This is a genomic window from Paenibacillus endophyticus (assembly GCF_014192395.1).
Taxonomy (GTDB): domain Bacteria; phylum Bacillota; class Bacilli; order Paenibacillales; family Paenibacillaceae; genus Pristimantibacillus; species Pristimantibacillus endophyticus.
The window spans coordinates 57,672-160,931 of record NZ_JACHXW010000016.1 but is presented as its reverse complement, the minus strand read 5'-3'; the positions used below and the strand labels follow the sequence as shown (position 1 = coordinate 160,931).

The window sequence follows — 103,260 nt, the reverse complement described above, 5'->3', positions numbered from 1 at the left end:
TGCCCAATCCTGCGGCAAGACCAGCCTAATCGATGCAGCGCTTCTAGTTGTCCTCGTTCAATTATGGTAAGATGGGAGTAGCTCATGTTGGGTTCCCCTGTAAATGATGGTTGTGTGGTAACTTCCATTTTACACGAATCCATTCATGGGCTTTTTTTGTTCAGCTAGCTGTCGCACTTCATATTACAATTCGTCATATAGAAAAGTATATCATTTCGCCAACTTTCTCTATATTTCTACGCGAAACGAGAGCTTAGCCGCCAGAGGACGGCTTCAGCCGTTTACGCTTGTTTCCAGCTATGGAATGTTGTTCATAGTTTTTTAGCTGCTTGTTATGGTCCAAATAAATGACTATACCGAAAAGCTTCAATTTTCAGCCTATCAATTTATTCCGGCAGACGGGGTTGACAGTCTTGCAAAAGGCATCGTATAATACAAAACGTAATAATAACGATTACGAAGAAGATTTGGAATGGAGAGATTATAAAATGAGTAAAGCATCAAAAAAAATACGCAAAGCGTCGCTGGGTATGCTTTTGACAGCCATGCTGCTATTCGCGGCAGCCTGCGGTAATAATACGGAAAATACTTCGCCCGCTGCGAGTGCTACAAATGCGGTAAATACATCGAATGGAAATTCGGGTACGGATGAAGCGGCAAAGCCGATAAGCGTAGTGACAAGCTTTTATCCCCTTTATTTTCTTGCATCGGAAATAGGCGGCAGCCATGTTGCTGCTGTTAATCTAGTAGCAGCCGGTGTCGAGCCGCATGATTGGACGCCGAAAAGCCGCGATTTGGACACAGCGTCCGATGCACAGCTTTTTCTTTATCACGGAGCAGGCCTTGAGGGTTGGGTTGACGGTTTTCTAAAGGGTTTGTCTAAAGACAGCACAGTCGTGACCAAGGAAATCAGCACGGGCATCACTTTGCTGGACGGCTCGGAAGAGGAGCATGAGGATGAACACGAACATGAAGAAGAGCATGCAGATGAGGAAGCGCATGATCACGGAGGATTGGATCCGCATACGTGGGTAAGCCCGAAATCGGCGCTAAAGCTAGCTGAGAATGTAAAGAACAGCCTAATTGAAGTCGATAGTGCCAACCAAGCTGACTACGAAGCAAATTATAAAGCAATCATAGCTAAGCTTGAAGCGATTGACGGCGAATATACCGCCAAGCTTGGGCAAACGGCTAATAAAAATATCGTAACCTCGCATCAGGCGTTCGGATATTTGGCTCGGGATTATGGGCTCAAGCAGGTATCCATCATGGGTTTAAGCCCAGATGCGGAGCCGCGTGCGCAGGATTTGCTGGAAATTGCGAAGTTCGTAAAAGCAAACGGCGTCAAATATATCTTTTTTGAAGAGCTCGTATCCGATCAGCTAGCACAGACGCTGGCTAGCGAGGCTGACGTGGAGACGATGGTGCTCAATCCGCTTGAAGGCTTGACGAACGACCAAGAAAAGAGCGGGGAAAACTACTTAACGCTTATGGAACGAAACTTGCAAAATCTTGTGCAAGCATTACAATAGAACAAAAGGCAATCCTACGGAGCTGATTCAGCTCCGTATTGCTGTGAGGAGAGAAGTAATGGGGCAAGCAAATCGAATGACAAATACAGGCGCTAATTGCCACCAAGAGGTTATTTCATTGGAAGGCGTTTCCTTTTCGTTCCAGCAGCAGTCTGTAATTTCGGATCTCAGCTTTGCGGTGAAGGAACGCGACTTTATCGGATTGATTGGAACGAACGGCGCCGGCAAAACGACATTGCTGCGGATGATTGTCGGCTTGCTGAAGCCTACGAGCGGAACCATTCGTTTATTCGGAGAAAAGGTGGACCGCTTCAAGCAGTGGGAGCGCATTGGCTACGTGCCACAGAAAAATTCACTGAATCCGTTGTTTCCGGCGACGGTTCGCGAGGTTGTGCTATCAGGGCTGTTCGGCCGGAGCAAGCTGTTCAAGCGAATGAACAAAGAGGATTACAAGAAATGCGAAGATGCCTTGCATGCGATGGGCATTGATGATTTGCAGGACAAGCGTATCGGCCAGCTGTCCGGCGGTCAGCAGCAGCGCGTATTTTTGGCGAGGGCGCTCATTAACAATCCTTCGCTGCTCATATTGGATGAGCCAACGGTAGGCATCGATACCGAGACGCAGGAAAGCTTCTTTCATATGATCAAGCATATGCATCAGCATCATAACATTACGTTCCTGATGGTATCGCATGATCTGGATATGATTCGTTCCTATCTCGGACAGGAGCCGGCTGCGTCGAACGGAAAGCTTAAATTCCATATTAAGCATTCGCATGAAACGCAGGATTGCGTCGAGAATGATCTGGCGCACAGCTTAAAAGGTCTTAGAGAGCAAATGGAGAGCAGGAAAGAGGTTGTTTTGATTGGAGATCGTAACTAGCGAGTTTTTTCAAAGGGCCCTTATTGGCGGGTTGCTCATTGGGGTAACTGCTCCGCTGATGGGCTTATTTCTTGTGCTCCGCAGGCTGTCCATGATTGGGGATACGTTGTCTCATGTCTCGATAGCAGGCGTAGCGCTTGGGTTTTTAATCGGGGTATACCCGATCGCGGTCGGATTAATATTCGCCATTGCCGCATCCTTTGCCATAGAAAAGCTTCGCAAAGCATATAAATCTTATGCGGAGTTGTCCATAGCAATCATCATGAGCGGCGGAGTTGCGCTGGCCTCTTTGCTGTTCACGATGGGGAAAGGTTTCAACAACAATGTGAACAGTTATCTATTCGGCAGCATCTATACACTTAACAGTACAGACCTCTATGTGATTGGAGGCGTTACGGTCGTCGTCCTCATTGCCATTTGGTCCCAGGTGAAGGAGCTTTTTTTGATTACCTTCGATGAGGATGCGGCTGCGGTCAGCGGCTTGCCCGTGAAATTCTATAATGTTATGATTAGCGTGCTTACTGCGCTTGTGATTAGCGTTTCGATCAAAATCGTTGGCGCGCTTCTCGTATCCGCTTTGCTTACGATTCCTGCTGCTTGCAGCTTAATTATTGCAAGAAGCTTTCGTCAAAGCGTAATTACCGTGGTCATTATTGGCGAGCTGGCGGTAGTAGCAGGCTTGTTGATTGCAGGAATATGGAATCTAGCGCCAGGCGGAACGATCGTGCTGCTGCTGATCGCAGTATTGCTTTTATTGCTCGTATTTCGGCGCGGAGTACGCGCTGGCAGTTGATAGTCGATAGGGGGAAAAGGGGTTGTCGGACATTAACATATGGCTGGCCTTCGGTGCCGGCTTTGCATCGTTTATCTCACCTTGCTGCTTGCCGCTTTACCCCTCGTATCTTTCTTACATAACGGGGATCTCGGTTGCGGATTTGAAGGAGAATTCAAACGCGAAGCAAAAACGCATGCGAACAATGTCGCATACGTTGTTTTTTATTTTAGGTTTTTGCACTGTATATTATGCGTTAGGCTACGGTACGAATGTATTTGCTGAATTTTTCAGCGAATATAGACAGCTTATCCGGCAATTATCCGCAATTCTGATCATATTGATGGGCTTGTTTCTGATCGGCCTGTTCCAGCCGCAATTGCTGCTGAAGGAAAGACGGATGAACCTCATCCCTAAGAAAGCCAATTATGTCAGCTCTTTTATTTTTGGAATCGGGTTTTCCGCAGGCTGGACGCCTTGTATGGGACCAGCTTTGACTGCGATATTAGGGCTTGCTGCAACAGAGCCAGGTACATGGTTTCAACTAACGACTGCATATGCGCTAGGTTTTGCTATTCCTTTTTTCGTTCTCGCTTTTTTTCTAGGCACGGCGAGATGGATATTGAAATACTCCGCTACGGTAATGAAAATCGGCGGTGCGGTTATGATATTAATGGGACTATTGCTGTTCACGGATCAAATGACCAAAATTACCATTTGGCTTAATATGATTACGCCGGAATGGCTGGCATTCTAATCGAAATATGAATTCATTACGTGAAGTATTCAATTTTCGCTTCTGGGAAATGCTCGAAGATGCGCTCCGATAAGTACATGCGGAGCGCATTTGCTTGTTCATCGGGGTATACGTATTTTCCTTGCCCCCATCGGCCCCATTTATATTTGCGTTTTTCGATGTCCATTTCGAGCTTCGTTCGAGGGTATCGTTTCTCTATCACGGCTTTAGCCGTTTTTGTGAATCGATGCTGAATCAGCTCGAAGGTCAGATCCTTGGTAACATCGGAAGGGAGCTGAGCAGCAAGTGAAGCTATAAGCTCGCCATAGCCTTCTTCCCAGCCATCATGCCATATGATCGGAGCAATGATGAAGCCCATCGGATAGCCGGCTCTAGCTACCTTTGCGGCTGCTTCAATGCGCTGTTCAAAGCTTGAGGTAGCAGGCTCGAAGTTTTTAATGACATATTTGGCATTCACGCTGAAACGAATCCTCGTATGTCCGTTATGATTGGCATCTAGAAGCGAGTCGACATGATGGAATTTAGTTACAAACCGAAGACGACCGTTTTCTTGCGTACCCATATAGTCAATGAGTTCTCTAAGACTGCCTGTAATCGGCTCTAGGCCGACGGGATCGGATGTGCATGCGGCTTCAAATCGAGTTATTTCGGGCTTTCGTTCTTCGATATAACCTTGAGCAGCGTTCAGGATATCGTCCATATTGACGTAGACTCTTATATATGGCTTGGCGCCTAAGGTCGTCTGCAAGTAGCAATAATGGCAGTGAGCCATACAGCCGGTGGCAATCGGGATGGCGTATTCAGCTGATGGCTTCGAGGTATCGAACTTTAACGTTTTGCGAATGCCGACGACAAGCGTTCTTTTTGCTATTTTGTATTGCTCCAGTTCGGTATCTCCAGGCAAATTTGTAATGCGGTTGTGGGAGGTGGTCATTCTATAGGGAATGCCTTCTTTCTTCACCCAATCAAATATACGCTGTCCCTTCGGATAATCCAACGCGGATGGTTCAAAATAAACAAGCTCAGGAACAAAGGAAAGGGTGGAGCGATTCGTTTTGGGACGTTTAATCACAGCTGTGCTCATCGACATTCCTCCAAAGGTTGATTCATTAATGAGTCATCTTATTGTCTGTCTAGAGAGCGCTGCTGAATCTGGTAAGATTCAGTGTGAATTATAATTTACGGGTGTTTTAATCATCGTTACGGGTTGCAGTGCAAGCAGCGAACAGTGTATGATACTAAGAGTAACGCCTACGAAGTAAGGTGAAGAAGTATGGTTAGGGGGTTCTTCAGTGCCGACACCGAGCATGGAAGACTACTTGGAAAGAATTTATAAGCTCATTGATGAAAAGGGGTACGCGCGTGTCTCGGACATTGCAGAAGGACTAGAGGTTCATCCGTCCTCAGTAACCAAGATGATTCAGAAGCTGGACAAAGATAACTATCTGATCTACGAGAAGTATCGCGGTCTTGTATTGACCAACAAAGGGAAGAAAATGGGCAAGAGGCTTGTCGATCGGCATCAACTGCTGGAATCCTTCCTTACAACGATTGGCGTGCAGGATGAGAATATTTATCAGGATGTTGAAGGAATTGAGCATCATCTGAGCTGGGATTCCATTACATGTATTGAAACTTTAGTTGAATATTTCCGAAGAGACTCACAAAGAATGGACGAGCTACGCGCCGTTCGTGCGGAGATGGACAGCGAGTAATACATAACGATACAGAAAAGGTCTGGAGCAATGATGCTCCAGACCTTTTTGTGTCCTGATAATTCAATGATACTTGGGTAAATTATCATCATCTTTGCCGCCTTCGATGACGCGGAACGGCATCGTTTTGGATCGAGGCTTCTTTGGTTTGGTTTTAGCTGCGGTTGCCCTGCTTGGCGTGACATGAGTTCGTCCTTGCTGAGCTCCGCCAGTTCGCAAGAAGGAAGGCGGATATTTGTATAGCAAGAAAATTCCGCCTAGAATCACGATCGGGATAATAAAACTCATTAGGTTTGTAACCATGCTGTTAGCGAGTCCAATGACTAGCAGAGCGAGTAACGTGATCGACCATACATTCCATTTCCCGGATGATCTGCTCATGCTCAATACCGCCTTTCTAGTTTTAAACTTACTTATTTCATTTGTTTGTCGAGCTCGAGCATCCGATTGAAGGATGCAATGGAAACGGCAACCTGCTCATCGCGGGGTTCTTTCGTTGTAAGCAGTTGAAGCCATAGCCCAGGATAACCTAAGTAGCGCAGTACAGGGATATCACGCAATGCATTCGTCCAGCGAAGCACCTCGTAGGATAGTCCGAGCACTAGCGGCAGCAGCAGGATGCGAATATAAACGCGTTCCCAGATCGTGTCCCATGTAAAGATCGGTAGGGAGTAAACGACGACCCCAACGATTACAGTAAATACGATAAAGCTTGAGCCGCAGCGATAGTGCAGTCTGCTGTACTTTTGCACATTGCGAATGGACAGCTCTTCGCCGGCTTCGTATGCGCTGATTACTTTATGCTCAGCGCCGTGATATTGAAACAGTCGCTTAATTAATGGTGTCATCGAAATGAAATACAAATATGCGAGCAGTAGAATAATTTTGATAAGACCTTCTAACAGGTTATGACCGATTTTGTTTTCAAATACCCCTGAAAAAAGCAATTCTTCAAGTGCAGCTGGTGCGGCGGTAAATATGAGCTTGCCGAAGATAAAGGAGAGCACACCGGCAACGGCAACGCCTACAATCATGCTGAGGCTCCAGCCTTGTTTTTTCTCTTCTTTCACAATTGGTGCTTGCTCTTGAGCTGGCTGCTGCTTTTCTTCGCCGGCTTCATCCTCTGCATAGGCCTCCATGGAGAAGTTCAAATGCTGAGAACCTTTGGCGCTTGATTCCAGTATGCCTACCACGCCTCTAACAAGCGGAATTTTCTTCAGAGCTTGGATCCAGCTCTTTGTGGTACGGGGCACTTCATAAAATACGATTTCATCATTCTTGCGCCGAACAGCTGTTACGTTAACGTGTTTGCCTGCAAACATCACGCCTTCAATAACCGCTTGTCCGCCATAAATGCTTCGGGAGTCTTGCGGCAAGTGCTTGTCACCATCCTTGAGTAGAATATCGTCAGCGCTTTTGCGACGAATGTACCTTTAACTTTGTAAGTCCATTGTACTTGATCTAATAGCCAAATGCCAACGTCAGCAAAATGTAATGAAAGGCAATAGGGCGGGCGGACTGTGGTTACGGATCTGCAATATTTCACATACTAATCCGAGTAAGGCTGAAAATAGGATTGGGGGCTTTTATGATGGCGGGCAACAATCAGAGAAACGGTTATAACAAGCGGCAGCATCATACGAATCCGTGGCTTTATCCGATTCAAATTGGTTTTTTCGCAGGGCTGATATGGGGAATCATACGCTGGATGTTTTATGAAATGAAGTTCACACAAGTGCTTCCCGGCTTTGCGGCAGATCCTTTTTTTAAAGAGTCGTTTTTGAAGACAGCTTGGGGTGAGGTTGTAGGGATCGCATTCTTCGTGCTGTTCTCAATCGCAGCAGCATTGCTGTATAAAGTGGCATTAGGAAAGCTGCGTGGTCCATGGCCTGGCGTTGTATATGGCGCAATATGGTGGGCGATATTATTTGTTGCTGTAGGGCCGCTGCTCCAATTCACGGACGGCATTCGGAAAGAGGGCTGGAATACGCTTTATACGGAGCTTTGCGTGTTTCTGCTCTGGGGCCTGTTTATCGGGTATTCCATTGCTTTCGAGTTCACGGACGAGGCATCGCGCGAGCCAATTAAAGCTCAGTAACGAGTTCTGCTTCTCAAGCAGCGGACATTTGTGGTAAAATGGCTAATGATCTTTGAACCTATGATGCATTCGGTTGCTTGGGAGGTGCATTCATGCACGAAATCGTTATTTTGAACGGGCCGAACTTGAACATGCTCGGTACACGCGAGCCAGAAGTGTACGGATCGGAAACGTTAGCAGACATCGAATCGCTCTTGAAGAATAAAGCCGAGATGCTAGGCGTCTCCGTTGCGTTCTTCCAAACGAATCATGAGGGCGAGATGATTGATCGCATACATCGTGCTTTCGGCAAGGCAGACGGCATTGTTATTAATCCCGGTGCTTGGACGCATTACAGCTATGCTTTGCGCGACGCTCTTAGCTCTATTGGAATTCCCATCATCGAGGTACATATGTCAAACATTCACAAACGGGAATCATTCCGCCATGTATCCGTTGTGGCTGCAATTGCGGTCGGCCAAATAGCGGGCTTCGGCTCACACAGCTATGAACTCGGATTGACAGCGCTTGTCAGTCACTTGGACAAAAGGCAAGAAGCTAAGAAAGGGTGAAATGGTTATGCCAAACGAGCGAGTAAAACGACTTCGTCAGCTGATGGAGGAACATCGCTTTGAAGCGATTTTAATTGGCAGCGAATATAACCGTCGTTATATTAGCGGCTTCACAGGTTCGTCTGGTATGGTGCTCATAACGCTTGACAAGAGCTACCTGCTAACGGATTTCCGCTATCGCACGCAAGCTCCGCAGCAGGCAGTCGGTTTTCAGATTGTTGAGCATGGAGCTAATCCGCTTGCAGAGGTACGAGACATTCTGTTGGAAGATAAGCTTTCAAAGCTTGCTTTCGAGCAGGACCATGTCGTATACAGCGAATTCACAGCGTGGACAAAAACGCTTGGCGGCATCGTGCTGGAGCCTGCTTCCGGTCTAGTTGAGCAGCTTCGCTACATTAAGGATGAAGCTGAGCTGCAGATTATGCAGGAGGCTGCCGATTTAGCGGACAGCACCTTCAGCCATATTTTGAAGCTCATTAGACCTGGCGTTAGAGAGACGGATATTGCACTTGAGATGGAAGTGTACATGCGCAGTCATGGCGCTACATCATCCTCGTTTGATACCATCGTCGCTTCCGGCGAGCGTTCAGCATTGCCTCATGGGGTAGCCAGTGAACGCATTATCGGCAATAATGAGTTTGTGAAGCTTGATTTTGGCGCTTATTATAACGGTTATTGCTCCGATCTGACTCGTACGGTGGTCGTTGGTACGCCAACCGAGAAGCATCTGGAGATTTACAATATCGTTCTTGAGGCGCAATTGCATGCTCTAGAGCATATCAAGCCAGGCATGACAGGTCGTGAGGCAGACGCTCTAACTCGCGATATCATAACCAAATACGGTTATGGCGATCTGTTCGGACATGGGACAGGGCATGGACTTGGCATGGAGATTCATGAAGCGCCGAGACTGTCCAAGCTTAGCGAAACGATTTTAACCCCCGGCATGACGGTTACGGTTGAACCCGGCATTTACGTACCAGGCTTCGGCGGCGTACGCATTGAGGATGATATCGTTATTACGGAAACCGGTATTAAAATATTAACCTCATCCCCGAAGGATTTGATCACTCTGGGGTAAGGACCATTCATTCAGGAGGGAATCAGCAATGATTTCAGTAAACGATTTTAAAACAGGCTTGACCGTGCAAGTAGACACCGATATTTACACCGTTCTAGATTTTCAGCACGTTAAGCCAGGCAAAGGCGCGGCATTCGTTCGTTCCAAGCTGAAAAACCTTCGCAACGGAAACGTTGTTGAGAAAACCTTCCGTGCAGGCGAGAGCATTGGCCGCGCAATTATCGAAAACCGCGAAGTTCAATACTTGTACAACTCGGGTTCGGAGTACACATTCATGGATAATGAAACGTTTGACCAGTTCAATCTGGACAAGAAGCAGCTTGAGTGGGAGCTTAATTTCTTGAAAGAGAACATGAACGTAAACATTTCCAGCTACCAAGGAGAAATTCTTGGCATTCAAATGCAAAACAGCGTTGATCTGAAAGTAATTGAAACAGAGCCGGGCGTTAAAGGAAATACGGCACAGGGCGCTACGAAGACTGCTAAGGTCGAAACTGGCCTTAATGTTCAAGTTCCGCTTTTCATTAACGAAGGTGACGTTCTGCTTATCGATACTCGCGAGGGTAAATACATCTCACGCGCTTAGATTGCTGCACTTGAAACCGTCCGAATGCATTCGGACGGTTTTTTTGTAGGTGGATATACCCATTGCATGGATCATTGTGATATAATATTGACTTGTATGTATATGTCAGGGTTGGGAGTGAACAGCTTTGTCGTTGATCGTGATGAAGTTTGGCGGCAGCTCCGTAGGAACGCCGGAGCGGATGCAGCGTGTAGCGAAACGTATTATTGAAAGGCAGCAGGAGGGCAACGATATCGTTGTCGTCGTTTCTGCCATGGGAGATACGACTGACGATTTAATCGATCAGTCGAAGCAGCTTCATTCAAACCCGCCGGCGCGGGAGATGGATATGCTGTTGTCAGTTGGAGAACAAATATCAATCGCATTGCTTTCGATGACTGTCCATCAGCTAGGTGCTAAAGCGGTATCCTTTACAGGATGGCAAGCAGGCATTCGTACGGAAGCCATGCACGGCAAGGCGAAGATGACCAGCATTCATCCGGATCGCGTATTTAAGGCGCTGGAGCAGGGAAATGTCGCGATTATCGCCGGTTTTCAAGGAATGACAGAAGATGGAGAAATTACTACGCTCGGCCGGGGAGGATCTGACACAACCGCGGTAGCCATGGCAGCTGCGATGAAAGCAGACGTGTGCGAGATATATACCGATGTTGACGGGATTTATTCCACCGATCCGCGCGTTGTCAAAAATGCGCGCAAGCTGAATGAGATTTCGTATGACGAGATGCTCGAATTGGCGAATCTGGGAGCAGCAGTGCTGCATCCCCGCGCCGTCGAATATGCGAAGCATAATAATGTGAAGCTTGTCGTGCGTTCCAGCTTTACCCAAAACGAAGGAACAAGTGTGAAGGAGGAAGCGGTCATGGAGCAAGGCGTGGTCGTTCGCGGCATCGCGTTTGACAAAAATGTAGCTAGAATTAGCATAATGGGTGTTGAAGACGTACCTGGCGTGCTTGCAAATGTGTTTGGCGCATTGGCTAGCAATGCTATCGATGTTGATATCATTGTTCAAAGCGGCGTTCAGGACGGCAAAGCTGATTTCTCATTCACCGTCTCTGGGGACGACAAGGATAAAGCCATCTCGGTTATTGAAGGAATTCGCAGTACGGTTCCTTTCCGTGAAACGACTTCGGAATCTGATTTGGTTAAGGTTTCGATCGTGGGAGCGGGCATGGTCAGCAATCCAGGCGTAGCTGCCAAAATGTTCGCAACAATATCATCCATAGGCGTTAGCATTAAAATGGTAAGCACATCCGAAATCAAATGCTCATGTGTCATTTCCGCAGAGCCGCTAACTGAAGTAGTTCGCGCGCTTCACACGGCTTACGGCCTTGATACGGCTGAACAAGCATTCGTAGGCGGTCCACAGGATCGACGCTAATAGCTAATCAATCCAATTAAAAAGGCATGCTCCGTTAATGGGAGCATGCCTTTTTTGGCGTTGTTCAACCGTTTCTCGTTAATTGATCGCCATTCAGCCTCGGCACATCCTGATAGATATCGATGGCCGAGCACGCCTCGATATCTTTTTTCATGCCAAGCTTCAGCAGCTTTTTCCCAGTCATGCCGTTTAATATCGTTTCTTTGACGGCATCTGACTGATTTCGGTATAAGGCCAGCATCGCAGCGCCGAAATCATCCATCTCTACGGATACCGGGCAATGAGCTTGAAGTCTATCCAGTACTAGTCCTGCGCATAAGCCATCCTCTATCGCGAATTCATCATGACTGCCGGCACATAATATGACCACGTCCCTTCGCAGCTCGACCGCCGCTCTGGCGCATGCACCTGCATTCAACAACGAGGCGGTTAGCACATGGTCAGCTCTCATTGATTTATGGATGGCTCTCGTTCCATTCGTAGTCGTTAATATGATTCTTTTGCCGGCAACGCTTCTCTCCGTATACTCCTCAGGGGAATTTCCTAAATCAAATCCGACGATTTTTCTGCAAAAGCGCTCGCCTCCGAGCAAGTCTCCAGGGCGCTGCAGCGCCCTTGCTTCCATAACCGTTTCTGCCGGAATGATACAAGAAGCTCCAGCAGCCAAAGCCGTTACGATAGTGCTTGTAGCACGCAAAACATCGATGATGACAGCCGTCTTATGGTGGAACCTTGCGGAGCTGGCTTCATTTACACTGGAGATGACCTGCACTTGCATAGTTGGCATACCGCCCTTCTTAAACTCAATGCTCTATGATATGCGTTAGCTCTTGGGCAGGTGTCCGGTATGAAAGACAGACAAGCCCGCATATAGATAAGTATTCATTTGTCTAAAAAAGGAGGTCACACCCCTATGTTAAACAAAATCGTGTTGACGATGGCTTCGCTGCGGCTCACGTCTGGAACGATTGAAATCTGTGCTGCGCTTCTAATGCTTAGATTGAATCAGATTGACAAGGCGCTTGTCGTCAACTCTTCGCTAGCGCTTGTAGGCCCGCTCATTCTGATTGCTACGACGACAGTCGGGCTCGTCGGAATGTCTGATAAGCTGTCGCCTTCCAAGTTTCTATGGGTCGGCGCAGGCGTCATCTGTTTGATGATTGGTATTTTGAAAAAATAATAGATTCAACTCTAGCAAATCTGATTGGAACAGACATATTTTCGCAAGGAGCGCATACAAATAGGAACTACGAAGGACAAACACCCGGGAGTGATAATCACATGCTGGCACGCGTAGCACATTTGTTGCCGCTCGAATTGAAGACGCTGCTGGAGCGCCTTCCAGAACCGATGCAGGAACAGCTGGAGGAGATTCGGATTCGTGAGGGACGGCCGCTAGAGATCGGCTTCCGCGGCCAATCTCGATTCATGATGAATGATGGTTCGCTTCGTCAGGCTGCCGATGGGGCATACAAGCCCTCCGCAGATACGTGCCGGAAGCTGCTGGAGCGCATTACGAATTATTCCTTATATGCCATGGAAGAGGAGCTGAAGCGTGGCTTCATTACGGTTTCTGGCGGGCATCGTATTGGACTGGCTGGTAGAACGATTTTGGACGGAGGCAGCGTACGCGGCATTCGAGATATCGGCGCATTCAATATAAGGGTAGCCAGAGAAGTCATAGGGGCAAGCGCGCACCTGATGCCTAAATTGATCGACCGTACGCGCAAAACACTTCACTCAACATTAATACTCGCTCCTCCACAGCAGGGGAAAACAACCTTGGTGAGAGACATTGCCAGATCAGTCAGCTATGGACTATGGCCAACCATTGAGGCTAGCGGCTGGCAGGGTAGGAAAGTAGGCATCGTAGACGAGCGCTCCGAGATCGCAGCCTGCGTTCGCGGCATTCCGACCTTTGATGTCGGACCTCGAACCGATGTGATGGATGCTTGTCCCAAAGCGGAAGGCATGATGATGCTTGTAAGGTCGATGTCGCCGGAGGTATTAATCATTGACGAAATCGGCAGGCCCGAAGATGGTGAGGCGATAAGGGAAGCTAGCCACGCTGGAATTAGCGTTGTTGCAACAGCACATGCTTATGACTTGCGGGATGCAAGGGGCAGGCCCGTATTGCTGAAGCTGCTTGAGGAAGGTGCATTTACTTATGTTGTAGAGCTAAAGCGAACGGAGCAGGGTGTCATGCATCGCGTGGTTCCGGCAGAGGCGATATCGGACAGCCCGGCATCTCGGGAAACGTCAGCCGCGCCGCGGTCTTTGCCAAGCGCCGTGCACGCGTGGATGGGCAGACGGCGAGCTGATGATCCGTGATCAAACTAATCGGTGCAGCGCTCATCTTATTTGCAGGAACGATAATTGGCTTTCAGCAAGCTGCTAGGTTTGCAGACAGGCCGAGGCAGCTCAGACAACTTGCGCATGCTCTGCAGCGTCTGGAAACGGAAATCGGTTATGGGCATACGCCGCTGCCAGAAGCGCTGGAGAGGACGGCATCAGCAACCCCGGAGCCGCTTGCCGCGATATTCCGAAGAGCAGCTGCCGGCGTGTGGGAGACGGAGAGCTTTAGCTTCCGAGATAGCTGGGAGCAAGCAATCAAACAGCAATGGGATATGACCGCGATGAAAAAAAACGAGCAGTCCGTTCTGATTCGTCTAGGCTCCACGCTCGGAATTAGCGATAAGGAAGATCAATTGAAGCATATACATCTTGCTTTATTGCAACTGAAGTCCGAAGAAGACGCGGCAAGAGAAGACCAAGGTCGTTACGAGAAAATGTGGAAGAGTCTCGGGCTTTTGATCGCTGTGCTGGTCGTCATTTTGATGGTGTAGTGGGGTGCCGCATAGATGGACATGGATGTGAGCGCCATTTTCCAAATTGCTGGAATCGGAATCATTATTGCCATGATTCATTCAGTTCTGAAGCAAATGGGTAAGGAAGACATGGCGCATTGGGTTACCGTTATTGGTTTTGTCGTCGTGCTGTTTATGGTCGTTCGGCTACTTAATGAATTGTTCCAGGAAATCAAGTCGATATTTCTGTTCCAGTAGACGTCTTGTTGGGAGACGTTCATGCAAGCAGGTGAGTAAAGTGGAAATGATTCAAATCGTCGGTCTCGGTCTAATGGCCACGGTGCTTATTCTTGTCGTGCGAGAGCAAAAGCCAATGTTTGCGTTTCTGCTCGCAGCGTTCACGGGATTGTTCATTTTCCTGTATTTGATCGGCAAAATCGAAATCGTCATTACCGTGCTCGAGGATCTGGCTAATCGTTCCGGCATTCCTTCCATTTACTTGAAGACGATATTGAAAATTATCGGTATCGCCTATATTGCGGAATTCGGCGCACAGATCGTAAGGGACGCAGGACAAGAAAGCATTGCATCCAAAATCGAATTTGCAGGCAAGGTGTTCATTCTCGTCATGGCAGTTCCTATTATAAGCGTTATCGTTGAGACCGTAATCGGACTGCTGCCGGATGGGAGTTGATGCCGATGAATAACCTTTCTCCTGCGCGGGAAAGAGCCAAGCTGTTGTTATTCATTTTGATTGCAGCGTTTCTTTATTCTTTTGTGCCTTCTATCGGCTATGCAATGAATGGCGAGCAAAATGCGCCTGCTCAGAGCGCTGAGGCAGACGAGCTCTCGAAAGAGCTGACGAGCGAACAGCTGGGCGGACTGGATACAGAGGCCGTTGAATCATACTGGAACAAGCTCTCAAGCGAGTATGGCGGTTATTTTCCCGACCAGCATATTCCAAGCTTCATGGAAATGATTCTGCCGGGCGGCGATGGACTGAAGCTGACGGACATGCTCCAGGGACTTATGAAATATTTGTGGCATGAGGTGCTGTACAACGGGAAGCTTCTGGTGACGATCGTGATGCTGACGGTATTCAGCATGGTGTTGGAGACGCTGCAAAATGCCTTCGAACGCAATGCTGTCAGCAAAGTCGCTTATTCCATTACGTATATGGTGTTGATCATTATCGCAGTTAACAGCTTCCATGTTGCGATGGGGTATGCCAAAGGGGCAATCGAAAGCATGATTCAATTCATGCTGGCGATGGTGCCGCTCCTGCTGACGCTGCTGGCTTCCATGGGCAACGTTGTGACGGTATCCGTCCTTCATCCTCTTATTATTTTTATGATTCATGCGGTCGGAACGCTTATCTATACGCTGGTGTTTCCACTGCTCTTTTTCTCGGCGGTACTCCATATTACAAGCGCGCTTTCCGAGAAATTCAAGGTAACGCAGCTGGCCAATCTATTAAGAAACATCGGGGTCGGCATTTTGGGTGTGCTGCTTACCGCATTTCTTGGCGTCATTTCTGTACAAGGCGTAACGGGTGCGGTTACCGATGGCGTCACGCTCAGAACGGCCAAATTCGTTACCGGCAACTTCGTTCCAGTAGTGGGGCGAATGTTCTCGGATGCGGCTGATACGGTCATATCGGCATCCATGCTTGCCAAAAATGCGATCGGGTTGGCTGGCGTAATCATACTGCTATTCATCAGCGCGTTCCCTGCAATCAAAATATTGACGCTGGCGCTTATTTACAATATCGCTGCTGCGGTTATGCAGCCGCTGGGAGACTCGCCAATCGTGACCTGCCTGGAAACGATCGGCAAGACCATGATTTATGTATTCGCAGCTCTCGCTGCTGTCAGTCTCATGTTTTTTCTTGCCGTTACGATTATTTTGACTGCAGGCAATGCATCGTTGATGGTTAGGTAAGGAAGGGGACGGGTAACTTGGTTGCTTGGTTAAGCGATTGGCTGAGGGATATTATCGCAGTCATCCTGCTCGCGGTATTCGTAGAACTGCTGCTTCCAAACAAAGCGATGCAGCGTTATGCCAGACTGGTTGTCGGCTTATTCATCCTTCTAACCATCCTCTCTCCGATTCTGAAGCTTATTCAAAGCGATATAGGGGCAAAGCTGGATGAAGGCATGGAGAACTGGAGTCGATTGGCTGCTGCGGACAGTGCCCAGATGACTGGGCTTAGCCAAATCAAGCAAGATGCGGAAGCCATGAGCGCAAAGCGCAATCTGGAAGCCGCAAAATTGACGGAAAGAACGCTGGAAGCCTCCATTCGCAATGAATTGATCGAACGTTCGGATGCGGCTGTAGCCGACGTGGATGCGGTATTAAAGTGGGTGAACGCATCTGGTCAGCAAACGCCTTATCTCAGCCAAGTAACGGTCACGCTCAAAGCGACAGAAAATAGCAGCGGCAACGTTAAGGAAGGTGCAACCGTGGAAAAGGTACAGCCAGTCATTGTCGACGTGGAGGTGGAGCCTATGGAGCCTGTGAGCCCATACTCAAGCGAGCCGAAAGTGAAGGATGGTCAAAGTCAGGCAGCTCAGGTGGAAGGCAACTGGTCTAGAGCAGATCCCGCGGTAACTGCCGAGCTCAGCAGTCTGATTGCAAAAGGATGGGGTCTTAATCAGGAGCAGATCGTGGTCAGACAGCCGGCCGAAGGCCCGCTGCAGAAATAATGTCGCAGATAGGAGAGGAGGTAAGGCGCGGTGGCCAAATGGCTGGAAGGCATAGAATCAGCGGTTGGCGGCGGTCCAAGCGGCCCGAAGCGAATTCGAACGCTTCGAATTTTGCTAATCGTTGGAGGGATTGGCGCAGCGCTGATGATCGTGAATTCATTTCTGACCTATAAGGAAGTAGATCCCTCTGCACAGGATCCGAATCCCCCGCCGCAAACGGAGACGGTTTGGAATAATGCGGATTCGTCAGCCGGATCGATGTTTACCGCTATCGAGCATCCGCTCGAAATTAGGCTAAAGGAAATATTGGAGAAAATTGTCGGAGTAGGAACCGTTGACGTGCTGGTAACGGTTGATTCTACGGAAGAGATCGAAATCGTTCGCGATACGCAGGAGTCACAGCAAGTAACGGACGAGAATGATCCAAACGGCGGCAAAAGGCATATCACCTCTATTTCGAAAGACGGTCAGGTTGTCTTGTACGAGGTTTCCGGCGATCAAAAGCCTATCGTGACCAAAACGATTAACCCGCGCATACGCGGTATTCTCATAGTGGCAAAGGGCGCCGAAAACGCTACGGTAAGGCGGCTTATCGTCAATGCGGTCGAGAAAGGCGTGAGCGTTCCGGTTAATCGAATATCAGTCGTGCCAAGCAAGCAATAAAAAATTCGAATCATTGGGGAGGGTGTTCTCATGAACACAAAAAGACAAACGGTATGGCTCGTATCAATGCTCAGCTTAATGGTGGTATTATCTGCGTATTACTTATTCACTCAGGATGTCGACAAGCCGGATGTGCTGACGGATGGCTCGCAAACGGAGCAAGCAGCGAACAATGCTACGGAAGCGGCGGCAAATAGTGACGGCTTGGTAGTGAATGAAGTGGAACAGCCAGTCGATGAGAGCATTCTAAGCGAGGCTGACAAAGAAACGTTAAGTGAAATCGATGCGCAAGGCCTCGCGGCAGGCGGATTGTTCAGCGAGCTGCTTGCAAAGCGCGAGCTTAAAAACACAGAATTGGAGAACCGTATTATGGCTGCCATAAGCGATTCACAGAAAAAGCCTGAGGAAGCGTCTGCTGCACTAGCCGAGCTTGAGATGCTGGAGGAAAAAACCTCAAAGCTAACGGGCATCGAATCAGAGCTGCTTAAGCAATATGAGACAGTGGTCATTGACGAGCAAAGCGACAAATTCAACGTTGTGGTCTCCAGCGAGAAGCTTGAGAAAAAACAAGCTGCCGACATTATTAAATTGGTGATGAGCACGATGGAAGTCGGTGCAGATCAAGTATCCGTCAGATATATTCCTTAAGCAATAGATTGCTGAAAAACGAAGAAAAGGCTTTGTCGTTCCAGCTTGCGGGCTGGTAACGCCAGAGCCTTTTTTTGTGCGAGAAAGAGGATATGAACAAAAAATGATTCGTGTTCAGGCTTGTTTATGATATAATGTTAAACGTTATGTGAAAGAATTGGTTATATTGGCATGGGATCGTTAACGGTTCCAGGCTATGAAAGCAATCTAGCTATCGCAAATTTAAGGAGTGAAAATATTCATGTTCAAATTGAGCGAGATCAAAGAGTTGATCAAATTGGTTGATCAAACTTCCGTTCATGAGCTGGAAATTGAAAACGAAGGGACTCGCCTGCTCATCCGCAAGCCAGGGAAAACGGAAGTGGTGAATGTGCAAGCGGCTCCAATTACGCATACATACGCGCCTGCGCCTTTACAACCCCAACAAGCGGCTCCTGCTGCACAGCCTCAAGCTGTACAGGAAGCTGCCCCTGTCCGCCCTTCAACAGAACATTTGCACCAAATTGTATCCCCAATGGTCGGAACATTCTACAGCTCTCCGACTCCGGAAGCAGCGGCTTTCGTTAAAGTCGGCGACAGAGTCAACGACAAAAGCGTCGTATGCATTCTTGAAGCCATGAAGCTGATGAATGAGCTTGAGGCTGAGGTTCGCGGAGAAATCGTTGAGGTTCTCGTCTCAAATGGCCAGCTAGTCGAGTATGGCCAGCCGCTGTTCCTCGTAAAGCCTGAATAACGAACAACGTAAACGACCGAACAGGAAAACTGTTGTTGAAAGGGGTTCCTACGTGAAATTTCACAAAATATTAATTGCCAACCGCGGCGAGATCGCGGTTCGTATTATTCGTGCTTGCCGCGAGCTAGGCATTAGCACGGTAGCTGTATATTCGGAAGCGGATCGTGATTCCTTGCATGTGAAGCTGGCTGATGAGGCATATTGCATCGGCCCGACCGCGTCTAAGGACAGCTACCTCAATATGACGAATATTATGAGCGTGGCGACGATTACAGAATGTGACGCCATTCACCCTGGTTATGGATTCTTGGCAGAAAATGCTAATTTCGCGGAAATCTGCGAGTCATGCAATATTACCTTTATCGGACCTTCCGCTGATGCGATTAATAGAATGGGCGACAAAGCTGTAGCGAAGCTGACCATGAAATCAGCAGATGTACCGATTATTCCTGGTTCTGACGGCTTGGTCGAGGATATGGATGAAGCCATTCGCGTTGCCCGCGAGATCGGGTATCCGGTTATTATCAAGGCGACAGCAGGCGGCGGAGGCAAAGGAATTCGAATTGCTGACGACGAGACTATGCTGATCGCACAAATTTCGACTGCTCAGCAAGAGGCTCAGAAGGCTTTCGGAAATGCTGGCGTATATCTGGAGAAGTACTTGACTGGCATGAAGCATGTCGAAATTCAAATCATGGCAGACAAGCATGGCAATGCCGTACATTTGTTCGAGCGTGATTGTTCCGTTCAACGAAGACGCCAGAAGCTCCTTGAAGAAGCGCCTTGCTCCGTATTAACGCCCGAGCTTCGTGAGCGCATGGGGCAAGCGGCTGTTCGTGCCGCTTTGGCCGTCAACTATTCTGGAGCAGGAACTTTGGAGTTCCTGCTTGGACCCGATGAAAAATTCTATTTCATGGAAATGAACACGCGTATCCAAGTTGAACATCCCGTAACAGAAATGATCACAAACGTGGATCTCATCAAAGAAATGGTTTCCGTAGCTGAAGGGAATGAGCTTTCTTTCGCGCAAAGTGACTTGAAGATCAATGGCTGGTCCATTGAGTGCCGAATTAATGCGGAGGATTCCGAGAAAAACTTTATGCCATCCGCTGGACTGATTCCGTTTTATCTGCCTCCGGGCGGTGCGGGCGTTCGTGTGGATAGCGCCGTTTATCCGGGCTACACCATCTCGCCGCATTACGATTCGATGATTGCGAAGCTGATCGTTTGGGGCGCTACGCGCGAAGAAGCGATTGCAAGAATGAAACGGGCTTTGTCCGAGTTTGCCATCGAAGGTATTCGGACGACGATTCCTTTCCATCTGAAGCTCTTGAATCATTCGAAATTCGTTAGCGGAGACTTCGACATTAAGTTCTTGGAAGAGCATGATATCAACGCTCCGGAATGAGCTTGCGACAAAAATGTGAACAAGTAGTATAGTTTGTCATATTTCTTGCCGAATGTTATAGTATATTAACAAGATGCGGTTCATTACTTGGCCTCGCGCCGGGTACGCGCAACTTTAAGGAGGTGTACAGCTATCATGAGTACTATCGCTGCGGAGTACGAGAAAACGGACATTGGCACGATTCAAATTGCACCTGAAGTCATCGAGGTTATCGCTGGTTTAGCAACAGTTGAAGTGGATGGCGTCGCAGGAATGAGCGGCGGATTTGCAGGAGGCATCGTTGAGCTTCTAGGCCGCAAAAACTTGTCCAAAGGTGTTAAGGTTGAAGTGGGTCAGCGTGAAGCTGCGGTAGATGTTTCGATTATCGTGGAGTATGGCAACCGCATACCAGAAATCGCTTCTGAAATTCAACGTAATGTCAAACGCTCAATCGAGATGATGACGGGTCTGCACGTTGTTGAAGTGAACGTACATATTCACGATGTGCATTTCAAGACACCTGATAAACCGGATGAAGAAGAAAGCCTACACAGAGTTAAATAAATAAAGCTGGATTTATTAAATCCCGTACAACCCCCTCGTGAATGGGCATGCCGCTCGGCGCAAGGGGGTTTTCATTCGGCTTGGCAGGAGGAGGCGCTACGCTTGATTAAGGTCGTGGACAAGCTGCTTTTGTTTTTGTACAGCATCGTAATAGGCTGTTTATCAGTCCTTTTGGTCTCTATCGGATTTAATTGGCTGTCTCGAGGATTAGTGCATGATTGGATAGATGAGCTTTATCGTCTCGATTCTCTGAAAATCACATTAATTGTTGCAGGCGTCATTTTGTTCATCCTAAGCTTGAGGTTTTTTATCGTATCGCTGCACCGTGGGTCGGCAACTGCTCCATCCATCGACCAAAGAACTGACTTTGGCGATATTCGCATTTCTCTTGAAACGATCGAAAATCTGGCACTTAAGGCAGCATCCCGTCAACGCGGCGTCAAAGATCTACGCGCGCGCATACGTGCAACCGATGCAGGGCTTGATATTGTCATTCGTGCCGTTGTTGATGGCGAAAGTTCCATACCCGTGCTGACAGAGGAAATTCAACGCTCAGTGAAAGAGCATGTAGAGGATATTGCTGGCATTCCTGTAACAAACGTTGCTGTATATGTCGCAAATATCATTCAGACAGGCACATTCAAGAGTCGCGTGGAATAGAGGTGAGTTTGCTGATGTGGAGGGAATTTCTGGCCATCTACGGGAAACGCGCAGCTGGTGCTGCCATAGGTTTGTTTTTCGGGTTGCTTTATTTGTTTGTCGGTTTTTGGGACATGCTTTTTGTAGGGCTTCTTGTCTCAATTGGTTATTGGATCGGCGTTCAGAAAGAAACAAGCAACGGAGCTATCTTTCCATGGCAGCGGCTATGGTATTCGTTGTTAGAAAGATTTAGGCCGTTTAGATGATCCTGTGGTCTCCTCCGTACTCCGGATTTCGGAAAGCCGCTTATTTCGGGGCAGGGAGGAGATCATAGGTTTTTTTTGAAATATAGGAATGGATATCGTTAGGCTATATATTCTCTATATTTCTCGGAATGAAACGAGCCGCGCCGCCAATGGATGGCGATAGCCGTTTCACCTTGCGATAGGACATTAAGAATAATAACATTTCGGCTTAAAGCTGCCGTGGAGGTAACATGAAACGTAGATTAGCACGAGAAATAGCAGTTTCAAGTTTATATCAAATGGAAATGAATGAGGTTTCGGCTTCTGATGCAGTCGATATGCTGATGGAAGAGCTTCGCCATGACAATGAAATCGAAGCAGATCCGGCTGAAGCAAGCAGCACGGATGAATTTTCGCGTGAGCTTGTATCAGGCGTAATGGAGCATAGACAAGCCATCGACGGCATGCTCCAGCAGTATTTGACAGGCTGGCAGATCGATCGCTTGTCAAGGGTCGACCGCCAAGTCCTGCGATTGGCTTGTTATGAAATGGTTTTCCGCGACGATGTACCGCCGAAGGCTACAATTAATGAAGCCATTGAGCTTGCGAAGCATTTTGGAACAGAAGAATCAGGGAAATTCGTAAATGGAGTTCTCGGTAAGCTGCTTCTGGAAATTGAAGAGCTGAAGTCTTAATTCAAAGGAAAAACAACTATTCATCGATGTTAAAGGAGACTGGAGCAATGAGCGCACAAATTATTGAAGGAAAGAAAATTTCTGATCTAATCCGTGAAGAAATGATTACGGAATCTGCAGCCTTGAAAGAAAAGGGAGTCATTCCAGGACTTGCAGTCGTACTTGTTGGCGAGGACCCAGCCTCTAAGGTGTATGTTGGTTCCAAGGAAAAAGCTTGCCAGCAGCTTGGTTTTTATTCCGAGGTACACCGTTTATCCGGAGATACGAGTGAAGAGGAATTGCTGGCTGTTATTGACCGATTAAACAATCAAGCATCTATTAATGGCATACTCGTCCAATTGCCGCTTCCTAAGCATATTAACGAGAAGGCTGTTATTGATGCTATTCGCGTTGAGAAGGACGTTGACGGGTTTCATCCCGAGAGTGTGGGCAACCTCGTTATCGGAGATGATAGCCTGCTGCCATGTACGCCGGCTGGCGTCATTGAGCTGATTAAACGCAGTGGCGTTGAAATCTCAGGGAAGCATGCTGTCGTTATCGGCCGAAGCAACATTGTAGGGAAGCCGGTAGCCATGCTGCTGCTCCGCGAGAACGCTACAGTGACAATTTGCCATTCTCGTACAGCAAATATGGAGGAAATCGCGAAGCAAGCGGATATTCTTGTCGTTGCCATTGGAAAAGCAAAAGCAATTGGCCGCAATTTTGTAAAACCTGGCGCAATTGTTATCGATGTTGGCATCAATAGACTGCCTGACGGAAAGCTTGCAGGAGATGTAGACTTCGAGGATTGTCTGGATACAGCAGGCTATATTACCCCGGTTCCTGGCGGCGTTGGTCCAATGACGATAACATTGCTTATGAAAAATACGATTACGGCAGCAAAAAGGGCAAACGGAATCAAGGAGTGATTGCAGATATGGCAGACCAGCCTCGGATCTATTCCATTAAAGAGCTCAATCGCTACATTAAGATGAAAATGGAATCGGATCTGCTGCTCGGCGATGTATGGCTGCGGGGCGAAATTTCTAATTTCACGCATCATTCAAGCGGGCATATGTATTTCACGCTAAAAGATAAAGACAGCCGAATCAAATCGATTATGTTCGCCTCACAGAACCAGCGGCTCCCGTTCATTCCCAAAGAAGGCACGAAAGTAATTGCTCGAGGGAATATTTCGGTTTATGAGCGAGATGGCAATTATCAATTTTACGTGAATGCGATGCAGCCAGACGGAATTGGGAGTTTGTACCTCGCGTTTGAGCAGCTTAAAAGCAAGCTAAGCGAAGAGGGGCTTTTTGCGCAATCCCGAAAACGGCCCATTCCACGGTTTCCACGCGCAATCGGAGTCATAACATCCCCGACTGGAGCTGCAGTCAGAGATATTATTATTACGCTGACACGCCGTTATCCATTAATTCCGATTTATATATACCCGGTTCTCGTTCAAGGTGCTCAAGCAGCGCCTGCCATTGTAAAAGCGATTGATGCAATGAATCGTTTTGGCGAAGCGGACGTATTAATTGTAGGCCGCGGCGGCGGTTCGCTAGAAGAGCTGTGGGCGTTCAATGAGGAAGCCGTTGCACGGAGTATTGCAGGATCAGTTATACCCGTTATAAGCGCTGTTGGCCATGAGACTGACTTTACAATTGCGGATTTTGCCGCGGATTTACGGGCAGCAACACCAACGGCAGCAGCGGAGCTTGCAGTGCCTAGCATGACAGAGCTGCAGCAGCAGCTATTGAGACAGCAGCAGAGGCTGGTACAAAGCATGCGTTACCGTGTCCAAGATGATAAGGAGAGGCTGCAGCGCTTACGGCGCTCTCCTTTTTTCTTGTATCCGCGTAAATATTTGCTCGATCAGGCAGAGCGATTGGATCGTTTGAAGGAGCAGCTGGAGCAGCGCACTAATCGTGTAGTCGAACGCGGGCACAAGCGCTTGGCTAGAATACAAACGACGATTGCGGCCCATCATCCCGGCGAACGTGCAGCGTTCGCTGCTAGTCGCCTTCAATCCGCTCAGAAACAGCTTGAGCAATCGATGAGCATTGCCGTCAAACAGAACAAACAGAGACTGTTAAGCAGCATGAAACAATTAGATGCGCTAAGCCCGTTAAAGGTGATGTCGAGAGGTTACGGCCTTGTGTACGACCAGCAAGAAGTGAAATTAATCAAATCGATCCGCGACGTTAAAATTGGCGATACCGTCAAGGTAAGGCTGGCGGATGGACAGCTGGATTGTCACGTAGACGCATGGAGAGGAGATGGGATGGATGGCAGCAGCGAATCAAAGTGAGCTTACGTTTGAGCAAGCGATGGAGCGTTTGGATTCTATTGTCTCTAAGCTTGAGAACGGAGATGTTCCGCTTGAAACAGCAATAGAGCTGTTTCAGGAAGGTATGAAGCTCTCTCAGCTTTGCGGCGGCAAGCTGGAGCAGGTCGAGAAGAAGATCGAACTGTTGATCGAGACAGACCAAGGGTTTCAGAAAAAACCGTTTACAGAAGTAAACGAGGACAAAGGGGAATAAGCTTGAACGAGAGGTTCGCAATAAAAGCGTATTTATCGCAATGCGCGGAGCTTATTGAAGCTTCGCTTAAACAATCGCTTCCTGCCGAATGGGATGTTCCAGCAAGGTTACGGGAAGCGATGCTTTATTCTTTGGAAGCAGGCGGCAAACGCATTAGACCTGCTCTCGTTCTCTCTGCAGCCGAAGCGGTATTAGGTCAAGACGATGCAAAAAATGCAGCGCTGCCTGTTGCGTGCGCGGTTGAATTCATTCATACGTATTCGCTGGTGCATGATGATTTGCCCGCTATGGACAATGACGACTACCGCAGAGGCAAACTTACAAACCATAAGGTATTCGGTGAAGCAATGGCAATTCTAGCAGGTGATGCCCTGCTAACACATGCCTTTCATCTAATCCCGCAAGCTGCCCGCCGAGGAGGCGTCAGTGCCGAAACAGCACTTGCGATCGTGGAGGATTTGGCTATGCTAGCTGGTGCTCCAGGCATGGTTGGCGGTCAGGTTGCGGATATGCAAGGTGAACAGGGGATTACTTCCATAAGTGAGCTGGAATATATTCATCTTCACAAAACGAGCGATTTAATTGCGTTTTCTGTTATGGCAGGGGGAAGGATCGGTGGCGCAACGGAAAAACAGCTTGAACTTCTAGCCCGTTACGGTCGCAATATCGGTTTGGCTTTCCAGATTCAGGATGATATCCTTGATTTGATCGGCGACGAAACGAAGCTCGGCAAGAAAACGAATAGTGATGTTGAGCAGAACAAGGTTACTTATCCATTCCTTATCGGAATAGAAGAAAGCAAAGCTCAGGTTGAACGGTTAACCCAAGAAGCGAAGTCAGCTGTACTCGAAGCGGGGTTTGCCGCACCGGAACGGCTGCTTGAAATTGCGGATTATCTCGTTGGACGCGATCATTGAGAATGACATGCTTTTTCCATTTCGGTTGGGAAATAAATCGCAGTATGCTATAATAGGTAAAATGTAGATGTTCATGGGACGGCTGGAATACGCGTCCGCGAAAGCGAGGAAAGTAACGTGCTGCTTGACCAGATTAACGGACCTCAAGATTTGAAAGCTTTGACAACCGCTCAACTAGAGCAACTGGCCGCTGAAATCCGTCAGTTCCTTATTGAGAAGCTTTCCGTTACGGGTGGTCATCTCGCTCCGAATTTGGGAGTTGTAGAGCTGACCCTAGCCATGCATTATTTATTCAATAGTCCAGAAGATAAATTTATTTACGATGTCGGCCATCAATCATACGTTCACAAAATATTAACCGGCCGAATGGAACGGTTTGATACTTTACGAAAATATAAAGGCCTATGCGGCTTTGTTAAACGTGCCGAAAGCGAGCATGACGTATGGGAAGCCGGTCACAGCAGTACGTCGCTATCTGCTGCGATGGGCATGGCGCTTGCCCGTGATCTGAAGGGCGAGACTAACCGTGTTGTAGCCGTTATTGGTGATGGCGCGCTTACTGGCGGTATGGCTTTGGAAGCACTCAATCATATCGGTCATGAGAAAAAAGATTTAATCGTTATTTTGAACGATAACGAAATGTCCATTGCGCCAAATGTAGGAGCATTGCATCATTATTTAGGAAAGATCCGGACGGACCGCCATTATCATAAAGCCAAGGACGAGCTGCAGCAGCTTTTGAACAAAGTACCGGCAATCGGCGGGAAATTGGCTAAGACTGCTGAAAGATTCAAAGACAGCTTGAAATATTTGCTCGTAAGCGGTATTTTGTTCGAGCAATTCGGATTTACGTATCTTGGTCCGGTAGACGGGCATGATATTGAACAATTGATCGATATTATGAAGCAAGCCGATTCCATGCCTGGGCCTGTACTTGTCCATGTATTGACGGTGAAAGGAAAAGGCTACTCGCCTGCTGAGGCAGACTCATTCAAATGGCATGGCATAACGCCATACAAGATTGAATCGGGTCAAGTTGTGAAGGCGGTCGGACCTCCTGTATATACAGATGTGTTCGGGCAAATGCTTATCGAACTTGCGGAGAAGGATGAACGAATCGTTGCCGTGACGCCCGCCATGCCTGGCGGATCTGGATTGCTTCCCTTTGCTGCAAGGTTCCCGAATCGGATGATCGATGTTGGGATTGCGGAACAGCATGCGGCTACGATGTCGGCTGCGCTTGCTATTGAAGGCATGAAGCCGGTTTTTGCCGTATATTCCACCTTTTTGCAGCGTGCGTATGATCAAGTTGTACATGATATTTGCCGGCAGAATCTTAATGTTATATTTGCAATCGATCGCGCGGGCTTTGTTGGTCCAGATGGAGAAACGCATCATGGCGTTTATGATATTTCATTTTTGCGGCATATACCTAACTTGGTTATTATGATGCCAAAGGATGAGAATGAACTGCGACAAATGCTTAAGACAGCCGTTGATTATGATGATGGGCCGATTGCAGTGCGGTACCCTCGGATTGCGGGTCTTGGCGTAGAGATGGATCCCAATCCACAGGCACTGCCTATCGGAAAATGGGAGACGGTCCGAGAAGGCGATTCAAGCGTCATAATGGCGATTGGGCCTATGCTACAGGTTGCTGAGGAAGCTGCTGAGCTTCTAAAGCGTGACGGCATAAACGTTCAAATTGTAAATGCGAGGTTTATTAAGCCGCTGGATGAGCAAATGCTTCTCCAATTCGCAGCAGAAGGCAAGCAAATGATCGTGCTGGAAGAAAATGCTGAGCTTGGCGGATTCGGAAGCTCGGTACTTGAATTTTATTCATTAAGAGGCATTTACGGCCTTGCTATTCGTATCATTGGCGTGCCTGATCTGTTTGTCGAGCACGGCACAATCAAAGAGCAAAGAGTAGAAATCGGACTAACGGCTGAACGCGTCGCTTCCGATTTGAAAAACATGCAGCCACGGCGAATGAAGCGAGTTACTGGCCAACAGTAACTTTGAGGGAGACAGATGACTACAACACCAAAAGAACGGATTGACGTACTCCTAGTTGAACGCGGATTTTATGAGAGCAGAGAAAAAGCTAAAGCAGCTTTGATGGCAGGACTTGTGCTAGTTAATGATGAGCCTGTTGACAAAAGCGGCATGAAAGTACCGAGAGCCGCTGATATCAAAGTAAAAGGCGCTCTGCATCCGTATGTGAGCCGTGGCGGCCTTAAACTTGAGAAAGCCCTTCGGGCTTTCGACATAGACCTTCAAGGTCGCGTTATGCTTGATATTGGAGCGTCGACAGGGGGCTTTACGGATTGTGCCCTGCAAAACGGTGCGTCCTATGTGTATGCGATCGATGTCGGATATAATCAATTGGATTATTCGCTACGACAGGACGAACGCGTCCATGTCATGGAACGGACTAATTTCAGATACACACAGCCTGCTGATTTGACAGGACCGTTGCCTACATTCGCTACGATCGATGTTTCCTTTATATCTTTGAAGCATATATTGCCGGCTTTATCGACGTTGTTATCGATTGGGTCCGGAATTGTCGCACTCATCAAACCACAATTCGAGGCAGGTCGCGAGAAAGTTGGGAAATCGGGAGTCGTTCGCGATGCCGTTGTACATCGTGATGTACTGCGTACTGTACTGTCGATGGCTTCGGAGCTCGGTTATTCTTTGCAGGATATTACCTTTTCGCCTATTACGGGAGGAGAAGGGAACATTGAATTTTTAGCTTATTGGCATTGGTCGGCAGAACCAAGCTCTGTGTTTCCGAATGATGAATCCCTAACTGCTTTAGTCAAGCAAGCAAATGAAACATTCACAGCAGGCAAATAAGTACAACATTGTTATATCATATTCGAGAGGTGTCGAGCAGCGTCGTAGCTGCCGGCATCTTTTTTACTTTACAGGCGGGTGCAATATTTGATAAACTGTGTAAAAGCAAACAAATGTTCGGTTGTCGGCAAATACAGGAATAATCGCACCGCATAGCGAAGGATTAAAGGAGACTGTCCTTTAATGAACGGAGGATGCGAGTGGGAACGAATGGCGATTGGATGATCATGCTGGTAGCAGGCTGCTTGTTTATATTCTGGCTGTTTCGAATGTTTCACCGATGGCTGCATGAGCCTGCGAGTGTGAATCGACTCAAGCTTGGGAAGGGCGGCGTGCTTGCAGCGGATGATGAGAATATCATATTGCTGGAGCAATCAGGGTACGAGGTAAGCTCAGGTAAGCATTTAATTCCAGTTCCCATTAAAGTAAACGACGTTCCACTTGGAAAGGGCAGCCGGATTTATATAGACTACATCGCTGTGAAGGATAATTGCAGCTATGTAGTGAAGACGGCACGTGATCGGATGCCCATAGATTGGTCACCGAGTGGTGTAAGGGATAAATTACTCGTGTATGCTCTTCTTCTACCTGAGTGTGAAGGCATATTATTCGTTGACGCAAAGGAAAAGCTAATTCGGAAAATCACGTTTCACATCTCAGATTATTAAATCACGGAGGTTTTTTCATGAAAGGAATTAGACAATTCCGAATCAAGGAAATTATTACAAAGCGCGCAATCGAGACGCAGGAAGAACTGGTGGAGGCGTTGCGTGACTCGGGCATGCAGGTTACGCAGGCCACAGTGTCCCGCGATATGAAAGAAATGATGCTGATTAAGGTTCCTGCTGGTGAAGGAAGGTACAAGTACTCCATCCCGCAGGAGCATCAGAAGCAGAACCCGATTCATAAACTAAAGCGCGCATTGCTTGATCATTTCGAACATATTGACTTTACGGATAATTTGGTGGTTATGAAATGCTTGCCCGGCTCAGCGAATGCGATTGGTGCACTGGTCGACAACATGGAGTGGTCAGAAGTTATGGGGACTATCTGTGGTGATGATACTATTCTGATGATCTGCAGAACGAAGACGCAGAGCGGAGAAGTCGTTGAACGAATACTGGAGTTATTGAACTAAGGAGGAAGAACCATGCTGCGTGAGATGTCTATTCGGAATTTAGCGGTAATCGAAGAAGTGAACGTTACTTTTCATCATGGCTTTCATGTGTTGACAGGAGAAACAGGAGCAGGCAAATCGATATTGATCGATGCCCTAAGTTTGTTGGTCGGCGGTAGAGGCTCCGCAGACATGGTGCGTTATGGTTGTGACAAAGCAGAAATGGAAGCCTTATTTGATCTTCCAAGCATACATCCCGTATGGCAGGTGCTGAATAGACTGGGTGTACATGCCGTACATGAAGAGATGCTTGTCATTAGGCGCGAGCTGTCCGCGCATGGCAAGAGCAGCAGTCGGGTGAACGGACAGCTCGTCACAATGACAATGCTGAGAGAAATCGGAGAATGTCTCGTAAATATTCATGGGCAGCATGAGCATCAATCATTGCTGCGCTCGGAGCAGCATTTGGAATGGTTGGATTTGTTTGCAGGCGATCTGCTGATCGAGCGCAAACAAAATTACCGGACCGTATTCAGCGGATTGCAGCAGGTTAGAGCATCGCTTCGCGATCTGGAAAACGCAACAAGACACAATGTGCAAATGCTTGATTTATACCGGTTTCAGATTGAGGAAATAACGGCAGCACAGCTTAAGGTAGATGAGGATGAATCACTTACTGAGCTTAGGCGCAAGCTAATGTATGCAGGGAAAAGAATGGATGCGGTTTCTGACGCTTACGATTTGCTGTATGGTGGCAAAGGGCTTGACATGGTCAGCAAGGCAGTCGCAAAGCTAATAGATATTCAGAGCTATGATCCCGCCAAATTGAATCCATTGCTTGAACAGCTGCAATCTGCTTTCTATCAAGCTGAGGATGCCGCGTTTCAATTACGTGATTATCGGGATGGCATTGAATCCGATCCAGATCAGCTATCACAGGTCGAGGACCGCCTGGACTTGATAAACGGATTGAAGCGCAAATACGGTGAAACCATACCTGACATACTTGCATACCTGGACCGGACAATGATGGATCGCGACAAAATCGAGAACCGCGATCAGCTGCTTGAAGAGCTGCGTGTAAAGGAAGCGAAGCTGTATGACCAATCATTGGTGCTGGCGCAGGAGCTGTCGCAGTTGAGGGGACATGCAGCCGCAAAGCTGTCTGAGGCTATCGAGAACGAGCTAGGACAGCTTCAGATGCCATCGGCAAGATTCCGTGTCCAAATCGATGCAACCGTGTCTGGAAGTGGCGATACGAAGCAAATACGGTTGCATACGAACGGAATGGATGAGGCGATCTTTATGCTTTCCACTAACCCAGGCGAGCCATTAAAGCAGCTTAGCAAGATTGCATCCGGTGGAGAAATGTCGCGTATTATGCTTGCGCTGAAAAGTATTTTTGCCGAGATTGACCAAGTGCCGGTACTAATCTTTGATGAGGTGGATACGGGTGTGAGTGGACGAGCTGCCCAAGCGATTGCAGAGAAAATGTCCCAGCTGGCACTCAAGTGCCAGGTGTTCTCCATCACGCATCTCCCACAGGTAGCATGTATGGCCGATCACCATTATGAAATACGGAAGCAGGTTATTGGAGCGCGTACTTCCACTTCGGTAACGGAGCTGCTTGATCAGGTGCGGATCGATGAATTGGCCCGCATGCTTGGCGGTGTGGAAGTGACGGAAAAAACAAGGCATCATGCACAGGAAATGCTTGATTTGGCGGTTAGACAGAAGGGGGCGTAATGGAAGCCAATTAGGGAATGTTTTTGCGGACATAAAACATGCGGGTGAGGGTAACTTAAAGGTACGCCATTGGCGACTTAACCTTTTTCGTCATGCGATGGAATTACAGGGAGCGTGAAATCATTGAACTCCAATCAAAGGAAGCGATGGTTTGGCCTAGTTCTCGTTTTCTTCATTTGTATGATCGGAAGCTCCACTCCGTTTCAACATTTTGCCGCTATCCCGAATGAACTTCGTTTATTCTCTGGGCAGCTGAAACGATTACAGTACGGAGTGCCCGTTCATGCAGAAGTAACGGTCGACCCACAGATGCTTCAGATTAACGGATCCACCAGTCATTCTTTATCCGTAAATTTGAACGAACCACTGTCCCTTCAATCGATTCAAAGCGGTCAAACCAAAATGAAAGTGAAATTATTTGGTAAAATTCCATTCAAGACAGTAAAAGTTAATGTGGTGCCTGATTTACGAGTAATACCAGGTGGCCAGACTATTGGCGTTAAAGTTAAATCATCAGGCATTCTGGTTGTAGGTCATCATCAGGTTGCTGGGGCAGATGGCTTGAAGCAATCTCCTGGTGAAGCAGCAGGGCTACGATTAGGTGATTTAATTGTTAAGATCAATGGTGCCAATATCAATCAGGTACAACGAATCGCGGTCTTAAGTGAACGGGCTGGCAACGAAAAGAAACCGCTGGAAGTAACTTTCAAGCGTGACGGACAAATCAATCACACGTTATTAAGCCCTGTATTTGATGCGGAGGATAAAGCTTGGCGTCTTGGTCTTTACATCCGTGATTCCGCAGCGGGAGTCGGCACGTTAACTTTCTATGCGCCAGACCAGGGTGTATACGGTGCTCTCGGACATGTCATTACTGATATGGATACACAAACTCCGATTGAAGTAGGGGAAGGCCAGATTTTACAGTCCAGCGTTACGTCTATTAACAAAAGCCAAAATGGCGAGCCGGGAGAAAAAAGAGCGCATTTCGTAAAAGAAAGCAAAATATTGGGCAATGTTGAGCGCAACACTCCTTTCGGAATATTCGGCAAAATGAATGAAGTTCCTACGCACAGCTATAGCGAGAAGTCTATTCCTGTTGCTTTTGCCGAAGATGTGAAGGAAGGGCCGGCGCAAATTTTGACTGTTGTAAATGGACAGAAGGTTGAACGTTTCGATATTGAAATCGCACATGTATCGAAGCAATCTGGGCCGGCTACAAAAGGCATGGTCATAAAAATTACAGATAAACGTTTGTTAAGCAAAACAGGAGGCATCGTACAAGGAATGTCCGGCAGTCCAATCATACAGGATGGCAAGCTTGTTGGTGCGGTAACTCATGTGTATGTGAATGATCCTTCATCCGGCTATGGGTGTTTTATTGAATGGATGCTTCAAGATGCAGGCGTGCTTCTTAAATCTGCAAATGGTCATATTGCCGATGCGGCTTGAAAATGCTTTTTTGAAAAACGTTTGCTCTAGCTCATCTGCAGCTAAGTCAGACGTTTTTCTTTTTTATGGAGCAAAACTAAAAAACGCGCAGCAGAGGAAAAGAGCGATGAATTTTGTCGAAGAATAACGAAAGGTATCAGTACATGTAATAAAATTTTCATTATATCGAATTGACGTAAAAAAATAAAGAAAAATAATTTTCGACAGAAGGAATTCAACTTCACATGTCGAAAACTTTAAGCAGACAACTAGTGAGCGTAATCATCAATATCATTTAGAGGAGGACCACAACTTGCATAAGATCGAAGTATTATTGGCAGATGACAATCGGGAATTTACTAACCTGTTATCGGAATACATATCAGAACAAAGTGATATGAGTGTAAGTGGAGTCGCGTACAATGGAGAAGAGGTTCTAAGACATTTGGAGGAAACAAGAAAAATTCCTGATGTCCTTATCCTTGATATTATTATGCCTCATTTAGACGGACTGGGCGTGCTTGAGCGCTTGAAAGAGATTAATCTATCCCCGATGCCAAAAATCATTATGCTGACGGCATTCGGCCAAGAAAATATTACGCAAAAAGCGGTACAGTTGGGTGCTTCTTATTATATTTTAAAACCATTCGATATGGATATCTTGGCGAACCGGATTCGTCAGCTTGTTGGTAATCCTACCTATTCCTCAACGGGAAGCTTCACGACTAGCTCATCCTCGTTGAAATCTAATGTCGTTCCAATTGCGAAGGGTAAAAACCTGGATGCAAACATAACAAGCATTATTCATGAAATCGGAGTACCTGCACATATTAAAGGCTATCAGTATTTGCGCGAAGCGATTACGATGGTGTACAACAACATTGAAATTCTTGGAGCGATTACGAAAACGCTGTATCCCGCCATTGCCGAGAAATTCAAAACAACGCCATCCCGCGTAGAACGCGCCATTCGGCACGCGATCGAAGTAGCTTGGACGCGCGGCAACATCGACAGCATCAGCCACCTGTTTGGTTACACGATTAATATCAGCAAGTCGAAACCGACCAATTCAGAATTCATTGCGATGGTTGCAGACAAGCTACGGATTGAGCATAAGGTTAGCTGAACGGGGGATTAATAGCGTAACGGTTAGTAATTTCAGGTTTTTGGAAACAGATTACAGTCAAAACAATTTTGGCGGTAAATATCTGAAATCACTGATTTTAAACCGATAAACTACTATGTAACATACCAACTAATACCGTTATTTATTGGGTTTGTCAAAATCCAATGAAGGGCGGTATTTTTTATTATGACAGACATTGAATTTCAGTTGGACAATTTTATGCTTTATTGTTCATCCAAAAATTTGTCTCGCAAGACGCTTGCTAGCTATGAGCAGACATTAAAGTTATTTGTATCCTATCTCAAAAATGAGTTTCAAATTGAGGAAGTAAATAAAGTACAGTCTGGTCATATACGGCAATATATAAAATATTTGAGGGAACGCGGTAAGTACACGGTAGTCAACAATGAGGAATCAAAGCAAAGTAACCACCCTGAAAATAGGAAAGATTTTAAAAAAGAAATATCTACGACCACAATTGCTAATTATGTTCGCAATATCAAAGTTTTTTTTAATTATCTTTATAAAGTGGAGAGGGAAATTCCTAGAAATCCTGTTGAGAAGTTAGAGAACCCTAGAATAGAACGGAAGATGAAGAAAACATTAACACCAGACGAATTGAAGAAGGTATTTGGGCAGTTCGAGACAAGTACATTTCATGGATACAGGAATCTTGTTATATCTAGGCTTTTGTTGGATACTGGCATGAGAATTGGCGAATGTTTGAGTATCTTACCAGAGAATATTGATTTTCAACACAAAAGCATCCATATCACTAATGCTAAGAACAAACAGGAACGCTTTGTTTATTTTTCCTACAAATCTGCTAATGAATTAAAGCAGTGGCTACGCTATAAGGACAGATATTCAGAAAGTCCATTTATGTTTCCGACAACTAAAGGTACACAGCTTGATATAAGGAATTATGAACGTGCATTGCGTGATGCTGGTGAAAAAGTTAGTATTCATATTCATCCACATCAACTAAGAAATAACTTTGCTAAATATTACATCTTAAACAATGGGGATTGGTTTTCACTTTGTAGAATATTGGGGCATTCGTCTGTAGAGGTTACACAGAAAGCATATTTGGATTTTTCTGACGAAGAAATTGCAAAGAAATATCAGAAGCATAGTCCACTCACATTTATGGATGAGCTATAACCAACTGTATTTAGCTAGTGTCATTGTAGAATACCTATAAGGCTCTCCTAAATGTGTTTTAAGCTATCAATTATTTAAAAGTGAATAAATTTACAGTCGTTACACAAAATGCAGTAGAAGCGTGCTGAGCTTCCCACAGATGTGGGGAGCTTTCACTATGAATCAGAAAATATGGTACATATTGCCTGTAGCATTGTATAATTGTTGGAAGTGGGTTTAGCTTTCAATGTAGTATTTGTTTAATTTTTATGATTTTAATTTCTCAACAGGAAAGAGGAGCTTTAGAAGTGTTGTCATGGTTATTTAAATCTAGGTGTGTTGTATGTGGTAAGAAAGCTAAATAAGCAAGGAACTATATAAATGATAAAGGGAAACCGATTGAAGTATGTAAAATGTGTGTTCCTAATGCTGAGAGAAGAGCATTTAGAAGACGATGAATAGTTGACGGTATAGGGAGGACGCATTAATGATCGAACATTTCAAACTTAATGAGCGAGATTACGAATCATGGCTCCACCAGAACCCATAAGGATTTGTGTTTAATTATTTTGGTGATAAAGCAAACAAGAGATTACATAAATCCGAATGCGGACAATTGCACCGTAATGATAATCAGGGAGTAAGAACAAACTTAGATAAATATTGTTCGGAAGAGCATTTTGAATTGGAAAGAAAAATCATAAGTCTTGCGGAGATAACTGGTCTAAGTGTGGAATCTGCTTAAAGTAGCAATAAAATCTAGAACGTTTAAGGGGAAAATAATGAAAAGATTCACTCTGATGTTTCTGAATTGTGTATTAAGTGGATTAGTAATAATTTCATTACTTACAAGTTGTTCTAATGGTGATCCCTACGAAGAAAGTATGAGACTAGGTAAGGATGCCTTAAAAGAGAATCAATATGAAGTAGCATTAAAACAGTTTGATTATGCCCTTATTGAAAAGCCTAGCGATCCTGATGCATCTGCACTATTTGAGCGGGTACAGATTGAATTATCTAAAGTTGAAGATGAAAAAAATAAAACAGCAATTTCTATGAATGTACAAGAAATTGAAAAAGAACTTTACATGGATTTAGAAAATTTGTTTAATGCCATGTCAGAAGATGATGATTTAACAACTAACATTGGGTTTTATTCGGATAGAATATTGTCTACAGAAATAGCCATATCTAAATTTATAGATGATTCAAGTTCAGATAATCAAATGTTAAATAGGGCGATATTACTTTCATTTATCCAAAATGAATTTCAACATATCTATGAAACTATAATAAATAATCCTGAGAGTCGTTATGCTCGTTTGAGAAATGACATTAAATTAAAAGATGCTTCTTTAGGTTTCAAAGCATATAAGGTTTTGATCTCTAATGAATAGGAAGTGTCATATGGATTTTAGTTCATCAATTGCATACCATAGATTCTTGATTGAATATTTTCGTGAGTTCAGGATCAAACATTTCAATGATATTATTGATTTTTATGAATAGCACATATTTGAACAGTACTTGATCGAGAATGAAATATCATATGATATTGAAACAAAGTTTTCTTATGCTTTTAATGCAGTTGTTAATGAATTGGATTTGAACTCTGGGAACACAACTAATTACGAAACGGATTCGAGAATAGATGCTAAGGTTTACGATGAAGTTGTAAAGATGATAAAAGTAAAGATGAAATAAGATATCTTGAATTCTTCGGCATATTTTCATTTAGCAGAAAAAAACAATTGAGTCTATGCATAGTAAACTAAGTAAATGGAATTACTTGATTTAAACACATGGCGATAAAGCTCGAAATGAGGTTAGGGGGAAGTTTAATGAGTAGCATGTACGATAAAATTGGTACATACCTAACTCAGTTAGATGTGAGTGAAATACAACTTTGTTTTGAAAAATTAGATGAAATAACAGGTGGACTTGCACCATCATCTAAGTATGATCGCACATAGTGGGGGAAATACAAGACATCCATTAAGAACACAGGCTCAAGGGTGGATGGATGCAGGATGGAAAGTTGATAAAGTTGGCTTTGGTTTTGGAGTGAGATTTAAAAGGTATGATTGACTAGAGTAAAGCAAAGGATCAGAAAATTTTTTTGGAAAAGTAGCGAAATTAGTCTTTACTTTTCCTTATGTCATTTTAATTGTGTTCATTTAGTATGAGCACCGTATTTAACTAAACATTCGAACCACGCCATTTGACAATGATTAATCGTAGAGGATGACGTGGTTTATTTTTCATCATAGACGACATCAGAGGGGGTATAGAGCTTGCTGGCGCTTGAAGATAAGGAACTAAACGTTTGAAGTTCGAAATCGATCTGAGTGGTCACCAAAGCCCTTAGAACGAACCAGTATGATTATCTAGAATTTCAAGCTTTTTTTCTAAAAGTAACATATTTTTCGCCACCTATATAAATAGAATTATAATATATATATATATATATATAAGATAAATAATTCTAATTAGATCTTGATACGAAAAATATGTTACTTTTAGATTTTAACTGAGAAAGAGCAACCCTTTCAGGAATGAGTTCGTACGTATGCCCCAAGAAGTGGTCGATCTGCCACATCAGGGTGCATTGAACAGCATATTCAACTTAATGGTAAAGATCATTCAAATCTCTTGAAATGCTAACTTAATTCTACGTTTGCATCCATTTAACTCCTCACCGAATGGACAGCATCCTGCACTGTCATATTGCTTCATGATTGAACAGGTATATTCGTCTGCCAATTTAAAATACTTAAATTCATGCTGGACTGCTGATTCAACGTGAGTTGTATTTAACTTTTTATGGTGTGTATTTAATCTTCAATCTTCCTCTTCAATAATCCGCTGTTTCAAAAATTCCTTCTTACTACCGTCACAAATACCTAAATCAAGCTCCAAATGAAATAAAAAATTTGAGATGGCTTCATGCTGTTCATCAGTCAAAATAATATCTTTGGTCTGATAACAATTTAATAAAGATACCAAACAGAAATCCTTGGGTATGAAGACTCCTGCTTCGCTTTTTACAACTCCAAATTCAGCAAGCGATTTGTCTGAGATCATTGATTCTCCTCCTTTATATCGACTAGTTCTATTAAATTGGAAATGTCTTTAATACCAAAGTGATTTGCGATTTTTTCGATAATTGGTATGTTGATTTCTGTACGTGCATTTCGGCACATATCGGATAAAGTGGCTTGTCTAACTTCGATTATCTGCGCTAGTTTGTTTTGACTTATGTTTTGTTCTTTAATTATCTCGTCAAGCTTTAGACGAAGTTTTAACATGTATATCACTCCTAAAATAAATTTGACTTTATACGATCAAGCGTATAATATATTACTATACGCCAGATCGTATAAAAAGAATATCATTAATGAACAGGAAAATCTATATTTTTCTGCTGGTTTACTGCGTCCAAAATATCATTAACGATCATAGGAGAGATTTAAAATGACGACAGCAATCACTAAATTCATTTTGGAGGAAATTAAATTATGTTAATTTCTATGCTTGCTACTAGCATTGATGAGGAATTGAAAGAAATGGGGTTTAAAGGAATGCTATTGGAGATATTAAATTCATTGATCACTGACGCTGAAACTATGCAAGAGCTTTATAATTTCATTATTCTTCAAGGCGAAGGTATGACCAAGTTTATGATAGTGCATGAGTTCGAAATTCATTTGCAGAATAAGTTTTATTTCGAATGAAGCAGAATTTTCAATTGTTTAGTGCGCATCAAAGATATTTGGTGAAGAGCAAATTATTTTAATGGAAGGAGTCTGTTGTTTGTGATATTTGAAATACTTCCATAGAATATATTTGGAATAAATTAGAGTTGTAAGAAAATTCAATACAAATAAAAGCCGTCCAACTTGGACGGCTTTTTTACTGCTCCTTCTTGGTTCCATTAATAAATTTGACATTTTTCAAAGCATACTCTAAAGCCATGTTAATCAGTTCATTTCGTGAACGATTACTTCTGGATGATAATTCATCAAGTTTAATTTGTAAGGTTTTATCTATGCGTATCGATATAGTCACGGATTTTTCTTCTTTGGGTGTGACAATAAAATCATCGTTCATTTTACAAATCACCTCTATACCAGTATAGAAGTGATAAGCTATTAAAAAATATAACACAAATTGTGTTCATTAATGAATACAATTGTGATAAAGTATTATCATATTTGTTAATATGCACCAATTTGATTTATTTATCGTTGTAAATATTATTGAAAGGAGTTTTGTCTCTTAATATGCTGTGTGATTGTGAGGCAAAAGTTAATGAGTTAGTCAAAGCATTTGATCTCATATGGATTAAGTCACCATACGAATACAAACTACAAGGGGATACACCATGAAAAATATAATCGTATTCATATCTATAATAACATTATTCATAACTCTAACTGCTTGTGGTGAAAATGAAGCAGTGAAATATGTGGATGCAGAACAAAATGTTGTTACTCTCAACAATGATGAGAATGTTAATGCAGTTTGCGAAAATAATAAAATAAATATAGAGGAATTGACTAATGATGAACTTATATCTCATGTAATTTGTTTAATGGTTAATGATTTACCTATTAAAGCGAAGGAAGCAATTTTATCTCAAAATAAACCAGAAGATAAGGTTATTAGCTTTCTATTAGATTGTGCATCTGTTTTGAGTAATAGTACGTCTACTCCTGATGATTACTCGGATTTGTTGGGCAGAGTGGATGATACAATGATGCTTGTTTCAAACAAGGAAAGTATTCATAAGTTAGGTGATTTAGGAGACTTGATTTATAATTCATGGGAAAAATTACACAATGAAGAAATTGAAAAAAGGGATCTCGAATACGCTAAAGAAATACAAGAACATAATAAAAAATACTATGACCCGAAAATAGGAATGACAGCAGAAAAGGTTGAAAAGTCGAAATGGGGTAAACCCAAAGATAAAAATAAAACTACGACAGCTTATGGGGTGAGTGAGCAGTGGGTTTATTATGGTTACAAATATATTTATTTCGAAGATGGTTTTGTAACATCAATATCAGAATAATGAAGACCCAAATAAGAAAATCCCTGTACCATTTTTTTATTGTTTACAGGGATTTTCTCTTTTCATAAATTCGATAATCACCATGTTGAAACTCTAATTGTGATGATCAGTAGGTACTTTTGATTTACGCCTGAGACGAAGAAAAAGGAGGCGTAGAGCCGTCGCAAGCGCATTGACGAACCTCATATCTCTCAGTGGTTAATTTGAAACATATGAGGTTTGGTAAACAATAGTTGTTACTCATTATGGTTAACACGCATTGCTTCAGTAGTAGTTTTCAACTCTATAAGCATCGTTTTTAATAATATGAGGTTTTTCTCAACCTTATCCATTGTTGATGATAAGGTATCCATTTTTGATGAAAATGTAGATGATAAGGAATCCAAGTTTAAGAGAATTCGTTCGAGTTGAGCTTTATCTCTATCTTCACACATTAACCATCACTCCTTTTATTATCAGTAAACAATTGGTTTAACAGGCTCTTAATGTGTTTGATTGCGTCTATTACTTTTCCTTCGGAAATCAGTTCTAACAAATGACCAACCCCAGAAGTGGATAATCTGAAACTTCTGGAGTTGTTTATTTAATATGTGTCAATCTTCATCGTCGTCTTCTCTAATGGCTCTGCCCGTTGAGCGACGATACTCTTCTGATTGGTCTTTCAATTGTTTAATCTTACTTTGAAGTTCTCTTCTTTTTACTAATTCGTCGATCATAATATTGGATGACAGTGCCTCCAGTAACTTGTCTTGATCGATTATCTTCTTTTGAACCACCCAGAGTGTTTGTTCTAGCGATATGAGTCGTTCTTCACATCTCGCCATGGTAGATGTAATGGTATTAGTCAAAGCATCTACACTAACAATAATCGTATCTACCTTTTTTTGAATTTCTGTAGTGTCATTCATTGACAATCACTCCTGTTATGAGGGTACAACTCTTCCAATAATTGTTCGATCTTATGAATTGCGTCTATATCCTGCATACTATAGTAGCTCTCACCACATTTAGAGCATCTTGCTCCTTTGATGGTGACACTGACAATCCTAACGTTTTTTGATTTCAAGGGAATACTTAACGAGACATTGGGGACATCATCACAAGCACACAGAACGCATTCTACTATGTTTAACAGAGACTCATCATAGTCTGGTTGTATCAATCTGTTTCGTTTAAGTTCCTTTTGTCGTGCTAGTTCTTCTTTGCCGAATGCTAGTTCATATAACTCATCGGTACTTTTTCCTTCAAGTGAATCAGGTATATCAAAGTCATTGACTACAAACGAGATCTCATAATTAACATGCGTAATGTTTTTAAGTGATGTTTTCAGTAATGACAAATATTCACTCTCCAACCTTTCCTTTTTCAAATTGGAATTGGTTCCGAATACGATACTTTCATCACTTGAAATGTCTACTATGCTTAATCCTTTTAAATAAGTATTGAAGACTGATGTGGGGAACTGATTTCGTGAATCATCAAGTAGTTTTGTATGCAACTGCTTCATATACTCAGTTTTCGAAGCTTCATTGTTTCTGCGTGCCCTTTCCCAAATTTGCGGTAACATGCGTTCGAATTTTTCACTGATTTTCTTCCTTGTGTCATCATTGTTTTCAGTCATATTTACAGCTCCTATATCTAAATTGAATTGGTTTTTTTGTCATCAATTAACGGATAATCAATAGAAAATTATAACTTAGTTATTTTCAACATTGTGTTCAAAACACCTTGATTAAGTAAAGTCAATCCACATATTTTCATATCGTGACTCTTCTTTACTTTTAGTTTCAATTTTTTCTTGTGGTAGTATCTCAAACTTAAAAGATATGTTTTGAATCGGCATATTTTTTGATTCGAAATAGAGATTTAACAATTTCTTGCACAATCCACTGAAAGCTTGTGGCTCAATCAATGCCAATCTAAGCAATCCCATTTGATAGGGATCATCCTTGTTAAAGGAGACCCCTTGGTTAATGTGTTGAGCTTTTGTATCGTGATACAGATCGTTGAGGTAATCGTCAACGTTGCTTGATGTAACTGTTACGTATTTCCATTTTTCTTTTCTCATACTCATATATATTTATCTCCTTTATTTTGTGATTCTATTGAACAAACTTGTGTTACTATTTGGGCTTATCATCATTTGTTTTGAATCAATGATAAATAATCACCTCCTTAAATACCAAAAAAAGTACAGGTCTAAATTTATTAACAAAAAAACAGAGTAGCTAAGAAAGCTACTCTGTTTCGATTTTGCATATGAAATTAATGTGTATTTGTTGTTCACGTATCAGCATTGCTATTTATCTTCCTTCCTAATGAGCGTATTTGAAAATATACTAGCATGAAACTGACAAAAAGTAAATTAATTCAAATTATGTAATCGAATACCAAAGAAAGTACTGATGAAATTATAATTAACAACATTGCACTACTTGCCACGTGTGGATCGCAATCCACTCGTATCCATTAAAAATCTGTGTTGATCGGAAAATATTTTCAAACAGACCTTTGCGGAAATTCTTTAGCTTGATATCATAGTAAGAAGAGAAAATCATTCATGTAATAGCGATCTGATAAGTAATCAGTCAGTTCGGTAAATGCTATGAAAATATGAAAATAAATACTGATTTCATAAAATCCGTTCTACTGCGCTCTCATTTAATAATAATTAATTATATTTAGTACTATATTGTGTATATAATCTTTATTAAATGAGAGTGGAGTTGAACGGATATTAGATTTTCAGACCATGCTTCCAAAACAGTAGAACATATTTTGAAGATATGACTACATTAAGTGTAGGACAAAAAAATACATCAAAAACTTAGGAAGCTGAGATTCAAATATAAACTGAATAGATTTATAACTGACCAACTCAAATTTGAGTTGGTTTTTTTAGTATGTGGAAAGGGGGGATTGATGTATGAAAGTAGAGCAGAATTTCTTCTTTTGTTACAACTCAAAATTGATGGCACATTTGAAGCGAAATGGTTTCAGTTATATTTGTTCAGCACTGCATGAGAAGAGTGGTAACAAGTTCTGGTTATTTCAGAGAAGTGAAGAGTTACAAGCAGTTATTGATGCGAATTAAAGGATATTTTTTGCAATTGGATAATCATCGTATGGGATAAATAGACAGGAGAGATGTCAAAATGGCGAGAATTAGACAATCATTTTACAATAAGTCGGAGATGGTTACTTTATTAGGAGTAAGTGAAAAGCAACATGAGGTATATATGCCTAACGAGATCTTCAATGACTTCATAGAAGCTTTTGAAGAGTATGAATTGAAAGGAAAAACATCTACACACATTGCATATGCTTATGCATATTATTTTTTGGCTAACTATCAGTGGAGATATGCACAGTATCGCAGATATAATGAAGCAACAGGACTAGAAACCCAAATAAATGAGGGTGTTATTAAGCAGATTCTAGGGTTTCCAGCTAAATCAGAACAATATACATACTTGACCAAAAACAAGACTGGATTACTACAAATGATTGGATATATTCGAAAAGAAACAGATAAGCCCTGTAGATACTGGTATGACGATTCCGATGGTAGATCAATCAAAGAGGTTGTTTTCAGATTTGAAAGCGAATATAAAGATGTATATAGTAATAACAAAAGCTGGAAGGTATCAATGCCATTAAAGGGATACTGGAGAGATCAAGAGTCGGAGAAGGAAAATATAGAAAATGGAACATTCTTTCAATTAGAAAACACTCACATGCTTGATATTGATACGTTCATTTATTGCATGACAAAAGAAGAGTTAGGTGTGGAAGGGTTCTATCTTTACAGTTTCTTGAAAATGTCTACTGATAAATTTAATGAATTCGATTGTTCTAATGTTAATATGGCTAAATTAACGGGACTATCTATTGATGAAGTTAAAAGTCAGCTAAAAAAATTAGAACAACGTAATATGATTACCAATGACCATAAACCCTATTGCTTAAATAAGCCGGTTGATAGTCAAACATGGGCTAACACCTACACTGTAAATGATTTTAAAGAGTTTGCAAGAAGTCTAATAAGTTGTAATGTTTTGCCGAAACAGAAAAAGATCTCTTCGGAAAGATATGCAAGAGAATATGGTTGGGCGAACGAAAAGGAGATTAATGGTTATTTTGTTAATACGTGGACTGGCGAATTCGTTAGAAGTATTAATGAAGTTGTTGAAGACAATACTGATTATGGTGATGATGATATATTTGCGGGAAGAAATCCTTTTCAAGATTAAAATGACCCTTCTGCATAGTAGTGCTATTAACATAGTTCATCAATGTTACGATCTGGTTATCTCAAACTAAATATTCTTTTTGAGACAGTATACACTCCCCTTATACTCTTATTAATTATACAGACGATGCGATAACGATAAAATGTAATATTGTGATGTATTCTTTGACTATTCTCGTTTAATAAGAGGTTTGATGGATTTAGATAATGATGTTAGTGAATGCCTATAAATATAAGAACAATTTAGGTGCATGATAGGATTCCACGATAGGTTCCCGATGCAGTTGCGGTATGATTAAAAAACGTTAAACAACAGCCAATCTGATGATATAGACGAAATAACGCCCTCTAAGGGCGTTATACATTTTGTTGCTCGTATTCTTTAACTCGACGATAGAAGGTATTAGGCTTCATTTCAAGCATTTTCATGGCTTCAACAGCTGTAATCGCTCCTTGTCTCCACTCGAAGAATGCTTGTTTGAAATCATCTGTAATGAGTTGTTTGGGTCGACCAAACACTACACCATTACTCAACGCTGTAGCTATTCCTTCTGCTTGCCTTCCATTGATCTTCTCTCTCTCTCGTTCAGCCATGTAAGATAAAAGTTCTAGAACAATACTTGAGATAAGCTTTTCTAATCCATTCTGATACTGCCTAGTGTCAAGGATCGGCATATCAAGGATAACGATGTGAGCGCCTATTTCTTGTGTTATCTCTTGCCACTCTCTTTTTATATCCTGTGCATTACGTCCTAGTCGATCTAACTCTTTAATAAAAAGAATATCACCCTTCCTAAGACTATTCTTCATAGACTGGTATCCAGTCCTATTAGTATCCTTACCGCTTTGTTTATCTATGTACATGTCACGTTTGAGTATTCCCAAATCTTTCATTGCTTCCAATTGCCGAGCTTCGTTCTGATCCTTACTTGATACTCTCACATATCCAAAATGTCTAATGTCGCTCATTGCGATCACTCTTTCTATGTATGTCATAAGAATATTATACCATTTATATGTCAAAACATATACGTGTTTGTTGGTATGTTTCATAAATTTTAATTAATGTTTTGAAACATACCTAAACATATGAATAATCATTAATGACACATGTGGCTTAAATTATACTTTTTGACAGTAAGGATTGGTTTGAAACTGATGAACAGCATCTTTGTCAATTGTAATGGTTTGTACTGTGATCACTTGTAAAAAGAGCCTTGCATATAAGTTGGTGAGTAGTAGTAAAGAACTGAATATTTCGTTTTGATGAAGCGATTAACTAGTTAACAAGACCAAAAGACCCATCATATGCTATAGTTATGTCATTATTTGTATAACGATACGTAGGGGGATTGAAATGGCTGATGAAGTGTTGTTTGCTTTTGAAGAAGAGGAAGAAAGTGAATTTGATGAGCAAGAAGTAGACCCCGAAAAGTTAGCAAGAAGAGAAAAAGAGAAAGAGGTATTAATCGAACGATTGAATGCAGACGACCATTTTCATTTAATCACACGAGTAGCGCACTTACTTAATCGATTTCAAAGCACACGTAATTCTGACATCACACTAATGATAAAGTATTGGGAAATATATGAATCGAAGAATTATAAGGAAGGGCAAGCTGTAACCCCCGAACAATTATATGAATTTGAAAGGCTTACTTCTTTGGCAAGGGCAAGGGCGAAAATACAGAATGAATTTGGTCTATTTAAAGGAGAAGAAAAGGTAAGAAGGTTCAGAAAGAGTAAAGAAGAGGTTGAGAAAGAAATTCAGCTCTCAACTAAGCCTGATATTCCAACCATAAATATATATTGCGACGAAACTGGGAAGAACAAGAATTTTGCGATAGTCGGTAGTTACTGGGTGCTTGAAAGAAGCAAAAATGAAAATCTGATACGAGTTATGAGTGAATGGAAGAGGGAAAAAGGATTAACAGTTAAAAATGAGTTTCACTTTACCGAAATGAAAAAACATCAGTATGATTTATACGTTGAGTTCTTTAACAAAGTTGTTGAAATGGGAGAAATGGTCAGTTTTCAAGCGATAGCATTTGATATGCGAGAAAATAGAAGAAAGATTGATGATTTGCTCAGTGATTTGCATTATCAACTTGTGCATATGGGTATTGAGCATGAAACAGCAACAGGTCGAGTAAGCCTACCACGCTCTGTTAATTTTACAAAGGACAAAGAAGTAGGAAATGATGCATTAACTCTGGTGAAGATAGAGCAAAACTTGCAACTTCAATTTAAAGTTAATTATGAAGATAAACTGCGTTTAAATTTATTTGGTGCTACTGAATCATACGCAAGTGTGCAATTACAAATAGCTGATCTATTCGCAGGAAGTTTAAACAGATTACTTAATGATAGAGGAGAAAACTATAAAGACGATTTTGCTCTCCATGTTTTTCGTTCTTTAGGCATGGATCCAGAGAATATTTTTTCCTCAGAAAGTGACATGGTGAGATTACATCTTTTGCAATGACCTATAAAACTCTACCAGAATTACTCCTTAGGTGTGGTTTTAATCCATATAGTAAAGTTTAATTTGTGAGAACATTAATTTTAAAAGAAAGGTGATTGCATTTATGTTAAGCAAGGAAATGTTTTTTGAGATGTATTCACTTGGTAGAGAAGATGATAAATGGGATTTTAAAAAGGAACTTAATATATCAAAAAAAGAGGAGTTTTATGAATTTATAAAGGATTTACTTGCATTCACTAATAGTGGCGGTGGATATCTAATATTAGGGATAGAAAATCAGACAAATGAAATAGTTGGGATAAGCAATAAAATTGATGAAGCAGACTTAGGGCAGAGAATTGAAGCAACTCTTGGCTATTCAATTGATGTAAAAGTATTATATTTTGAGCATGAAATTGGAGGGAAAGTAATACAACTTGGGTTAATTTATATTAAAGGTTCGGAAAAGATCAGGGTTTCATCCAAGGACTTCACAAGCCAAAAAGGAGAAATAATACAATCAAATATTATTTATGTCAGAAGAAATACAAGAAGCATACGGGCTAACGGGGAAGAATTAGAAAGATTAATGAGTCAAATTATACGAAAAGAGGATTATAAATTTAAAGAGTCGGATGTAAAGATAATTGAGAGAAATAAATCATTTATACATCTGCATCACAGGTTATCTGATTTTTTAAAAGATAAATATGAATTTACAGCCTTGAACTTTGCAGATAAATTGCAACAAGTTTATTTTCATCAAACGAGATATAATAAACTAGAATTTGCTACTCTTATAGGATTTGAAACTGATAAAATTGACGATTATTTTGATGGAAGAGTTCTACCTAAATTAGAGCATATTCTAAGAGCGAATGTATTATTTGATTTACCAATTGATTTTTTCTTCAAGCCATCATATTGGAATTTAAGAACTACTGTTTGGAAAGATCCTGTTATAAATTATTGCATCGTCAACAAATTAACCAATAAAGTTGAACTTTTTAGATATAAGGATGAAGGAAAGTTTTTCTATGAAGTATTTGTGGAACTTGGTAAAGCACTTAATACATTTCGGGAATGGATTAATTCGGAATATAAACCACATAAAGATAGTGATGAACTAATATTTATTTCCCCAAAATATGATTTTTTAGATAAGGCTGTTTCTAAATTACCAACAGAAAAGGTTGAATGGTTTAAAAAGTTTCTTTCAACGCAACATTATAAAACATTAGAACTAGCAGGGGCAGTAGAAAGAAAATTCAAGGATAATGGATTTTTACCTTACGAAGAAATCCTTGATACTTTACTTGGCTATAATGAAGAGTTTATATGTCGTATAATAAATGAGAGTATCAGTGAAATAACTATTAAAAATGATAATGTAGAGGTAAAATTCCATTTCTTTGAAGAAGTATTGGAGTTAATTGCTAGAGGAAGAGAGTATAACACTAGTTTAGTTTTGTTAGAACTAAATGAAGCAAAGCATATTATTGAGGAATAATATAATATTAAGTGGTCAAACCTTAATTTATGCTTAGATATATTACGGTGAACATTACTATAAGTGTCGGCAAAAAGTTTGACAAATTTACTTTTGAACCAGAATAAGAATATGGAATACCATGGTTGAACTAGCATTTAAATTTTAAAAATAAAAGTTCAAGGAGATATGTGATGCGACACATACTACACGAACGTTTTTCATACTCGGATTCAATCCTTCTAGTTAGCGGGGCAATCCAAAATTTTTACGTTGATAATTATTCTGATTTTAATATGTTTTGGGAAATAATTCGTGATCATTTCCCAGATAAACTATTTAAATCCAAAAAAGAAACAATACTTCACGAGTACTTATGGTGGATTTCAAATAACTCTAGTATGATCGAAGATTTTAGAAATAGCGATTACAGTCAAGAGATGTTTGTCTTTTATGAGAACACTTTGAAAGATTTCGATGTTAGGATTCCATCTAAAATCATTCCTAATTTTGAATATATCGAAGGGCATGGCTTTTGCGGAAAATGCAAAAGTTGCAAAAAGCTTATCAATTATGTGGACTGGATTGCAGAGAAAATAGATGAATTTAAGCCTAACATTATCCATTCTGCTTTTCATGTACTCATGTTGAATAAACATTTTCTTCGTGATTTTCATGAGAGACTTGCTGAGTGTATAGATAGAGACAAAGCTCGCTTACATCAATTGCATTCAGAATACATTTTAGAAACTGGAAAAATAAAACGAATGTCTTCATTGCCAGTTTGGTTAAAAAGAGGGATGTTTTTTCGAGATAAAGGCGTGTGTACGATCTGTCGTAACCCACTATCTGGAGACCTCTTTTTAGGTATCGATCCTGATATGGATCACATAGTTCCTTTGGATAAAAACGGAAATAATGATCCCTCTAATTTTCAAATTCTCTGTAATAAATGTAACAATAAAAAAAGACATTATAGTAGCGCAACAAGTTCGTATGATATACCTTATTGGAATTTACCAATCGAAGATCAAGAATAATTGAATAATAATTAGAAGTTACTGCGTCTGTATATATCCAACCTTCATCACATGAATATAAATATTGAAGCGTTCAGAATCTAATGGAGAAGAATGGTCACAACGTTCATCAGACTCGCCACAGCTTTATTACTGGGCTTGTACGTTCTGGGGAAGATATAAGCGTTACACAAAGCCTTAGCGGTCATTCAAGTGCAGATATGATACTACGCTATTCTATGCCATCAGATGAAGACAAGCAGAAAGCGGTAGATAACATATTTAAAGACTAGCCACCTGTAGAGGTGGTTTTTGTTTTGTCTTGGAAGGGAGGGGTGGGGGTGGGTTAAAAGTGAAATCAAGATTATGATCTTCGTTAAAGGATAGTACACATACAGCCAGAAACTCGATAGTGATTTGAAGCGATACGTCAAAACCAGAGATTATCTGCCAAAATGATAGAAACTACTGATAATATAACACTTTATGAAGTGACCCACTCTCCGAAAAATCGGAGAGTTTTTATTTTGCTTAATACATCACAATTTCGTGAAGGAGGGGACTGAAATGAATGATAATGAATTACGTTCAGCGTTGTTAAGCTTTCAAAAGAGGTTTGGAACACCGATTATATTTATCGCAAAGAAATGTGGAGTGTCAAGAGAACATTTAAGCAAATGGATTAACATTGAATCTTATCTAATCTCTAATGAATTAAAAATTAAAATCAAAACAGTTATTAAAAGTGAACTGTAGAACGCAAAGTAACGATTAAAAGCCTAGAAGCAGATTGATTTTGCATCTAAGCTTTTTTCATCAAGATGAAGATAATCAGACATTAACACAATAATTTACCTTGGAGGTGCTTTAATGACAATAAGACTAGGTGATATCGATTTTAAGAAAAAGCCAATTAAACCACAAGTGTTTCTATGTAAGCCAAATAAAGAGATCATTGCAAAAATGAATGAGTCGTATAATATTTCATTCAGTAACAAGCTTGGCGCATTGAATGAATTGACCTTTACGCTACCTGTATTCATCGATCAAGGTCATGAACTTATCAGGAATAATAATGCCGATAAAATCAGAGGTAGATATCTGATCAAACTGATTCTAGACAAGTACGTAGAGTATTTCATGGTTACTCAAGTGGAGAAAATTGGTGACGACAGTAAAGAAGAAGTGAACATCACTTGTTTATCATTAGGATTCGAAATGAATGATAAGCTGATTCGTGATTACAAAGCTCAGTCGAAGACAGCTACAGAACTTTTGAATGACCTACTCATTAACACGAATTGGAAAGTGGGCTATGTTGATTCTGAGTTCGATCTGAAGCGTCGAGGATTAGAAGTGTCTTCGAGCACAGTGTTAGAGCAAGTCTTTGAGGTCGCTACGACCTTTAATGCATTGGTGTCATGGAAGACAGCAACTAGGCAAGTAGACCTCTTAAAACCTGATCTGACAGGTCTGAATAAGGGTTTCGAAATCAAGCTTGGTAGGTATCTTGAAAGTTTGAATCAGGAAGATAATTCGGAAGAAATAATCACAAGAATGAAGATGTATGGTAAGGAAGACATCACTATTCGTGAGATTAATCCAACAGGAACAACGTACATCGAGGACTTGAGTTATTTCATATATCCATATAAAGAGGTATTAACTGATGATGGTTATGAAGTTATTTCTCATAGTGATTTTGATGTGTCGGATGAGCTGTGTCATCATATCCTTAGATACGATAAATTGCTTGAAGAGAAGAATGGAGCGTTTCAAACACTGGTAGCTGAAAGAGTATCGAAAAATGGTATTCTCAATGTCAAAGAGGGAGAATTGAGGACATTAAATGTTGATCTGAAAATTTTGTTAGATCAAAGAGATGTCCTCAATACTCGGATTGCAAAAATGGAAGACGAAGTTGATAATGCCGTAAACAATAAACAAGATACTGTTCTTCTGAAAAGTAATCTTGCATCACTTAAGGCTGAGTTGAATCTGAAGCTTATTGAAATCGAATTGAAAAAGTCCAATGTCTCCAGCAAAGAAGCTGAAGTAATTGTTGCTAAAGATTCACTTCAGGGTGTATTGAATCAAGTGAATAGTCTAAAGGAATTGCTTGCGCTAGAAAATAACTTTTCTCCAGCACTCCTCGAAGAGAGAAATCAGTTCATTATTGAACATGAGTGGCAGGATTCAAACATCGACAATGCTGAAGATCTGCTGATTGAAGGTAAGAAGGTTTTTGCTGAGTTGAAGCGTAAGAAAATTACGTTGAAAGCTGAGATTACTAATTTTCTAAGTATGGTCACTGAACAAGTCAATTGGGATAAACTTGAATTAGGCGATATTATTTTGATTGAGCAAGAGCGTTTGCGTGTTAGTTATGAAGCAAAGCTTACTGAAGTTGATTATGATTTCGAAAATGAAACAATCAGTGTGACAATCAGCAACATTAAGGATCTAGCTAATAAAGATAAATTCCTAGACATGCTATACAAAGGTTACAGTTCATCCACTCAGGTTAGCATAGATAAGTGGAAATGGGATCTGTCTATGGAGAACGAAGGTTCGATCAATCAAATTATTAATAACTTTTGGGATGCGAATAAGCAAGCTATCATAGGTGCTAAAGATCAGGTTATTGAGTTGTCAGATAGAGGGTTAATTATTCGAGATCCAAATGATCCTTTGACTTATCTAGTTGGTCTCAATGGAATGATAGCTATTACTAATGATGGTGGTAACACATGGAAACATGCCATTACTGGTAATGGTATTGTTGGAGAACGTATTTACGGAAAAGTGATTATGGGAACCAACCTAGCGATTGAAGATGAACATGGAATCGTAAAATGGCAAGGATCTCTTGGTGAAATATTTGACCGAAATGGAAAGCTTGTTATGAAAATGGGATTAGTTGAAGAAAATCCAGATACATTTGGTCTCTGGTCATTCAATGACATTACAAGAGTTAAGATGGATGACAGCGAAGGGTTTGTTATTGATAAGGCTACTACAGATCTATCTAATCATCCAGATGGATGGGAGAAAATTTTGTGGGCAGATCAAAGTGATGGCACTCTATATTCAAAAGGTTTGGTTGCTGAAAGCTTGAAGATTGTTAATAACATCGGAGAAGCGATTCTTGATTCGGAAAATGGTTATCTTGATATCGGTAAATTTGAAACCATCGTAATGGATAATAAGTTTACTACAATTGAAAAGATGCAGATCATTACTGAACTTTATAAGATCGAATCTCAATACAAGCGTATGCTAGAACAAGCTGAAGAATATAAGCGTTCACAGAGGGACGATATCTTTGATATTGATTCACAGTTCTTCGCTAAGACACCAAGCGTAATAGACTTGTATTCAACTACACCTCTAATCAATGCATATAATGCTTTATTAACCTACATGGAGCAATTCATCAAAATCGTAGCTAAAGATCCGTTGAACATTAATATTAACGATCCTTTAACTGAGACAACGAGTGAGATAGCAAGTCGATCTGAGTTTATTCTTAAATTCAAGAATTATTATGATGAAGAGAAAAATTTGAGAAACAAGATTGAGGATGCTTTATCCTATTCGGGGATCAATATGGGACAATTCTATAACAACGTAACAATTGGTCAATATGGAGTTGTAGCGTTAAGGAATGATGGAAAGTATCGTTCAATTCTAAATGCTACGAATGGTTTAGCGTTGCAGAAGTGGGAGACAGATCATTGGGTCAATAAAGTGTATGGTTCTATTGGCAATTCGACCTATGAAGATGGAACGCTGATAGCTGAAGACTTGGTTGCGAAACGCTTGCGTATCGAGACAAGCAATGGAGATGTCTTGTTGGATGTGAATTCGTTGCAGTTGGATTTCAGTAAGCTCGATTCAATCATATTGGATGACGTAATTGTATCCACAGAGAAGATAAGTTTGCTTAACCAATTTAAGACAATTACGAAACAGTACATTGAGCTAAAAGAGACAATTGTTCGGTACGCAACGACTATTTATAATGACAGGGATTCTATCTATTATGGTTTAACTGATGCGAGAGATCAATTAGTTGCTATAGAGTTAGAGTTACGAACTGCTTATGATGACCTGAATGTGTATATGACACCAGTGTTTGTGAATATGAATTCTACAACTCGCATTGTGACCGATCTCGGATCTACTCGTTTAATCTTCCATACGAAATGGGAAAACTTCTATAAGTCATATGAGAGTGGCAGAAGCAAGCTTGCAGATTTCCTTGAGAAGAGTACATTGCAACTTGGTCGTAACTATAACAATACAGTTATAGACGCTGAGAATGGCATCGTGGTCACTAGAGGGAATATAACGAACAGAACTACTCTTAATGCTACAGAAGGCATTGCAATCGAAGCTAACGTGGGATCAGCACTGGCTCCAGTGTGGGTTAAGAAGTTCTATGCTGGCATTGATGGGAAGTTATATGCAGAAGACTTGACAGCAATTAGGCTGAATATCTTGTCAGGTGATGGTGACTTGCTAATTGATGGAGATGCAAGAAAACTCTATCTCAATAAGTTCGATATCATTGGTGCAGGATTGATTACATCTGAACATATTGTTACAAATACGATCACAGCGGACAATGGATATATTGCTGACTTGACTGTTAACCATTTAAAAACTTTGGCTAAAGAAGGAGATATAGGATCATATGTAGACTATATCGATATTGAAAACAACGAAGCTAAGTGGATTACAGGAAGAGTTGTTACCAAAACTCCTGCAAAGGATTCGCGTGGCAATGCTTTATATTGGAAAGAAGCTGAGAAGAAGTATTTGACGACTGATGCAACATCTTATATTGCTTACAGCTATGAAATGGCTGAGACTGAAAAGTTAAGGATCGCTTTTGAAGGATCTGGTCAAACATCCTATCCATATAGTATTTGGGGTGCTGGTGATGGAGTGAAAATCAATCAGCCTGATTATGGAGATAGCGCGAGAGGATACATTTACAAGCTTCCTACTGAATTTTCCATGAAGTATAACGCTAGTAATTCTGGCGATATAAGACAAGTGAAATTGTCGGATACAGGAATTGATATTACCGCGATTAATCAAGGCATAACAGTAAAAGGTAAATCTATTGATTTAATATCAGAGAATGCATCTATTCAGATAGGGAATTCTTCTGGCTCACGTATTGGAAAAAACGATGCTGGCGACAGTATAAAGCTTAGTCTAAAAAATGGGAATGTTATAGAGCTGGATAACTCTGGACTAAACGTAAATATAAATGGAGATATCAACTTGAATGCAACTGGCTACATTCAAATCAATGGGTCTAGGGTAGACATCAACTAAAAGTAATGAATGTGAGTTTTAAGTAGGCTTTCATACAAGTTATCAAAAAGATCAGTCCATTTTGTGGGCTGATCTTTTTTTTGGGGATCAAGACATAGAACTTCTGGAATTTGAAGGTCTACTTCAATATACATATGGTATAATCTGACTATCAAATATGAGAATAACTCCTACTAATTATCTATTCTTTAACATACTAAACGTTCGAGGGGAATCACAAATGTCAATATTTAATAAACTTTTTGGTCAAAAACGGACTATTCAAAGCCCCACATTCATTAAGGATTTCTCAAAGGATAATCAGCATCTTACTGCCCTCAATGAATTACTAATTAAAGTTGATGATGGCGAAAAGAAGGACAACATCGAAAGGGACATTAAATTCCTTAAATATGGATTAGATGGGGAGAACAATGTCTACTTTGAATTGAAAAATTCCTTCCTACCTATACTTTGTCTTCATGATGTTAGATTAGAATATGGCGATTATGTAGCTCAACTTGATTTCGTTGTCATTTCAAATAAGTTTACATGTATTTTAGAAACAAAGAAATTAAGTGGTAATATCTCGATTGATTCAGATGGTAACTTTGTAAGAACCATGAAAAATAGGTATGGGAAAGATTACAAAGAAGGCATCTATAGCCCTGTTACGCAAAATACAAGGCATGTAGATATTTTAAAACATGTGCTTTCTAAAGAGTTGAAAATCAACAATATGCCAATTATTTCATTGGTTGTAATGGCTAATCCAAAAACAATAATTAAGAAATACAAATGCCCAGCAGAGATTGAAAAAACGCTTATTAAGTATGACCAGATTAAAACAACATTAGAGAAGTATCAGAATGATAAAGCAAATCAATACGATCTTGCTGAGAAAGATATGTATGATATTGCTGACTTACTGGTAAAGCTAAATACCCCAATTGAGATGGATATTGTTGGTAAGTATCAACTTGCGAATGAGAATACTCAAAGAAAAGATGAAGCACAACTTCGTGAACTACTGATAGCATTTAGATTAAGAACTTCAAGAGAAGAGAACGTAAAGGCATATTTCATTTTCAATAACAATGAGATGGAAGATATGATTTCGAGATATCCGAGGACTGTGGAGGAACTGTTAGAGGTTAAGGGATTTGGCAAGGTAAAGGTAGAGAAGTATGGACTACAAATATTGGGTATTTTTTAATTGATAGGAGTTCAACGTTTTCATGATTTTGAATGATACATGTTAATTTATATTATTGCTAAAAATTAATTTCTTAATTAAAAAAGGATTTTGAAAGGACGAATATAATAATTTGAATAAATATGGGTTAACTGCTGTTAAAACTGTTGAATTGCTTTATTTAACAAAAGTAACTAAACCATTAGATGCTTGGAACACAGTATCGACTGAGATTTTTGGGGCAGGTACTTGGTCACAAAGAAAAGGGTGTCCGAAGAACGCTTTTCTTGGATTGTGTGAAGCTGGATTAATTCGTGGTATTAATGAAGGAAGATGCTCTGAGAATAGTGGATCACAGAAGAACAAAAATTACGCCATTGAAGCTGTTGAGATTCTTAGAAGCAGACCTGAGTTAGTTGATGATAAGCATGGACTGTGGAGAGTGGTTATGAATGGAGTCAAAAAGTCACATAACTCCCAGATGGACGTTGTACTGTCTCTCTGGAACAACAATTTGATCATATCGGAGTAGAATATGAACTTCATAGATAAATGGTTACACATTATTAGAAATTGTAGCTTCGATAATACTTATAAAATGGCTTGGGCTAAGGCTATTACTGAAATAGCTACTGAGTCCGATAAATTATTTTCCATAGAATCAATAGACATGGTTGAAATCCAACTAAGGGAAATAGCAGAGAAGGCAATTCGTTATTATTTTGAACAGACAATATTCTTTGATCTTCACCAAAGTTCGAATCCAGTAAAGCCTCCTGTGGTTGTTACAATCGTAAAGAATCTAATAGTAGCTTATCGGGCTCAGTCAGGGTCAGTGAAGCCAGTGAAATGGTTCAGATCGAATATCGAATCAGTGTGCAGTACAGAGTATAAGAAAGCTGTTAGCGCTACTGTGAAGGCGTTGAAGACTGATGTGAGTTACCGATTCCTACGAGTAGAAGGTAAGGAAATAGATGGAGTCTATCAGTATGAGCAAAAAGCTGACAGCTTATTCATTCGAGCAGATAGCTTGCTTGCACTTAAAGAGAAAAGGCTGATTGTTTTTGATGCCATCAACTATCGTTGGACGCAAATGCTAGAGAATTTCAACCACTCTCCCAGACTTTCAAAAAAAGTGAGAATAATCGATGAAGATCAAGTAAGGAGAAAATCGCTTGGGAAGTTCTCAGTATATCTTGAAGCGGAAAATCCTGAATGTAATTGTTTCTTATGTGGTGGGAAGATTGAAAATGAGACACCAGCAATTGATCATGTGATTCCATGGTCGTATCTCTACTCTGATGATATATGGAACCTCGTATTCGCACACCAATCCTGCAACAGTAGCAAGTCGAACGTAATACCAAACGAAGAAATGATAAAAAGCCTTGAAGAAAGAAATATAGTGCTTATACAACGAATGATGGAACAAGAGAAGCTTGATAAGCATGTGTCTGAACTTATGATGGCAGTAGATAGAAACCTTGTCCGCAAATTTTGGATAGCTTGTCAGGGTTGATCTTGGGGAGGGATTGAGAAAATGATTACTTACAATAAGCTCGTTCGTGATAAGGTACCACACATTATTGAAGCTAGTGGGAAAACCTCTGTAATCAGAGTTCTTGATAAGCTTGAAATGGGTAATGCATTAAAGTCAAAGATGCAAGAAGAATTGAATGAGTTCTTGGAAGCTACATCAGTCGAGGATCAGGTGTCCGAATTAGCTGATTTAGTGGAGGTTATATATGGGATTTTGGACAATGAGGGAATTAGCTTAGAGGAATTCGAAAAGAGAAGAAGATTGAAGATAGAACAACGTGGAGGGTTCGAGCGGAAATTGTTTTTGATTAGTGTCATAGAAAACGATAAAGAACGAATCTTTAAACAATACAATTCAAAGGAAGAACTAATTGCTAGGGAAATTGACAAGTACATTAGCGAACATATGAAAAATATAAAGATAAAGTTACCTATGACTGATTGTATTGGATATAAAATTGCAGATAGTAAGAAGTTTGCTAGTTTGACTATTCAAGATAATCATAGTCTGATATTACACATAGGAAAGAAACAAGAAATGCTTGGTACTAAATTACAAGAAGAAATTGATATGGTATTAGGTGGAAAATTTCCAAGAACTCAAACGGATAATAACAAGTACTCACACCAAGCATTTATCAAATTGGAGTGGGTTAATGATATTGAACAAATCAAGCCTTTCATCAGAAAGGCATATGATCATAGAACACAAAATTAAGCTAAATTAGATTAATTATAAACATAAAATGGAGTTGGGGGTTTGTTTTTTGTTCGGATACATAGTCTTTGCATTCATTATCCTTGTATGTGTTGGGATTTTCATTGGATTTATAATCAGGAACAAAACGACATCCAAGAGAGCTAGTCTGCCATTGGAAGAGAATTATGATTTAAAAGCAATTGATATTTCAGACATTGATTTGATGGAAGATGGTTCTGAATTTGAAATGTATCTTTATAGATTATTTCTTGAATTAGGCTACGATGGAGTATATAAGACAGTAGGGGCTAGAGATTTCGGAGCAGATGTAGTATTCACTGATCGTGATGGAATAAGGAACGTTATACAAGCAAAGCGTTACACCGATCCAGTGGGTATCAGTGCTGTGCAGGAGGTGTTTTCCTGTATGAGATACTACAAAGCAAAGAAAGCCATTGTGATAGCATCTGCTAAGTTTACTGAACCTTGTGAGACATTAGCAGGAGTTAATCATGTGAAGTTGTTAGATCGTGATGATTTAATAAGCATGATCGAAGCATTTAAGAAGGATGACATTCGAGCTATAAAGAAATTGATTGAAGCTGAGCCAAGAATGATCTTAGAATCATGGAGCGAAGCGAATAATGGCGTTTTACATGAGATTAAGAAGGATTATAAGGCTGAGAAATATGCCAAGTCATTGATGGAGAAGTGAAATGAATTTCGTAAAGATTGCAATTTAATATTTTGGAGGAACTTATGAGTAGAGAGCAGATGGATTTTCTAGGGCAAGTTTTGATGTCGGGTGTCAGGGATCAATCAATTAGTTTTTGGGATAAATTGATTGAAGGAAAAATGAGAGGTTCCATGTCTAAGAAAATAAGTGAAAGCTATAGTACTGAACAATTAGAGATATTAACTGATATAATATCACAGGTTGTAGATACTACTCTTCATAACTTGTTATGGACTATAGAACAAGAAGATCAGATTCATCTAAAAGTTCAATTGGATGAAGATGCGATAGATATCAAAGAAGCTAGCGATGGTTTGGCTGGCGAACTTTATACAGAGGATGGCTGGATTATTAAGTACAGTGAGAAAAGATATATTGAGCCATGAACAAAAATCCAATAGAGTGTGCTGTGCACCGATCTGTACTGGCGAGCGGATTGAATGAGTTTCTTTAGAGGAGTAGAGTAATTAACTGCCATTCTAAGATGAATAATTATATAGAACCACATGTGAGTACTTAACTCCATGTGGTTTATTGTCTTATTTAAAAAATCAATAGCTTGCAATAGTTTTGAAATTTCATTGATCAACCCTTGAAAGGGGAACGTGTGTTCTAATATGATAAGAATATCAGATTTGAGGGACGGTGCTTAAATGGCAACAGGATCAAAAAGAAGCTTGAGGGTAATGGTATGTGGGAGAGCAGTAGGATGATGATGCCTGAGCATAAAGTTGCATTGAATGAAAATGATCGCGAAATGAAGAAGAGACAACGAATTGAATTAGACAAACAAGAATGTGAAGACATTACTAGTATCGTTGCTGAGTCGATGCAATATCGTGTGGAAATAAGTGTACAGATGTTCATTAATTAGAGTAATAACTGTGATCGGCGTTGAGGATAGGGGTGAGTAGTTGAAAGGACAACTCATGGTCATTGGAGAGAGGTTTCTTGTTCGGAATAACGAAGGAGTTGAGATTGAGGGATAAGGCAGTTACTAAAGCACATTTTCATCAGTTTCATATCAATAAAAACGAAATTAAATTTTGATAATTAAGTGCTAAAAATAAAATTACTTCTATTAATATGTAGGAAAATGGAGATGATGAAAAGTCATCTCACTCTTGTTATCTTCAAAAGCAAGGTTGACAAGCAATCAGCGTTATATTACATTTGGACTGTAAACTATTTAAGCAACTAATTCTGTTGTTCAAACCCGATAAATAACGAAAAATTGAATATGTTACATAGAATATTGCAATTACGAAAACGCTGTATCCCGCCATTGCCGAGAAATTCAAAACAACGCCATCCCGCGTAGAACGCGCCATTCGGCACGCGATCGAAGTAGCTTGGACGCGCGGCAACATCGACAGCATCAGCCACCTGTTTGGTTACACGATTAATATCAGCAAGTCGAAACCGACCAATTCAGAATTCATTGCGATGGTTGCAGACAAGCTACGGATTGAGCATAAGGTTAGCTGAACGTAAGAGGAGGCTTTTGTTAGGGGTTTCTTGAAACGAAGCTTACGATTGCAATATGAACGACCACGACCGAGGCAGCCATTGTCTCGGTTTTTTTTATTGCCTGCGTCAAAAATGCAAATAGCCCGAAAACAAAAAAAGGCCCACTCGAGATGCCTTAATTGTAAACAACTCTTCGGTTAATGTAGACATTGCTTCCGTATTTCTTGATTAATCCGTTTGATTCTGCTTTGATAAAGCTATGAATTTCTTTCAAGCGTTGTGTTTGTGGCTGGATCGTTTCTTTTACTTTCCCGTCTACGGTAACGTCGAACACGATTTTCATATGTTCACCTCTTCTTCTTAAGATAGACTAATCTTAATGCAATTGTATTTGGCTATCATAAAAAGAAATGATTAGAATTGTAATTTTATTTGAAAATCATCATCGGAATGTTAAGGATAAGAATGGAGGCGAACCTATGAGAGCTGTGTATGCAGGGAGTTTTGATCCGATTACGTTAGGGCATGTTTCTGTAATCGAACGGGCTTTTCATTTGTTTAGCGAGGTTCATGTTATTGTAGCGAACAACCGCTCCAAGAAGCATCATTTTACGATCGATCAGCGCACGGAGCTCGTTTCACTCTCCATTCCGCAAGATGCGAAACTCAAAATCATTCCTTATGAGGGAATTGTGGCAGACTACATTAACAAGCATGACATTCATGTTGTGATCAGGGGCATTCGCAATGCGACCGATTTGGAATACGAGCTTCAGCTAGAACAATATATTCGTAATACGACGATGGCTGATACGATTTATTTGTCCCCCTATACGCATTACATGCAAACGAGCAGTTCACTCGTCCGGATGTTTCTGATGTCTGATAAGACGGAGCTCGCCGCTTCCTATATGGTGCCCAAAGCGTACATGCAGATGCTTGATTATGTGGAGTAGAAGCACAATCCCGCATTACGTTATAGTACCAATAAAAAAACCGCCGGATCAGGAGCTGCGAGAGCCTGATCCGGCGGTTGAGAAACGCAATTTGAGTCGTGATTAAGTTAGTTTTGCGGTTTTGGCGGACGAGGGCGTTTTTTCTTGAAGCGGGGTGCAACGTAATTGCGTTTGCGGTCACGGAAAAAAGTCCAGCCAGCAATAAAGCCTGCACCAGCAGCAAACATGACAAAGCCTAGCAAAAATTTCAGCCATTCGAAATCAGGCGTGATGGTTGAGTCTCCAAATTGAGAGAAGTAAAGGAACAATGAATCTTTCATTTTCAGAAATCCGAAGCAAGCGAGCAATCCAGGAATAACTAACATAAGGATGGCAATAAAACGGGCCGTTATTAATTTCATAAATAGAGTTTCTCCTTATCGGTCAAAATATACAGTTAGCATTATCATACCTTTTTAAGCGCAGTGTGTCTATTTCGTAAACCAACGATGCCTCTGGCGGCAAAAACAGGTACAATAGGGAAGAATGACATGTTACAATGCGAAGGGGTATGCTGCAAAACATAAGCACTGCCCGCTGAGTTGCATGCAATGATGGAGGGATTGATTAGATGGCTATTCAGGTAGACGTGGCTGTGCTCGGAGGCGGACCTGGTGGATATACGGCAGCGATTCGGGCTGCGCAATTAGGCAAGTCGGTAGCGATAATTGAAATGGACAAGCTCGGTGGAACATGCTTGCATAAAGGCTGCATACCTAGTAAATCGTTGCTGAGAAGCGCAGAGGTATATTCAACCTTGCTAGAGGCCAGTACATACGGAATAGATGTAGCTGAAGGAGCCGTATCCTTAGCGTTCGATAAGGTGCAGACTCGCAAGACGCAAACGGTCGATCAGTTATTCCGCGGTTTGCAAAGCTTAATGAAAAAAAATGGGATCCAAATCATACAGGGTAAAGGGAGAGTCATTGGGCCTTCAATCTTCTCACCGCGCAGCGGATCACTGGCCGTCGAGCTGCCTGACGGTGAAATGGAGTCGGTTGTTTCCACGAATCTGATTATCGCTACCGGATCACGTCCGCGCATATTGCCTGGCTTGGAGCCAGATGGCGAATACATTATGAGCAGTGACGAAGCGCTTGAAATGGACAAGCTTCCAGGCTCCATAATTATCGTGGGCGGCGGCGTGATCGGCGTTGAATGGGCATCCATGCTTCAGGATTTCGGAGTACAGGTGACGTTGGTAGAGGCGGGTTCGCGCTTGCTGCCAGGCGAGGATACCGAGGTGTCAGCGGAACTGACAAAATTGTTTACCAAGCGAGGCATTCGTATCCTAACGGGAGTACAGCTTCAAACGGATCAATATAAAGGGGAGAACGGGGAAGTGTCCATAGTAGCTGAAACGCCGGATGGTGATGTCGTGCTGACAGCAGAGAAGCTGCTCGTCTCCATAGGCCGTCAAGCAAACGTTGAAGGCATCGGACTTGAAAATACGGATATTCGTACGATCAATGGCGTTATTGAAGTGAATGGTTTTGGACAGACGAGCGAGCCGCATATTTATGCGATTGGCGATGTCATCGGAGGCGTGCAGCTTGCGCATGCAGCGGCTCATGAGGGTCTGCTTGCCGCTGAGCATATAAACGGAGAGAAGCCCACAGCAATGGAAGCTCATCTTATTCCTAGATGCATCTATTCTCGTCCCGAAATCGCATCGTATGGTTTAACCGAGGACGGTGCTCGCTCGAAGGGCCATGATATTATAACTGGCAAAATTCCGTTCCAGGCAATCGGCAAAGCACTCGTTCTTGGCGAAAAGGATGGTTTCGTCAAAGTCATTGCCGATCGGAAAACAAATGACATCGTCGGCGTCCATATGATTGGCGCTCACGCGACGGATCTTATATCCGAGGCCGCTCTTGCCAGTGTCCTTAATGCTACGCCTTGGGAAGTTGGTCAAATGATCCATCCGCATCCTACGCTCTCAGAGGCACTTGGAGAGGCGATGCTTGCTGTAGACGGCAATGCAATTTCGTTCTAATCATGGTGGTTTTCTTTTTGAATCAATTGGAGTTATAATATATATGATCTAGTCTTAGTACCAGGTTATAATCGTGCTGAAAAAAGGAGGAACACCTTGTGACCCAATCTGCTTCTACTGGGCAAAATGTTCGTCATTTGGAATTAGGGCTTAGCGATGAGCAAGCAATTGATATGTACGCTACAATGGTGACCGCTCGTAAGTTTGATGAGCGCATGCTGCTGCTGCAGCGCGCCGGTAAAATTAACTTTCACGTCTCTGGCGTTGGCCAAGAGGTGGCACAGGTTGCCGCTGCCTTCGCGCTTGACCGAGAAAATGATTATTATTTGCCCTACTATCGAGATTATGGCTTTGTGCTGGCAGTTGGCATGACGCTGCGTGATTTGCTGTTATCGGTATTTGCAAAAGCAGAGGATCCCAATAGCGGCGGACGCCAGATGCCAGGACACTTCGGCTCGAAGAAGCTCCGTATTGTAACGGGATCAAGTCCAGTTACGACGCAGGTTCCGCATGCAGTAGGCATAGCGTTGGCTGCCAAGATGAAAAAGAAAGAGCTCGTCACGTTTGTTACATTCGGAGAAGGCTCCAGCAACCAAGGCGATTTCCATGAAGGGTGCAACTTTGCGGGCGTGCACAAGCTGCCGGTCATTCTCATGTGCGAGAATAACCAATACGCCATTTCGGTGCCGCTACATAAGCAATTGGCCGGAAAAGTTGCTGATCGGGCGATTGGCTATGGCTTCCCTGGCTTCCAAGTGGACGGGAACGACGCGCTTGAAGTATTCCGCGTCGTAAAAGAAGCGCGTGAGAGAGCCATTGCAGGAGATGGCCCTACACTGATCGAAGCTATGATGTACCGTATCTCGCCGCATTCCACCTCCGATAACGATCTGGCTTACCGATCCAAAGAAGAGGTTGATCTGCATCGCGAGAAGGACGGCATACCTAAATATAAACAATATTTAACTGATTGCGGTATTTGGAATGAAGAGCTGGAAGCGGAGCTTCAAGCTAAAATTCGCAAGCTGCTTGACGAGGCAACGGAATATGGCGACAAAGCGCCGTTCCCTACGCCGGAATCTACATTGCTGCATGTATTTGCAGGCGATGCTGAGCAAGGAGGCCATTCATAATGCCAGTAATCGAATATATTGATGCGATTCGCCAAGCGATGAAAGAAGAGATGGAGCGAGACGAGGACGTGTTCGTGCTCGGCGAGGATGTTGGCCTTAAAGGCGGCGTTTTTACGACGACAAAAGGGCTGCAGGAGCAATTCGGCGAGCAGCGTGTGATGGATACGCCGCTAGCTGAGTCGGCAATTGCTGGAGTTGCTATTGGTGCTGCGATGTATGGAATGAAGCCGATAGCTGAAATGCAGTATTCGGATTTCATGTTCCCGGCAACAAACCAAATCATCAGCGAAGCAGCGAAAATAAGGTATCGTTCCAATAATGACTGGACCTGTCCGATCGTCATTCGGGCACCGATCGGCGGCGGCATCTTTGGCGGCTTGTACCATTCGCAATGCCCGGAATCGGTATTTATCGGAACGCCTGGCCTCAAAATCGTCGCGCCTTACCGGGCTTACGATGCAAAGGGATTGCTGAAGGCTGCCGTTCGTGATCCGGATCCGGTTCTTTTCTTTGAGAATAAAAAATGCTACAAGCTGATCTTAGGTGAAGTTCCGGATGAAGACTATATTGTCCCAATCGGGAAAGCGAACGTGCTGCGCGAAGGCGAAGACATCACCGTTATTAGCTACAGCATGCCTCTTCACTTCGTAGAGCAGGCAGCGGCTGAGCTAGCAGGCGAAGGCATAAGTGCCCACATTCTTGATCTGCGGACGCTGCAGCCGCTGGACAAAGAGGGTATCCTTGAAGCGGTTCGCAAAACGGGCAAGGTGTTAATCATCCATGAGGACAATAAAACAGGTGGAGTCGGTGCCGAGGTATCCGCCATCATTGCAGAGGAGCTGCTTTATGAGCTGGATGCCCCAATCATGCGGCTCTGCGGACCCGACGTCCCGGCAATGCCCATTAATCCTCCGGGCGAGAAGTTTTTTCTGCTTAACAAGGAAAAGGTCAAAGAAGCAATGCGGCAGCTAGCTCTTTATTAATAGAGAATAGAAAATATGCTGTTTAGATACAGCGCTTGATTGTCACCGCGAAACGTATGCTGCGCCGCCGAAGGACGGCGGAAGCTGTTGACGCTTGGGTCAGTAGGGAGATGTGAATGATGAAAACTATGACGGAAATCGTCGTGCCGCAGTTAGCGGAATCGCTCGTTTCGGCCACAATTGACAAATGGTTGAAGCAGCCTGGGGATTGGGTCGATGTGTATGAGCCTGTCTGCGAGATTATTACGGACAAAGTAAATGCGGAATTGCCATCTACCGTAGCCGGGAAGCTTGTTCAAATTTTAGTTGAAAAAGGCGAGACTGTTCCAGTGGGAACGCCAATCTGTGTCATTGAAACGGAAGGTACAGTGGATGTTGCCTTGCAAGCAGCACCGGAGGGACATTCAGCAACTTCGGAGCGCGCTTCGGAGAAGGAGCCTCTTGCGGTCGAATCGGAAGACGCGCCTATGCGCAATCGGTTCTCGCCAGCTGTTCAGCAGCTTGCTGCTGAGCATGCCATCCGTTTGTCTGACGTACCAGGTACGGGACTTGGCGGTCGTATTACTCGAAAGGATGTACTTGCATACGTAGCTTCCGGCGCAGGCAAGTCGAATCAGTCAGCCAACGGCTCTGTTGCGGCGCCTGCTCCTAGAACAGTTGACGCAGCTGCACAAGTGCGTTCCTCGGGCCTTCATTTGACTGAGACGCCGAAATTTCCGAAAATCGAAGTTGAAGGCTCATCCAATGCGGGCCGCGGTGATAACTTCATCGACGTAACGCCGATCAGAAATACGATTGCACGAAACATGAGGCAAAGCGTAAGCGAAATTCCGCATGCTTGGACGATGATTGAGGTTGATGTTACCAACCTTGTACTGCTAAGAAATAAGCTGAAGGATGACTTCATGAAACGCGAAGGCATCAATCTCACTTATTTGGCTTTCCTATTGAAAGCTGTTGTGAATGCCATTAAAGATGTTCCGATCATGAACTCGATGTGGGCTGTTGATAAAATTATCGTCAAACGCGATATTAACATCGCGCTCGCTGTCGGGACGGAGGATTCTGTACTCACGCCAGTCATCAAAAATGCCGATCATAAAAACGTTGCAGGCTTGGCCAAAGAAATTGAAGAGCTGGCTCGCAAGACCAGAGAAGGCAAGCTGACCTTGTCTGATATGCAAGGCGGTACTTTTACGGTGAACAATACGGGCTCATTCGGTTCGATATTGTCTTATCCGATCATCAATTATCCGCAGGCTGCCATTCTAACGTTCGAATCCATCGTGAAGCGTCCTGTCGTCATCAACGATATGATCGCGGTGCGCTCAATGGCTAATCTTTGCCTATCGCTGGATCACCGCATTCTAGATGGCGTCATTTGCGGACGCTTCCTGCAGCGTGTGAAGGACAACTTGGAGAGCTTCAATCTAGAAAGCAAATTGTATTAGAAAAGGGGAACACCATCATGGCTGAAGCGGATAACGCAATAAGCTTGAGACGGCTGGACGCCCACTATATCGGCATGCTCGAATACGCACAGGCGTGGGAGCTGCAGAAAACATACGTGAAGCAAATTGATCAGGGGGAGCGGGAGGAATCGCTGCTCCTTCTTCAGCATCCGCCAACGTATACGATGGGCTCAGACAAACATCCGGAGCATTTGCTCCTTGACGAGGACCAGCTGGCGGAACGAGGGATTACGCTGTTTCAGATCGACCGCGGCGGCGATATAACCTACCATGGCCCTGGTCAAATTGTAGGTTACCCCCTATTGTATTTGGATGCTGAGGGTCTGAACTTACATGGTTATTTGCGGAGCTTAGAGCAGGTCATTATTAATTGGCTTAGCGAGTATGGGATAGAAGCGGGCAGAAAACCGGAATATACAGGAGTATGGGTCGGGCATTCGAAAATCGCGGCAATCGGTGTGAAATTCAACAAGGCTCGGAAGCGGCGGGGTTTTGTTACGAGTCATGGCTTTGCGCTGAACATTAAATCAGGAATTGCCGAGGAAGGTTTCAGCGGCATCGTTCCATGTGGCATTCAGCAATTCGGCGTGACGTCATTCAATGATTTGACGGGCTTAGAGCTGACGGTTGAGGAAGCGGCCATGCAACTGCTCCCTCATTTCGCCAAAGAGTTCAAATACGACTTAAAACTAATAGAGGAATAGCGAGCCAAGGCCAGCCACCAAAGTGGATAAAAGAAGTGCGGTTACGACTAAAATGGCAACGATTCGAATTATTCGTTGTCTACGCATGTGAAAACCCCTTTCCTATTCATGGTTTCATTGGTTTGTGGAGCTTGTCATATCCTCTATTGTATACGAAACTAACGAGCGGAGGAAACGTTAATGATCGCAAAAGATCGTTTAGTGAAAGAATTTATGGAGTTAGTGCAAGTCGATAGCGAAACCAAGCATGAGCAGGAAATAAGCCGCGTGCTCAAACAAAAGTTTGAAGCGCTGGGTTTGCAGGTCAGCGAGGATGACGCGGCAGCGAAGACAGGTCATGGAGCTGGCAACATGTTCGTGATCTGGGAAGCGGAAGGAATTGCCGCTGCCGCACCGACCATCTTTTTCACCTGCCATATGGATACCGTTACACCGGGTGTTGGCATTAAACCTCAGCTTGATGAGGATGGCTACATACGGAGCGACGGCACAACGATTCTAGGAGCGGATGACAAAGCAGGCATAGCGGCGATATTCGAAGCGATTCGCGTCGTTCAAGAGCAATTGCTGCCGCATGGCAGAATTCAGTTTGTCATTACGGTTGGCGAGGAATCCGGGCTTCTGGGCGCGCGTGCACTCGATGCATCGAAGCTTGAGGCGAAATTCGGATATGCGCTGGATTCAAACGGTGCGATTGGAGATATTGCAGTAGGTGCGCCTACGCAAGCGAAAGTAACGATTAAAATGTATGGACGCTCGGCACATGCTGGAGTGAATCCAGAGGATGGAATCAGTGCGATACAAGTCGCGTCTAAAGCGATTGCTAGAATGCCGCTTGGCCGTATCGATAACGAAACAACAGCCAATATTGGCCGTTTCGAGGGCGGAGGCGCAACCAATATCGTTTGCGATTATGTAAAGCTGGATGCCGAAGCAAGAAGCATCGTTCAATATAAATTGGATAACCAGATTGAAGCCATGCGCAAGGCAGTAGAGAGCGCGGCAGAAGAGTTCGATGCAAGGGGAGAGCTGGAGAGTGAAATTATATATCCGGCGTATCAATACGACGATGAGGATCCCGTTGTTCAGCTTGCCAAAAAAGCGATAGCTGCCATTGGCCGTACACCGCGCACGTTCCACTCTGGCGGGGGCAGCGATGCGAATATATTTAACGGCTTAGGTATCCCGACGGTCAATTTGGCTGTCGGATATGAACATATACACACAACCAAGGAGCAAATCAAGGTTGAGGATCTAGTGAAAACGACTGAGCTTGTCATTGAAATTATTAAACAAGCTGCCGAAGCAGAAGCAGAATAAGCGATGCAGCTTATCCTTGCCTTGCGGATATGCAATGAATTAATGCCGGCATTCTGCTGGCTAACATGACAGAAAGCCCTTCAGTCCTGCAAGCTCAGTCTACGCTGAACAGTGCGGATGAAGGGTTTTTGTCTGCCTATGAACGACCATGATTAGTTTGTTTTCTCTAAGGGAGCGCGCCGTACGCTAATTACGCCTGTATATTCAGACATAGGCGTGCGGGATAATGTGGATGCTGAAAGCTTGCGCAGCTGATGTCTTATTTCCCAACCTTTACCCACTAAACGTAAATGATTCAACGCAATATATTGTTTCATGATATTCGCCCCTGTCGTTTTGATATAATGATAGTTATGCAGCGGCAGGACAAGTTATGCGCAGTCAACAAACACAATTAAGGGAGAGATTTCAATTGGAAGAGCAACAAAGGGCAATGCTATGGCGTGAGGAAACGATTAGTACTGAACCTATTTTTGAAGGCAAGATGATCACATTGCAGGTGGATACGGTCACGCTGGCTGACGGCAGAACAGCGACCAGAGAAATCGTCAAGCATCCGGGAGCCGCAGCAGTAATGGCGTTGCTTGATGGAAAGCTTCTAGTCGTTGAACAGTTCCGGAAGCCGCTTGAGAAGTTTCAGATTGAAATACCAGCAGGCAAGCTGGATCCAGGAGAAGACCCATTAACAGCAGCAGCCCGGGAGCTAGAAGAGGAGACCGGATACCGTTCCGACGATCTTAAACTTTTAAGCGCTTTTTATACATCACCAGGTTTTGCCGACGAGAAACTATATATTTATTTCACGGATAAGGTAGAGCAAGGCGTGCAAAATCCAGACGATGACGAGGATCTTAGAGTTGAGGCTATCACTATGGAGCAAGCGGAAGCTTATATTCATGAGGGCCTGATTAGCGATGCCAAAACCATATTAGCGGTTTATGCTTGGAAGCTGTACATATTGACAGGTCGGCTGTAGCCGACCTTCTTTTCTATCTATATACCCGTCATACCTCGCAATTAAGCTTCATACACTACATTAGTAAGACAACCCCTATCATTGTGTCTGATTAATCCTTGCTTAGTCGATGAATACAAAGATGCTAAGCCAAACCAAACGGTTAACGAATTGCTGGTTCTTATGAGGCAACCAAACATGGCTGCGTCTTATTAGGTATTGCCTTCTAGACCTCTCTCGCATCAGTAAAGAATATTTTCCTTCCATAAAGGCAGGGCTTTAATCGTGAAGGGATGGGTGACCATAATCAAAAATCAACTCTCATTGTATGTATTCGTCTCGGTCTTGTTTGTTGTTGGCGTTATTTTTGGCGCGCTGATGGTCAATGCATTAACCCTTGAGCAGCAGCAGGATCTTGCTCAGGATGTCAATCAATACGTAAAGCTGATGAACGGCGGAATCAGCTCAGCGGCTGCCGATTCATTTTGGGAACGTTTTTTTTTCCATGGCAAGTGGCTGCTTTTATTATGGCTCCTTGGCATTACAGTCGTAGGCATACCAGGTGTTCTAGCCCTTAATTTTCTCAAAGGTGCTTTGGTTGGATTTTCAGTCGGGACGCTAATTAACCAGTATGCATGGAAAGGCGTATTATTTTCACTTGTATCGGTCGCGCCGCAGAATCTCATTGCCGTTCCGGCGATGGTCATTATAAGTGCGGCCGCTCTATCATTCTCCTTGTACGTCATTAAAAATAGATTGCTTGGCCAAAGGGGAGAACTAGCACCGCAGCTTGTTAATTTTACGTCCACGGCTGTGCTCATGCTGTTTCTATTTGCAGGGGCAGCCCTATTCGAGGCTTATGTTTCACCTGCATTAATCAGCTGGGTTTCCCCGCTTCTCTCGCCCGATAACGCCACAATATGACACCAAAATGTTTGACTTTATTGCGTGTTAGCACCTATAATGAGAGGTAACGTTTCCTGAAATAGGCGCAGTCATGTGGTAGGGGGGAAATCATGGAAGCCCGGATTGATAAGATTAAACAACAGTTGCAGTCGCAGGGCTACAAGTTAACCCCGCAGCGGGAAGCAACGGTACGAGTTTTGCTAGAGAACGAGGATGACCATCTAAGCGCTGAGGATGTATTTATGCTAGTAAAGGACAAAGCGCCAGAAATTGGGCTTGCAACGGTTTATCGGACGTTGGAATTGCTTAGCGAAATGCATGTTGTCGAAAAATTGAATTTCGGCGATGGAGTAGCGCGTTACGACTTGCGTACGGACAGCAACAAGCATCATCACCATCACCTTATATGTGTGCAATGTGGATCAATGGATGAGATTAAGGAAGATTGGCTTTTGCCTCTTGAAGAACGGCTGGAGCTGGAATACGGTTTTTTTGTTATTGACCATAGGCTTGATTTTCAAGGCGTATGCCGTCGGTGCAAAGAGAAAAACGATAATGCATCAAACCCCAATGAAAAACAAACGTAAACGGCTTGGCTGCCCAGCATAACTGGACGGCGAAGCCGTTTTGGCATTTATTTCGACTCAAAGATTCGATCTAGCTGCAGCAAGCCTGAGCCTTGGGCTAGCGAGCTGAATCCGTTCAGCTTTGCAGCGCGGTTCTTAAGTTTCTTTTTCACCAATAAGGGAGTCACTCCTGGTTTTCCGGCTAGAAGCAGCGCAGCTCCGCCAGCTACATGCGGAGAGGCCATGCTTGTGCCGGAAAGCTTCTTATACGAACCATCTAACCAAGTAGATAAAATATTTTCGCCAGGTGCGGTAATTCCTATTCCGGCGCCTCTGCTGCTGAAGGTTGCGATCCTGTTGCCTTTGGTCGAGGCGGCGACTGCTATGGTCTCGGAGAATGAAGCAGGCTCGTCGATTTTGCCTGATGATTTGCCGCTGTTACCTGCAGATGCCACAATAATAATTCCACACTTGGCTGCTTTTTTAATTGCAGTATGCAATGTAGCGCTGCTGTCTGATCCCAAGACGCCAAAACTCATGTTGATCACATTCATTTTGTTATCGATACACCAATAGATTCCCTCAATAATATCGGACACAAAGCCTTCTCCGTCTTTGTTTAATGCTTTGACTGCATACAAATTCACTTCAGGCGCCGTGCCAATCACCTTTCCTCCTTTATTAACGGCAGCGACGATTCCGGCAACATGCGTGCCATGACCGTTGTCATCTGCATAGGAGCCTCCATTAATCGTGTTCACGCCTCCAGCAATTCTCAAATCCGGGTGATTGGCAATTCCCGTATCGAGTACGGCTACCTTTATCGATTTTCCACGCGTAGTCTCCCATGCCTGAGGGGCTTGGATTCGGCGTATATTCCACTCAACGAGAGCTGGCGAGGTGGCAGGCGTAAGCAGAGGAAGCGAGGAAAACCTGGCTCTTGCTTTCCGCTCGGGTATGCCATGTGCTCGGATTTTCATATCTTTTTCAACTAAAGCAATCAAGGGGTTTCTGGTTAATGCTTGGACAGATGCGTCCTTTCGGAAGTGACAGCCGATAATTCGGCTATGAGGTACGGTTTTGAAAGGATTGATGCCGATTTCCTTGAGATGCTTAAGACAACGTCTATAGGACTTCGCTGATCGAAGCGTGATCAACTTGCGGAAGGTATCCTTTGAGGCATTGCATGGTGAGCAGTTTTTAAATAGGCTTCTTATTTTGGACAAAGGACCTTACCCTCCTCATATGAGCATTCGCATTTTTCTAGTTTATGGAAGGAAAGTGCGATTCGTATGGGTACTTGTCATTCGTACACATAATTTTCGAAATAAAACAAAACATACAAGCGATACGAAGAGCTCCGTAAAGATTGGAACAAGCTTTTTCTTGAAATGGACGATCATTGGCACACGATCTCTCATACAACATAGAAAGCAATGTTTTTTCGGCTTGATGATCGATAGCAAAAGGAGGAAAATAGGATGATTGTAGGCGTACCGAAGGAAATCAAGCAGAGTGAGTACCGTGTTTCTTTGACTCCGGCAGGCGTGACCGTGCTTGTCTCCGCGGGTCATAAAGTTATCATCGAGTCAGGAGCTGGAAGCGGGAGCGGATTTGAGGATACCGACTATACGCGCGAGGGAGCCGAGATGGTTACAACCGCTGCCGAGGTATGGTCGCGTGCGGAAATGATCATGAAGGTCAAGGAGCCGCTTGCCGAGGAGTTTGTTTATTTCCGTGAAGGGCTGCTGCTGTTTACTTATTTGCATCTAGCGGCAGCGCCGGATTTGACAAAAGCGCTTGTCGAAAAAGGAGTTACAGGCATCGCATATGAGACGATCCAGCTTGGAAACGGCAGCCTGCCGCTTTTAACGCCGATGAGCGAGGTTGCAGGAAGAATGTCGGTGCAGGTTGGCGCTCAGTTTCTTGAAGCGTTTAATGGCGGAAGAGGCGTGTTATTGGGAGGCGTGCCAGGCGTGCCCCCAGCGGAAGTTGTTATTATTGGCGGTGGCATCGTCGGAACAAATGCGGCAAAAATTGCGCTTGGCATGGGAGCGCATGTAGTCATATTGGAGCGAAGCGCCGATCGCATGCGGTATTTGGACGATATATTCGGAGGTCGAGTACGCACCTTGATGTCCAATCCATACCATATTGCTGAAGCAGTAGCTAAAGCGGATCTGCTGATTGGAGCGGTTCTCATTCCAGGAGCGCGTGCTCCGCATCTTGTAACGGAGCAGATGGTGCAGGGGATGAAGAGGGGAGCTGTCATTGTTGATGTTGCTGTCGATCAAGGGGGCTCCATTGCCACGGTTGACCGACCAACTACCCATAAGGACCCGATTTATGTGAAGCATGGCGTTGTGCATTATGCCGTTGCCAATATTCCTGGCGCTGTGCCTCGCACTTCTACGTTCGCGCTTACCAATGTGACGATTACGTATGCGCTTGAGTTGGCGAACAAAGGGATGGAGGCTGTACGCCACAGCATTCCTTTGCAAAAAGGAGTAAACACGCATGCAGGCAATGTGACGTATGAGCCCGTTGCAGCTGCAGCGAATTTACCTTATGTTCCGCTTGAAAAGTGGATGGATAGCGTTCCATACGAGCGTTTGAGCGATTAATGGCATATTCAGGCCAGCTTTCTCATATGGTGATACGGACGAGTAAACGTATCGGTATATAAAGGAGGCTGGTTTGCATGGTTTTTTCGATTCGCAATTGGTCGAGCCGCGTCTTTTTTATTGTCATATTTACGCTGCTGTTTTTAGTCGTAACTGGTGGTTACCGCTGGCTTGCCGACGCCATATCTCCCGTTCATCCTTATCGTGAACCAAAAGGAGCAGCTTTAAAAGTGTTTGTTACCGATCCCGACTCGCCGGACAGCAAGGCTGCGGCCGATCGGCTGCGCTGGTTTTATTGGTACGGGGAATGACGCATTAGCTGACTGCAATGATTAGATTGTCCTTTCAAGCAGGATTAATAGAGTCGAATGTTGAATATTTTTGTAGAAAAGCTTGTTATGCCATGTGTCTGATGTGAAAGGAAGTCCGATGAAGGATCATTTAAATCAATATATTCACTATCTGCGTTCGGAGCGGAGATTGTCCGACAATACGCTGTCTTCTTATGAACGCGACTTGAATCAATTCATTCATTTTATGCTTGAGAATAGTCTAGTCGAAATTGCTGAAGTGCAGCGGCATCATATTTCAAGGTATATGCTCCATCTGAAGGAACAAGGAAGAAAAGCTGCTACGCTGTCGAGACATATCGTGTCGGTGCGTGCCTTTTTTCATTTTTTGGCGACACAAAGCCTTATTGTGAATAATCCTTCCATTTATTTGGAATCGCCAAAGCAAGAAAAGAAATCGCCAAGCATACTGAGCGTTGATTTGACGAGTACGCTTCTCGAAACGCCGAATAGCGAAAGTGCCGCAGGCAAGAGAGACAAAGCGATGCTCGAACTTATTTATGCAACGGGGATCCGAGTTTCTGAGCTGGTGGCGCTTAATGTGGAGCATGTCCACCTGCAGCTGGCTTATATTCAGTGCATGGGAATGGGGCAGAAGGAGCGTATTGTACCTTTCGGGCGTTTAGCCGGCGAAGCCATGTCTGCGTACCTTCAAATGGGCAGAGAAGAGCTAACGACGGAACGGGAATCAGAATCGGCTTTGTTCCTAAACCATTTAGGCACGAGATTGACAAGGCAAGGATTTTGGAAGACGATAAAGAAGCACGCCAAGGAAGCGGGCATTGTGCAGGACATAACTCCACATACGCTGCGTCACTCTGTTGCGGCACATTTGCTGGATAATGGGGCAGACGTTCGGGCTGTTCAAGAGCTGCTCGGTCACGCTGACATTTCGACGACGCTAAAGTATACGCATGCTTCAAAGCAGCGAATAAAGGACACGTATAACCAGTCTCATCCCCGTGCATAGTCGAAAGCTGCTTCATGAATCAACATAGAGGAGGATGTCATACATATGAAATTTGATCGTATAGCCGTTATTGTTTTAGACAGCGTGGGAATTGGAGAGCTGCCGGATGCGGTAGACTTTGGAGATGTTGGCTCACATACACTCGGTCATATTGCAGAGCGAGTGCCAGCTCTTAATCTCCCTCATCTTAGAGAGTGGGGACTAGACCGGATCGCGTCTATTCACGACTGGAAACCAGAAGATAAAGCCGCTGCGGCGTATTTTGGAAAAATGGCGGAGGTTTCGGTGGGCAAGGATACGATGACGGGGCACTGGGAGCTTATGGGACTTGAGATGACCGTGCCTTTTCAAACGTTCCCTGACGGTTTCCCTCCTGAATTGCTCGAACCGTTCGAGGAATGGACAGGCCGGAAGGTAATCGGCAACAAGCCTGCCAGCGGAACGGACATATTGGACGAGCTAGGCGCTGAGCAAATGGCTACAGGGGCATGGATCGTGTATACATCAGCGGATAGTGTTTTCCAAATTGCCGCGCATGAGGAGATTATTCCACTAGATGAGCTTTATCGCGCATGCGAGATCGCCAGGGAGCTTACTATGGATGCCCGGTTTACCGTTGGTCGCGTAATCGCAAGGCCATATATCGGCGAGCCTGGCGCATTCAAACGTACACCGAACCGCCATGATTATGCGGTAAAGCCTCCTCAGCCAACGGTACTGGATGCATTGAAAAATGCAGGATACGACTCTATTGCTATTGGCAAAATCAATGACATTTTTGATAGCGAAGGCATTACCTCCTCAACCCCAACAAAAAGCAATGCAGATGGGATCGCAAAAACTATTGAACAGCTAAAACAGCCGTTCAAAGGCTTGCTGTTTACTAATCTTGTCGATTTCGATTCGCTTTATGGGCATCGCCGCGATCCCGAAGGGTATGCTGGAGCATTGGAGGAATTCGATAAGGCGGTGCCTGAGCTGACAGCGCAGCTGGGAGAGCGGGATCTGCTGATCATAACTGCCGACCACGGCAATGATCCTACCCACCCAGGTACCGACCATACGCGTGAATATGTACCGATTCTATTGTACAGCCCAGCTTTTCAAAAACCAGGCGAGCTGCCTGTACGCTCAACCTTCTCGGATCTAGGCGCCACGATAGCGGCAAATTTCGATGTTCAAGCACCGCCTAATGGCACGAGCTTCCTTTCCTTGCTTGAAAGCAAATAAATGCTTAACGTTTTGATAAATAGGGTAATAAAAACGGGGAACCGTCATATTAGGAGGAACAATGATGACAACTATTACTGCTGCAGGACTAGCAGCCGCACATATTAAAGAAGCCGCTGCCTATATTCAAGGGAAAACAGAGCAGCGACCAGAAATCGGGCTTATCATGGGCTCGGGGCTTGGCGTGCTCGGTGACCATTTGGAGAATGCCGTAACGATTCAATACCATGACATCCCGCACTTTCCAATCTCAACCGTTGAAGGCCATGCAGGGGAACTGTTAATTGGAACGCTTTCTGGCAGATCCGTCATTCTAATGCGCGGACGTTTCCATATGTACGAAGGCTATGGTCCAGAGCTTACTGCGTTTCCGGTGCGTGTGATGAAGGCGCTTGGGGTGAAATCACTGCTGGTCACGAATGCTGCCGGTGGAGTAAATACGGACTATGAGGCGGGCAACTTAATGCTCATCTCGGACCATATCAACTTTACAGGTAAAAACCCGCTCATCGGTCCCAATGACAACGAGCTGGGTGTTCGATTCCCGGATATGTCGGAAGCGTACAGCAAGCGCTTGAGAGCCGCGGCTCGTGAGATTGCAGCTGCACAGGGCTTTACGCTTCGTGAGGGCGTTTATGCCGGTTTGCTTGGTCCTACGTATGAAACGCCGGCAGAAATAAGAATGCTGAGAGTTCTTGGCGCCGATGCTGTCGGAATGTCGACTGTTGCGGAAGTTATTGCTGCGCGTCATTCGGGAATCGAAGTCGTCGGAATATCCTGTATTAGCAATATGGCAGCAGGTATTTTGGATCAACCCTTGTCGCATGCGGAAGTTATGGAAACGACAGAGCGAGTCAAGTCCCAATTTTTGGGTCTGGTTAATGCGTTAATTGCTGTCATGTAATGTTTTTTGTAACACAATTGTAACAATTTCGTCGACTCATTCTGACAGTGTTTTTTTTGCGAATCGTCGTATAATGTCCATGATCAAAGAAAGATGGAGTGGACTATGGATATGGACAAGCAATTACTCACACAGATGGAGCAGTTGCGCAAAAAGATGATCGAAGCGGCTCTATTGAATGAAAGCCTTCAGCATTTGGACGTACTTGTGCTAAGCCAATCACTTGATGAGATCATCGTCCAGGTGCAGAGGGAACGACGCGCTTTATAGCTTATTAATAATGGAATGACGATTGGAGAGAAGGATATGCGGTCGGTAGATATCATACAGAAGAAACGAGACGGTGGCGAGCTGACCGCTTCAGAGCTAACATTTTTGATTGATGGATATTCCCGCGGCGATATTCCCGATTACCAGATGTCAGCATGGGCAATGGCTGTTTTCTTTCGGGGCATGACAGCGAAGGAAACGGCAGCTTTGACGCTTGCGATGGCTAATTCTGGGGATCAAGTCGATCTTGGTCCGATTAGCGGAATCAAAGTCGATAAGCATAGCACAGGCGGTGTTGGTGACAAAACTACGTTAATCCTGGGGCCATTGGTTGCCTCGGTAGGCGTGCCTGTTGCCAAAATGTCGGGTCGCGGCTTGGGCCATACTGGCGGAACGATAGATAAGCTTGAATCAATTGAGGGATTCCGCACGGAGCTCTCGCGCGAGAAGTTTATGTCGCAGGTCAACGATATCGGATTATCGGTTATTGGACAAAGCGGCAACCTCGCTCCTGCCGACAAAAAGCTGTATGCGTTAAGGGATGTTACTGCGACCGTGGAGTCAATTCCCCTTATCGCAAGCTCTGTCATGAGCAAGAAAATCGCTGCTGGTGCAGACGCGATCGTGCTTGACGTCAAAACGGGCAGCGGAGCATTTATGAAAACCTTGGAGGATTCCGAGAAGCTCGCGAGCGCAATGGTAGATATCGGTACGGAGGTAGGCCGGAACACGGCTGCCGTCATCAGTGATATGGATCAGCCTCTTGGCTTTGCAATCGGCAATGCTTTGGAGGTGCAGGAATCGATTGAGACACTCAAAGGAAATGGTCCGGAGGATCTTACGGAATTATGCCTGACCCTTGGTGCTCATATGGTCGTGCTCGGCGGAAAGTCGGATTCTGTTCAATCTGCAAAGGAGCTTCTCCGTGAGCAGATCAGGAACGGAGCAGCCTTGGAGAAATTCAAATCGTTCATCGCGGCCCAAGGCGGCGATGATTCTATAGCAGATGATCCTGCACGGTTGCCGCAAGCTCCTGTTATCGTTGAGGTTACATCAGAGCATTCTGGCTTCGTGAGTGCAATCGAAGCGGAGCAACTGGGGCTTGCAGCGATGATTCTTGGAGCTGGAAGGGCAACGAAGGATGCGGAGATTGATTATGCTGTCGGGGTAACACTTCGAAAAAAAGTCGGTGATTCTGTAAATGCCGGAGATACGCTGGCGCTGCTGCATGTGCGTGATGCAAATGATACAGCTAAGGAAGTTGCGGTCAAGGTGAGAGCGGCCTATTCGTTCTCAGAGACAAAGCCTGAGCCTCGTGCGTTGTTGTTATCCGTCATTACTGCGCAAGGTGTACAGAGATACTAGCAATAAAACAATATGCCATGAACTAAAATCCGTTCTCCCTAGTGGAGAGCGGATTTTTTGCTATATAGGAAAGTATATTCTTAGGCCATATATTCTCTATATTTCTCGGAATGAAACGCGCCGCACTGACAAAGGACGGCGTTAGCCGGATCACCTTGACGTATAGGAAAGTATATGGGTTTGCTCCTACTTTCTCTATACGTTTCGCTGAAACGATGACGTCTATTGAAAGGACGCCGTCAGGCGTTTCTTCTTACTATACAAATCATTCTATCGATTTGGAATAATTTCCAGCTTACAAGTCAACACTGAGAAGAGAAAGCTAAGCGATTTGTGTCGCAAACGTCGTATGCAGCACGATTAATATGCGATTGCTCACGAAACAAGCTCACAGCATAACACTTTTCAGGAGGAGATCCAGTTGAAAAAACGTTCTATGAAGCTATGTATACTTATTCTTGCATTCGCCCTCGCGATGCCTGCTGCAGCCTTTGCTGCAGTCGAGCCTACGCCGCCAGGCCCAGCGCCATCCAATCAAGCGCCAAGCGCTAACTTAGCGCAGTCCGCAAGATCTGCCATATTGATGGATGCGGATAGCGGCACAGTCATTTACGAGAAAAACAGCCATGACAAGCTGCCGCCAGCAAGCATTACAAAGGTCATGACACTGCTTCTAATTATGGAGGCGCTGGACGACGGAAAAATTAAACTATCGGATAAGGTTCAGACTAGCGAATACGCCGCTTCGATGGGAGGCTCGCAAATCTTCCTTGAACCGGGAGAAGAAATGACCGTTGACGATATGATTAAAGGGATTGCGCTAGCCTCAGGCAATGATGCGTCTGTGGCGATGGCAGAGAAGCTGGCAGGTACGGAGCAGCAATTTGTCGCTATGATGAATGAACGGGCACAGCAGCTCGGCATGAATGACACACAATTTTCTAATCCGAACGGATTGCCCGTTGCTAACCATTTCTCGTCGGCGCATGATATTGCGGTTATGTCACGAGAGCTTCTGAAGCATTCCGAGGTGACCAAATATACAGGGCTTTACCAGGATTATTTGCGGAAAACATCCGAGAAGCCCTTCTGGCTTGTTAATACGAATAAGCTTGTCCGTTTCTATAGCGGGGCAGACGGCTTGAAAACTGGTTTTACCAGCGAAGCGAAATATTGTTTGTCGGCGACGGCTAAGCGGGATGGCATGCGCGTTATCGCTGTAGTCATGGGTGAACCGGACACGAAAACCCGAAATGCCGAAGTATCACAAATGTTCGATTATTCGTTCGCCCAATATATGAACCACTCGATAATAAAAGAAGGCGAATCGATGGGAACGCTGCAGATTGAAAAAGGCACCGCTCCGGAGCTTCCGCTTGTTGCGAAGCACACATACAGCGTGCTCCTGAAAAAAGGCAGCCAAACGAAGGATATCCGTTACGAACTGAAAATCGATGGGCCGGTAAAAGCACCCGTACAGATTGGACAGCCGATTGGTAAGCTAGTCGTCTATCAAGGAAGCAAGGTTCTCAAAGAATTCGATGTAGATGCTCCATTGTCCGTGGAACGCGCAGGCTGGTGGAAATTGCTGAAGCGCTCTTTCTCCGGATTGTTCACGTAAACGGAATGAAGGAATAGGTATTTGGATACAGGTATGCGATTGCCGCTCGTATTTTGTCAGCTGTTAGCGGTATGCTTCTAGTTTTGTCGGCATGCAGGAATAACATCTCCATTTGGAGAATTGCTAGTTCTATCTCGGCATGTGCAGCACTTCTGATTCTGACTCACCGCAGGTCGGTCGGCAATGCACGGTGAAATGTAAGGAAGGGATACAAGGTTTGGTTTATTCTTTCTTATGTTTGAAAAAACCTAGAGGAGATGAACAGCATAATGAGTCTGCAAGCTGAATTGGAGCAATACCGCAATGTGCTGATCGTAAGGCTTCGAGGCGAGCTGGATCACCATACAGCCGATGTCGTGCGCTATAAGATGGAAGAGGCTATTCTGCGCGGCAGCAGCGAGCATGTCATTCTCAGCTTGAAGGAGCTGCAATTTATGGACAGCTCCGGTCTTGGCGTTATTCTGGGAAGATACAAGCAAGTGAAGAGCAAAGGCGGGAAAATGGTCGTTTGCGACGTGAATCCGAATGTTCACCGCTTGTTTGAAATGTCAGGCTTATTCAAAATTTTGACGATTCATGATAATGAGCGAAATGCAATTTCCAGTTTGGAGGTGGTGTCATGAACGGATCCAATGAAATGACGCTTTCCTTCAGCGCCCGATCGGAGAATGAAGCTTTCGCGCGCATCGCGGTTGCTGCATTCGTCTCACAGCTCGATCCGACGCTCGAGGAGTTGAACGACTTGAAGACTGCGGTTTCCGAGGCGGTTACGAATGCGATTATTCACGGTTACGAAAATGATCCAACCTGTGAGGTCACAATCGAGGCTAGAATCGAAGGCGATTCTGTTTCGCTTACCGTCTCTGACAGCGGCCGCGGCATAGAGGATTTAGAGCTAGCGCGCCAGCCGCTATATACATCGAAGCCCGAGCTTGAGCGCTCTGGAATGGGCTTCACGATCATGGAAAATTTCATGGACCGATTTGAAGTATCGAGCCGCATTGACGGCGGAACGCGAGTAGCCATGTTGAAACGAATTGAATCGAAAAAAGCGCTTTACAATTAGCGTATAGGGGTTGAACCTCATGGATGTCAATCTAAAACAGACGGCCCAGCCATACCTGGACGACGCGGAAGTAAAGCGGCTTATTGCGTTAAGTCAAAGCGGGGATACGCTTGCAAGGGATACACTCGTACATTGCAATATCCGGCTCGTTTGGTCAGTCGTACAGCGGTTCATTAATCGTGGTTATGAGCCCGAGGATTTGTTCCAGATCGGCTGCATCGGATTGTTGAAGTCGGTAGATAAATTCGACTTGTCCTATGATGTGAAGTTTTCCACCTATGCGGTACCCATGATCATTGGGGAGATCCAGCGCTTTTTACGGGACGACGGTACGTTGAAGGTGAGCAGATCACTTAAGGAAACGGCCAATAAGGTGCGTAAAATGAAGGATGAGCTCTCCAAAACATTGGGCCGCTTGCCGACAATCAGCGAGGTGGCAGAGCGCCTGGGCATTACGCCAGAGGAAGTCGTATTCGCCCAAGAAGCGAACAAGCCGCCGACATCGATCCACGAAACGGTTTTTGAGAATGATGGCGATCCCATTACCTTGATGGATCAGATCGCGGATGAGTCTCAGGATCGGTGGTTCGATAAGCTGGCTCTCGTGGAAGCCATTGAGGGCCTCAGTGAACGCGAGCGATTAATCGTATACCTGCGCTATTACCGTGACAAAACGCAATCCGAGGTAGCCAGCAGGCTGGGGATTTCACAAGTACAGGTATCCCGGCTCGAGAAAAAGATATTGCAGTCAATCAGAGACCAGATCGCCTTATAGGCGATTTGGTCTTTTCTATTTTTTACCTCGTTTTGCATGAGTATCCGAATCGACCTTATCTCATACTAAAAGGGAAACATCCACCAAAGTTTATGCAGAAGGGAAGATGACAGATGGCAATACCTAACCATTCGGTCCTCTATCTGCGTCTTAAAAAACGAATTTACACGAAACCGAGCCAACGGGTCACGTTAGGCCAAGCGGCAAGGCTGTTGGCTAAGGATGAAGCACTTGAAGAGAAATTAAAGGCACTCGTGCTGTATGAGCATAAAAAGGCAGACGGCAACCGAGTCGTCATCGATCTGCTTCAAATCGTCAAAGCCATTCGCGAGCGCGAGCCCGGTCTGACTGTAGAGGCCTACGGAGATCCCCAAGTGTTAGTGATGGTAGCGGAGAAGCCTGTCAAACCGCGAATTCCTGTGCTCATTTTTGCTTGGCTTCTATTGTTCTTTGGAGCGGGCCTTGCCATTATGAATTTCCATACAGACGTCAGCATGAAGGAAGTTCATATTCGCATTGTTGAGCTAATAACAGGCAAGCGCACGGAGCACCCGCTTTGGTTCCAAATCCCTTACTCGCTTGGAATAGGGCTAGGAATGGTTTTGTTCTTCAACCATCTCTTCCGCAAAAGGTTTAATGAGGAGCCAAATCCGCTTGAGGTTGAGCTTTATATGTATCAAGAAAACGTGAATGCCTATGTTATTGCCGATGAGATGCGAAAAAAATCCGATTATGACCAGACCAATGGAAATCAGGATGATTAGCATCTGCTCCACGATTTTCGTTGTTCTGCTGGGCTTAGCGGGAGGTCTAGCAGTCGGAAGCGGATTGGTTGCCCTATTGATTGTACTGGATCTTATTCCAAGGCTTGCACAGGTTGCGAATGCATACCGGATGTCCATATGGTTCGAGACGGCAGTCATTTGCGGCTCCCTTTACTGGACGTTCGCTGACTTCATGAACTGGAAGCTTTCCATGCCTTCCGGTATTTTTTTGAGCGGGGCAGGACTAATTGACGGTATGTTCGTCGGCATGCTGGCCGCTGCTTTGACAGAGGTGATGAATGTGCTTCCGATTCTCGCCAAAAGAATGAATTTATCTTCCTACATGGTCGCGCTTGTAATGGCCATGGTGCTAGGGAAAACGTTGGGCTCATTGTTCGATTGGCTTGTGTTTCAGTGGTAATTCATAATGAACGAGGTGAAGGTGCATGAAGGATAACGAACAAAACGAACATAACGAGCATAGTGACTCTCATGGACATCAAGGTAAAGATAGGAACTGGGTTCCGATCATGAGGGACATTCCAGAGGAACAACGGCGAGAAGAATCACGCGGCTGGCAGGGCGGGGCCGGTACTGTCCAAACACGCAATCAAAACAAGACAGAGGGCTCAGTCGCGGATTCGAAAGGCAAGGAAGAGATTGTTCCGATTCCTAGAGATTTAGATGAGGTTTTGTCGCGTCTGGAAAACGAGATCGGTTACAAAACGAGCTTTGACGTGGTCGTAAGGGAGATGACCTTTGGGGATCGTCGCACAGCTATGCTGTGCATGAACGGTCTAGTCAAGGATACGCTGCTTACGGAGGTGCTCAAACGTTTAACCTTTTTGCAGCCAGAGGATTTGTCTGTACATGCTTTTCATTCCTTTCTAGATCTGTATGTCCCTGCAGCTCAGGCCACAAAAGAGGATAATTGGAACAGCATGCTGACAGGCGTACTCTCTGGCGGTACTGCTTTGTTTATAGACGGCGAATCGAGTGTCGTCATGATTGACGCGAAAGCTTTTCCTGCACGCGGGCCGGAGGAGCCTTCGCTAGAGAAGGTTGTCCGCGGCAGCAGGGACGGGTTTGTGGAAACGCTGATGGTCAACGTATCGCTTGTGCGAAGGCGGCTCCGCGATCCTCAGCTGCGTTATGAAATCGTTAGAGTAGGTGAGAGGACGCAAACGGATGTATGCATCGCTTACATTGACGACATTGTGGATAAAGAGTTGCTGAAATCGATTAAGGACAAGATTGCGATGGTGAAGATTGACGGTTTGCCGCTTGCAGACAAGCAACTGGAGGAGTCAACCGTGAAACGGGGGTGGAACCCCTTTCCGCTCGTACGCTATTCGGAGAGGCCTGATACGGTTGCTGCGCATCTATTGGAAGGCTACGTGGCTGTTTTCGTGGATACTTCGCCAAGTGTGATGACATTGCCGACAACCTATTCGGATTTAATGCAGCATGCCGAAGAGAATCGGCAAACACCGTTTATCGGTACGTATTTGCGCTGGGTCAGATTTATCGGGATATTCGCCTCTTTATTTATGCTTCCGCTATGGCTGCTGTTCGTTATGCATCCGGAATTGAAGCCGCCGGCACTTGAGTTTTTAGGCCCCAACAAAACGGCGAAGCTGCCGCTTGTCGTACAGTTTCTATTGGCTGAAATCGGAGTTGACCTGCTGAGAATGGCATCGGTACATACCCCAACGTCGCTGGCAACGGCCATGTCGCTCGTAGCCGCCATTCTAATTGGCGACATTGCCGTTCAGACGGGTATCTTTGTAAATGAAGTCATCCTTTATATGGCTGTAGCCGCCATCGGTATGTTTGCAACGCCAAGCTATGAACTCGGTCTGGCGAATCGTATCGTTCGGCTGGTGCTCATCGTTGCGGTGGCCGCTTTCAGCGTTCCTGGCTTCGTAATTGCAACGACAGCCATTATCATTCTGCTCACGATGGAGCGGTCCTTCAATCGTCCGTACATGTGGCCATTCATTCCGTTTGATCTTAGAGCGATGTGGAGTATAATCGTTCGGCAGCCTGTATTGTACAACCGCACGCGTCCCAATAATCTGAGACCGCAGCAGCGGGACAAGATGCCGAAGACGGAGTGAATTCATAAAATGCAAATGAAATGTGGATTTATCCATTTCGCATGGCGGGTAGATTGCGTTATAATTGTGCTATTGATGCAAATTCTATCCGTTCTATCTGCAAGCAGATAGAAGAAAGCTGAGGGGAAATTATGTACCTGCATGGAACTAGTAAAATTAACACTCAAGGACATTTGGAAATTGGCGGCTGCGATGTAGCTGATTTGGCTGCACAGTTTGGTACGCCACTTTATATTGTGGACGAGGCTCTCGTTCGTCAGCGTGCAAGTGAATATGTCGAGGCTTTCAAAGCTTCAGGCCTGCGATTCCAAGTTGCATACGCGAGCAAAGCGTTTAGCGTAATGGCAATGTGCGCAATCGCAGAGCAAGAAGGACTGTCGCTTGACGTTGTATCTGACGGAGAGCTTTATACGGCCATGCAAGCGGGTTTCCCGGCTGAGCGCATTCATTTCCACGGAAACAATAAGACGCCTGAGGAAATCAATATGGCGCTTGATGCAGGAATCGGCTGCTTCGTAGTTGACAACTTCATGGAGCTGCAGCTGTTGAACGCGCTTGCTGGCGATAAAGGCAAAAAAGTCAACATCCTGCTTCGTATTACGCCAGGCGTTGAAGCACATACGCATGATTACATTTCTACTGGCCAACAGGATTCCAAGTTCGGCTTCGATCTAGGAAATGGCGCTGCGAAACAAGCGATTCAAGAAGCGCTTGCTTTGCCAAACCTTATCATTCTAGGCGTCCATTCGCATATCGGTTCACAAATCTTCGAGGTTGAAGGCTTCCGTATGGCTGTGGACAAAGTAGCTGATTTCGCGGTTGCAATCCGCAATGAGCTTGACCTAACGTTTAAAGTAATCAATCTTGGCGGAGGTTTCGGCATCCGTTATGTAGAAGGCGATACTCCACTTCCGATCAGCGAATACGTAGCTGCTATCACAGGCGCGATAATTACGAATTTCACGAATGCGGAATTCCCGCTGCCTGAGATTTGGGTAGAGCCGGGCCGCAGCATGGTTGGCGATGCTGGAACAACCTTGTACACAGTCGGAACAAGCAAAAACATCCCAGGCGTTCGTAAATACATCGCAGTAGACGGCGGTATGACGGACAACCCCCGCCCAGCTCTTTACCAATCCAAATATGAAGCCGTGCTTGCGAATCGCGCGAATGATGCGGTTGAAGAGACGGTTTCCATTGCGGGCAAATGCTGTGAAAGCGGCGATATGCTGATCTGGGATTTGGAATTGCCGAAAGCTGAAAACGGCGATCTGCTTGCTGTTTTCTGTACGGGTGCTTATAATTATGCAATGGCGAGCAACTATAACCGCATTCGTCGTCCAGCTGTTGTTTTCGTTAAAGACGGCCAGGCAGACCTTGCTGTTAAACGAGAATCGCTAGAAAATATCGTATGTAATGATGTCATTCCGGCAAGACTTCAAAAATCACCGCTTGCGAAATAAGGGCGAAATTGGTAACGTAGTCTTATCTGGATAAAAGAAAGGTAGATGCAGCAATGGCAAAACAAGCAAAAATCACACTAGCAAACGGCGGAGAGGTTCTTATCGATCTATTCGATCAAGACGCGCCGAACACTGTAGCAAACTTTGAGAAGCTTGCTAACGACGGTTTCTACAACGGTCTCACATTCCACCGTGTTATTCCGGGCTTTGTCGCTCAAGGCGGTTGCCCGAACGGGACAGGGACAGGCGGTCCTGGCTACCAAATCGATTGCGAAATCAACCCGAATAAACATGAGCGCGGTACGCTTGCTATGGCCCATGCCGGCCGTAACACAGGCGGCAGCCAGTTCTATATCGGCTATGCACCACAGCCGCATTTGGATGGTGGACATACTGTTTTCGGTAAGGTTTCTAAAGGCATGGAGTTTGTTGACGCGTTCAAAGGCGGAGACAAAATGGAAAAGGTTGAAGTTGAATCAATTTAGTGTTAATATACTAACTATAATTATGTAAGTGCAGCTTTCCTTCGGGGTCAGGTGAAATTCCTAACCGGCGGTGATCGGGCAAGCATAGAGGGATCGGATAACCGAACCTCTATGCTGTCCGTCAGTCCGTGACCCGGGCTAACGGTTTGTCTATCGTCTTTATGGACGATAGCAGCGAATTAGAACGGTGGACCTGGTGTAAATCCGGGACCGACAGTACAGTCTGGATGGGAGAAGGGGATGCTTCGACAGCTATAACAATCCGTTTATTTGCGTGTGTGCTTTATTTCACATGTGAACTAGGCTTGTTTCTTTAGCGTATTTTACAAACCGAAATTGCACGGAGTGCAAATTGGATTAGTCGGGACTTAAAACCGACAACGCCGATCGGTTTTGTCGTAGTTACCTGTTTTATCTTTCATCACCCCTTCGGATTGATTGCCGATAGGGGTGTTTTTTGTTGTTGGACATTTTAAATGATGAGTATTATATGGGGTTAGCGCTCGATATGGCAGCCAAAGCTTCCGGTCAGACTGGCATTAATCCAGTCGTCGGCTGCGTCGTCGTCAAAGATGGGCGAATCATCGGAATCGGAACGCATCTTAAGCGGGGTACCGGTCATGCGGAGGTTCATGCTTTGCAAATGGCTGGTGCTGAGGCTGAAGGCGCGACGGTATACGTTACGCTTGAGCCATGCAGTCATTTTGGCAAAACGCCTCCTTGCTGTGAGCGTATTATCGATGCGAAAGCAGCGCGAGTTGTCGTTGCCAGCGGCGATCCAAACCCCGAGGTGTCCGGTAAAGGCATCGCAAGGCTGCGGGAAGAAGGCATTGCAGTTACAGTAGGCGTACTGGAACAACGCTCTCAGCAATTAAATGAAAAATTCAATAAATACATTACATCTAGAATCCCATTCGTGACGTTAAAAACGGCCAGCACCCTTGATGGCAAGATCGCTTCCAGCACGGGCGACAGCCGCTGGGTAACCGGCGCGATTGCTCGAGAGCAGGTGCACACGCTCCGTCATCAGCATGAGGCGATTATGGTCGGCATTGGAACCGTTCTTGCAGATGATCCGCTGCTGAACACGAGAGCGGCTGTTCCCGCACTTGATCCGGTTAGAATCATCGTCGATTCAAAGCTTCGATTGCCGCTGACTGCTAGGGTCGTCGTTGACCGAACGGTCAGGACGATCGTAATGACTTCCAGTCAAGCAAGTGAGGAACGGCGAGGTGATCTGGAAGCAGCGGGCATTGAGGTTATCGTTTGCGGTTCTGGTGACAAGGTCGATTTGGTTGATGGCATGGCGAAGCTTGGCGCACTTGAAATTGGTTCGATCCTGCTAGAAGGCGGAGGTCAACTGAACGGAGCAATGCTCGAAGCAGGCCTTATCGATAAAATCATTCTATATTATGCAACCAAAATCATCGGTGGGCTGCATGCACCTGGCACGTTCACGTTTCCTGGTTATGAGAAAATGGCGGATGCCGTACAACTAGAGCGTGTCAGCGTTGATATGGCTGGCGAAGACATCTGTGTGTCCGGTTATCCAGTCTATTAACCTGACGAACCGAGTTATAATCATGCTTACGGAGTAGGTTTGCTACAGCAAACCTAAGTTGATGCTTACGGAGTAGGTTTGCTACAGCAAACCTTTAAGGAGGAAGCCCATGTTTACCGGATTAGTGGAAGAAGTGGGGAAAATGAAAGGAATCACGAAGCAGGGCGAAGCGATGCGTATCGTCGTTGGCGCAGACCGCGTCACCGACGGCGTTATGCTCGGTGACAGCATCTCAGTCAATGGCGTATGCTTGACAGTCACGGCCTTTGATCGATTTTCATTTTCGGCTGATGTGATGCCTGAGACTTATCGAAAGTCAAATCTTCATGAACTGCGGGCAGGAGAGCGTGTGAATTTAGAGCGTGCCATGCTGGCAGGCGGGCGTTTCGGCGGGCATATTGTTCAAGGGCATGTGGATAGCACGGGGAAAATCATGAAACGCCACTCGGATGCTAATGCTGTCGTATATCACATTCATCTGGATGACGCGGACATGCTGCGTTATGTTATTCCAAAAGGATCCATAACCATTGATGGCATAAGCCTTACCGTGGTGGATACAAGCGCGCATTCCTTTTCCGTTTCGATTATACCGCACACGCTTGGAGAAACAGCGTTGCAGCAGAAGCATGCTGGGGATACGGTTAACATTGAATGCGACGTCATCGGGAAATACGTTGACCATCTGTTGAATTTCAAAAGGCCTGAGAACATAAGAGCTGAATCCAAGCTGAGCACCTCTTTCCTGATGGAAAATGGTTTTTTATAAGCCTTAAGCCAACAGGCGAACACAGCTTTGAACAGGTATACAAGCATAATAGTCACAAAGGAGGGAATTCCATATGGAGCAAATAGAGAACAATCCATTTGATAAAATCGAAGATGCGCTGGAAGATCTGAAGCAAGGCAAGCCGATTATTGTCGTTGATGACGAGGATCGCGAGAATGAAGGCGACCTGATCGCCTTGGCGGACCGTACGACGCCCGAGGTCATTAATTTCATGATTACAGAGGCTAGAGGGCTTGTATGTGTTCCCATTACTCAGGAGCGTGCAGAGCAGCTGGATTTGCCGCCAATGGTTACGCATAACACGGATTACCATGGCACGGCTTTCACGGTATCCGTCGATTTTGTAGGAACGACGACAGGAATCTCAGCCTATGAACGATCACAAACAGTGAAGGCGCTTATCGATCCGTCGACCAAGGCTTCTGATTTCCGCAGGCCTGGTCATATTTTTCCTTTGATTGCGAAATCAGGAGGCGTGCTGCGCCGTGCTGGGCATACAGAAGCAGCGATCGATCTAGCCATTATGTGCGGCTCTGAGCCAGCAGGCGCGATTTGCGAAATTATCAATGAAGACGGAACGATGGCTCGGCTGCCTGATTTGCTGGTTTTCAAAGAAAAACACAATCTAAAGCTCATTACGATTCAAGAGCTGATTCAATATCGCAATGCGAAGGAAAAACTGGTTGAGCGTGCAGTCGACGTCAAGCTTCCTACTGATTTCGGAACATTTCGTGCGATTGCCTATACTAATTTCGTTGATAATAAAGAGCATATCGCACTTGTTAAAGGCGAGATCAATGCGGATGTTCCAGTGCTTGTGAGGGTGCATTCCGAATGCCTGACCGGCGATGTATTCCATTCTCATCGTTGCGACTGCGGACCACAGCTGGAGGCTGCGCTTAGGCAGATCGAGGAAGCTGGCAGCGGCGTTCTTCTCTACATGCGCCAAGAGGGAAGAGGGATCGGTCTTATCAACAAGCTGAAGGCTTACGAGCTTCAGGAGCAGGGCCTTGATACGGTAGATGCAAATTTAAAGCTTGGCTTTCCGGCCGATTTGCGCGATTATGGAATAGGCGCGCAAATTCTGAAGGATCTTGGCGTCCGTCAGATGCGGTTGATGACCAACAATCCGCGTAAAATCAAAGGTCTTGAGGGCTATGGCCTTGAGGTAGTGGAACGCGTACCGATTCAGATGGAAACGAAGGAAGACAACAAAAGCTACCTGAGAACGAAGAAATCCAAGCTGGGACATTTGCTCAGCTTTGAAGATATTGACTACATCATTTAAAAAAACGACTACATCATTTAAAATAACGAGAGGAAGATGACAAATGACACGAATTTATGAGGGACATTTAGTATCGGAAGGTTTAAAATACGGAGTAGTAGTAGGACGTTTCAATGAGTTTATTTCGAGCAAGCTGCTTGGAGGCGCCCTTGATGCATTCAAACGACATGGCGCACAGGATTCCGATGTTGAGGTTGCTTGGGTTCCAGGCGCGTTCGAAATACCGCTAATCGCTCAAAAAATGGCCGAAAGCGGCAAATATGATGCGGTCATAACGCTTGGTGCGGTTATTCGCGGTTCAACTCCGCATTTCGATTTTGTTTGCAACGAGGCGGCAAAAGGTGTTGCTGCGATTGCGCTAAAAACAGGCGTGCCAACCATTTTCGGCGTGCTTACGGTGGATTCAATTGAGCAAGCGATCGAGCGCGCCGGAACGAAAGCGGGCAACAAAGGGTACGAAGCAGCTGCCAGTGCGATTGAAATGGCGAATTTGACTAAACAATTGCAAGGCTAAGCAGCGAAGATAAGGCTAGGCGGGAGGAAATGTAAGTGTCGGTGCTTTATAAGCTGGATTCTTTTGAGGGGCCGCTTGATCTATTGCTTCACTTGATCGACAAAGCCGAGATCGATATCCATGAAGTATCTATCAGCGAGATAACGATTCAATATATGGATTACTTGCATGCGATGAAGGAGCTGGAGCTAGAGGTAACAAGTGAGTTTCTAGTGATGGCGGCTACTCTCTTGGCGATAAAAAGCAAGCAGCTTCTTCCGAAGCCCCCCGTATTTGAGGATGATTACGAGGATTGGCCCGATGACGGGCTCGATCCGAGAGACGAGCTCATTCAGAAGCTCGTAGAATATCGAAAGTTCAAGCAAATTGCCGAGCAGCTGCGCGAGAAAGAAGTCGAGCGCAGCCTCGTCTATTCGCGCGAGCCGGAGGATATGTCGCCTTTTATGAAGGAAGAAAAGGTGAATCCGGTAGAGGGCGTCCACCTCTCCGACTTAATTTCGGCTTTTCAGAAGGCGCTGCGCCGGGCTGCAAGGCGGAATGTCGTATCAACGATTCAACGGGATGAGATTTCGGTCAAGGATCGGATCCGGGATATCGTCGATGTGCTGAAGCAGTTTGAAACGGTTCGTTTTTCTCGGCTCATTCGTGAAAATATGGACAGGCATGAAATCGTAGTCACTTTTCTCGCGATTCTGGAGCTGATGAAGATGAAGCATATTCGTTGCTTTCAACACCAGCTCTTTGACGACATCGTTATTCATTGGAGAGGAGAGTCGTCACAAAGTGGATTATCAGAAGTTGAAGACGATTATTGAGGGTCTGCTTTTCATGGCAGGCGATGAAGGCTTGACTAAACGGCAGCTGGCGGATATTTTGGAGCTGGATGCTGATCTTGCATCGGATCTCGTATATGATTTGCAGCGGGATCTGGAGCGCGAGGGACGAGGCATACAGATTGCGGAGGTTGCGGCGTCCTATCGATTAACTACACATTTGGAGCATGCGCCTTATTTTGAGAGGATGGCCTACACGCCAACTCGTTCACAGCTCTCGCAGGCTGCGCTCGAGACGCTCTCCATCGTAGCTTATCGACAGCCCATAACGAGAATATCAATTGAAGAAATTCGCGGTGTAAAGAGCGACCGTGCGATACAGTCGCTCGTCTCCAAGGATTTAATCGAAGAAGTAGGCCGAGCAGAACAAATCGGACGGCCAATCTTATATGGTACAACGAAATCATTTCTTGATTATTTCGGATTACCCTCCATTAAAGAGCTGCCAGAGCCTGGCAATGTCGATATCGACGATGCGTTAGAGGAGCAGACGCAGCTGTTATTCGAGCGTTTGGACGGCAAGCAAATGACAATTGAAGAAATTAAAGAATGAGATTTGGCCGCCGGGTCATACTATATTCAACCCATATTAGGGAAACGGAGGAAGCATCATGATGCTCAGTTACCCTTACGGTTGGATGACGGCGGCCAGTCTCTTTTTTTTGCTCATTTTAATAATGGTACTAAGCTCTCAAGTTGTCATAAAAGGACATTTGCAGAGAATTGGGCATAATGATGACGCTGAAGTGAACATAAAAGCACTTTTTGGAATCATCCGTTATACCTTGAAAGTGCCGATTATTCAATTTACCGGTACATCGGTCCAACTAAAGGAAGAGGTCTCGAAAACGAGCGCAGGCATCAATACGTGGAAAGAGTTTAACAAGGATATCGATGCGGATAAGGTGGTATCTGGGATCGATAAGTTAAAGCATCTGCTGGAAATGACACGCAATCTGACGGGCTGGGCTAGAAAAACACTGACAAAGGTTCGCCTATTGGAGTGGAAGTGGCATACCTCGGTTGGCACTGGCGATGCGATGTGGACAGCGATGTCAACGGGATTGGTATGGTCCGTAAAAACTTCGATTATCGGGTTGATATCGCAGATGGTAAAGCTGCAAGCTGAGCCTCAAATGAAAGTTCAGCCGATTTATCAACGAACCGCTTTCACGACCGAGTGGTCATGCATAGCACAAATCCGCTTCGGTTATGCTATTCTTGCCGGACTTCAGCTTTTGGTTCGGATGAGAAAGATGAAAGGAGGCGTCAAAGCATGGCAGAACATCCTATTCAAGGCTTAATGCAAACCGCAATGGAAAATATTAAAGAAATGGTTGACGTCAATACGATTGTTGGCGACCCTGTTCAAACGCCGGACGGAAGCATCATTATGCCGATCTCAAAGGTTGGCTTCGGATTTGTAGCAGGAGGCAGCGACATACGGCTGGATGACGTCGATCATAAAAACCAATCCGATGCGCAGCATGCTTCAGTTGCTATGCCATTCGGCGGGGGAAGCGGGGGCGGCGTATCCATAACGCCAATCGCCTTTCTCGTAGTTGGTACGCATGGCGTGAAAATTGTACCGCTCGACAATCAAACGCATTTGCTGGAGCGTGTTATCGATTCAGCTCCGCATGTGTTTGATAAGCTGCAATCCATGATGAAACAGCCGTCCAGCACGACTGCATATGTTGATCCGTCACCAACCGTAATTAGCGGACATGTGGACACTAACGATCACCTCTTATGACATAACTGCCCGAGAGGGCAGTTTTTCATTTTTTGTTGGCTGTTTTCGTCTAGAGCAAGATGTACAAGCATATACTGAAAGAGACACAGGCTTTATCTACTATCGCTAGGAGAGGGGCAAGAACGAACATGCATGTCGGCTATATGCGAAAAATCGTTGCGCTTTGGCTTATGCTTGCTTTACTGATTGGGACAAGCAGTCTAGAGAATGCAACTGCAAATCCGAGCGCGCTCTACACGAATGCCAAGGGCTCGGCATTGATTGATGTAGAGAGCGGCCGTTTAATCTACAGCAGCAACGGCGATACCTCGATGCGCATTGCAAGCTTAACTAAAATTATGACAGCTATTGTAGCTATTGATAATGGCAAGCTGACCGACATGGTGAAAACCAGCAAGCGTGCGGTTGGCAAAGAAGGATCTTCAATCTATCTTCAGCTAGGCGAAGAAATGAGCCTGCTTCATATGCTGTACGGGCTTATGCTAAGATCCGGCAATGATGCAGCAACGGCTATTGCGGAGCATGTAGGGGGATCAGAAGAAGGCTTCGTACACCTGATGAATGAGAAAGCAGCGTTCCTTGGACTTACGCATACCCAATTTAAAAATCCGCATGGCTTGGACGAAGATGGGCATTATTCGTCAGCGAATGATTTGGCCAAGCTTACCGCATATGCTCTGAAAAATGATGTGTTTGCTGAAATTGTAAGCACACGCGTCAAAAAGGTGCCAAACCCGCATGAAAAATGGGAATACAGCTATACGAATAAAAACAAAATGCTTTCCATGTATGAAGGCGCAGACGGCGTTAAAACCGGTTACACCAAAAAATCACTCCGCTGCCTTGTAAGCTCGGCGACGAGAGATGGCCAACAATTAGCAGCAGTAACGATTAATGACGGCGATGACTGGTCCGACCATCGGAAGATGCTCGACTGGGGCTTTAAGCATTATCCGCTTCAAGAAATTGCAGTTAAAGGTCAGCAAATAGCCGGTTACCCTTACACGATTGGACAATCCTTCAAATATCCGATCGCTGATAATGAAACGGACGGCGTTCAATCTCGATTAGTGCTTCACAATGTTGATTCTATTCGGTCGACCTTTGGCGAGCGAGGTTTGCTCGAATGGTATATGGGCGATCGACTTATTGGTTCAGTACCTGTGTATGATCTGGCAAGTCCAAAGCTCGAGCAGTCTTCAAAATCACCAAAAGCGCTTCAATCCTTAGCCGAGTTTCAAAAAGCAGACCATCAAGGCGGAAGTGACATAATGATGAGTTCTATAGTAAAAGTGCTGGATGCCTTATTTATGCACTGAATTCAGCTAGGCGCGGGAGACGCTGGTTGAAACGGACTTGTATTGCGTAGCTTGGGGAGGCGACCAAAATGGTAAACTGGATTTGGCTGTTTTTTATTGTAGCAAGTGTCATTGTAGCAGCGGTAACAGGGAAAATGGATGCGGTGACGCAGGCTGCCTTCGAAGGAGCCAAATCAGGCGTCACCGTAAGCTTTGGATTAATTAGCATTATGGTATTCTGGCTTGGAATGATGCGAATAGCCGAAGATGCTGGTCTTCTGCAGACACTAGCAAAAATGCTGGGCCCGCTTGTAAGAAAGCTGTTTCCAGACGTACCTCGCAACCATCCGGCAATTGGTTACATCATGAGTAATTTGAGCGCGAATTTATTCGGTTTAGGGAATGCTGCAACGCCAATGGGAATTAAAGCGATGCAGGAGCTGCAGAAGCTGAACCCAAATCCGGAGACGGCGACGCCTGCAATGTGTACGCTTCTGGCTTTAAATACATCAAGTATTACCATTATTCCTACAACGCTGATTGCTATTCGAATGAATTACGGTTCTGCTAACCCAGCCGAAATCATCGGAACGACATTAGCCGCTACTTTTGTAGCGACCTCAGCTGCCATACTTGCGGATCGCTGGTATAGAAGGAAATCGCCGCCTCCGATGGCGCCGCCAGCATCTAAGTCAACAAGTATGAAAGCAAGCCCGCAAGGAGTTGGGGGTGAGTCCGTTGTATAGCGTATTTACAAGCTTGTCTGCATGGATGATTCCGGCAATTATCGTATTTATTCCGCTTTATGCAGCTTTAAGGCGCAAAGTACCCGTTTATGAAACGTTTGTAGAGGGAGCGAAGGATGGCTTCGGGACAGCCATCAATATCATTCCACATCTTGTTGGTATGATGGTTGCTATCAGCATGTTCCGCTCTTCGGGAGCGTTAGAGCTCATGCTGTCGGCAGTCAGACCGTTGTTTGATTGGGCGGGAATACCGAGCGAGGTGCTGCCTCTTGGCATATTACGCCCTTTAACAGGGGCTGGCTCTTTGGCCTTTACGACCGATTTAATCCAAACCTTTGGCCCTGATTCCATGATTGGCAGAATTGCTTCTACGATACAAGGAAGCACGGACACAACATTATATGTACTCACCGTTTATTTTGGGGCAGTCGGCATTCGAAAATCACGATATGCCCTGAAAGTTGGTTTATTTTCTGATCTGGTCGGTTTTTTTGCTGCTATTTTAATTTGCTTATACATATTCGGCTAGTGAAGCTTGTACTTTCTTCGTCATATCGTTATGATGGAGATTGAGGTGAAAGCATTGGAACGTTTACAGAAAATATTAGCCGCTGCGGGAATCGCTTCCCGTCGCAAATGTGAAGAAATGATTTTGGCAGGCATGGTTGAGCTTAATGGTGAGAAAGTAACGACGCTTGGCGTGAAAGCAGACCCGGCAGTCGACGTCATTACCGTTAACGGGAAGACGATACGGAGCGAGAAGAAGCTCTATCTCATGCTCAACAAATCGAAAGGGGTTATCACGAGCGCCAAGGATCCGCAGGGCCGCAAAGTGGTTTCCGATTTCTTGCCAGGAATCAAAGAGAGAGTTTATCCGGTCGGGCGATTGGATTATGATACGGAGGGTCTCCTTCTTCTAACCAATGATGGAGAGTTTGCTAATTTGCTTACGCATCCAAGTCATCACGTACCCAAAACCTATCGTGCAACTGTCAAAGGCGTACCTCACGGAACCGCGCTAGAGCAGCTTCAGAAGGGTATTAAGCTGAAGGATGGCATGACTGCTCCGGCAGAAGTGGAATACCACGACGTGGACACGGACAGTAACGAGGCAACAATAACCATTACAATATTCGAAGGACGCAATCGCCAAGTTCGCCGTATGTTCGAAGCAATCGGACACAAGGTAACAAGGCTGAAGCGGATACGATTTGGTGAGCTGGGACTTGAAAATCTCGCCCGGGGAAAGTATCGTCATTTAACGCCCGTGGAAATCAAGGAATTGCTTGATATTGCAAATAGCAAGACACATAAAGTTCATAAAAAGTAATCGACGGCGGCAGTAATTGCCGTCGACTTTTCGTTATAATGGTAATATTCGTGACTGCATAGAGAGAAGCTGGTGGTGAATTCAATTATGGGAAAATCGCGCAAAACGGTACAAATTGTTATCCTGATTGCCGTCTTGATCATAGGTGGGTATGCAATTGGGTCTACTTTATTTGCTGCTGATGATAAAGGCCCTTTGAAGGAAGGAGACAAGCCGCCTGCGTTTGAGCTTGTCGATTTAGAAGGCACTTCGAGAAAATTGTCTGATTATGAAGGGAAGGCCGTCGTAGTCAACTTTTGGGGAACGTTCTGCCCGCCATGCGTCAAGGAAATGCCTGAGTTTGAGAGACAGTATGCAAAGTGGAAGGATCAAGGGTTGGTTATTCTTGCGATTAATTTAAGCGAGGATACGTTGACTGTCAACAACTTTGTGCGCCGATTCGAACTGAATTATCCAATCTTGCGTGACGTTAATCGGAAGACGGAGCGCAGCTACGGATTAAAGTCTTATCCGACTACTTTCTTCATAAATCCCGATGGGACGTTAATGGAAATTAAAGTAGGCGGGATGACGGAAGCGGAGATTGACGACCGAATTGAGAGATTGCTTAAGCTTTAGGAGGTTGTATCGTGTTAGTGGTTGAAAACACAAAGTGCGAGTGCGGACATCAGAATGCAATCGGAACCGTGCTTTGCGAGAGCTGCGGCAAGCCGCTCGAAAACAATGTAGAATCTGACTTGCCTTTGGAAATGCGATATGACGGAGTGGCCCGACGTTCGCAGAAAAGCAATCCGAATTACATTGATAAGATATGGAATTTCTTCTCATCAGTCAAAATCGCGATTTATTTGATCATTATTACGTTTTTGACCGCTATGCTGGGAACGATCTATCCACAGGAAAATACCTTTATCAACAACTTCGATCCATCCGTTTATTATGAAGAGACCTACGGATTGCCGGGCAAGCTTTATTACTTGTCAGGTTTGTCGCATACGTATGAAACCTGGTGGTTTATCGGTTTGTTGGTCATGATCGGAACATCGCTGGTTATTTGCAGCCTTGACCGTGTATTGCCGCTTTACCGGGCACTGAGCAAGCAGCAAATTCGAAAGCATCTACAGTTTATACATCGGCAGAAAACGGTGTATAAGCAGACCATTGATGGCGATGAAGAGAAGTGGGTGCAGGATTTCGGCGCTCAGCTTAAACGAAAAGGATATCGGATTCACCGTGACGGATCGGCGCTGCTTGCAGAAAAGAATCGCTTTAGCCGTTGGGGACCTTACATTAACCACATTGGGCTTATCTTGTTTCTATTGGCCATACTGGCAAGAAGCATTCCAAGCTGGCAAATGGACAGCTACATAACGATACCCGATGGTGATACCATTCAAATCGCAGATACGAATTATTTTGTGAAAAACGAAAAATTTACAGTAGAGTACTACAGAGATGAGGAGCTCCCGGACAAGCTCAAAGGGACTGCGCGAGCAAAGCTTTTTGAAACGAAGGCCGTTCTGTATGAGTGTATAAGCAATTGCACGGATCAAGCAAAGCAGCCTGAACTTAAAGAAGTGAAGCGGCATAACATCATCGTTAATGAACCGCTTAAGTACAAGGGCTTGAAGCTGTATCAATTCGACTTTGACACGACCCCGCGATTGAATGCCGTTCATCCTATTCTGGTAGACAAACAAACGGGTGAGAAATACGGGCCGTTTGATCTACCGATGAAGGATTCCGAGCTGCAGCATAAGCTTGGGCCATATACACTAGATTTATATGCTAATTACATGGAATTCGCTATCGGTGATGATGGAGAACCAACAACTTTATCCCGTGATCCGATTGCTCCGGCTTTTGTCTTTACGGTGAAGGGTCCTGGGCTGGACCCTGCCGGGGAACCATATATGTATTTCCCGATGCAGAAGGATAAGGTGAAATTCTCACAGGATGTCATTAACCATGCGATTGCCGACAAGATTGAGATTCGCGTCGATGGGATGGAAAACGTTGACTTCTCCGAAGCTTCGACTTATTTGAATGTTCGGATGGATCGTGCATTGCCATATGTATGGGTGGGAGCAGCTTTTTCGATGGTTGGATTGCTAATGGGCTCATACTGGCAGCATCGGCGGATTTGGCTTCGAGTCGATGACGGGGAGCTTTCACTGGGGGCTCATACGAACAAAAACTGGTACGGTATGCGCTCAGATGTTGCGGGAGCGCTTCAAAAAATAGGGATAACCGTAGATCCGAAGTCGCTTGATAACGGAGGGAACAACGCGTGAGTTTAGTTGATTTTAGCAGCGACGCATTTATTGTCGCATTTTTTCTTTATTGTTTTGCATTTATGTTTTATGTCATTGCGATTGCGGGCAAGAAATGGAGCAACCGTGACCCCATCCAGCATGAGAAGCGCTGGGGGCGCATCGCGTTTATTACTTCAAGTCTCGGTTTGGCATCGCATTTGACTTTCTTCTTCACTAGATGGGCAGGGAGCGGACAAATTCCTACGAGCAATATGTATGAATTTATGACTTTCCTAGGCATGGCCATTATGATCGCTTTCACAATCGTTTTTGCCATTTACAGAAAGCCGCTGCTTGGGATGTTTTCCTTGCCGCTTACCGTTATTATCGTGGCATATGCTTCCGTATTTCCGCAGGAGGTACAGCCTTTAATACCGGCGCTTAATAACTACTGGCTCAAGGTGCATGTTACGACGGCCGCTCTTGGCGAAGCCTTTTTTGCAGTTGGCTTCGCGGCGGGTATGATGTACTTGCTGCGTGTCGTTGATTTCAAAGGTAAAACGAAGGAAGCAAAGCGTTCGCAGTTCTGGGTTGAATTCTCGCTTTACTCCATTATTTTGATTGTTGGCTTCATTGTTGCTGTCTTTGCGTTCCGTGGCGCTGGCTACGAAGCGCAATTCATTCAGGAGAAGTCAAGCATAGACGGCAAAGGCACGGAATCAACGATTACGGAAACGGTCGACTATACGCTGCCGCCTATTGTCAAACCATATAACAGTGATATCGTGAAGGCAGATTCCTTCTTAGGAATGGAAAAGCCGATCTTTGAAGCTCCGTATTGGATGAACGGTGTCAATTCGGGCCGTAAGCTTAACACAGTTGTATGGTCCATCATTGCAGGCAGCTTGCTATATGGCTTGCTGCGCTTAGCATTCCGCAAACCGTTGGGTGCGGTCATTCATCCGATGATGGAGGGCGTTGATCCCGAAGATCTGGATGAAATCAGCTATCGCTCCATCGCGATCGGCTTTCCGATCTTTACGCTCGGTGCATTAATATTTGCGATGATCTGGGCGAATATCGCTTGGGGACGCTTCTGGGGATGGGATCCGAAGGAAGTTTGGGCGCTCATTACGTGGCTTTACTACAGTGCTTACTTGCACTTCCGTTTATCGCGCGGCTGGCAGGGCAAGCCTTCGGCTTGGCTTGCAGTAATCGGCTTCGTAGTCGTATTGTTCACGCTGGTTGGGGTTAACCTCGTTATTGCAGGCTTGCATTCCTATTCCGGTGTTTAGTATTTAGTTTGAGAGGAGTTTTGCCCGATGTCCGATTATTCAAGCCGTATATTGGTCGTAGACGATGAAGAACGCATTCGTCGCCTGCTCAAGATGTATTTAGAGAAAGAAGGCTATACAATCGACGAGGCGGAAGACGGCGAGACAGCGCTTAGACTTGCGTCGAATACGGATTATGCGCTCATCCTGTTAGATGTCATGCTACCGGGAATAGACGGTGTTGAGGTATGCTCACGTCTTCGCCAAGTGAAAGCAACTCCAGTCATTATGCTTACAGCAAAAGGAGAGGAGATGAACCGCGTTCAAGGCTTTGAGGTAGGCGCTGACGATTATGTGGTGAAGCCCTTTAGTCCGCGCGAAGTCATCTATCGAGTAAAAGCAATACTAAGACGATCATCTGCTACTGCTTTTCTGACGAAGGAAATCAATTCAAGCAACAATATCGTGTTTCCACATCTCATCATTGAGCATGACGCGCACCGCGTCACGGCAGGCGGCCAGGAAGTCAGCTTGACGCCTAAAGAATACGAGCTGCTGCATTATTTGGCCGTATCGCCCGATAAAGTATTCTCGCGTGAGGAGCTGCTCAAAGATGTTTGGAATTATGAGTTTTTTGGCGATTTGCGCACTGTCGACACGCATGTCAAGCGTCTGAGAGAAAAGCTGAACAAAGTTTCCCCTGATGCTGCTGCGATGATCACGACCGTATGGGGCGTTGGCTATAAGCTAGAGGTACCGAAGTAAATGAGCTTATGGCAGCGTTCGGCGGGCAAGCTTTGGCGCAGCGTGGTTGGTAAGCTTTGGGCAACGATCATGCTGCTTGTTGCTGTCGTTTTATTAATCGTTGGCGTATTCCTTCTGCAGTATGTCGACATTTGGGTTGAAGGCAAAACGCAGCATCAAGTAAAGGTGCTTTTTGTACTCACTGCGATCATCGGCTTTTTGTTATCTACTTTTTTTGCTTTCTTTTTGTCCAAAAAAATACAACAGCCGCTGCTGCAGCTCAAAGAAGCGGCGGTGTCCATCTCTCAAGGAAACTATTCGACTCGGGTGAATATTCGATCCAGCGATGAGATCGGAGAGCTGGCACAAACGTTTAACCATATGACGGAGCAGCTCGATAAGCTTATCCATGATTTGAATCATGAAAAAAATCATCTTGCCAGCATTTTGCGAAGCATGGGTGATTCTGTTATCACTTTCGATGCAGATGGAAAAGTGATTTTAACGAATCCAAGCGGGCATTTGCTTATCAACCAGTGGTCTGGTGTAGAGAAAGCATGGCAAGAGGACCTGTTTGAAAGCTCAACCTCATTCTCGGAAGTTCCGATGCCGCTGCGTGATCTATTCCAGAAAGTGATGGAAGAGGGCCGTGATGCGACGGACAATGTTCATGTAATGAGCAGCGTCTGGTCTGCCGTGATGGCGCCTCTTCAATCCAAAGGCGTTATCAGGGGAGCAGTCGCGGTCATTCGGAACGTTACCGAGGAGCATAAGCTTGAGAAGCTGAGAAGAGATTTTGTGGCGAATATCTCCCATGAGATCAGGACGCCGCTTTCTATGCTGCAAGGCTATAGCGAAGCTCTTCTGGACGATATCGTGGTCTCAGACGAGGATCGCAAGGAGCTTGTCCAGGTCATATATGATGAATCCTTGCGAATGGGCAGATTAGTCAATGATTTTCTGGACATAGCGCGCATGGAAGCTGGTCATGTGGATATGAACTTCCAAGAGCTTGATCTTAGGCATGTCCTTAAACGTGTTCATCGGAAATTCCAGGTTTATGCGAAGGAACGCGAAGTGAAGCTTCATGCGGAGATGCCACTCGAGCCATTAATGGTCAAAGAAGCGGATGAGGATCGCTTGGAGCAGGTTTTGACCAATCTGCTCGATAATGCCCTCAGGCATACGCCTTCAGGCAAATCCATTACGATTGCTGGACAGCTTGAAAGAGTCAACGCCAGTGAGTACGT

115 protein-coding genes, 1 pseudogene and 1 riboswitch (1 of these 117 cut by a window edge) are annotated in these 103,260 nt (G+C 44.3%); of the genes and pseudogenes, 100 read left to right on the top strand and 16 right to left on the bottom strand.

Annotated features, from left to right (window positions below; all coding sequences use genetic code 11):
- Window positions 1-488 precede the first annotated feature (488 nt).
- The 4 genes from FHS16_RS22600 to FHS16_RS22585 are packed head-to-tail and all read left to right on the top strand — an operon-like array spanning window position 489 to window position 3,944.
- Complete coding sequence (locus FHS16_RS22600; RefSeq protein WP_183568133.1) at window positions 489-1,532, top strand: metal ABC transporter solute-binding protein, Zn/Mn family; 1,044 nt, start codon at window positions 489-491, stop codon at window positions 1,530-1,532.
- Window positions 1,533-1,590: 58 nt separating this feature from the next.
- Window positions 1,591-2,415 (top strand): metal ABC transporter ATP-binding protein, encoded by an 825-nt coding sequence (locus tag FHS16_RS22595; RefSeq protein WP_246431899.1) that lies wholly within the window; start codon window positions 1,591-1,593, stop codon window positions 2,413-2,415.
- Window positions 2,399-3,208, top strand: a complete 810-nt coding sequence (locus FHS16_RS22590; protein WP_183568130.1) for a metal ABC transporter permease — start codon at window positions 2,399-2,401, stop codon at window positions 3,206-3,208. Before FHS16_RS22595 ends, FHS16_RS22590 begins: the two co-directional genes overlap by 17 nt.
- A 22-nt stretch (window positions 3,209-3,230) precedes the next feature.
- Window positions 3,231-3,944 (top strand): cytochrome c biogenesis CcdA family protein, encoded by a 714-nt coding sequence (locus tag FHS16_RS22585; RefSeq protein WP_183568127.1) that lies wholly within the window; start codon window positions 3,231-3,233, stop codon window positions 3,942-3,944.
- A 16-nt stretch (window positions 3,945-3,960) separates the two neighbouring features.
- Here the strand turns inward: FHS16_RS22585 and splB are convergent, their stop codons facing one another.
- Window positions 3,961-5,028: a spore photoproduct lyase gene (gene splB / locus FHS16_RS22580; RefSeq protein WP_183568125.1), complete on the bottom strand. Its 1,068-nt coding sequence runs from the start codon at window positions 5,026-5,028 to the stop codon at window positions 3,961-3,963.
- A gap of 208 nt (window positions 5,029-5,236) precedes the next feature.
- Here splB and mntR point away from each other — a divergent pair, with 208 nt between their 5' ends.
- A complete protein-coding gene (gene mntR / locus FHS16_RS22575; RefSeq protein WP_053376766.1) occupies window positions 5,237-5,659 on the top strand; it encodes a transcriptional regulator MntR in 423 nt (140 codons plus the stop codon).
- A 63-nt stretch (window positions 5,660-5,722) separates the two neighbouring features.
- Here mntR and FHS16_RS22570 read toward each other — a convergent pair whose 3' ends face one another.
- Together FHS16_RS22570 and FHS16_RS22565 are read right to left on the bottom strand one after the other, a co-directional pair.
- Window positions 5,723-6,040 carry a hypothetical protein gene (locus FHS16_RS22570; protein ID WP_183568122.1) on the bottom strand — a complete coding sequence of 106 codons (318 nt, stop codon included), beginning with the start codon at window positions 6,038-6,040 and terminating at the stop codon, window positions 5,723-5,725.
- Between the two features lie 32 nt (window positions 6,041-6,072).
- On the bottom strand, window positions 6,073-7,035 hold the full coding sequence (locus FHS16_RS22565; protein ID WP_183568119.1) for a DUF1385 domain-containing protein: 963 nt from the start codon (window positions 7,033-7,035) through the stop codon (window positions 6,073-6,075).
- Window positions 7,036-7,247: 212 nt separating this feature from the next.
- On the opposite strand from FHS16_RS22565, the gene FHS16_RS22560 reads away from it, so the two are divergent.
- From FHS16_RS22560 to FHS16_RS22540, 5 genes are all read left to right on the top strand, one after another.
- Complete coding sequence (locus FHS16_RS22560; protein WP_183568116.1) at window positions 7,248-7,757, top strand: YqhR family membrane protein; 510 nt, start codon at window positions 7,248-7,250, stop codon at window positions 7,755-7,757.
- Window positions 7,758-7,849: 92 nt separating this feature from the next.
- Window positions 7,850-8,308, top strand: coding sequence for a type II 3-dehydroquinate dehydratase (aroQ, locus tag FHS16_RS22555; protein WP_183568114.1), 459 nt, complete (start codon window positions 7,850-7,852; stop codon window positions 8,306-8,308).
- Window positions 8,309-8,315: 7 nt separating this feature from the next.
- Window positions 8,316-9,389: a M24 family metallopeptidase gene (locus FHS16_RS22550; RefSeq protein ID WP_183568111.1), complete on the top strand. Its 1,074-nt coding sequence runs from the start codon at window positions 8,316-8,318 to the stop codon at window positions 9,387-9,389.
- Between the two features lie 28 nt (window positions 9,390-9,417).
- Window positions 9,418-9,975 carry an elongation factor P gene (gene efp / locus FHS16_RS22545; RefSeq protein WP_183568108.1) on the top strand — a complete coding sequence of 186 codons (558 nt, stop codon included), beginning with the start codon at window positions 9,418-9,420 and terminating at the stop codon, window positions 9,973-9,975.
- A gap of 127 nt (window positions 9,976-10,102) precedes the next feature.
- On the top strand, window positions 10,103-11,356 hold the full coding sequence (locus FHS16_RS22540) for an aspartate kinase (RefSeq protein WP_183568105.1): 1,254 nt from the start codon (window positions 10,103-10,105) through the stop codon (window positions 11,354-11,356).
- A 64-nt stretch (window positions 11,357-11,420) separates the two neighbouring features.
- Here FHS16_RS22540 and FHS16_RS22535 read toward each other — a convergent pair whose 3' ends face one another.
- Window positions 11,421-12,143 (bottom strand): 2-phosphosulfolactate phosphatase, encoded by a 723-nt coding sequence (locus FHS16_RS22535; protein ID WP_312891033.1) that lies wholly within the window; start codon window positions 12,141-12,143, stop codon window positions 11,421-11,423.
- A 126-nt stretch (window positions 12,144-12,269) separates the two neighbouring features.
- Here FHS16_RS22535 and FHS16_RS22530 point away from each other — a divergent pair, with 126 nt between their 5' ends.
- The 29 genes from FHS16_RS22530 (at window position 12,270) to FHS16_RS32295 (ending at window position 37,282) form a co-directional block, all read left to right on the top strand.
- Window positions 12,270-12,536, top strand: coding sequence for a YqhV family protein (locus tag FHS16_RS22530; protein WP_169081913.1), 267 nt, complete (start codon window positions 12,270-12,272; stop codon window positions 12,534-12,536).
- A 101-nt stretch (window positions 12,537-12,637) separates the two neighbouring features.
- A complete protein-coding gene (spoIIIAA, locus tag FHS16_RS22525; protein ID WP_183568103.1) occupies window positions 12,638-13,687 on the top strand; it encodes a stage III sporulation protein AA in 1,050 nt (349 codons plus the stop codon).
- Window positions 13,684-14,202 (top strand): stage III sporulation protein SpoIIIAB, encoded by a 519-nt coding sequence (spoIIIAB, locus tag FHS16_RS22520; protein ID WP_183568100.1) that lies wholly within the window; start codon window positions 13,684-13,686, stop codon window positions 14,200-14,202. Before spoIIIAA ends, spoIIIAB begins: the two co-directional genes overlap by 4 nt.
- Window positions 14,203-14,217: 15 nt before the next feature.
- Window positions 14,218-14,421, top strand: a complete 204-nt coding sequence (gene spoIIIAC / locus FHS16_RS22515; RefSeq protein ID WP_183568097.1) for a stage III sporulation protein AC — start codon at window positions 14,218-14,220, stop codon at window positions 14,419-14,421.
- Window positions 14,422-14,461: 40 nt separating this feature from the next.
- Window positions 14,462-14,857: a stage III sporulation protein AD gene (gene spoIIIAD / locus FHS16_RS22510; RefSeq protein ID WP_183568094.1), complete on the top strand. Its 396-nt coding sequence runs from the start codon at window positions 14,462-14,464 to the stop codon at window positions 14,855-14,857.
- A gap of 5 nt (window positions 14,858-14,862) precedes the next feature.
- The gene (gene spoIIIAE / locus FHS16_RS22505; protein WP_183568091.1) at window positions 14,863-16,104 is read left to right on the top strand and encodes a stage III sporulation protein AE; all 1,242 of its coding nucleotides are present in this window, start codon (window positions 14,863-14,865) and stop codon (window positions 16,102-16,104) included.
- 17 nt (window positions 16,105-16,121) lie between these two features.
- Window positions 16,122-16,868, top strand: coding sequence for a stage III sporulation protein AF (gene spoIIIAF / locus FHS16_RS22500; protein WP_183568088.1), 747 nt, complete (start codon window positions 16,122-16,124; stop codon window positions 16,866-16,868).
- A 30-nt stretch (window positions 16,869-16,898) separates the two neighbouring features.
- Complete coding sequence (spoIIIAG, locus tag FHS16_RS22495) at window positions 16,899-17,531, top strand: stage III sporulation protein AG (protein ID WP_183568085.1); 633 nt, start codon at window positions 16,899-16,901, stop codon at window positions 17,529-17,531.
- Window positions 17,532-17,561: 30 nt separating this feature from the next.
- Entirely contained in the window at window positions 17,562-18,179 is a 618-nt protein-coding gene (locus FHS16_RS22490; RefSeq protein WP_183568082.1) for a SpoIIIAH-like family protein, read from the top strand.
- A gap of 241 nt (window positions 18,180-18,420) precedes the next feature.
- A complete protein-coding gene (gene accB / locus FHS16_RS22485; RefSeq protein ID WP_183568079.1) occupies window positions 18,421-18,912 on the top strand; it encodes an acetyl-CoA carboxylase biotin carboxyl carrier protein in 492 nt (163 codons plus the stop codon).
- A gap of 52 nt (window positions 18,913-18,964) precedes the next feature.
- Window positions 18,965-20,320, top strand: coding sequence for an acetyl-CoA carboxylase biotin carboxylase subunit (gene accC, locus FHS16_RS22480; protein WP_183568077.1), 1,356 nt, complete (start codon window positions 18,965-18,967; stop codon window positions 20,318-20,320).
- 135 nt (window positions 20,321-20,455) lie between these two features.
- On the top strand, window positions 20,456-20,863 hold the full coding sequence (locus FHS16_RS22475) for an Asp23/Gls24 family envelope stress response protein (protein WP_183568074.1): 408 nt from the start codon (window positions 20,456-20,458) through the stop codon (window positions 20,861-20,863).
- Window positions 20,864-20,965: 102 nt separating this feature from the next.
- On the top strand, window positions 20,966-21,523 hold the full coding sequence (gene amaP / locus FHS16_RS22470) for an alkaline shock response membrane anchor protein AmaP (protein ID WP_183568071.1): 558 nt from the start codon (window positions 20,966-20,968) through the stop codon (window positions 21,521-21,523).
- Window positions 21,524-21,537: 14 nt separating this feature from the next.
- Window positions 21,538-21,768 carry a DUF2273 domain-containing protein gene (locus tag FHS16_RS22465; protein ID WP_183568068.1) on the top strand — a complete coding sequence of 77 codons (231 nt, stop codon included), beginning with the start codon at window positions 21,538-21,540 and terminating at the stop codon, window positions 21,766-21,768.
- 230 nt (window positions 21,769-21,998) lie between these two features.
- Window positions 21,999-22,442: a transcription antitermination factor NusB gene (gene nusB / locus FHS16_RS22460; RefSeq protein WP_183568065.1), complete on the top strand. Its 444-nt coding sequence runs from the start codon at window positions 21,999-22,001 to the stop codon at window positions 22,440-22,442.
- A 47-nt stretch (window positions 22,443-22,489) separates the two neighbouring features.
- Complete coding sequence (gene folD, locus FHS16_RS22455) at window positions 22,490-23,350, top strand: bifunctional methylenetetrahydrofolate dehydrogenase/methenyltetrahydrofolate cyclohydrolase FolD (RefSeq protein WP_183568062.1); 861 nt, start codon at window positions 22,490-22,492, stop codon at window positions 23,348-23,350.
- Window positions 23,351-23,358: 8 nt separating this feature from the next.
- Window positions 23,359-24,735 (top strand): exodeoxyribonuclease VII large subunit, encoded by a 1,377-nt coding sequence (gene xseA / locus FHS16_RS22450; RefSeq protein ID WP_183568059.1) that lies wholly within the window; start codon window positions 23,359-23,361, stop codon window positions 24,733-24,735.
- Entirely contained in the window at window positions 24,713-24,967 is a 255-nt protein-coding gene (xseB, locus tag FHS16_RS22445) for an exodeoxyribonuclease VII small subunit (protein WP_183568056.1), read from the top strand. Before xseA ends, xseB begins: the two co-directional genes overlap by 23 nt.
- Window positions 24,968-24,969: 2 nt before the next feature.
- A complete protein-coding gene (locus tag FHS16_RS22440) occupies window positions 24,970-25,884 on the top strand; it encodes a polyprenyl synthetase family protein (protein WP_183568053.1) in 915 nt (304 codons plus the stop codon).
- Window positions 25,885-26,001: 117 nt separating this feature from the next.
- A complete protein-coding gene (dxs, locus tag FHS16_RS22435; RefSeq protein WP_183568050.1) occupies window positions 26,002-27,900 on the top strand; it encodes a 1-deoxy-D-xylulose-5-phosphate synthase in 1,899 nt (632 codons plus the stop codon).
- A gap of 15 nt (window positions 27,901-27,915) precedes the next feature.
- Window positions 27,916-28,746 carry a TlyA family RNA methyltransferase gene (locus FHS16_RS22430; protein WP_183568047.1) on the top strand — a complete coding sequence of 277 codons (831 nt, stop codon included), beginning with the start codon at window positions 27,916-27,918 and terminating at the stop codon, window positions 28,744-28,746.
- Between the two features lie 200 nt (window positions 28,747-28,946).
- Complete coding sequence (locus FHS16_RS22425) at window positions 28,947-29,414, top strand: hypothetical protein (protein WP_183568045.1); 468 nt, start codon at window positions 28,947-28,949, stop codon at window positions 29,412-29,414.
- A 17-nt stretch (window positions 29,415-29,431) separates the two neighbouring features.
- Window positions 29,432-29,884, top strand: a complete 453-nt coding sequence (ahrC, locus tag FHS16_RS22420) for a transcriptional regulator AhrC/ArgR (RefSeq protein WP_183568042.1) — start codon at window positions 29,432-29,434, stop codon at window positions 29,882-29,884.
- A 12-nt stretch (window positions 29,885-29,896) separates the two neighbouring features.
- Window positions 29,897-31,609, top strand: a complete 1,713-nt coding sequence (gene recN, locus FHS16_RS22415) for a DNA repair protein RecN (RefSeq protein WP_183568039.1) — start codon at window positions 29,897-29,899, stop codon at window positions 31,607-31,609.
- A gap of 123 nt (window positions 31,610-31,732) precedes the next feature.
- The gene (spoIVB, locus tag FHS16_RS22410) at window positions 31,733-33,061 is read left to right on the top strand and encodes a SpoIVB peptidase (protein ID WP_183568035.1); all 1,329 of its coding nucleotides are present in this window, start codon (window positions 31,733-31,735) and stop codon (window positions 33,059-33,061) included.
- A gap of 292 nt (window positions 33,062-33,353) precedes the next feature.
- Complete coding sequence (spo0A, locus tag FHS16_RS22405) at window positions 33,354-34,166, top strand: sporulation transcription factor Spo0A (RefSeq protein ID WP_183568032.1); 813 nt, start codon at window positions 33,354-33,356, stop codon at window positions 34,164-34,166.
- 186 nt (window positions 34,167-34,352) lie between these two features.
- Window positions 34,353-35,330, top strand: coding sequence for a tyrosine-type recombinase/integrase (locus FHS16_RS22400; RefSeq protein ID WP_183568029.1), 978 nt, complete (start codon window positions 34,353-34,355; stop codon window positions 35,328-35,330).
- Between the two features lie 761 nt (window positions 35,331-36,091).
- Window positions 36,092-36,706 (top strand): hypothetical protein, encoded by a 615-nt coding sequence (locus tag FHS16_RS22395; RefSeq protein ID WP_183568026.1) that lies wholly within the window; start codon window positions 36,092-36,094, stop codon window positions 36,704-36,706.
- A gap of 444 nt (window positions 36,707-37,150) precedes the next feature.
- Window positions 37,151-37,282 (top strand): hypothetical protein, encoded by a 132-nt coding sequence (locus tag FHS16_RS32295; protein ID WP_281379162.1) that lies wholly within the window; start codon window positions 37,151-37,153, stop codon window positions 37,280-37,282.
- 868 nt (window positions 37,283-38,150) lie between these two features.
- Here FHS16_RS32295 and FHS16_RS22390 read toward each other — a convergent pair.
- Window positions 38,151-38,393 (bottom strand): hypothetical protein, encoded by a 243-nt coding sequence (locus tag FHS16_RS22390; protein WP_183568024.1) that lies wholly within the window; start codon window positions 38,391-38,393, stop codon window positions 38,151-38,153.
- Window positions 38,390-38,617, bottom strand: coding sequence for a helix-turn-helix domain-containing protein (locus FHS16_RS22385; RefSeq protein ID WP_183568022.1), 228 nt, complete (start codon window positions 38,615-38,617; stop codon window positions 38,390-38,392). Before FHS16_RS22385 ends, FHS16_RS22390 begins: the two co-directional genes overlap by 4 nt.
- Before the next feature lie 210 nt (window positions 38,618-38,827).
- On the opposite strand from FHS16_RS22385, the gene FHS16_RS22380 reads away from it, so the two are divergent.
- Window positions 38,828-39,043, top strand: a complete 216-nt coding sequence (locus FHS16_RS22380; protein WP_183568020.1) for a hypothetical protein — start codon at window positions 38,828-38,830, stop codon at window positions 39,041-39,043.
- Between the two features lie 178 nt (window positions 39,044-39,221).
- Here the strand turns inward: FHS16_RS22380 and FHS16_RS22375 are convergent, their stop codons facing one another.
- Window positions 39,222-39,419, bottom strand: coding sequence for a CopG family ribbon-helix-helix protein (locus FHS16_RS22375; RefSeq protein ID WP_183568018.1), 198 nt, complete (start codon window positions 39,417-39,419; stop codon window positions 39,222-39,224).
- Window positions 39,420-39,693: 274 nt separating this feature from the next.
- On the opposite strand from FHS16_RS22375, the gene FHS16_RS22370 reads away from it, so the two are divergent.
- Window positions 39,694-40,386: a hypothetical protein gene (locus FHS16_RS22370; RefSeq protein ID WP_183568016.1), complete on the top strand. Its 693-nt coding sequence runs from the start codon at window positions 39,694-39,696 to the stop codon at window positions 40,384-40,386.
- 593 nt (window positions 40,387-40,979) lie between these two features.
- Here the strand turns inward: FHS16_RS22370 and FHS16_RS22365 are convergent.
- From FHS16_RS22365 to FHS16_RS22355, 3 genes are all read right to left on the bottom strand, one after another.
- Window positions 40,980-41,294: a hypothetical protein gene (locus FHS16_RS22365; RefSeq protein WP_183568014.1), complete on the bottom strand. Its 315-nt coding sequence runs from the start codon at window positions 41,292-41,294 to the stop codon at window positions 40,980-40,982.
- Window positions 41,291-42,007: a hypothetical protein gene (locus FHS16_RS22360; protein ID WP_183568012.1), complete on the bottom strand. Its 717-nt coding sequence runs from the start codon at window positions 42,005-42,007 to the stop codon at window positions 41,291-41,293. Before FHS16_RS22360 ends, FHS16_RS22365 begins: the two co-directional genes overlap by 4 nt.
- Before the next feature lie 111 nt (window positions 42,008-42,118).
- Window positions 42,119-42,460, bottom strand: a complete 342-nt coding sequence (locus tag FHS16_RS22355; RefSeq protein WP_183568009.1) for a hypothetical protein — start codon at window positions 42,458-42,460, stop codon at window positions 42,119-42,121.
- Between the two features lie 852 nt (window positions 42,461-43,312).
- On the opposite strand from FHS16_RS22355, the gene FHS16_RS22350 reads away from it, so the two are divergent.
- The gene (locus FHS16_RS22350) at window positions 43,313-43,480 is read left to right on the top strand and encodes a hypothetical protein (RefSeq protein WP_183568006.1); all 168 of its coding nucleotides are present in this window, start codon (window positions 43,313-43,315) and stop codon (window positions 43,478-43,480) included.
- A 61-nt stretch (window positions 43,481-43,541) separates the two neighbouring features.
- Window positions 43,542-44,639, top strand: coding sequence for a hypothetical protein (locus tag FHS16_RS22345; protein ID WP_183568004.1), 1,098 nt, complete (start codon window positions 43,542-43,544; stop codon window positions 44,637-44,639).
- Window positions 44,640-44,995: 356 nt separating this feature from the next.
- On the opposite strand, the gene FHS16_RS22340 is transcribed toward FHS16_RS22345, so the two are convergent.
- A complete protein-coding gene (locus tag FHS16_RS22340; protein WP_183568001.1) occupies window positions 44,996-45,607 on the bottom strand; it encodes a recombinase family protein in 612 nt (203 codons plus the stop codon).
- 388 nt (window positions 45,608-45,995) lie between these two features.
- Between FHS16_RS22340 and FHS16_RS22335 the strand changes: the two genes are divergently transcribed.
- The 14 genes and pseudogenes from FHS16_RS22335 to FHS16_RS22270 form a co-directional block, all read left to right on the top strand.
- Window positions 45,996-47,123, top strand: coding sequence for a DUF3800 domain-containing protein (locus FHS16_RS22335; protein WP_183567998.1), 1,128 nt, complete (start codon window positions 45,996-45,998; stop codon window positions 47,121-47,123).
- A 103-nt stretch (window positions 47,124-47,226) separates the two neighbouring features.
- Window positions 47,227-48,612: an ATP-binding protein gene (locus tag FHS16_RS22330; RefSeq protein ID WP_183567995.1), complete on the top strand. Its 1,386-nt coding sequence runs from the start codon at window positions 47,227-47,229 to the stop codon at window positions 48,610-48,612.
- A gap of 173 nt (window positions 48,613-48,785) precedes the next feature.
- Complete coding sequence (locus FHS16_RS22325; protein ID WP_183567992.1) at window positions 48,786-49,631, top strand: HNH endonuclease; 846 nt, start codon at window positions 48,786-48,788, stop codon at window positions 49,629-49,631.
- 83 nt (window positions 49,632-49,714) lie between these two features.
- A complete protein-coding gene (locus FHS16_RS32290; protein ID WP_183567989.1) occupies window positions 49,715-49,903 on the top strand; it encodes a tyrosine-type recombinase/integrase in 189 nt (62 codons plus the stop codon).
- A 274-nt stretch (window positions 49,904-50,177) separates the two neighbouring features.
- Entirely contained in the window at window positions 50,178-50,366 is a 189-nt protein-coding gene (locus tag FHS16_RS22315) for a hypothetical protein (RefSeq protein WP_183567986.1), read from the top strand.
- Window positions 50,367-50,480: 114 nt separating this feature from the next.
- Complete coding sequence (locus tag FHS16_RS22310; protein ID WP_183567983.1) at window positions 50,481-54,962, top strand: phage tail protein; 4,482 nt, start codon at window positions 50,481-50,483, stop codon at window positions 54,960-54,962.
- Window positions 54,963-55,182: 220 nt separating this feature from the next.
- Window positions 55,183-56,157, top strand: coding sequence for an NERD domain-containing protein (locus FHS16_RS22305; RefSeq protein WP_183567980.1), 975 nt, complete (start codon window positions 55,183-55,185; stop codon window positions 56,155-56,157).
- Between the two features lie 112 nt (window positions 56,158-56,269).
- Window positions 56,270-56,668 (top strand): DUF6979 family protein, encoded by a 399-nt coding sequence (locus tag FHS16_RS22300; protein ID WP_183567977.1) that lies wholly within the window; start codon window positions 56,270-56,272, stop codon window positions 56,666-56,668.
- Window positions 56,669-56,671: 3 nt separating this feature from the next.
- Complete coding sequence (locus FHS16_RS22295; RefSeq protein WP_183567973.1) at window positions 56,672-57,655, top strand: HNH endonuclease; 984 nt, start codon at window positions 56,672-56,674, stop codon at window positions 57,653-57,655.
- Window positions 57,656-57,676: 21 nt separating this feature from the next.
- Entirely contained in the window at window positions 57,677-58,393 is a 717-nt protein-coding gene (locus FHS16_RS22290; protein WP_183567970.1) for a nucleoside triphosphate pyrophosphohydrolase, read from the top strand.
- 49 nt (window positions 58,394-58,442) lie between these two features.
- Complete coding sequence (locus FHS16_RS22285; RefSeq protein WP_376769694.1) at window positions 58,443-59,090, top strand: restriction endonuclease; 648 nt, start codon at window positions 58,443-58,445, stop codon at window positions 59,088-59,090.
- Between the two features lie 44 nt (window positions 59,091-59,134).
- Window positions 59,135-59,497 (top strand): epimerase, encoded by a 363-nt coding sequence (locus tag FHS16_RS22280; RefSeq protein ID WP_183567964.1) that lies wholly within the window; start codon window positions 59,135-59,137, stop codon window positions 59,495-59,497.
- Window positions 59,498-59,820: 323 nt separating this feature from the next.
- A complete protein-coding gene (locus FHS16_RS22275) occupies window positions 59,821-59,985 on the top strand; it encodes a YolD-like family protein (protein WP_183567961.1) in 165 nt (54 codons plus the stop codon).
- A gap of 383 nt (window positions 59,986-60,368) precedes the next feature.
- Window positions 60,369-60,599, top strand: a pseudogene (locus tag FHS16_RS22270) (sporulation initiation factor Spo0A C-terminal domain-containing protein); the annotation flags it as partial.
- A gap of 157 nt (window positions 60,600-60,756) precedes the next feature.
- Here FHS16_RS22270 and FHS16_RS22265 read toward each other — a convergent pair.
- A complete protein-coding gene (locus FHS16_RS22265; protein ID WP_183567958.1) occupies window positions 60,757-60,924 on the bottom strand; it encodes a mechanosensitive ion channel protein MscL in 168 nt (55 codons plus the stop codon).
- A gap of 136 nt (window positions 60,925-61,060) precedes the next feature.
- Here FHS16_RS22265 and coaD point away from each other — a divergent pair, with 136 nt between their 5' ends.
- The gene (gene coaD / locus FHS16_RS22260; RefSeq protein ID WP_183567955.1) at window positions 61,061-61,537 is read left to right on the top strand and encodes a pantetheine-phosphate adenylyltransferase; all 477 of its coding nucleotides are present in this window, start codon (window positions 61,061-61,063) and stop codon (window positions 61,535-61,537) included.
- 107 nt (window positions 61,538-61,644) lie between these two features.
- On the opposite strand, the gene FHS16_RS22255 is transcribed toward coaD, so the two are convergent.
- Window positions 61,645-61,938, bottom strand: a complete 294-nt coding sequence (locus FHS16_RS22255; RefSeq protein WP_183567952.1) for a DUF2627 domain-containing protein — start codon at window positions 61,936-61,938, stop codon at window positions 61,645-61,647.
- A 209-nt stretch (window positions 61,939-62,147) separates the two neighbouring features.
- Between FHS16_RS22255 and lpdA the strand changes: the two genes are divergently transcribed.
- The 5 genes from lpdA (at window position 62,148) to lipB (ending at window position 67,867) form a co-directional block, all read left to right on the top strand.
- Window positions 62,148-63,575, top strand: a complete 1,428-nt coding sequence (gene lpdA / locus FHS16_RS22250) for a dihydrolipoyl dehydrogenase (RefSeq protein ID WP_183567949.1) — start codon at window positions 62,148-62,150, stop codon at window positions 63,573-63,575.
- A gap of 98 nt (window positions 63,576-63,673) precedes the next feature.
- Entirely contained in the window at window positions 63,674-64,708 is a 1,035-nt protein-coding gene (locus tag FHS16_RS22245) for a thiamine pyrophosphate-dependent dehydrogenase E1 component subunit alpha (RefSeq protein ID WP_312891030.1), read from the top strand.
- Window positions 64,708-65,691 (top strand): alpha-ketoacid dehydrogenase subunit beta, encoded by a 984-nt coding sequence (locus tag FHS16_RS22240; protein ID WP_183567946.1) that lies wholly within the window; start codon window positions 64,708-64,710, stop codon window positions 65,689-65,691. Before FHS16_RS22245 ends, FHS16_RS22240 begins: the two co-directional genes overlap by 1 nt.
- 119 nt (window positions 65,692-65,810) lie before the next feature.
- The gene (locus FHS16_RS22235) at window positions 65,811-67,142 is read left to right on the top strand and encodes a dihydrolipoamide acetyltransferase family protein (protein ID WP_183568171.1); all 1,332 of its coding nucleotides are present in this window, start codon (window positions 65,811-65,813) and stop codon (window positions 67,140-67,142) included.
- A gap of 17 nt (window positions 67,143-67,159) precedes the next feature.
- On the top strand, window positions 67,160-67,867 hold the full coding sequence (lipB, locus tag FHS16_RS22230) for a lipoyl(octanoyl) transferase LipB (RefSeq protein WP_183567943.1): 708 nt from the start codon (window positions 67,160-67,162) through the stop codon (window positions 67,865-67,867).
- On the opposite strand, the gene prli42 is transcribed toward lipB, so the two are convergent.
- Window positions 67,853-67,954, bottom strand: a complete 102-nt coding sequence (gene prli42 / locus FHS16_RS22225; RefSeq protein WP_183567940.1) for a stressosome-associated protein Prli42 — start codon at window positions 67,952-67,954, stop codon at window positions 67,853-67,855. The two genes, lipB and prli42, sit on opposite strands and share 15 nt — an antisense overlap.
- 93 nt (window positions 67,955-68,047) lie before the next feature.
- Here prli42 and FHS16_RS22220 point away from each other — a divergent pair, with 93 nt between their 5' ends.
- Window positions 68,048-69,187 (top strand): M20/M25/M40 family metallo-hydrolase, encoded by a 1,140-nt coding sequence (locus FHS16_RS22220; RefSeq protein ID WP_183567937.1) that lies wholly within the window; start codon window positions 68,048-68,050, stop codon window positions 69,185-69,187.
- Between the two features lie 152 nt (window positions 69,188-69,339).
- Here FHS16_RS22220 and mciZ read toward each other — a convergent pair whose 3' ends face one another.
- Window positions 69,340-69,504, bottom strand: a complete 165-nt coding sequence (gene mciZ / locus FHS16_RS22215) for a Z-ring formation inhibitor MciZ (protein ID WP_183567934.1) — start codon at window positions 69,502-69,504, stop codon at window positions 69,340-69,342.
- Window positions 69,505-69,620: 116 nt separating this feature from the next.
- Here mciZ and FHS16_RS22210 point away from each other — a divergent pair, with 116 nt between their 5' ends.
- The 3 genes from FHS16_RS22210 to fur all read left to right on the top strand — a co-directional run bounded on the left by FHS16_RS22210 (window position 69,621) and on the right by fur (window position 71,635).
- Window positions 69,621-70,163, top strand: coding sequence for an NUDIX hydrolase (locus FHS16_RS22210; protein WP_183568168.1), 543 nt, complete (start codon window positions 69,621-69,623; stop codon window positions 70,161-70,163).
- Between the two features lie 261 nt (window positions 70,164-70,424).
- Window positions 70,425-71,066 (top strand): stage II sporulation protein M, encoded by a 642-nt coding sequence (gene spoIIM / locus FHS16_RS22205; RefSeq protein WP_376769696.1) that lies wholly within the window; start codon window positions 70,425-70,427, stop codon window positions 71,064-71,066.
- Between the two features lie 92 nt (window positions 71,067-71,158).
- Window positions 71,159-71,635: a ferric iron uptake transcriptional regulator gene (gene fur / locus FHS16_RS22200; RefSeq protein WP_183567928.1), complete on the top strand. Its 477-nt coding sequence runs from the start codon at window positions 71,159-71,161 to the stop codon at window positions 71,633-71,635.
- Between the two features lie 47 nt (window positions 71,636-71,682).
- Here fur and FHS16_RS22195 read toward each other — a convergent pair whose 3' ends face one another.
- Entirely contained in the window at window positions 71,683-72,594 is a 912-nt protein-coding gene (locus FHS16_RS22195) for a S8 family peptidase (RefSeq protein ID WP_221226440.1), read from the bottom strand.
- Between the two features lie 501 nt (window positions 72,595-73,095).
- On the opposite strand from FHS16_RS22195, the gene ald reads away from it, so the two are divergent.
- The 33 genes from ald to FHS16_RS22030 all read left to right on the top strand — a co-directional run.
- Window positions 73,096-74,238, top strand: coding sequence for an alanine dehydrogenase (ald, locus tag FHS16_RS22190; RefSeq protein ID WP_183567923.1), 1,143 nt, complete (start codon window positions 73,096-73,098; stop codon window positions 74,236-74,238).
- A gap of 77 nt (window positions 74,239-74,315) precedes the next feature.
- Complete coding sequence (locus FHS16_RS22185; protein WP_183567920.1) at window positions 74,316-74,549, top strand: YqzK family protein; 234 nt, start codon at window positions 74,316-74,318, stop codon at window positions 74,547-74,549.
- Between the two features lie 118 nt (window positions 74,550-74,667).
- Window positions 74,668-75,558, top strand: coding sequence for a site-specific tyrosine recombinase XerD (gene xerD / locus FHS16_RS22180; protein ID WP_183567917.1), 891 nt, complete (start codon window positions 74,668-74,670; stop codon window positions 75,556-75,558).
- Window positions 75,559-75,603: 45 nt separating this feature from the next.
- Complete coding sequence (gene deoB, locus FHS16_RS22175) at window positions 75,604-76,788, top strand: phosphopentomutase (RefSeq protein WP_183567915.1); 1,185 nt, start codon at window positions 75,604-75,606, stop codon at window positions 76,786-76,788.
- A 64-nt stretch (window positions 76,789-76,852) separates the two neighbouring features.
- The gene (locus FHS16_RS22170) at window positions 76,853-77,692 is read left to right on the top strand and encodes a purine-nucleoside phosphorylase (RefSeq protein WP_183568165.1); all 840 of its coding nucleotides are present in this window, start codon (window positions 76,853-76,855) and stop codon (window positions 77,690-77,692) included.
- 111 nt (window positions 77,693-77,803) lie between these two features.
- Window positions 77,804-77,962, top strand: coding sequence for an aspartyl-phosphate phosphatase Spo0E family protein (locus FHS16_RS22165; RefSeq protein ID WP_183567912.1), 159 nt, complete (start codon window positions 77,804-77,806; stop codon window positions 77,960-77,962).
- A 36-nt stretch (window positions 77,963-77,998) separates the two neighbouring features.
- Window positions 77,999-79,327, top strand: a complete 1,329-nt coding sequence (locus tag FHS16_RS22160) for a pyrimidine-nucleoside phosphorylase (protein ID WP_183567909.1) — start codon at window positions 77,999-78,001, stop codon at window positions 79,325-79,327.
- A 421-nt stretch (window positions 79,328-79,748) separates the two neighbouring features.
- Complete coding sequence (locus tag FHS16_RS22155; RefSeq protein ID WP_246431898.1) at window positions 79,749-80,948, top strand: D-alanyl-D-alanine carboxypeptidase family protein; 1,200 nt, start codon at window positions 79,749-79,751, stop codon at window positions 80,946-80,948.
- Window positions 80,949-81,217: 269 nt separating this feature from the next.
- A complete protein-coding gene (spoIIAA, locus tag FHS16_RS22150) occupies window positions 81,218-81,571 on the top strand; it encodes an anti-sigma F factor antagonist (RefSeq protein WP_139994590.1) in 354 nt (117 codons plus the stop codon).
- Window positions 81,568-82,014 carry an anti-sigma F factor gene (gene spoIIAB, locus FHS16_RS22145; RefSeq protein ID WP_183567906.1) on the top strand — a complete coding sequence of 149 codons (447 nt, stop codon included), beginning with the start codon at window positions 81,568-81,570 and terminating at the stop codon, window positions 82,012-82,014. The genes spoIIAA and spoIIAB overlap by 4 nt, the downstream gene beginning before the upstream one ends.
- Window positions 82,015-82,033: 19 nt before the next feature.
- Window positions 82,034-82,789 (top strand): RNA polymerase sporulation sigma factor SigF, encoded by a 756-nt coding sequence (gene sigF / locus FHS16_RS22140; RefSeq protein ID WP_183567903.1) that lies wholly within the window; start codon window positions 82,034-82,036, stop codon window positions 82,787-82,789.
- A 113-nt stretch (window positions 82,790-82,902) separates the two neighbouring features.
- Window positions 82,903-83,553: a stage V sporulation protein AA gene (locus FHS16_RS22135; RefSeq protein WP_183567900.1), complete on the top strand. Its 651-nt coding sequence runs from the start codon at window positions 82,903-82,905 to the stop codon at window positions 83,551-83,553.
- Window positions 83,546-83,974 (top strand): stage V sporulation protein AB, encoded by a 429-nt coding sequence (locus tag FHS16_RS22130; RefSeq protein ID WP_183567897.1) that lies wholly within the window; start codon window positions 83,546-83,548, stop codon window positions 83,972-83,974. The genes FHS16_RS22135 and FHS16_RS22130 overlap by 8 nt, the downstream gene beginning before the upstream one ends.
- Before the next feature lie 25 nt (window positions 83,975-83,999).
- On the top strand, window positions 84,000-85,673 hold the full coding sequence (locus tag FHS16_RS22125) for a spore germination protein (RefSeq protein WP_183567894.1): 1,674 nt from the start codon (window positions 84,000-84,002) through the stop codon (window positions 85,671-85,673).
- A 131-nt stretch (window positions 85,674-85,804) separates the two neighbouring features.
- Window positions 85,805-87,136, top strand: coding sequence for a diaminopimelate decarboxylase (lysA, locus tag FHS16_RS22120; RefSeq protein WP_183567891.1), 1,332 nt, complete (start codon window positions 85,805-85,807; stop codon window positions 87,134-87,136).
- A 53-nt stretch (window positions 87,137-87,189) separates the two neighbouring features.
- A complete protein-coding gene (locus FHS16_RS22115) occupies window positions 87,190-87,621 on the top strand; it encodes a peptidylprolyl isomerase (protein WP_183567888.1) in 432 nt (143 codons plus the stop codon).
- Between the two features lie 33 nt (window positions 87,622-87,654).
- A riboswitch (FMN riboswitch) is annotated at window positions 87,655-87,864 on the top strand.
- Between the two features lie 220 nt (window positions 87,865-88,084).
- The gene (gene ribD, locus FHS16_RS22110) at window positions 88,085-89,182 is read left to right on the top strand and encodes a bifunctional diaminohydroxyphosphoribosylaminopyrimidine deaminase/5-amino-6-(5-phosphoribosylamino)uracil reductase RibD (protein ID WP_183568159.1); all 1,098 of its coding nucleotides are present in this window, start codon (window positions 88,085-88,087) and stop codon (window positions 89,180-89,182) included.
- A gap of 109 nt (window positions 89,183-89,291) precedes the next feature.
- Entirely contained in the window at window positions 89,292-89,951 is a 660-nt protein-coding gene (gene ribE, locus FHS16_RS22105; protein WP_183567885.1) for a riboflavin synthase, read from the top strand.
- A 73-nt stretch (window positions 89,952-90,024) separates the two neighbouring features.
- Window positions 90,025-91,260: a bifunctional 3,4-dihydroxy-2-butanone-4-phosphate synthase/GTP cyclohydrolase II gene (locus FHS16_RS22100; RefSeq protein ID WP_183567882.1), complete on the top strand. Its 1,236-nt coding sequence runs from the start codon at window positions 90,025-90,027 to the stop codon at window positions 91,258-91,260.
- Between the two features lie 43 nt (window positions 91,261-91,303).
- The gene (gene ribH, locus FHS16_RS22095; protein WP_138753451.1) at window positions 91,304-91,774 is read left to right on the top strand and encodes a 6,7-dimethyl-8-ribityllumazine synthase; all 471 of its coding nucleotides are present in this window, start codon (window positions 91,304-91,306) and stop codon (window positions 91,772-91,774) included.
- Window positions 91,775-91,809: 35 nt separating this feature from the next.
- The gene (locus FHS16_RS22090; protein ID WP_183567879.1) at window positions 91,810-92,589 is read left to right on the top strand and encodes a segregation and condensation protein A; all 780 of its coding nucleotides are present in this window, start codon (window positions 91,810-91,812) and stop codon (window positions 92,587-92,589) included.
- Complete coding sequence (gene scpB / locus FHS16_RS22085; protein WP_183567877.1) at window positions 92,558-93,160, top strand: SMC-Scp complex subunit ScpB; 603 nt, start codon at window positions 92,558-92,560, stop codon at window positions 93,158-93,160. The genes FHS16_RS22090 and scpB overlap by 32 nt, the downstream gene beginning before the upstream one ends.
- 58 nt (window positions 93,161-93,218) lie before the next feature.
- On the top strand, window positions 93,219-93,911 hold the full coding sequence (locus FHS16_RS22080) for a DUF2953 domain-containing protein (protein WP_183567874.1): 693 nt from the start codon (window positions 93,219-93,221) through the stop codon (window positions 93,909-93,911).
- Window positions 93,884-94,363, top strand: coding sequence for a GerW family sporulation protein (ytfJ, locus tag FHS16_RS22075; protein ID WP_183567871.1), 480 nt, complete (start codon window positions 93,884-93,886; stop codon window positions 94,361-94,363). The genes FHS16_RS22080 and ytfJ overlap by 28 nt, the downstream gene beginning before the upstream one ends.
- Before the next feature lie 170 nt (window positions 94,364-94,533).
- Window positions 94,534-95,682, top strand: coding sequence for a D-alanyl-D-alanine carboxypeptidase family protein (locus FHS16_RS22070; RefSeq protein WP_246431900.1), 1,149 nt, complete (start codon window positions 94,534-94,536; stop codon window positions 95,680-95,682).
- A gap of 68 nt (window positions 95,683-95,750) precedes the next feature.
- Entirely contained in the window at window positions 95,751-96,407 is a 657-nt protein-coding gene (locus tag FHS16_RS22065) for a nucleoside recognition domain-containing protein (protein ID WP_183567868.1), read from the top strand.
- A 25-nt stretch (window positions 96,408-96,432) separates the two neighbouring features.
- Window positions 96,433-96,936: a spore maturation protein gene (locus FHS16_RS22060; RefSeq protein WP_183568153.1), complete on the top strand. Its 504-nt coding sequence runs from the start codon at window positions 96,433-96,435 to the stop codon at window positions 96,934-96,936.
- A gap of 54 nt (window positions 96,937-96,990) precedes the next feature.
- A complete protein-coding gene (locus FHS16_RS22055; RefSeq protein ID WP_183568150.1) occupies window positions 96,991-97,737 on the top strand; it encodes a pseudouridine synthase in 747 nt (248 codons plus the stop codon).
- An 87-nt stretch (window positions 97,738-97,824) separates the two neighbouring features.
- Window positions 97,825-98,355 (top strand): redoxin domain-containing protein, encoded by a 531-nt coding sequence (locus FHS16_RS22050; RefSeq protein WP_183567865.1) that lies wholly within the window; start codon window positions 97,825-97,827, stop codon window positions 98,353-98,355.
- Between the two features lie 17 nt (window positions 98,356-98,372).
- A complete protein-coding gene (gene resB, locus FHS16_RS22045) occupies window positions 98,373-100,031 on the top strand; it encodes a cytochrome c biogenesis protein ResB (RefSeq protein ID WP_183568147.1) in 1,659 nt (552 codons plus the stop codon).
- Entirely contained in the window at window positions 100,028-101,287 is a 1,260-nt protein-coding gene (gene ccsA / locus FHS16_RS22040; RefSeq protein WP_183567862.1) for a cytochrome c biogenesis protein CcsA, read from the top strand. The genes resB and ccsA overlap by 4 nt, the downstream gene beginning before the upstream one ends.
- Window positions 101,288-101,314: 27 nt before the next feature.
- Window positions 101,315-102,031, top strand: coding sequence for a response regulator transcription factor (locus FHS16_RS22035; RefSeq protein WP_138753462.1), 717 nt, complete (start codon window positions 101,315-101,317; stop codon window positions 102,029-102,031).
- A protein-coding gene (locus FHS16_RS22030) for a HAMP domain-containing sensor histidine kinase (protein WP_183567859.1) crosses the window boundary here: on the top strand, window positions 102,032-103,260 show its 5' portion. 247 nt of this gene lie beyond the right edge of the window; only the first 1,229 of its 1,476 coding nucleotides appear in the window; its start codon is at window positions 102,032-102,034; its stop codon lies off the right edge, out of view.

Bases quoted from the DNA above. Each gene is read 5' to 3' on its own strand.
- FHS16_RS22325 (WP_183567992.1), top strand. From the start codon at position 48,786: ATGCGACACATACTACACGAACGTTTTTCATACTCGGATTCAATCCTT.
- FHS16_RS22070 (WP_246431900.1), top strand. From the start codon at position 94,534: ATGCTTGCTTTACTGATTGGGACAAGCAGTCTAGAGAATGCAACTGCA.
- FHS16_RS22535 (WP_312891033.1), bottom strand. From the start codon at position 12,143: ATGCCAACTATGCAAGTGCAGGTCATCTCCAGTGTAAATGAAGCCAGC.
- FHS16_RS22335 (WP_183567998.1), top strand. From the start codon at position 45,996: ATGGCTGATGAAGTGTTGTTTGCTTTTGAAGAAGAGGAAGAAAGTGAA.
- FHS16_RS22395 (WP_183568026.1), top strand. From the start codon at position 36,092: ATGAAAAGATTCACTCTGATGTTTCTGAATTGTGTATTAAGTGGATTA.
- aroQ (WP_183568114.1), top strand. From the start codon at position 7,850: ATGCACGAAATCGTTATTTTGAACGGGCCGAACTTGAACATGCTCGGT.
- FHS16_RS22330 (WP_183567995.1), top strand. From the start codon at position 47,227: ATGTTAAGCAAGGAAATGTTTTTTGAGATGTATTCACTTGGTAGAGAA.
- ribE (WP_183567885.1), top strand. From the start codon at position 89,292: ATGTTTACCGGATTAGTGGAAGAAGTGGGGAAAATGAAAGGAATCACG.
- FHS16_RS22050 (WP_183567865.1), top strand. From the start codon at position 97,825: ATGGGAAAATCGCGCAAAACGGTACAAATTGTTATCCTGATTGCCGTC.
- spoIIIAE (WP_183568091.1), top strand. From the start codon at position 14,863: ATGAATAACCTTTCTCCTGCGCGGGAAAGAGCCAAGCTGTTGTTATTC.
- ald (WP_183567923.1), top strand. From the start codon at position 73,096: ATGATTGTAGGCGTACCGAAGGAAATCAAGCAGAGTGAGTACCGTGTT.
- FHS16_RS22430 (WP_183568047.1), top strand. From the start codon at position 27,916: ATGACTACAACACCAAAAGAACGGATTGACGTACTCCTAGTTGAACGC.
- ahrC (WP_183568042.1), top strand. From the start codon at position 29,432: ATGAAAGGAATTAGACAATTCCGAATCAAGGAAATTATTACAAAGCGC.
- FHS16_RS22370 (WP_183568016.1), top strand. From the start codon at position 39,694: ATGAAAAATATAATCGTATTCATATCTATAATAACATTATTCATAACT.
- FHS16_RS22400 (WP_183568029.1), top strand. From the start codon at position 34,353: ATGACAGACATTGAATTTCAGTTGGACAATTTTATGCTTTATTGTTCA.
- nusB (WP_183568065.1), top strand. From the start codon at position 21,999: ATGAAACGTAGATTAGCACGAGAAATAGCAGTTTCAAGTTTATATCAA.
- FHS16_RS22530 (WP_169081913.1), top strand. From the start codon at position 12,270: ATGTTAAACAAAATCGTGTTGACGATGGCTTCGCTGCGGCTCACGTCT.
- FHS16_RS22315 (WP_183567986.1), top strand. From the start codon at position 50,178: ATGAATGATAATGAATTACGTTCAGCGTTGTTAAGCTTTCAAAAGAGG.
- lpdA (WP_183567949.1), top strand. From the start codon at position 62,148: ATGGCTATTCAGGTAGACGTGGCTGTGCTCGGAGGCGGACCTGGTGGA.
- FHS16_RS22080 (WP_183567874.1), top strand. From the start codon at position 93,219: ATGATGCTCAGTTACCCTTACGGTTGGATGACGGCGGCCAGTCTCTTT.
- FHS16_RS22380 (WP_183568020.1), top strand. From the start codon at position 38,828: ATGTTAATTTCTATGCTTGCTACTAGCATTGATGAGGAATTGAAAGAA.
- FHS16_RS22310 (WP_183567983.1), top strand. From the start codon at position 50,481: ATGACAATAAGACTAGGTGATATCGATTTTAAGAAAAAGCCAATTAAA.
- FHS16_RS22465 (WP_183568068.1), top strand. From the start codon at position 21,538: ATGTGGAGGGAATTTCTGGCCATCTACGGGAAACGCGCAGCTGGTGCT.
- FHS16_RS32295 (WP_281379162.1), top strand. From the start codon at position 37,151: ATGAGTAGCATGTACGATAAAATTGGTACATACCTAACTCAGTTAGAT.
- spoIIIAC (WP_183568097.1), top strand. From the start codon at position 14,218: ATGGACATGGATGTGAGCGCCATTTTCCAAATTGCTGGAATCGGAATC.
- FHS16_RS22570 (WP_183568122.1), bottom strand. From the start codon at position 6,040: ATGAGCAGATCATCCGGGAAATGGAATGTATGGTCGATCACGTTACTC.
- xerD (WP_183567917.1), top strand. From the start codon at position 74,668: ATGAAGGATCATTTAAATCAATATATTCACTATCTGCGTTCGGAGCGG.
- FHS16_RS22235 (WP_183568171.1), top strand. From the start codon at position 65,811: ATGAAAACTATGACGGAAATCGTCGTGCCGCAGTTAGCGGAATCGCTC.
- recN (WP_183568039.1), top strand. From the start codon at position 29,897: ATGCTGCGTGAGATGTCTATTCGGAATTTAGCGGTAATCGAAGAAGTG.
- FHS16_RS22115 (WP_183567888.1), top strand. From the start codon at position 87,190: ATGGCAAAACAAGCAAAAATCACACTAGCAAACGGCGGAGAGGTTCTT.
- FHS16_RS22305 (WP_183567980.1), top strand. From the start codon at position 55,183: ATGTCAATATTTAATAAACTTTTTGGTCAAAAACGGACTATTCAAAGC.
- xseA (WP_183568059.1), top strand. From the start codon at position 23,359: ATGGCAGACCAGCCTCGGATCTATTCCATTAAAGAGCTCAATCGCTAC.
- FHS16_RS22220 (WP_183567937.1), top strand. From the start codon at position 68,048: ATGATCGCAAAAGATCGTTTAGTGAAAGAATTTATGGAGTTAGTGCAA.
- ytfJ (WP_183567871.1), top strand. From the start codon at position 93,884: ATGGCAGAACATCCTATTCAAGGCTTAATGCAAACCGCAATGGAAAAT.
- FHS16_RS22350 (WP_183568006.1), top strand. From the start codon at position 43,313: ATGAAAGTAGAGCAGAATTTCTTCTTTTGTTACAACTCAAAATTGATG.
- FHS16_RS22280 (WP_183567964.1), top strand. From the start codon at position 59,135: ATGAGTAGAGAGCAGATGGATTTTCTAGGGCAAGTTTTGATGTCGGGT.
- xseB (WP_183568056.1), top strand. From the start codon at position 24,713: ATGGCAGCAGCGAATCAAAGTGAGCTTACGTTTGAGCAAGCGATGGAG.
- FHS16_RS22185 (WP_183567920.1), top strand. From the start codon at position 74,316: ATGGTTTTTTCGATTCGCAATTGGTCGAGCCGCGTCTTTTTTATTGTC.
- FHS16_RS22170 (WP_183568165.1), top strand. From the start codon at position 76,853: ATGACAACTATTACTGCTGCAGGACTAGCAGCCGCACATATTAAAGAA.
- FHS16_RS22360 (WP_183568012.1), bottom strand. From the start codon at position 42,007: ATGACTGAAAACAATGATGACACAAGGAAGAAAATCAGTGAAAAATTC.
- FHS16_RS22240 (WP_183567946.1), top strand. From the start codon at position 64,708: ATGCCAGTAATCGAATATATTGATGCGATTCGCCAAGCGATGAAAGAA.
- FHS16_RS22035 (WP_138753462.1), top strand. From the start codon at position 101,315: ATGTCCGATTATTCAAGCCGTATATTGGTCGTAGACGATGAAGAACGC.
- FHS16_RS22365 (WP_183568014.1), bottom strand. From the start codon at position 41,294: ATGAATGACACTACAGAAATTCAAAAAAAGGTAGATACGATTATTGTT.
- FHS16_RS22345 (WP_183568004.1), top strand. From the start codon at position 43,542: ATGGCGAGAATTAGACAATCATTTTACAATAAGTCGGAGATGGTTACT.
- FHS16_RS22490 (WP_183568082.1), top strand. From the start codon at position 17,562: ATGAACACAAAAAGACAAACGGTATGGCTCGTATCAATGCTCAGCTTA.
- FHS16_RS22160 (WP_183567909.1), top strand. From the start codon at position 77,999: ATGCGGTCGGTAGATATCATACAGAAGAAACGAGACGGTGGCGAGCTG.
- FHS16_RS22340 (WP_183568001.1), bottom strand. From the start codon at position 45,607: ATGAGCGACATTAGACATTTTGGATATGTGAGAGTATCAAGTAAGGAT.
- FHS16_RS22375 (WP_183568018.1), bottom strand. From the start codon at position 39,419: ATGAACGATGATTTTATTGTCACACCCAAAGAAGAAAAATCCGTGACT.
- sigF (WP_183567903.1), top strand. From the start codon at position 82,034: ATGGATGTCAATCTAAAACAGACGGCCCAGCCATACCTGGACGACGCG.
- FHS16_RS22550 (WP_183568111.1), top strand. From the start codon at position 8,316: ATGCCAAACGAGCGAGTAAAACGACTTCGTCAGCTGATGGAGGAACAT.
- FHS16_RS22290 (WP_183567970.1), top strand. From the start codon at position 57,677: ATGATTACTTACAATAAGCTCGTTCGTGATAAGGTACCACACATTATT.
- spoIIIAA (WP_183568103.1), top strand. From the start codon at position 12,638: ATGCTGGCACGCGTAGCACATTTGTTGCCGCTCGAATTGAAGACGCTG.
- efp (WP_183568108.1), top strand. From the start codon at position 9,418: ATGATTTCAGTAAACGATTTTAAAACAGGCTTGACCGTGCAAGTAGAC.
- splB (WP_183568125.1), bottom strand. From the start codon at position 5,028: ATGAGCACAGCTGTGATTAAACGTCCCAAAACGAATCGCTCCACCCTT.
- spoIIAB (WP_183567906.1), top strand. From the start codon at position 81,568: ATGAACGGATCCAATGAAATGACGCTTTCCTTCAGCGCCCGATCGGAG.
- FHS16_RS22295 (WP_183567973.1), top strand. From the start codon at position 56,672: ATGAACTTCATAGATAAATGGTTACACATTATTAGAAATTGTAGCTTC.
- FHS16_RS22275 (WP_183567961.1), top strand. From the start codon at position 59,821: ATGATGATGCCTGAGCATAAAGTTGCATTGAATGAAAATGATCGCGAA.
- prli42 (WP_183567940.1), bottom strand. From the start codon at position 67,954: ATGCGTAGACAACGAATAATTCGAATCGTTGCCATTTTAGTCGTAACC.
- coaD (WP_183567955.1), top strand. From the start codon at position 61,061: ATGAGAGCTGTGTATGCAGGGAGTTTTGATCCGATTACGTTAGGGCAT.
- FHS16_RS22265 (WP_183567958.1), bottom strand. From the start codon at position 60,924: ATGAAAATCGTGTTCGACGTTACCGTAGACGGGAAAGTAAAAGAAACG.
- FHS16_RS22195 (WP_221226440.1), bottom strand. From the start codon at position 72,594: ATGAAAATCCGAGCACATGGCATACCCGAGCGGAAAGCAAGAGCCAGG.
- FHS16_RS22385 (WP_183568022.1), bottom strand. From the start codon at position 38,617: ATGTTAAAACTTCGTCTAAAGCTTGACGAGATAATTAAAGAACAAAAC.
- FHS16_RS22600 (WP_183568133.1), top strand. From the start codon at position 489: ATGAGTAAAGCATCAAAAAAAATACGCAAAGCGTCGCTGGGTATGCTT.
- FHS16_RS22060 (WP_183568153.1), top strand. From the start codon at position 96,433: ATGATTCCGGCAATTATCGTATTTATTCCGCTTTATGCAGCTTTAAGG.
- FHS16_RS22130 (WP_183567897.1), top strand. From the start codon at position 83,546: ATGATTAGCATCTGCTCCACGATTTTCGTTGTTCTGCTGGGCTTAGCG.
- FHS16_RS32290 (WP_183567989.1), top strand. From the start codon at position 49,715: ATGGAGAAGAATGGTCACAACGTTCATCAGACTCGCCACAGCTTTATT.
- fur (WP_183567928.1), top strand. From the start codon at position 71,159: ATGGAAGCCCGGATTGATAAGATTAAACAACAGTTGCAGTCGCAGGGC.
- FHS16_RS22390 (WP_183568024.1), bottom strand. From the start codon at position 38,393: ATGATCTCAGACAAATCGCTTGCTGAATTTGGAGTTGTAAAAAGCGAA.
- FHS16_RS22475 (WP_183568074.1), top strand. From the start codon at position 20,456: ATGAGTACTATCGCTGCGGAGTACGAGAAAACGGACATTGGCACGATT.
- FHS16_RS22125 (WP_183567894.1), top strand. From the start codon at position 84,000: ATGAAGGATAACGAACAAAACGAACATAACGAGCATAGTGACTCTCAT.
- FHS16_RS22100 (WP_183567882.1), top strand. From the start codon at position 90,025: ATGGAGCAAATAGAGAACAATCCATTTGATAAAATCGAAGATGCGCTG.
- lipB (WP_183567943.1), top strand. From the start codon at position 67,160: ATGGCTGAAGCGGATAACGCAATAAGCTTGAGACGGCTGGACGCCCAC.
- FHS16_RS22560 (WP_183568116.1), top strand. From the start codon at position 7,248: ATGATGGCGGGCAACAATCAGAGAAACGGTTATAACAAGCGGCAGCAT.
- lysA (WP_183567891.1), top strand. From the start codon at position 85,805: ATGTACCTGCATGGAACTAGTAAAATTAACACTCAAGGACATTTGGAA.
- accB (WP_183568079.1), top strand. From the start codon at position 18,421: ATGTTCAAATTGAGCGAGATCAAAGAGTTGATCAAATTGGTTGATCAA.
- deoB (WP_183567915.1), top strand. From the start codon at position 75,604: ATGAAATTTGATCGTATAGCCGTTATTGTTTTAGACAGCGTGGGAATT.
- FHS16_RS22135 (WP_183567900.1), top strand. From the start codon at position 82,903: ATGGCAATACCTAACCATTCGGTCCTCTATCTGCGTCTTAAAAAACGA.
- FHS16_RS22595 (WP_246431899.1), top strand. From the start codon at position 1,591: ATGGGGCAAGCAAATCGAATGACAAATACAGGCGCTAATTGCCACCAA.
- spoIIAA (WP_139994590.1), top strand. From the start codon at position 81,218: ATGAGTCTGCAAGCTGAATTGGAGCAATACCGCAATGTGCTGATCGTA.
- FHS16_RS22165 (WP_183567912.1), top strand. From the start codon at position 77,804: ATGGACAAGCAATTACTCACACAGATGGAGCAGTTGCGCAAAAAGATG.
- FHS16_RS22355 (WP_183568009.1), bottom strand. From the start codon at position 42,460: ATGAGTATGAGAAAAGAAAAATGGAAATACGTAACAGTTACATCAAGC.
- FHS16_RS22210 (WP_183568168.1), top strand. From the start codon at position 69,621: ATGCTATGGCGTGAGGAAACGATTAGTACTGAACCTATTTTTGAAGGC.
- folD (WP_183568062.1), top strand. From the start codon at position 22,490: ATGAGCGCACAAATTATTGAAGGAAAGAAAATTTCTGATCTAATCCGT.
- mciZ (WP_183567934.1), bottom strand. From the start codon at position 69,504: ATGAAACAATATATTGCGTTGAATCATTTACGTTTAGTGGGTAAAGGT.
- ribH (WP_138753451.1), top strand. From the start codon at position 91,304: ATGACACGAATTTATGAGGGACATTTAGTATCGGAAGGTTTAAAATAC.
- FHS16_RS22065 (WP_183567868.1), top strand. From the start codon at position 95,751: ATGGTAAACTGGATTTGGCTGTTTTTTATTGTAGCAAGTGTCATTGTA.
- FHS16_RS22255 (WP_183567952.1), bottom strand. From the start codon at position 61,938: ATGAAATTAATAACGGCCCGTTTTATTGCCATCCTTATGTTAGTTATT.